The following is a 112,657-nucleotide window of genomic DNA, read 5'->3' as shown; positions in this document are numbered from 1 at the left end:
GCGCTCGGCCGCCACGTCCAGGCGCTCACCGCCGTCACGATCCGGCCGCCGACGCGCCGCAACATCGAGGCGTTCCGCAACTGGGTCGGCACGCTCCCGGAGCTGATCGGCGTGTTCGTCGTCTCGGGCGGGAGCGACTTCCTGCTGCACCTCGCGGTCCCGGACACCGACGCGCTCTACGCCTTCGTGATCGACCGGCTGACGGGCCGCCCGGAGGTCGCCGACGTCAACACCTCGATCGTCTACGAGCACATCCGCCGCACCGTGCTCGAGCCGATCGCCCGGGATTGACAACGTTGCCACCACACGGTCGGGCGACATCGAGCTTCCCGTTCATGAGAAGACGAGGTACGACTTGACAATCGCCAAAGGCCCATGACAACGTTGTCGACGGGATGAGAGTGACGACGCGCCCCACGATGCGTCACGTCGCCGAGCGGGCGGGCGTGAGCCTGAAGACGGTCTCGCGCGTCATCAACCACGAGCAGGCCGTCTCCCCAGCGACCGCCGAGCGCGTCCGCGCGGCGATCGGCGAGCTGGGCTTCCGCCGCAACGACCTGGCGAGCTCGCTGCGCCGCGGCTCCACGTCGGCGACCCTCGGGCTCGTCATCGAGGACGTCGCCAACCCGTTCTACTCGGCGGTCGCCCAGGCCGTCGAGGACGCGGCGCGCACCCGCGGCTTCCTGGTCATGACCGGCTCCTGCGACGAGGACCCCGAGCGCGAGCGCGAGCTGATCCTCGCGCTGCTGCGCCGGCGCGTCGACGCGCTGCTGCTCGTCCCCGCCGGCAGCGAACGCGATCGCGGCTGGATCGCCCAGGAGCTCGGGGACGCCACGCCGGTCGTCTTCATCGATCGCCCGCCGACGGGCATCGACGCCGACGCCGTCCTGCTCGACAACGCGGGCGGCGCGCGCGCCGCGGTCGAGCACCTGCTCGCGCACGGGCACCGGCGGATCGCGTGCGTCGCCGACGCGGCCACGCTGTTCACCGCCGCCGAGCGCGTCAGGGGCTTCCGCGCCGGGCTGGCCGCCGCCGGCGTCGCCGAGGACCCGCGCCTGATCCGGCTCGATGCCCGCGGCGTCGAGCACGCCGAGCGGGTCGTGCGCGAGCTGCTCGCGCTCCCGGAGCCGCCGACCGCGATCTTCACCGGCAACAACCGCCACACCGTCGGCGCCCTGCGCGCGCTGCGCGGGCGCGAGGACGAAGTGGCACTCGTCGGCTTCGACGACTTCGAGCTCGCGGACCTCCTGGCGGTGCCGACGACCGTGATCCGCCACGATGCCTTCGCCCTCGGGGCCGAGGCGGCGGCGCTCGCCTTCGCCCGCCTCGACGGCGTCGAGGCGCCGCCGCGGCGCGTCGTCGTCCCCACCGAACTCGTCCCCCGGGGCTCCGGAGAGGTCCAACCCAAATCATGAATCCGCAGGTCCTGCCCCCCAACGTGCTGCGCCACTTCTACGCCGGCGGACCACGCATCGCCGCGTTCCGCGGCGTGACACTCGACAGCGATCACATGCCCGAGGAGTGGATCGGCGCCGTCAACACGACATTCGGCGCCGCCAACGGCCGCGGGCTGTCGCATGCCGCCGACGGCACGCTCGTGCGCGACGCGATCGCCGCCGCCCCCGAGCAATGGCTCGGCGAAGCCCACGTCGGGCGCTACGGCGCGGACGCCGCGCTGCTGACCAAGCTGCTCGACGCCGGCCAGCGCCTGCCGGTCCACTTCCACCCCGGCCGCGCGTTCGCCAAGCGCGAGCTCGGGCTCGATCACGGCAAGACGGAGGCGTGGATCATCGTCGAGGCCGAGCCCGGGTCCACCGTGCACGTCGGTTTCAAGGACGACGTCGAGCTCGACACCGTGCGCGACTGGATGGGCCGCCAGGCGAGCGAGGAGATGCTCGCGGCGATGCACGAGCTGCCGGTGCGCGCGGGCGACGCGATCTTCGTCCCCGCCGGCACGCCGCACTCGATCGGCGCGGGCATCCTCATCCTCGAGCTGCAGGAGCCGACGGACCTCTCGATCACACTCGAGTGGACCGGCTTCCAGCTGACCGAGGACGAGTGCCACCTCGGGCTCGGGTGGGACCGCGCGCTGCCCGCGCTCGACCGCGGCGCCTGGAGCGCGCAGCGCGTCGCGGCGCTGCGCGGAGGCGCCGGCGCGAGCCTGCTGCCGAGCGCCGCCGATCCGTACTTCCGCGCCGAGCGCGTGCGCGGCGGCGAGACGCTCGAGGCCGGCTTCTCGGTCCTGCTCGGGCTGAGCGGCGCCGGCGAGCTCGCCGGGGTGCCCGTCGAGCGAGGCAGCGCGCTGCTGGTCCCGTTCGCCGCGGGGCCGATGCAGCTGACCGGGGACGTGGAGGCGATCCGTTGCCGCCCGCCCGACCCCTCGAGTCCGGAAGGTGAGTGGTGACCCAGCCGCTGCTGGAGGCGCGCGGGATCGTGAAGAGCTTCGGCCGCGTGCACGCGCTGCGCGGGGCCGACTTCACGGTCAACCGCGCGGAGGTCGTCGCGCTGATCGGCGACAACGGAGCGGGCAAGAGCACGCTCGTGAAGACGCTGTCCGGCGTCCACGCGCCCGACGCGGGCGAGATCCTCTTCGAGGGCGCCCCGGTGACGGTGGCCTCGCCGGAGGCCGCCCGCGAGCTGGGCATCGAGACCGTCTACCAGGATCTCGCGCTCGCGCCGGACCTCGAGTCCTCGGCGAACCTGTTCCTCGGCCGCGAGGTGCTACGCCCGGGACTGCTCGGCCGGCTGGGGTTCCTCGACAACGTCGCCATGCGCGACCGCACCGAGGCGGCGTTCGGCGACCTCGGCGTCGGCGTCCAGGACGTCCAGGCGCCGGTTGCCACCTTCTCAGGGGGTCAACGGCAGGGCGTCGCGGTCGCGCGCGCGGTGACGTGGGCAAGCAAGGTCGTGTTCATGGACGAGCCCACGGCGGCGCTGGGCGTCGTCCAGACACGGCGCGTGCTCGACCTGATCATGCGCGTGCGCGACCGTGGCCTGAGCGTCGTCCTGATCTCGCACAACATGCCCGAGGTGATGGAGGTCGCCGACCGCGTCGAGGTGCTGCGCCTGGGCCAGCGCGTCGCCACCTTCAAGCGCGGCGAGGGGACGATGGAGGATCTCGTGGGCGCGATGACCGGAGCGCTGGTGCAGTCATGACCACGCCCGTCGTCGATCCCTCCGCCCAGCTCCCCGAAGACGCCGACGTCGGTCACCTGAGCCGCTGGCAGCGGCTCGCCCTCGGCTCCACGACGTCGATCTTCCTGATCCTCGTCGCGATGATCGTCGTCTTCTCGGCGCTCCAGTTCGACTCGTTCGCGACCGTCGACAACGTCCGCAACGTCTGCACCGACGCCTCGGTGCTGCTCGTGCTCGCGGTCGGCATGACCTTCGTGATCATCACGTCGGGCATCGACCTCTCGGTCGGCTCGGTGCTCGTCTTCTCGGGCGTGATCGCCGCGCGGCTGATGAACGCCGTCGGCGGCAACGGCTGGGGCACGATCGTGATCGGCATCGCCGGCGCGCTCGTCGCCGGCCTCGCGTGGGGCCTGCTCAACGGCACCCTGATCACCAAGCTGCGCGTGCCGCCGCTGATCGTCACGCTCGGCAGCTTCGGCATGGCGCAGGGCGCCGCGCTGCTGATCACGGGCGGCACCGACGAGCGCAGCGTGCCGACCAAGCTGGTCGACACGATCGGCACCGGCCGGCTGTTCAACCAGGTGCCCTACATCGTGATCATCGCGGTCGCGGTCGCCCTGTTCTTCGGCGTGATCCTGCGGCTGACGCGCTTCGGGCGCTACACGTACGCGGTCGGCTCCAACGCGGAGGCGCCGCGTCGCGCGGGCATCGCGGTCGACCGGCACCTGATCAAGGTCTACGCGCTGGCGGGCACGCTGGCCGGCCTCGCCGGCTTCCTCAGCCTCGCGCGCTTCTCGACGACCACCCTCGGTGGGCACTCCACCGACAACCTCAACGCGATCGCCGCCGTCGTGCTCGGCGGGACGTCGTTGTTCGGCGGGATCGGGACGATCGGCGGCACCGTCGTCGGCGTCTTCATCCCCGCCGTGTTGCAGAACGGCTTCGTGATCACCGGAGTGCAGCCCTTCTGGCAGCAGGTTGCCGTGGGCGCGGTGCTGATCGTCGCCGTGTACCTCGATCAGCTCCGGCGCAGGACCCAGTACCGGGACTGAACGACCCTGATTGTGAAGGGGGAGAGCGTTATGAGGAAGTGGATCGCGGCGATCTGCGTCGCGGCGCTGGCGGCCGGAGTGGCGGCCTGCGGATCGGATAACAACAGCTCGAGCTCGGGTGCGAGCTCGGGCAGCAGCAGCTCCGGCGGCGGCAAGAAGTACAAGATGACGCTGATCGCCGGCGTGAAGGGCGACGAGTTCTACCTGACCATGAACTGCGGCGCCCAGGCGGCGGCGAAGGCGAACAACGTCTCGCTCGACTTCCAGGGACCGGACGAGTTCGACGCCTCGCAGCAGACGCCGATCGTCAACGCGGTCGCGGCCAAGAAGCCTGACGCGGTGCTGATCGCGCCGACCGACACGAAGGCGATGTACGCCCCGATCAAGCAGATGGCGGCCAACGGCACGAAGATCGTGCTCGTCGACACCACCTTGGACGACCCGAGCATGGCGGTCTCCCAGATCGCCTCCGACAACGAGAAGGGCGGCGAGGCCGCCGCGCAGGAGCTGACCAAGCTCATCGGCGGCAAGGGCAAGGTCATGGTCGTCAACGTCAAGCCGGGCATCTCGACCACCGACGCGCGCGGCAAGGGCTTCGAGACCGGCGCCAAGGCAGCCGGCCTCGACTACCTCGGCCAGCAGTACGACGACGACGATCCCGCCAAGGCGGCCGCGGTCGTCACCGCGACGCTGTCGAAGCACCCGGATCTCAAGGGCATCTTCGCCGCGAACCTGTTCTCCGCCGAGGGCGCGGCCTCCGGCCTCAAGCAGGCGGGCAAGCAGAACGCGGTCAAGATCGTCGGCTTCGACGCCGGCCCCAAGCAGGTCGAGGACCTCAAGGCCGGGACCGTGCAGGCGCTGATCGCCCAGCGTCCGGCCGAGATCGGCAAGGACGGCGTCGAGCAGGCGCTGGCGGCGCTGGGGGGCAAGCCGGTGCAGAAGCAGATCGGCACCGACTTCGCGGTCATCACCAAGGACAACCTCGCGCAGAACCAGGACGCGCTCTACAAGTCCACCTGCTGAGAAACCTAAAGAGGGTCAGACCCCTTTATCTAAAGGGGTCTGACCCCGTTTATGTTGGGCTGGTGGAGGAGGAGCGGCTCGCGGGTGGGAACCTCGGTGGCGCGGTGCGTGCCGGCGACACGGTGCGCAAGGCGGCCAAGCCGCGGACGGCGTGGGTGCAGGGGTTGCTCGCGTGGGTGCGCGAGCGTGGGTTCCCGGAGGCGCCGGAGCCGCTCGGGCTCGACGAGCGCGGGCGCGAGGCGCTCGGGTTCATCGAGGGCGACGTGCCCGAGTACCCGCTCCCGCCGTGGGCACTGACCGACGACGCGCTCGTCGCGGTGGCGCGGTTGCTGCGGCGCCTGCACGACGCGAGCGCCGGCTACGACGGCGCCGGCGTCGTCTGCCACAACGACGTCGCTCCCTACAACACGGTCTACGTGGACGGCCGGCCCGTCGCCTTCATCGACTGGGACTTCGCCGCCCCGGCGCCGGGGGCGTGGGACCTCGCGCACGTCGCGTGGCGGTTCGCGCCGCTGACCGCCGGCGGCGACGTGGCGGAGTCCGCGCGGCGCGTGCGGCTCGTGTGCGACGCGTACGGCCTCCAGGAGCGCGCCGGCTTCGTCGAGACGATCGCCGCCCGCGCGCAGTGGCTGCACGACACGATCCGCGACCGCGCCGCGGCCGGGGATCCCGGCTTCGCCGCGATGTGGAGCACCGAGCACTCCAAGCAGCCGCTGCGCGACCGCGCGTGGGTGCTCGCGCACGCCGCGCAGCTGGCTCCGTAGCCCGACGCCCCGCGACCGCGGCGGTCAGCCGGCGGAGTCGATGACGTCGAGCGACCAGCCGGACTTCCCGCGCGTGAGCTCGACGCGGCGGCCGCTCGCCGCGACGACCTCGGCGACGGCCTGCGGCGTGCGCGGCACCGGCGTGGCCTCGAGCGCGAGGCGGGCGACGTCGCCGCGGGTGGCCTTGACCATGTGCGAGACCACCGTGCGCTCTCCGGCGCGCTCCGTCAACCCGCGGACGGCGAGCACGGTGGCGTCGCGCGGCGCGAACGCGGCCGCGTAGCCGCCTGAGCGCAGGTCCAGGACGAGGCCGGACGCAGGGATCGCCTCCTGGAGCGCCGGCCGCCAGTAGGACGCCAGCCCCGGGAAGCCCGGGAGGCGCGCGGAGATCGACAGGCGGTACGCGGGGATGCGGTCGCCCGGGCGGGTGAAGCCCCACAGCCCGCTGGCGATCAGCACGCGGCGGCGGGCGCTCGCCGGCAGCCCCGCGAGCCGCAGGTGCTCGAACAGCACGCCGGTGTAGACCTTGCTCGCCGCGGCCGCTGGAGCCGTGCGCACGCTCGCGTTGCGCTCGAGCTCACCCGCCTGGGTGGCGCTCAGGCCGAGCGCGGTGAGCGCCGCCTCTCCGGTGCCGAGGGCGCCGAGCGCGTCGAGCAGCGCCTCGCGGCGCTCGGTCAGCTCGGGGAAGGACAGCTTGGCGAGGTCGACCGGCGCTCCGCGGCGGGGCGCGGTCTTTCCCTCGGAGGGCGGCAGCAGCACGAGCATGGGGCGCGCGGCAGGCTAGCCAACCGCGCTGGTTAGGACCTGTTCAGAACCGCGCGATCCGCCGCCGCGCACGCGAACCTACAGCCGCGATGGGTCCAGGCTTCGCATCCCGGCGGCCCCTGCTCATCGCCGCCGCCCTCGCTCTGCTCACCGCCGCCTCGCTGGCGCTGCGGACCGGCGGCCTGCGCTCGGGCTACTGGATCGACGAGGGCATCGCGGTCGGGATCGCCTCGCACCCGCTGGTGGACATCCCCCACGCGCTGGTGCAGGACGGCTCTCCCCCGCTCTACTACGTGCTGCTGCACGTCTGGATGGGCGTCGCCGGAAGCGGCGAGGCGGCCACGCGCTCGCTGTCGCTGCTGTTCGCGCTGCTCGCGATCCCGGTCTCCTGGTGGGCCGGGAGCGCGGCGTTCGACCGCCGGACCGGCGCGCTCGCGGCGGCGGGCGCGGCGGGGGCGCCGTTCCTGACGTACTACGCGCAGGAGACGCGGATGTACTCGCTCGTCGTCGTGCTGTCGATCGCGGCGTGCGCGAGCTTCGTGCTGGCCTTCGTGCGCGGACAGCGGCGGCACGTGCCGCTGCTGGGCCTGTGGATCGTGCTGCTGCTCTACACGCACAACTGGGGCCTGTTCCTCGCCAGCGGGATGGCGGTCGCGTGGCTCGCGCTGCGCCGGCGCGGGAAGGTCGAGACGCGCGACGGCGCGCTGCTCGCCGCGGGGATCGCGGCCGCGTACGTGCCGTGGCTGCCGAGCCTGGTCTCGCAGGCGCTGCACACCGCGGCGCCGTGGTCGGCCCGCCCGGGAGCGCTGCAGCTGCTCGCCATCCCTGGCGGGCTGTTCGGCTATGTCGCGGCGCCGCTGCTGGCGCTCGCGCTCGTCGCCGCGGTCAAGCGGCGGCCGGGGCTCGAGGACGGCGTCCGCATGCTGCTGCTGATCGCGGCGACGACCGCACTGGCCGCCTGGCTGTCGTCGCAGCTGCAGCCGGCGTGGTCGACGCGCTATCTCGCGGTGCTGATGGGACCGCTGCTGCTCGCGCTCGCCGCCGTGCTGTCGCGCGGTGCGCGCTGGACCGCCGTCGCGCTCGTCGCCACGGGCGCCGCCTGGCTGATCACCGGCGCCGCGCCGTCGAAGAGCAACGTGCGGACGGTGGCGCACCGCGTCGCGCCGGAGATCCGCAGCGGCGACCTCGTCGTGTCCACTCAGCCCGAGCAGGTCCCGGTGCTGTACCGCTACCTCCCGCGCGGCGCGATCTACCTGACGCCGCTCGGCCTCGTCGCGGACCCGCGGCTGACCGACTGGCGCTACGGGCTCACGCGGCTGCGCGCCGGCAAGGCCAAGCGGACGCTGCTCCCGATCGTCGACGGCCTGCCGGCCGGGCGGCGGATCCTGATCGTCACGCCGGTCGGCGAGCGCGGGAAGGCGCCGTGGAGCCGGACGGTCCGCGTCCGCACGCGCGAGTGGCGCGCGGCGCTGCGCGAGGACCCGCGGCTGCGCCCGATCGGCGCGCCCCACCGCGCGAGGCTCGCCGGTCGTCGCAGCGCCGTGCGGGCCGAGCTCTACCAGGTGCGCTGAGCGTCACACGAGGCTGCCGCCGCGCGGCACTAGCTAGACCGGGACGTGGGAGCCGATCACGATCGTCTCGTCGTCCGGCAGCTTGAAGTACTCGAGCGGGTTGCCGGCGTTGCGCGAGACGGCCAGGAAGAGCCGCTTGCGCCAGCGCGCCATCCCCGGCTCGTCAGACACGACGATCGCGATCCGGGAGACGTAGTACGTGAGCCGGTTGAGGTGGATGTCGCACTCCAGGTCGTGCCTGGCCACCATCCGGACGATCTCCGGCACGCTGGTCGCGTCCTGGAAGCCGAAGCGCGCGGTGATCTGCACGATCCCATCGTCGCGGTAGCCGAGGTCGTCGATCTCCAGCCGCTCACCCGGCGGCACGTGCGGCACGTTCGTCGTGTGCAGCGAGATGATCACGACGCTCTCGGGCAGCGAGTGGAGGTGCTCGACGATGCCGCGCATGGCGAGCGGCGTCGTCTCCGGGTTGGCGTTCAGGAACACGCCGGTGCCGCGCGCACGGTAGGGATCGAGCTCGCGCAGCTCCTCCACGAACGCGCGCAGCGGCCCCTCCTCCTCCACCCGGTTGCGCGTGACGATCTCGCGCCCGCGCTGCCACGTCGTGAGGATCACGTAGACGGCGAGCGCGATCGTGAGCGGGAACCACCCGCCGTGCACGACCTTCGTGAGGTTCGCGGTGAAGAACGTCAGGTCGACGAGCAGGAACGCCGCCGCGCCCGCGACGCTGAGCCACAGCGGCTTGCGCCACAGGTTGCGGACGACGTAGAAGAACAGCAGCGTGTCGATCGCCAGCGTGCCGGTGACGGCGATGCCATAGGCCGACGCGAGGTGCGCGGAGGACCCGAATCCCACGACGAGCGCGACGACGGCGACGAAGACGCCCCAGTTGACCGCCGGAACGTACACCTGGCCGATCTCCTGCTCGGACGTGTGGCGGATCGTGAGCCGCGGCAGGAACCCGAGCCGGACCGCCTGGCGCGTGACCGAGAACGCCCCCGAGATGACGGCCTGCGACGCGATCACGGTGGCCGCCGTCGCCAAGAGCACCATCGGGATCCGGCTCCAGCCGGGCATCAGCAGGAAGAACGGGTTCGCGACCGAGCCGGGATCGCGCAGGATGAGTGCGCCCTGCCCCATGTAGTTGACGATCAGGGCCGGGAAGACCAGGACGAACCACGCGCGCCGGATCGCGGAGCGGCCGAAGTGCCCCATGTCGGCGTACAGCGCCTCCGCGCCGGTGACCGTGAGCACCACCGAGCCGAGCGCGACGAACGCGGTGTGCCCGTGACTGAAGAGGAACGAGGCGCCGTAGGTCGGCGACAGCGCACGCAGGATGCCGGGGTGGCGCAGCACCTCGTTCAGCCCGGAGACCGCGAGGATGGTGAACCACACCGCCATCACCGGCCCGAACGCGCGGCCCACGATCTGCGTGCCGAGCCGCTGGATCGAGAACAGCACGGTGAGGATCGCCAGCGTGATCGGGATCACGAGCTCCTTCAGGCTCGGGTCGACCACCTTCAGGCCTTCGACCGCCGAGAGCACCGAGATCGCCGGCGTGATCATGCCGTCGCCGTAGAACAGCGACGCGCCGAAGATGCCGAGCGCGACCAGCAGCGCCTTCGCCACCCGCCGCCGCGCCGGCTCGGTCTGGATCAGCGCGATCAGCGCCATGATCCCGCCCTCGCCGTCGTTGTCGGCGCGCATGATGAACGTCACGTACTTGATCGAGACGATGATCGTGATCGCCCAGAACACGAGCGAGATGACGCCGTAGACGGCCTCGTCGCTCGTCGGCACGGCACGGTTGTCGTGCGTGAAGACCGTCTGCAGCGCGTACAGCGGGCTCGTCCCGATGTCGCCGAAGACGACGCCGAGCGCCCCGAGCGTCAGTGCGGCCCTGCCCGCCTTCTCGTGCGTCTGCGTCATCCGGCCTGCATCCTTCCAGGATGACCCTCGATCTGGACCAGCTCGTCGCGCTCGACGTGCATACGCATACGCATGCGTCGATCCGGCCGTCCGAGCCCGACCCGGTGTCGCAGGAGTTCCTCGCCGCCGCCGCGCGCTACTTCGGCGGCGATCCGCCGCAGCCGACGGTGCAGGACGTCGCCGACTACTACCGCGAGCGCAACATGGCCGCGGTGGTGTTCACCGTCGACTCCGACGCCGGGACGGGGCAGAGCCACGTCTCCAACGAGGAGGTCTTCGAGCTGGCGGCGGCCAACACCGACGTCCTGATCCCGTTCGCCAGCATCGACCCGCACAAGGGCAAGCGCGGCGTCGAGCTCGCACGCCGCTACATCGCCGAGCACAACGTCCGCGGCTTCAAGTTCCATCCCAACACGCAGGCCTTCTGGCCCAACGACCGCACGTTCTACCCGCTGTATGAGGTGATCGCCGAGGCGGGCGCGATCGCGCTCTTCCACTCGGGCACCACCGGCATCGGCGCGGGCATGCCGGGCGGCGGCGGCGTACACCTGAAGTACTCCAACCCGATGGCGGTCGACGACGTCGCGGCCGACTTCCCGGAGCTCGAGATCATCCTCGCCCACCCCTCGTTCCCGTGGCAGGACGAGGCACTCGCGATCGCCACCCATAAGCCGAACGTCTACATCGACCTCTCAGGCTGGTCGCCGAAGTACTTCCCGGATCAGCTCGTGCGCTACACGAACACGCTCCTGAAGCGCAAGATGCTCTTCGGCTCCGACTTCCCGCTGATCACGCCCGACCGCTGGCTGGCCGATTTCGAGCGGCTCCCGATCCGCGAGGAGGTGCGCCCACTGGTGCTCAAGGAGAACGCGATCCGGCTTTTGAAACTACGCTGACAACTTGGACGGGTGTTGGACTCAACTTCATCCGTCGCCGGCCGATATCGGCCGCATGCCTTCCTTGCTGCACCGGTCGCGCCGGTTCATCGCCTGCCTCGCCGTCCTCACCCCCTTGGCCGCCGCGCCGGGGGCCCGCGCGGACGCGATGCACACGATGGCGACGTACTCGTCGTTCCACAACGCCTGCGGCCAGCGGATCATCGAGCAGCCGTTCGCGCAGTGGGACGACCGCGCCGACTACTTCCTGATCCGGGAGGGCGATGCGTCGGCCGCCGGCGACGAGTGGGACCTGGGTGGCGGGGAGCTCGCCGCCGAGAACAACCCGAACTCCCTGCACGCCGACGAGAACGCCTCGATCGCCCTCGACCAGGGCGACAGCGCGATGGCGCCGATGGTGTGCGTGGGCGTCGACGACCCGACGATGCGGTTCTTCGTGCGCAACCCGGGCGCCGGCACCGGCACGCTCAAGGTCGAGGTGCTCTATGAGGATCAGAACTACGAGCTGCACGCGCTCCAGCTCGGCGAGCTGACCTCGGCGGACGCCGGCGACGAGTGGACGCCGTCGCCGTCGCTGGACCTCTCCGCTCCGCTGGTCGCGCTGCTCGACGGGGGCCGCACGCCGGTGTGGTTCCGCTTCACCGCCGAGGGCGAGGGCAGCTCCTGGCTGGTCGACGACGTCTACGTCGACCCCTACGGCAAGGGCTGAAAGACCCCCTCCGGGTCGTACGCCGCCCGGGCGCGCGCCACGCGGTCGCGATTCGCGCCGAAGTAGGCGCCGTCCGGGTCGGCGAGCCCGGGGTCCGGGAAGTTCGGGTAGACGCCGCCGGTGCCGTACGGGTGGACCAGCTTCCACGACCGGTCCAGCCAGCCGCCCGGCGTGGTCGCCGTGTGCTTGAGCAGGAACCGCGCGTCGCGATGGACGAACGCGGTCGCGTCCGGCGCGACGCGGTTGTAGGCGCCGCCCCAGGGCGTGAAGTCCAGCTCCCCTTCGAGGTTCTCTATCAGCGCCTCGAGGGTGTCCCGCTCAAGTGGGCGGGCGAAGAACTCCGAGCGGCTCCACGTGTCGATCTCCGGACCCGTCCGCTCCGCGAGCCGCCGCTTCGTGTCACGGAACGAGGCGGGGCGCAGCTCGGCCTCCCAGGGCAGCTCGCACGGCTCGGTCGCGGTGCCGATCAGATGCACCCCGGCGTCGTCGAGGAGCAGGCTGACGGCGACGCCGTCGGGCGCGTCCGGCGCCCACCGCTGCCAGGTCTCGATCAGCTCGACCGCCTCCTCGCGCGGCCGGTGGAGCTCGAACGCGGAGATCTCGGGAGCGGGCAGCGTACGGAGGCGCAGCCGCGTGACGACGCCGAGCGAGCCGTTTCCGGCGCCGCGCAGCGCCCAGAAGAGCTCGGGCTCGCGCTCGGCGTCGCACTCCACGACGCGGCCGCCGGCGAGCACGACCTGCGCCCCGAGCAGCGCGTCGCAGGTGAGCCCATGCGCGCGTCCCAGGATGCCGAGGCCGCCGCCGAGCGCCAGGCCGGCGATCCCGACCGTCGGCCCGCAGCCCGCGGGGATCGTGGACGGCTCGAGCGCGTCGTAGAGCGCCCCGAGCCGCGTGCCGGCGCCGACCGTGGCGACGTCGCCGTCGAGCGCGACGCCGTGCATCGGCGTGACGTCGATCACCACGCCCGTCGAGGAGGAGCGGCCTGCGAAGCAGTGGCCGCCGCTGCGGACCGCGACCTCGAGCCCGGAGCGCTCGGCGTACGCGAGCGCCTCCGCCACCTCCGCGGGGGTCGCGCACTCGACCAGCGCCTCGGGCTCGATCGCGGCGAAGCGCGGCATCGCGACCGTCATCGCAACTGCCCCTTGAGCACCTTCCCGGCGCCCGACTTGGGCAGCGGCTCACTGCGGAACTCGAACGAGCGCGGGAGCTTGTAGCCGCCGATCCGCGTGCGGCAGTGCTCCACGATCGCGGCCGGATCCAGCCCGTCGCCGACGACGACGGCGTGGACGCGCTCGCCCCAGCGCTCGTCGGGCCTCCCGATCACCGCCACCTCGACGACGCCCGGGAACGACGCGATCGCCCGCTCGACCTCGATCGAGTACACGTTCTCGCCGCCGCTGATGATCATGTCCTTCAGGCGGTCGACGAGATACAGGCGGCCGTCCTCGAAGTAGCCGGCGTCGCCGGTGCGGTACCACCCGTCGGGCCTCAGCACCTCCCGCGTGGCGTCCGGGCGGTTCCAGTAGCCGAGCATGATGTTCGGGCCGCGGGCGAGCACCTCGCCGACCTCGCCCTCGGGCGCGTCGACCGCGACCTGCACGCCCGGCAGCGGCGCGCCGACCGAGCCCATGTGCTCTCCGCGGCGGTGCTCCTCGGGCGTCAGCACGGTCAAGCCTGGCGCGGCCTCCGTCATGCCGTAGCCCTGCACGAAGTCGCAGTCGAGCGTCTGCATCATGCGCCGCTGCAGCGCGGGGTCGATCGGCGCCGCGGCATAGTGGAGCAGCCGCAGGCTGGGCAGCTCGCGATCGAGGGCGTCCAGCAGCATGCGGATCATCGTGGGCACGAGGACGGCGACGGTCACCTCGTGGCGCTCGACGGCATCGATGAAGCGCGCGACGTCGAAGCGCTCGAGCATCACGTGCGCGCCGCCGGCCCAGGTGATGCAGAAGACCATCGTCGAGTCCGCGACGTGGAACAGCGGGCCGGCGTGGAGGTAGCGGTCGGTCGCGCGCAGGCCGTCGGAGTACATGAAGTGCTTGGCGTTGACGACGAGGTTGGCGTGGCTGAGCATCACGCCCTTCGGCCGCCCGGTCGTGCCGCCGGTGTAGGAGACCGCCGCCAGCGTGTCGCCGGGGAGGTCGGGAGGGTCCGCCGGCTCGGCCTGCTGCAGCGACTCGTACTCGTCGCCGAGGTGGACGAGGCGGACCCCGCAGCGCTCGCTCAGCTCGCGGCCGAGCTCGAGCCGCGCGTCGTCGACGAACAGCACGCGCGTCGCGCTGTCGGTGAGCATGAGCGCGAGCTCGTCCGGGGCGAGGCGGACGTTCAGGTCGTTGATCACGCGCCCATAGGCGGGGAGTGCGAACCAGAGCTCGAGGTGCGCGGCGCTGTTGGCGGCGAGGACGCCGGCGAAGGCGCCGCGCGGCAGGCCGAGGCCGCCCAGCGCGCCGCCGAGGCGGCGCACGCGCTCGTGCAGCTCGGCGTAGGTCAGCGTGCGCGTGTCGTCGACGACGGCGGCCCGGTCACGGTGCACGCGCGCGGCGTGCTCCAGCGGCCAGGCCAGCGTCGTCTCGGTCACCAGCGCTCTCGCAGCCGCGGCAGGACGTCGCGCGTGAACTGTTCGAGCGTGCGGCCCTGGTCCTCGCCCGGGAAGTGGAAGACCAGCTCCTCGAAGCCGAGCTCGACGTACGGGGCGATCCGCTCGACGATCTCGTCGGCGTCGTCGGAGACGATGAAGCGGGTGCTGGCGCGCTCCTTGTTGGCGTCCGCCAGGCGCTCCATCTCGATCGGATCCTCGACGCCGGACTTCTGCTCGGGCGTGAGCGCGAGCGCGGCCCACCATCCGCACGCGTGCTCGGCGTAGTCGCGGTCGTGGTCGTAAGAGACCTTGATCTCGATCATCTTCGCGATCGAGTCGTAGTCCTTGCCGGCCTTCTCGGCGCCCTCGCGAACCTTGGCGAGCAGCTCGGTGTAGAGGTCCTCGCGCTTGCCGCTGGTGCAGATGAAGCCGTCGCCGAGCCGGCCCGCCATCGACGCCGCGAGCGGCCCCGAGGCGGCGATGTAGATCGGCACCGGCTGCTCGGGGCGGTCGTAGATCGTCGCCTGGCTGACCTTGTAGTACTCGCCCTCGAAGTCCACCCGCTCCTCGGTCCAGAGCCTGCGGATGAGGGTGACCGCCTCGGCGAGCCGGCGGCGGCGCTCCTTGCCGCCGGGCCACACGTCCCCGGTCACCGGCGTCTCGTTCATCGCCTCGCCGGTGCCCACGCCGAGGAAGACGCGGCCGTCGAAGAGCGAGCCGAGCGTGGCGAAGGCCTGGGCGACGACCGCCGGCTGGTAGCGCAGCGTCGGCGTCAGCACGCTGGTGCCGAGGTAGGCCGACGTCAGCCGCTCCCCCGCCGCGCCGAGCCATGGCAGCGCACCCGGGGAGTGCCCGCCGTGGTGGCGCCAGGGCTGGAAGTGGTCGGAGATCGCGACCGTGTCGAGGCCGAGCTCCTCCGCCTGCGCGGAGAAGCTCAGCAGCGGGCGCGGACCGAACTGCTCAGCCGACGCCTTGTATCCGTAGCGCATCGCGCCGATCGTATCCCCGTCGCGTGTCGATACGTCTTAGGAATCACAGGCTCGCCGTCTCGGTATTGGACGATTCACCGGGGGTCCCGTACCTTCCCTGGCGACGCTTTGGTGGCTCCCCACCTCGTGGCGATCGCGGCACATATCTCTCCTCCCTGCGGTCGTTGCGGACGTCACTGTCGCGAGGGCCCCCGCCGGACTTCTCTCTCCTCCCCGGCGGGGGCCATCGCGCGTACCTGCGCCAGGAACGCGGCCAGCACGGGCGAGTCGTCGCCGGTGCGCCACGCGACGGCCAGCTCGACGGTCGGCGCCTCGCCGGCGAGCGAGCGGTAGCTCACCCCGCGGCGCTGCAACGCCCGCACCGACTCCGGGACGAGCGACACGCCGACGCCGGCCGCAACGAGGCCGATCACGGTCTGCATCTCGGCGACCTCCTGGACGATCGCGTCCTCGCCGCCGAGCTGGTCGGTGATGGGCTCGAGCGTCTTGCGCAGGCCAGGCGAGCCGGCGCGGGTGAGCAGCACGAGCCGCTCGCCCTGGAGGTCGGCGACGTGGATGCGCGGCTCGGCCGCCAGCCGGTGCCGGTCGGGCAGCGCGATCATGATCGGCTCGGCGTAGAGCGGCTCGATGGTCAGCCCTGGGCGGGGCTGGCGCGGACGCACGAAGCCGACGTCGAGGCGCCCGCTCTCCAGCTGGCGCAGCTGCTCGGTGGTGCCGAGCTCGTGCAGGCGCAGCCCGACGTCGCCGTGGCTCTCGCGGAACGCGTTCAGGAGGTCGGGCACGACCGAGTACATCGAGGAGCCGACGAAGCCGACCGCGAGCCGGCCGACCTCGCCGCGCTGAACGCGCCGAGCCTCCAGCGCGGCGGCCTCGACGGCCTCGAGGATCTCGCGCGCCCGCTCGAGGAAGGCGGCGCCGGACGCGGTCAGCTCGACGCGGTGCTGGTTGCGCAGCAGCAGCTGGGCGCCGATCTCTTCCTCGAGCTGGCGGATCTGCTGGCTCAGCGGCGGCTGGGACATGTGCAGGCGATCGGCGGCGCGGCGGAAGTGCAGCTCCTCCGCGACGGCGACGAAATAGCGGAGGTGACGGAGCTCCATCGGGTCAGTCCAGGCTATCTCCCAGGCGACTCCCAGGATCGGCTCGGGCGGCTCTGAGCCAGCGCGCCGAAGGTGGTCGCATGACCGCGACGACGATCGACGACGCTTCCCGCCCCGCAGCGCGGGCCCGCTCCCTCTCCGTGCCCTGTCCCGAGTTGCTCGGCCTGCTGGTCGTCGCGGCCGCGCTCGACCTGTGGGGGCTCTCCAAGAACGGCTGGGCGAACGAGTATTACGCGGGCGCGGTGCGCTCGATGGCCTCGAGCTGGCACGCGTTCCTCTACGGCTCGCTCGATGCAGCCGGGCTGATGACGGTCGACAAGCCGCCGCTCGCGCTGTGGGTGCAGGCGCTCTCGGTCCGCGTCTTCGGCTTCCACTCGCTGAGCCTGCTGGTCCCGCAGGCCCTGATGGGCGTCGCCTCGGTCGCGCTCGTCTATGACCTCGTGCGACGGCGCTGGGGGCGAGCGGGCGGCTTCGCGGCCGGCGCCGCGCTGGCGCTGACGCCGATCACGGTCGCGATCTCGCGTCACAACAACCCGGACGCGCTGCTGATCCTGTGCGTCGTGTTCGCGCTGTGGGCGCTGGTGCGCGGGCTCGAGGACGGGCGCACGCGCTGGCTCGTGTGGGCCGGCGTCGGTGTCGGGCTCGGCTTCGAGGCCAAGATGGGCGCGGCGCTGCTGGTCGTGCCCGGCATCGTCGCGGCGTGGCTCTGGGTCGCGCCGCGCGGCCGGATGGCGGCGGCGCGGGCCGTGGGCGCGTTCGGCGCGGCGGCGGCCGTGGTGGGACTGGCGTGGCCGGTGCTCATGTGGCTCACGCCGGCGGGCTCGCGGCCGTGGATCTCGGGCACGAGCGACAACTCGATCTGGTCGCTGATCGTCGGCTACAACGGCCTCGGGCGCCTGGACGGCGAGGCCGGCGGGCCCGGCGGCATGGGCGGCGGCGGCTTCGGCGGAGGCGCCGGCGGCGGGAACTCGCTGTTCGGCGGCTCGCCGGGCGTCTTCCGGCTCGTCGGCGACGCGCTCGGCGGGCAGGCGGGCTGGCTGCTCGGCCTCGCGCTGGCCGGCGGCGCCGGGCTGCTGATCGTCACGCGCCTGCGGCGCACGCCGAGCACCGGCTGGCTGATCGCGATCGGCGGCGCGTTCCTCACCACGGCGGTCGCGTTCAGCACCGCCAAGGGCATCTTCCACCCGTACTACACGTCCGAGCTGGCGCCGTTCACGGCCGCGCTCGTGGGCGCGACGGTCGGCCACGTCGCGACGCGCGGCAAGCACTGGCGCTGGATCGGCGCGGCGGCGATCGCCGGCGGCGTGATCAGCGAGCTTGCCGTGCTGCACTCGAGCGGGACGCTGTCCTGGCTGCCGCCGCTGCTCGTGCTCGCCGGGCTGGGCGCCGCGGCGGCGCTGATCGCGGCGCCGAGCCGCTGGCGCCGCACCGCGCTCGCCACCGCCCTGGCGACGCTCACGATCGCTCCCGCCTCCTGGGCGGTGCAGACGCTCGGGCACGCGACGAACGGCACGTTCCCGGCCGGCGGGTCGGCGCAGGAGGGCTTCGGCGGCGGCGGGCCGGGCGGCGGCGGAGGCTTCCGCGGCGGCAGGTCCGGCGGCGGCTTCGGCGGCCCGCCGCCGGGTGCGCAGGGCGGCTTCGGCGGCGGCGGCGCGCCGGGCGCGGGCGGCGGCGGGATGTTCGGCGGCGACAGCGCCGCGCTGCAGGAGGCCGTGAGCTACGCGAAGGCGCACGGCGGCGGGACGATCGGCGTCTCGAGCCAGTCGAGCGCCGCGAGTGCGATCCTGACCTCGGACGCCGGCGTCGCCGGTCTCGGCGGCTTCTCCGGCCGCGAGAGCCAGGTCAGCCTGAGCTGGCTCGCCGACCAGGTCGCAGCGGGCAAGATCCGCTGGATCTACACCGCCGGCGGCGGCATGCCGGGCAACGACGGCCGCACGGGCGCCACGGACGTCATGTCCGCCGCCGCCGAGATCGGCACGGCGACGTCCGTCGACGGCCTCTACGACATGCAGGGCACCGCGGCGGCCCTGCGCGCGGCGGCGTAGCGACGACACCGCGGGGCGGGCGCGACGAGCGCCCGCCCCTGCACTTCCCTACGGCGCCGTCGTCGACAGCGTGAACGTGAGCGTCTTGGAGTACGCCCCCGTCCGCAGCGCGTCGTTCTGCCCGATCGTCTGCGTGAAGGCGACCGCGACCGCGTCGTTGCCGACCGGCGCCGTCCACGTCAGCAGCGGCAGCGGCGAGGCGCCGAGCGGGGCTGCGGCGCCCTTCCCGGCCGGCGACGTCGCGCTCACCTGCAGCGCCGACGGCAGCGAGAACGCGCCGTTGACCAGATGCCCCGGAGCGGTCGCGCTCGGGTCGGCCACGGTCAGCGCCGCGTCGCCCGCCGTCGAGATCACGTTGGCCGTCGTCTGCGCGCCGTACTCCTTCTGCACGCCGGGGACGAAGGGCCCGAAGGCGCCCGGCGCGCCGAGCGTGAGCGACAGCGTCGCCGGCACGGTGCCGGAGACGTTGCCGCTCGCGACGTCGGTGCGCTTGCAGGTGTCGTCCCAGAAGCCGCCGCCGGCGAGGCCAGGTCCGGTGATCGACGGCTTGTTGGCGCCGCCGCCCGCGGGATACGCCGTGTCCCACCACTGCTTGAAGAACTCGTCGAGCTTCGAGTGGCACTCCGGCTTGGGGCTTGGGAGCCACTTCTGGAAGACCGCGATCTCCTGGGGCTCGGTGATCGAGCCGCCGCCGTAGGCGCGCTGGATCTCCTGGCCGGCCTTGGAGAAGCGGTCCGCGCCGAGGATCGTCCTCAGCGCGATGTACGACGCGCCCGGCCGCTGGTAGGTGTTCGAGCCGCCGAAGAGCGTCGACGACGTCGGGTTCGACGGCGCGACCGTCCAGAAGCTGCCGGTGCGGTTGTAGACGCCGTTGAAGCGCGTGACCAGGCTCGCCTCGAAGGCGGCGTCGCCGGACGGCGTGCCGAGCCCGCCGTTGCCGTTCGTGCTCGCCGCCGTGCGGGCCGCCGCGAGCCCCTCCGACAGGTCCGCGTAGCCCTCCTTGAAGAACGTCAGGTTGAACGCGCCCTCAGAGACGTTGTCGCCCCACCACTGGTGCATGTTCTCGTGGTTGAACGTGCCAAGCGAGATGCTGCCGCGCTGGAAGGTGATCTTGGTCTGCATCTCCTCCTCGAAGCCCGCGGTGGGGATGCCGACGATCACGCCGTCGGTGCTGAACGGGAACGGGCCGTTGAACCGCTGCTGGAAGAGCGTGATGTCCTCCTGCTGGTCCATGATGTTCTTATTGACGATCTTGCTGGCCGGGTCGATCCCCGAGGACTGCGCCTCGTAGTAGACGACGCCGCTGCTCGCGAAGCGTTCCGTCAGCTCATAGCCGCCGATGCTGTTCTCGACGAGGTAGTTCGCGATCGGCTCCGGCGACTTCCAGTGCCACGTCGTCGAGCGGCCGGCGAAGTTCGCGTCGGGCGCGTTGTCGACCGGGCCCGAGATCAGGCGGCCGTTGGCGATCGCGGTTCGGCCCAGGGTGACCGTGTCATAGAAGTCGTACGTCGGCTTGACCGTCGGGTGGTTGTTCAGCGGCATCCAGGCGAGGTTGCCGACCGGCTCGGTGGTGACGAAGCTGCCGTCGCCGACCGGCGTGTCGTTGCGGAACCAGCCCTCGGTGTCGCTGTTGCCGTCGAGATGGATGCCGGGGCGGCCCGTGTAGTTGACCGTGACCTTGAAGTCCGTGCCCGCGGGGATCGGCGCCGACGGCGTGATCACGAGCTTGTTGGCCGGGCACGGCGTGTCGTTCTGCGAGGCGGCCGTGCTGGTCGGCGCGCAGGCGGGCGGGTTCGGGTTGGTGGCGCTGACGGGGTTGTTGTTCGACGCACGGTGCGCCAGCGGGTCGGGATCGTCCTGGCCGTTGGGGTCGCCGGGATACGTCGGCTGGACGAACTTGAACGAGGCCGGCCGGCCGTCGATCAGCACGGAGCCGACCGCCATGTCCGGGCCCGGCGCGCCCGGCGCGCCCGGGCCGGAGCGCTCGAAGTCGAGGCTGAAGTCGCTCAGGCACTGCGTCGAGCGCTGCGTGAGGTCCACGTGGGTGCCCGGCAGGAAGAGGTTCGCCGGCGCGTCGTACACGTTGTAGACGTCGGAGTGGAGGCTGAGGTAGCCGCCGTTGCCCATCTCCGGGTACAGCCGCGAGCCCGGCGCGGAGAGCGAGTGCGCGCCCGAGCCGCAGGCCTCGGCCCTGGCGGCGCGCGCCACCTTGGAGAACGTGGCCTGGACCGCCGTCCCGCGCACCGGGGTGCCGCCGCCGATCTGGACCTCGTCCTGCGCCGTCGCACAGCCGTAGACGCCGGCCTCGGCGCCGTAGGCCGTGCACGAGGACAGGTAGTAGGTCCCGCGCGGCAGGCCGGACGGCAGCTTGACCTTGACGCGATACGCGGCGGTGCCCTTCGCGCCGACCCGAACCGAGGCATGGCCGACGACGTGGCGCTCGACCCCGCGGCGGTGCAGGCTCACCGTCACGTCGGCGTGCGCCGCCTTGGCCGTCCGGTTGACGACGCGGCCGTGCAGCGTCCCCGCCGTGGTGCCCGCGCGCAGCGAGCTCAGCTCGGACACGCCGATTCCCGGTGCGGCCGCAGCGACCGCCGTTCCGGTCGCGCCGACCAGCGCGACCGTGATGAGAGCCGCGCCGCCGGCGCGCATCCCTCGCTTCACTTGTGACACTCCTTTGTCCCTCTTCAGGCGCGAAGGCCCAGACCCAATAGCGGGACGCTAACCACCCGCCGGCCTCGCCACAAGCTCATTCGTGAGCATGAAATGAGGACTGAAGTCAGGCGAGCAGCGCCGCCAGCGCGTCGCCCACCGGCGTCTTCCCGCCGGTGGCAACGAACGTGGCACCGGCGAGCCGCGGATCCGCGAGCGCGCCGGCGACGATGGCGGCCGTGTCGGCGCGCGTGATCTCGCGCCGGTCTAGCCGTTCGGCCAGGGACACCAGCCCGGTCGCCGGCTCGTCGGTGAGCGGTCCTGGCCGGACGATCGTGTATGCGAGGCCGCTCGCCTGCAGCTCGGCGTCGGCGCGGCCCTTGGCCCGCAGGTAGGCGGCGAAGACGTCCTCGCCCTCGGCGTCGGGGTCGGCGCCGACCGAGCTGATCATCACGTAGCGCTCGACGCCCACCGCCATCAGCTTGACCGCGCCCGCGTAGTCGACCGTCCACTTGCGCTCGGCGCCGCTGCCGGGTCCCGCTCCCGCCGCGAACACCACGGCGTCGCACCCCGCCGCCGCGGTCGCCACGGCTTGGACCGGCTCGCGCTCGATGTCGCACAGGACCGGCTCGCCGCCCGCGGCGCGAACGTCCTGCTCGTGCTCGGCGCGCCGGATCAGCCCGCGCACCTCGTCGCCGCGGCCCGCGAGCAGCTGCGTCAGCAGCAGCGCGATCTTGCCGTGGCCTCCCGCGATCGCGACCTTCATCCGCCCAGCCTAGTGATGGTGTCAGAAGCAACGCCACCACGCCGGTCACCGGGGAACCGGACCGGACGACACGGCTGCTCGCCGCGGTGGTCGCCGCCGCCTCCGAGCCGCAGCGCGCGATCCCGCACGCGCCGGTACAAGTACATCCGCCGCTTCGACGACGGTCTCCCCGTGCACGCCGACATTCACGACACTCCCAGCGTTCGACCTCCGCGACCCGCGCTCCCCGGGCGATCCGACGGAGCGGCCGTGACGGGCGTCGTGCTCCAGACGCAGGCGGACGCGCCGGCCGGCCTGCTCGAGCCGTGGGCCGCGTCGCGGGGCCTCGCCCTGGAGGTGGTGCGCGTCGACCGTGGCGAGCCGCTGCCCGATCCGCGCGAGGTCGGCTTCGCCGTCGCGCTCGGGTCCGACCAGTCCGTCGTGGACTGCGGCCGGCGCTGGATCAAGCACGAGCTTGCATGGCTGCGCGAGGCCGACGCCGCCGGACTGCCGGTGCTCGGCATCTGCTTCGGCGCGCAGGCGCTGGCGGCGGTCCTGGGCGCGCGCGTGTTCCGGCTGCCCGAGCCAGAGATCGGCTGGATCGATGTCGAGAGCGGCGACGCCGGAATCGCCGCCGGTCCGTGGGTGGCCTGGCACGAGGACGGCTTCGAGCTGCCGCCGGGCGCGGCCCGGCTCGCGGCGAACGCCTACGGAGTCCAGGCGTTCTCGCACGGCCGTCACCTCGCGGTGCAGTTCCACCCGGAGGCGACCGCGGAGATCGCCGCCGGGTGGGACGAGGAAGGCCGGTACGGGTTCTCGGCGGAGCCGGCCGAGGCGGCGGTCGTGGCGGCCGACCGGCTCTTCGACGCCTTCGCGGCGCGCCTCTAGGCCGGCGAGGCGCTCGAGCGCCGGCGCGGCCGAGGGTCCGCTCCGTCAGCGCCGCGTCCACGCCGCCGGCGAATCCCCCTCAGGGGTCCGCACGACGTGGGTCCCGTCGTCGAGGACGACGGCACCGCCGTGCGGGAGCCACTCGCCGGCCCGCTCCGGGCCGGCGAGCACGGCCGCCTTGGCGCGCCACTCCGCCTCGAGCGCGGTCGCAGCGATGGCGGTCGCCTGCACGACGCCGGTGTAGGCGGGCCGCCCCGTCGCGGGATCGAGCAGGTGGTGGGCGGGACGGCCGTCGGGTCCGAGCCAGGAGCGGCGGCCGATGCCGCTGGTCGCCACGCCGGCGTCGCCGAGGGTGAACGTGTGCAGCGGCTCGCCGCCGAACGGGCTGGCGACGTGGACGGCGCGCGGCGTGCCGCCGAGCCGGACGTCGCCCGCGCAGTCGACGGCGAACGTGCCCTCCAGCTCCGCGGCGATCAGGTCGGCGAACAGCCCCTTGGCCAAGCCGCCGCCGTCGATCGCGACGCCCGGCGGCCGGTGCAGGACGCCGTCCTCGAGCCGCAGCGCGCGCCGGCGGGCGCCGGGCCGGGGTCCCGCCGGGCGCCGCGGCGGCGCAAGGCGCAGGGAGAGCGCGAGCGGCAGCGACGCACCGAGGTCCGCGCCGTAGCCGGCGGCCTCGATCTCGTCCGCGAGCGTGCCGTCGACCAGCCCGCCGGTCTGCTCGGCGGCCTCGATGACCGCCTGCACGAGCTTCGCCATCGTCGGGCTGACCTCGACCGCAGGGCGCGGATCGCGGTTGAGCCGCGAGAGCTCGCTCGCCGCGTTGAAGCGGCTGAAGCGGTTGTGCCACTCGAGCAGCTGGGCGCGGGCGCGCCGGGCGCCGTCCGGGTCGGCGTGGACGGCGCAGGTGGAGCCGAAGCAGGCGAACGACGAGTCCATCACTGCTCCGCGGGCGTGAGGCGCGCGACGAGCAGCGCGCTCGCGGGGAGCACGACGGCGGCGGCCGCGATCAGGAACCACGCGGCGCCCGCGTCGGTCCCCTCGCCGACCGAGTGCGCGACGCCGAGCAGCCAGCCGAGCGCCGTGAAGCGGTGCAGGGAGCGCCAGCGCGCGGGACCGATGCGCCCGCGTGCGTAGTAGGAGAGGCCGAGCAGGATCAGCGTCCACCCGGCGACGATGCCGGTCGTCGTCCACAGGCGCTGGTAGCCGCTCACGAACGGGATCGTGACGTCCGCGAGGCTCGGCTTCAGGAACGAGTCGCCGAGCAGCGCGAGCGCGTGCACGAGCAGCGCGCCGACCGTCGCCAGCGAAAGCGCCTCGTGGGTGACGCGCAGGTCGGGGATGCGGGCCTTGGTCAGGCGGCCGCCCATCATCAGGCCGAGCGAGACGGCAAGGCTGGACGCCAGCAGCGCGACGACCCCCGCCGCGCGGCTGGTGATCCAGAAGAAGTGCTCGGAGTAGGCGGCGGCGAGCATCAGGACTGGCCGGTGGTGACCGCGGCCGGGGGGTCGCTCGAGGCCGAGGACCCCGAGGAGGTCGACTGCTCCCACGTGCCGTCGCTGCTCGGCGACACGGTGGCGCTCGTGCTCGCGCCGGCGGCGGCGAGCTTGGTCGTGCCCATCGGCCCGTCGAACACGATCACGCCCCACGCGAGGACGAAGGCGGCGAGCGTAGCGGCCACGACGGCTCGCCGGATCCGCGCCACGCGGCGGGCGCGCTCGGCGAGGCGGGCGCGGCCGAGGACGGCGCGGTCGGATGGCTGAGGCGTTGGCATGGGCTCAAGCTAGGTGCGCCACTTCAAGCGCAGCCCAGGCTTTCCTGGGAGGTTCCCGAGACTCGATCAGGGGCGTCAGCGTTCGCGAGTATGGACGCGAACACCGATCGTTTTCGTCTTTTGGGCGATTGGAAGAAGGCGCGGGTCGGCCGACTTCGCTACGTCAAAGTCGAACTCGTAGGAGCAAGAATGCCCCACCTCCGCCGTCTGCTGGCGCCGCTGGCAGCGTGTCTCGTGCTGGCGCTGACCGGCACGGGATCCCTCGCCCTCGCCAGGGGCGACAGCAGCCAGAACCACGCCGACCACGGCACGCGCCACGCGACCGACCACCGTTGCGGCCCGAACGACTACTCCGCCTGGGATGAGGAGTGGTTGATGATGTCGATCCAGGGCGACCTGTTCGAGATCCAGGGCGGCCAGCTCGCGCAGCGCCAGGCGACCACCGACAAGGTCCGCGCCCTCGGCAAGCGACTCGTCGAGGACCACACGAAGTCGCTCAAGGACGCAACCGAGCTCGCGGAACGGCTCGGGATCGACGTGCCCGACTCGCCGTCCCCGACCCAGCAGTGGATGCTGCGCGCCGTCGCCCAGTTCCACGGCCGCGACTTCGACCGCTGGTACGCCGACCTCGAGGTCCACGACCACAAGCAGGACATCAAGGAAGCCCAGGACGAGGTCGACAAGGGCTGCAATCCCGACATCCGCGACGAGGCGGAAAACGAGCTGCCCGTCCTCAAGGAGCACCTGCAACTCGCGCAGGACGCCCTCGCGTCTCTGACCTGAGCCGCGTATCGCTGTGGCTGTGCGCCGGTCCACGCCGGCGCACAGCCGCCGCCCCCCGGCGGCGTGTTGCTCAGCCTCGCGCTGAGCTCGAGCGCACTGGCGCAGTACTCGCCAGGCTCGCGCAGCCTGGGCGACCGGCTGCTGCCCGCGCTGGGCAACGGCGGCTACGACGTCCAGCACTACGACCTCGCGATCGACTACGACCCCGTGGCGAACACGATGACGTCGACGGCCGGCATCGACGCGATCGCCAAGCAGAACCTGTCGGAGCTCAGCCTCGACTTCCGCGGCATGACCGTCACGGCCGTCACCGTCGACGGCGCGCCGGCGGCGTTCGCCCGCGAAGGCGACAAGCTCGTCATCAGGCCGGCGGCGGGCATCGCGAACAACGCGGCGTTCGACGTCGACGTCGCGTACACGGGGATGCCGCAGGAGGTCGAGGACCCGGACGAGTCGCTCGAAGGCTGGCTGCGCACACCCGACGGCGCATTCGTCGTCAACGAGCCGATGGGCGCGATGGCGTGGTTCCCGAACAACGACCATCCGCTGGACAAGGCGACCTACGACGTCAGCATCACGGTGCCCAGCGCGAAGACCGCGCTGTCCAACGGCGAGCTGGTGTCGCGGACCGACCACCCGAACGGGACGAGCACGTGGCACTGGCGCGAGTCGTTTCCGATGGCGACCTACCTCTCCACCGCTACGGTCGGCGACTTCGACTACACGGCGGTCGCCGCGCCGACCGCGCTCGGGGCAAGCGGCGCGGCGCTGCAGCTCTACAACGCGATCGACAGCTCCTATCCCGCCAACACCAAGAGCACGGTGCTCGCGACGCTCGCGCGCGAGGACCAGATCACGAGCTTCATGTCGAGCATCTACGGCGCCTACCCGTTCGACTCGATCGGCGCGGTCGTGGACCGGCTCTCCGGCGTCGGGTACGTGCTCGAGGTCCAGACCAAGATCCACTTCCCGACGAGCTCCGTCAGCGCGGGCACGCTCTCCCACGAGATCAGCCACCAGTGGTTCGGCGACAGCGTCTCGCTGAAGCAATGGGAGGACATCTGGCTCAACGAGGGCTGGGCGACGTGGTCGCAGTGGAACTGGTCGAACCGGTTCAACGGCGGGGCGACACCGGCGGCGACGTTCACGACCGAGTACAACCGCACGAGCCAGCCGTCGCGGTGGAACATCCCGACCGCAGACCTCCCCAGCGCGGCGAACCTGTTCGACACCTTCCCGGTCTACACGCGCGGTGCGATGACGCTCGAGGCGCTGCACCAGATCATCGGCGACGCGCCGTTCATGGAGCTGGCGCGCACATGGCAGGCGGAGCACCGCTACGGCAACGCCGACACGGCCGAGTTCATCGCGCTCGCCAAGCGGATCGCGCGCGACCGGGCGGGGTTCGACGCGATCAAGCTGGCCAAGCTCGACACGTTGTTCCAGCAGTGGCTGTACACGCCGGGCAAGCCCACGATGACGCCGACGACGTTCTTCCAGCGCACCGACGCGGACGGCTCCGTGGGCGGGACCGTGCCGGCGACGCTGGCGCTGTCGCTGAGCGGCGCAGCGAGCTTCGCGGCGTTCAGGCCGGGTCTCGACAACACCTACACGGCCGAGACGACGGCGAAGGTGACCTCCACGGCGGGCGACGCCGCACTGACGGTCTCGGACCCCGGCCACCTGGCCAACGGCGCATTCACGCTGCCCGAGCCGCTGCAGGTGCAGATCACGCCCGCCGCGTGGACCGCGCCGGTCTCCAACGCCACGGTCGCGATCGCCTTCAAGCAGCACATCGGGGCCACCGACGCGCTGCGCACCGGCACCTACGCCAAGACGCTCACGTTCACGCTCTCGACCACCAATCCGTAGCCAGCCCCACGTAGTTCTCGGCCAGCGACGTCGACGCCGCTTCCGAGCGGCACGTGTAGTCGAGCTGGGACAGCTGCAGCCGCTCCCCGAACGCGTCGCGCTCGGGGAAGCGGTGCAGCATCGAGGTCATCCACCAGGAGAAGTGCTCGGCGCGCCACACGCGCTGCAGCGCGGAATCGGAGTACGCGTCCAGCAGCGCCTCGCCGCCGCCGGTGAAGCGCGCGATCAGCGCCTCGGCGAGCAGCCGCACGTCGGCGACGGCGAGGTTGAGGCCCTTGGCGCCCGTCGGCGGGACGATGTGGGCCGCGTCGCCCGCGAGCAAGAGCCTGCCGTGGCGCATCGGCTCGGCGACGAAGCTGCGCATCGGCGTGATCCCCTTGTCGAGGATCGGCCCCTCCTGCAGCGACCAGCCGTCCAGCGCGAGCCGCTGATGCAGCTCCTCCCAGATGCGCGCGTCGGACCAGTTCGCGATGTCGTCGGTGGGATCGCACTGGACGTAGAGCCGGCTCAGCTGGAGCGAGCGCATGCTGTGCAGCGCGAAGCCGCGCTCGGAGTGCGCGTAGATCAGCTCGTCTGTCGACGGCGGGACATCGGCGAGGATCCCGAGCCAGCCGAACGGGTACTCGCGCTCCCACACCTTCAGCCCGGGGACCGCGGGACGCGAGACGCCGTGGAAGCCGTCGCATCCGGCGATCGCGTCGCAGCGCAGGATCCGCTCAGCGCCCTCGTGGACATAGGCGATCCACGGTTCGCCCTCGATGTCGTGCAGCGCGACGTCGGTGGCCTCGAAGCGCAGCGGCGCACCGGTGTCCAGCCGCGCGGCGATCAGGTCCTTGACCAGCTCCGTCTGCCCGTAGAGGACGACGTGGCGACCGCCGGTGAGCTTCGGAAAGTCGATCCGGTGCCCGGCGCCGCCGAAGCGCAGCTCGATCCCGTCGTGCACGAGCCCCTCCGCGCGCATCCGCTCCCCCACGCCCGCCTCGGCGAGCAGCTCGGCCGTGTCGTGCTCGAGCACGCCGGCGCGGATCCGGTGCTCGACGTAGTCGCGGCTGCGCGCCTCGAGGATGACCGTGTCGATGCCCGCGAGCTCCAGGAGCCGCCCGAGTACGAGCCCGGCCGGGCCCGCGCCGACGATGCCGACCTGCGTGCGCTCCTCCGACGCCATCGCGCCGATCCTACGCGCGGCTGGACGTCCGCGGCAGATCGATCGCGGCGCTCGCGGCGCTCACGACCTCGGCGATGGTGAACGGCTTGTCGATAACGGCGCTGACCATCGCGCACAGGTCGGCCGGGAGCTCGTGCGGGCCGTCGGCCGAGCACAGCACGACCGGCAGCGCGTGCAGCTGAGGATGCACGCGGATGGCGCGCAGGACGTCCTCGCCCGTGAGCTCGGGCATCCGGTAGTCGAGCACCACGAGGTCGGGCACCGGCGGCCGCGCGAGGCGGTCCAGCGCGACGTCGCCGCGGTGCGCGAGGTCGGTCGCCCAGCCGGCGGTGCGCAGGGCATGGCAGAGCAGCCAGCCGATGTCGACGTTGTCCTCGACGACCAGCACCCGGGGCATCCAGGCCCGTGTACCCGGCTCTCGCACGCTCACGCCCCTATATATGCCAGACCCGGGGGACGTCGCGCGCGAACTTCCGGCCAGTTTGCGGCGAGCTGGATGCGCGCGAACCGCGGGTTCGTAGTCTCAACGGCCGGTGACCGCTCCGCCGCGCAATCTCGTCAACCTCAAGGACGTCGACAAGGGCTATGGCAGCCGCTCGGTGCTGCGCGGCATCACACTCGGCGTATCGGCGGGCGACCGGATCGGCGTCGTCGGGCGCAACGGCGACGGCAAGTCGACGCTGCTGCGGCTCGTGGCCGGGCTGGAGGACGCCGACGCAGGCGCGCTGACGCGTGCGACGGGACTCGGCCTCGCGCTGCTCGGCCAGGGCGACGACCTCGACGAGACGCGCACGGTCCGCGACGAGCTCGTCGGCGGCCGCGCCGACCACGAATGGGCCGCCGACGCGCGCTTCCGCACGGTGCTCGACGGCATGCTCGGCGGCGTCGCGATCCGGCGCTTCCCGAACGGGCTCGACACCCCGATCGCCGGGCTCTCCGGCGGCGAGCGGCGCCGCATTGCGCTCGCCCGCGCGCTGATCGACTCGCCGGAGCTGCTGCTGCTCGACGAGCCGACCAACCACCTCGACGTCGAGGGCGTCGACTGGCTGGCGCGCCACCTCGCGGCGCGCCGCGGCTCGCTGCTGGTCGTCACCCACGACCGCTGGTTCCTCGACGCCGTCTGCACGTACACGTGGGAGGTCGCCGACGGCGAGGTCCATCAGTACGAGGGCGGCTATGCGGCGTATGTGCTCGCCCGTGCCGAGCGCGACCGCCAGGCGTCGGCGCGCGAGGAGCGCCGCCAGCAGCTGATGCGCAAGGAGCTCGCGTGGCTGCGCCGCGGCCCGCCGGCGCGCACGAGCAAGCCGAAGTTCCGCATCGAGGCGGCCAACGCCCTGATCGCCGACGAGCCCGAGGCGCGCGACCGCGCCGAGCTGCTGCGGTTCGCGTCCTCACGCCTCGGCGACCGCGTGCTCGACGCCGAGGACGTGTCTCTGCGCTACGGCGATCGCACGCTCCTCTCGCACCTGACCTGGCGGCTCGGACCCGGCGACCGCGTTGCGCTCGTCGGCGTCAACGGCGCAGGCAAGACGTCGCTGATCAAGCTGCTCGAAGGCGAGATCGCTCCCACCGCCGGCGAGGTCCAGCGCGGCGCCACGGTCAAGCTCGCGCACCTCTCGCAGGACACCGCCGAGGTGCCCGGGCACCTGCGCGTGCTCGAGTCGCTCGAGGCGGTCAAGGCCCGCGCCCGGCTCGCCGGCGGCCAGGACGTCGCCGCCAGCTCGCTCGCCGACCGCTTCGGCTTCCGTGGCGAGAAGGCGTGGACGCTCGTGCGCGACCTGTCCGGTGGCGAGCGGCGGCGGCTGCAGCTGATGCGGCTGCTGATGGAGGAGCCGAACGTGCTGCTGCTCGACGAGCCGACCAACGATCTCGACATCGACACGCTGACCGCGCTCGAGGACCTGCTCGACGGCTGGCCGGGGACGCTCGTGGTCGTCAGCCACGACCGCTACTTCGTCGAGCGCGTGTGCGACGACGTCTACGGCCTCATGGGCGACGGCGGCATCCGCCACCTGCCCGGCGGGGTCGACCAGTACCTCGCGCTGCGGGCGGCGACGGGGGAGGAGTCGTCGCCGCCCGCACGGGTGGAGGGAAGGCCGGTCCCGGCCCAAGCGGTGGTGCGCGCCGCGCGCAAGGAGGTCCAGCGGCTCGAGCGGGCGCTGGAGAAGCTCGAGGCCCGCGAGGCCGCGCTGCACGAGGAGATGGCCGCCGCCGCGACCGACCACGTGCGCCTGCGCGAGCTCCAATCCGAGCTCGAGGCGGCCGGCACGGAGCGCGACCGCCTCGAGGCGGCGTGGTTGGAGACCTCCGAGGCGCTGGAGGCCTAGGCCGGCCTGATGTTCTGGTTGATCCGGAAGGCGTTCTCCGGGTCATAGGTCGCCTTGATGCGGGCGAGCCGGTCGTAGTTGCCGCGGTAGCTCGCGCGCACCCGCTCCTGGCCCTCGTCCATCATCATGTTCACGTACGCGCCGCCCGCCGAGTACGGGTGCAGCGCCTCGAAGTAGTCGATCGTCCAGTCGCGGATCAGGCCCGCGTTGGCCGGGTCGGCGTCGACGCCGACGAACACCGACGCGAAGTTGGCGTCGCGGTAGCTCCAGGCGGTGTCCTCGGGACCGACGTCGTGCGCGGCGCCGTCGATCGGGTACAGGTGCATCGAGGACTGCCAGGTCGGCATCGCCGCGCCGAAGCGCTGATGCGCCTCCAGCGCCGCGTCCGGCACCTCGTTGACGAAGTCCGCGCGCCAGTACCACTGCTGGCCGGGCGGGTAGACCCCGTCGAACGCGCCCTGCAGCATCGCGTGCGGCATCGGCCCGGGACCGTGCAGCAGCGGCTCGGGCAGGGCCTCGAGCAGCGGCGCCATCGCGCCCGCCGCATCCTCCTCGGCGCCGCTGTAGCACCAGACGATGCCGCACGTCTTGCGCAGGTGCAGCTCCTCCGGGAACGGCGGACCGGGCGGCACGCTGAGGTAGGCGAAGAAGCCGTTGAGCTCGCGCGGCGCGCCGGGGATGAAGTCGCAGTACGCCGCCATCACCTCGGCGCCGAGCTCGACCGGCCAGAGCGTCGGGCCGGCGACCACGGTGCCGACCTCGTGCAGGCGGAACTCGAACGAGGTGACGACGCCGAAGTTCCCGCCGCCGCCGCGCAGCGCCCAGAACAGGTCGGGGTGCTCCTCGGCGCTGGCGCGGACGCGCTCTCCGTTGGCCAGCACGACGTCGGCCGACAGCAGGTTGTCGATCGACAGGCCGTGCTTGCGCGTCAGGTGGCCGAGGCCGCCGCCGAGCGTGAGCCCGCCGACGCCGGTGGTCGAGATGATGCCGCTCGGGGTCGCGAGCCCGTGCTCGCCCGTCGCGCGGTCGACCTCGCCCCAGGTGGCGCCGCCGCCCACGCGAACCGTGCGCGCCTGGGGGTCGACGGTCACGTCGCGCAGGAGCGAGAGGTCGATCACGACGCCGTCGTCGCAGGTGCCGAGCCCGCCGCCGTTGTGGCCGCCGCCGCGCACGGCGAGCGGAAGCTCATGGGCGCGCGCGAAGGCGATCGCCTGGGCGACCTCCTCCGGGCCGGCGCAGCGCGCGATCAGGCCCGGGTGGCGGTCGATCATCGCGTTGTAGATCTTGCGGGCGTCGTGGTACGCGGCGTCGTCGGGCCCGATCAGGCGGTCGCCGAACGCGGGAAGCTCGCGGCGCGCCGCGGCCGAAGGTGTCATGACGGTACTCATGAGCGCGACGCTATGGGCCTGGCGAGCGCGTGTCATGACGCGTGCTGACCCACTTTGAAACCCTTCCCACAGCGGTCTGTGGACCTGGGATAGTCAGATCTGATCATCGCCCCTCCCCTTCCCCGCGATGCATGACGTCCCCGGCTCGCTCCGCTTGACCCCCGCGTTCCCGTTCGTCGGCCGGGCCACCGAGCTGGCGTTGCTCCGCAGCCTGCTCCCGCGCGGAGATGGCGACGGCCGCCGCGTCGCGCTGCTCGGCGGTGAGCCGGGCTCAGGCAAGAGCCGGCTGGTGCGCGAGCTGGCCGCGGAGGCGGCCGCCCAGGGCGTGCTCGTGCTCTCGGGCTCCTGCGACGGGGTCGTCCGCACGCCCTACGGGGCGTTCGTCGAGGCGCTCGACCAGCTCGTCCGCGCGACGGACCCCGAGCAGCTGCGCACCGCGCTCGGCGGCAGCGGCGACCTGATCCGGCTGTTGCCCGACCTGCAGGTGCGCGTCGGCGAGCTCCCGCCGCCGGTGCACGCCGACCCGGACACCGAGCGCCACCGGCTCCACACCGCGGTCGGGCACCTCCTGACCGGACTCGCGCGCCCGCTCCTGCTCGTGCTCGAGGACGGGCACTGGGCCGACGCGCCCACGCTGCTGCTGCTCCGCTATCTCGCGCGGGCGAGGCCGGAGGCGCCCATGCTCCTGCTCGCCACATTCCGCGACGCCGAGTCCGACGTGCCGTTCGCGCTCGCCGAGATCCTCGCCGACCTGCGCCGCACCGACGGGGTCGTCCGGATGCGGCTTGACGGGCTCACCGGAGACGAGGTGACCGAGTTCATCCGCCGCGCCGCCGGCACCGCCGGACCGCCTGAGCTGGCCCGCGCGATCTTCGACCTGACCGGCGGCAACCCGTTCCTCGTCTGCGAGCTGTGGCGCGCGCTCGCCGAGACCGGCGCGGTCGAGCTCGACGGCGGCGAGCTGCGGCTGACGCGCTCGCCGACGGACCTCGGCACACCGGAGAGCGTGCGCGAGGTCGTCAGCCAGCGGCTCGCGCGGCTCGCGCCGGCGACGACTCAGCTGCTCGAGCTGGCCGCCGTGGCCGGCGCGGAGTTCCAGCTCGACGTGATCCGCCGCGCGGGCGTCCCGGACGCCGACCTGCTGCCGGCGCTCGACGAAGCGGTGCACAGCGGGATGCTCGAGGAGCTCCAATCACGCACGCTCGCCTACCGCTTCACGCACGAGCTCGTGCGACGCGCCCTGTACGACCGGCTCACCGGGATCCGCCGCGCCGAGCTGCACCTGCTCGTCGGCGAGGCGCTGGAGCGCGCCGAGGAGCGCTCGCGCCGCGCGATCGCGGACCTCGCGCACCACTTCGCTGCCGCCGCGCCGCTCGCAGGCCCTGAGCGCGGCGTCGAGTACAACGTTCACGCCGCCCGGGCGGCGACCGGCGCGCTGGCGTTCGACGAGGCGATCGCGCGGCTGCGCACCGCGCTGGACCTGCGGATCGAGAGCCCACGCCGCCGCGCCGAGGTCCTGCTCGAGCTCGGCACCGCCGGCCACCGCGCCGGCAAGGCGCCCGACGCGCAGGAGGCGTTCCGCTCCACGGCCGAGATCGCCCGCGAGCTGGGCGACACCGACCTGCTCGCGCGCGCCGCCATCGGCTACGAGGACGCGTGCTGGCGCCCGGGCATCCCCGACCCCCGCGCCGTCGAGCTGCTGGAGGAGGCCGCCGCCGGGCTCGGCGAGACGAGCTCGGAGCTGCGCGTGCGGCTGCTCGCCGGGCTGGCCCGGGCACTGGACTTCCGCGGCGACCACGAGCGCGGGGAGGTGGTGCGCCACAGCGCCGCCGGCATGGCACGGCGCCTGGGCGACCGCGCCGGCCTTGCGACGGTGCTGATGCGCGCCTACTGGTCGCGCGGGCTCAACCCGCTCGACCGGATTCTCGCGATGCTCGACGAGGCCGCCGGGATCGGCGAAGAGCTCGCCGACACCGAGATCCGCGCCGAGGCGATGGCGTGGCGCGTGCCGACCTACGTGGCGCTCGGCGACCTCGAGGCCGCGCGGCGCGAGGTGGCGGCGCTCAGCGCGATCGCCGAGCGGACCGCCCAGCCGTTCGTCATCCACGTCGCCGAGCACTACGCGTCCGCGATCGCCCTCGGCGACGGTCGCCTGGGGCAGGCCGACGCGCACGCGCGCCGCTCGCACGAGTGGAGCCGGCTGCTGACCGGGCGCGACGCCTCCGGCGTCTACGGCATCCAGATGTTCGGCATCCGGCGCGAGCAGGGGCGCCTGGAGGAGCTCGCGCCCGCGCTGCGGCTGCTTGCGGCGCAGGGCCGCGCGTGGCGGCCGGGGCTCGTCGCCGTGCTCGCCGAGCTGGGCATGGAAGGCGAGGCGCGGCGCGAGCTCGCGCGCGTCGCCGCCGATGGGCTGGACCCGCTGCGCGACTCGATCTGGGTCGCCTCGCTCACCTACCTCACCGACGCCGCGGCGGCGCTGGGCGACGAGACGATCGCCGCGCTCGTCTACCCGGAGCTCGAGCCGCACAGCGGCGCGACGGTGATGATCGGCCACCTGGTGTCCTGCTACGGCGCCGCCGACCGCTACCTCGGGATGCTCGCGACGACGCTCGGCGAGTGGGAACGCGCCGAGACGCACTTCGAGCGCGCGACCGAGCTCAACCGCCGCACCGGCATGGTCACATGGTTGGCGCATACGTACCAACAGCACGCGCGGGCGCGGCTCGCGCGCGGCGACCGCGGCGGCGCCGAGGCGCTGGTGGGCCGCGCCGCGGCGCTCGCCGAGACGGCCGGGCTGCCCGCCCTGCTCACGCGCGTCCGCGCGCTCGGCGCCCCCGCCTGGGCGGCGACGCTGCCCGATGGCCTGTCCTCGCGCGAGGTCCAGATCCTCGCGCTCGTCGCGCGCGGGCTCAGCAACCGCGAGATCGGCGGCACGCTGTCGATCAGCGAGCACACGGCCGCCAACCACGTCCGCAGCATCCTGCGCAAGACCGGCTGCGCGAACCGCACCCAGGCCGCGACCTACGCGCACCGGCACGGGCTGGTCGAGGCGTAGCCGCGGGGGTACGATCGATCGATCATGCCGCTGTATGTCATCGAGCGAACATTTCCCGAGGACGTCGACCTGTCCGGAGAGGACGTTCGGCTGATCGACGAGATCAACGCCGACGAGGGCGTCCGCTGGCTCTTCTCGTTCCTCAGCGCGGACCGGCGCAAGACCTACTGCCTCTACGAGGCGCCGTCGGCGGAGGCGATCGTGGCGGCGGCCAGGCGGGCCAACGTGCCCGCCGACGAGGTGATCGAGGTCGGTCCTGCCGCCCCCGAGCTCGCCGGCCGGCTCGCTGATTACGCCGCGGGCGTCAAGCCCGCGGCAGGCTGAGCGCCGTCAGTCCTCGTCGGCGCCGACGACCGGCTCGGCCGGCGCGTCCGCACGCTGCGCGGCGGCCTCGGCCTTGCGCGCGTCCTTCTTGGCCTGCTTTTGCAGCCGGCGCTCGCGTAACGCGTTCTCGCGGTTGAGCTTCGCGAAGGTGGTCTTCTTCTTGGCGTTGGACGCCATAAGTGCCCCGACCTCCGGCTAGATCGCCTGGACGTTTGCGGCGTTGGGGCCCTTGGGCCCTTCCGTCGCGTCGTAGCTGACCTTCGCGCCCTCGGCGAGCGTCTTGAAGCCGCTGCCGGCGATGCCGCTGTGGTGCACGAACAGGTCCTTGCCCTGGTCGTCGGGCGTGATGAACCCGAAGCCCTTGTCGTCGCTGAACCACTTCACGGTTCCAGTTGCCATCGGTTCCCTCCCGGGAGATATGTGCGGGCGATACGCGGAGGTGCGGTGGCAACTACTACGAACGCGGGCACTGCTTTCGACGGGCTGGCTGCCCGCCGCGGTTCCGCCGAACTGTAGCGGATCGATCCGGACGAGCGCCGTCTGCTTCTTCGTCACGTTGGTGACGCAATGGCAACACCGTCCAGTTTGCGGGTGCCATCATCGCTCGTCGATGACCGTTCTGGAAGTTCGCCCCCAGCGGGCGGAGTGGGTCGTGATGAGCGACCGCCGCGACACGCCGCTCTCCTCGCACGCGACCGCGGACGCCGCCGTGCGCGCCGCCCGATCGGTGCTCGAGCGAGAGCCCGAAGCGGAGCTCATCGTGCGCGATCGGTACTCGCGCACGATGTCCCACTCGCACCGCAGGCGCTAGCGACGGGCGCCTTGCGCGCCGTCTCCGCGTCGCCCCACACGTCAACCGAGCCGTAGGTCAGCTTCGCGAGCTTGGCAGGAACGCCTGCGTGCAGAGCGCCCCCACCTTGCGCACCGGAAGCGAACCTCGCCGCGTGCGTGCGGAAGCGGACCGGACGTCCCGGCGTCATCTTCAGCATGAGCCCCGAAGCAGAGCCGGCGACCCTCACGGCCGCCTTCTTCCGTGCCGTCTCGTTCGCGCCGGGCCGGCGGCCGGACTACGACGCGATCCGCGAGCTGTTCATCCCGGGCGGCCGGCTGATCCGCGCGCCGGAGATCGCGAGCGTGGACGAGTTCATCGCGCCCCGTCGCGCGCTCGTCGAGTCCGGCGCGCTGACCGCGTTCGAGGAGATCGAGCTCGCGCACATCACCGAGGTCTTCGGCACGGTCGCGCACCGGCTGAGCACGTATGCCAAGGGCGGGACGCTGGACGGCGTGGACTTCGCGGCGCGCGGCGTCGTCTCGACCCAGTTCGTGCGCACGCCCGGCGGCTGGAGGATGAGCTCGATGGCGTGGGACGACGAGCGCCCGGGCCTACCGCTGCCCGAGCGCTACGCAGCCTGACTGACACCGCTGCGTCAGGCCGGCGTGGTGAGGGCGCCGGCGACGGCCCGCAGGTCCTGCAGGAACGCCTCATAGGCCGCGGCGCGATCGTCGCCCGCGCGCAGGATCGAGGACGGGTGCACGGTGACCATCACGACATCGGCGAGGTCTGAGTCCAGCGGCACGCCGCGGTCCCGCGTCACGCGCACCTTGCTGCCCAGCAGGCCCTGGGCGGCGACCGCGCCGAGGCAGACGAGCACGCGCGGGCGGACGACGGCCAGTTCGGCGTCGAGCCAGGGCCGGCAGGCCTGCACGTGCTCGCGCTCGGGCCGCTGGTGGATCCGGCGCTTGCCGCGCGCGCGGAAGCGGAAGTGCTTGACGACGTTGGTCAGGTACACATCGGAGCGCTCGATGCCCGCCTCGCGCAGGCCGCGGTCCAGCATCGCGCCCGCCGGCCCGACGAACGGATGCCCCTCGATGTCCTCGCGATCGCCCGGCTGCTCGCCGACCAGCATCGCCCGCGCGCGTGTGGGACCCTCGCCGAGCACCGCCTGCGTCGTGCCCTTATAGAGCTCGCACGCACGGCACTCCTGCACGGCTTCGCGCAGCTTCGGCAGCGACGGCTTCTCCGGTACAGGCGCGGGCTCCATGCTTTCCTGCCTACCCGGGTATCCCGCGCGCATGCGCATCGGCTACTTCCTCTCCAGCGAGGAGCACGGTCCCCTCGAGCTCGTCCGCCAGGCGCGGCTCGCCGAGCAGGCCGGGTTCCACGGGCTGTGGATCTCCGACCACTACCACCCGTGGATCGACGCCCAAGGGCAGAGCCCGTTCGTGTGGTCGACGATCGGCGCGCTCGCCGAGGCGACCGACCTGCCCGTGACCACCGCCGTGACGTGCCCCACGGTCCGCATCCACCCGGCCGTGATCGCGCAGGCGGCGGCGACCTCGGCCGTGTTGCTCGAGGGCCGCTTCGCGCTCGGCGTGGGCAGCGGCGAGGCGCTCAACGAGCACATCCTCGGCGACCGCTGGCCATCCGCCGACGTGCGCCTGGAGATGCTCGAGGAGGCGGTCGAGGTGATCCGCGGACTCTGGGAGGGCGGCATGTACGAGCACCACGGCCGCCACTACACGGTCGAGAACGCGCGCATCTACACGCTGCCGGACGCGCCGCCGCCGATCCTCGTCTCCGGCTTCGGCCCGAAGTCGATCGCGCTCGCCGGCCGCATCGGCGACGGCTACGTCTCCACGATGCCCGACGCCGACGCGCTCGCGCGCTTCCACGCCGCCGGCGGCGAGGGCAAGCCGGCGCAGGCGGGGACGAAGGTCTGCTGGGGCGCCGACGAGGCCGAGTGCCGCGCCCGCGCGCACCGCCTGTGGCCGAACGAGGCGGTCGGCGGCGAGCTGCCGCAGGTCCTCCCCACGCCGGCCCACTTCGAGCAGGCCTCGGAGCTCGTTACCGAGGACGTCATCGCGGAGTCCGTCCCGTGCGGCCCCGACATCGAGCGCCACGTCGCCGCGCTGAAGCAGTTCCAGGACGCAGGCTTCGACGAGCTCTACGTCCAGCAGATCGGCGGCGGCGACGAGGCGTTCTTCGAGACCTTCTCCCGCGAGGTGCTCCCCCGATTGTCCTAGACGACCGTCTCGATCGTCTCGATCGGCTCCAGCTGCGCGATCTCCGCGCGCCGGTCCTCCCAGTGCGGCGGGATGCACATGTGCGTCCCGAGCTCGTCCTCGGCCTCGTCGATCAGGAAGCCGGCCTCGGTCGAATAGGCGAACTCGAACAGGGCGCCGCCTGGCGTGCGGCAATAGACGGAGAAGAAGTAGCCGCGGTCCTTGACGTCGGAGACGTCGGTGAAGCCGAGGCCGACGATGTAGTCCTTGACGCGCAGCTGGTTCTCCGGCGTGGAGACGTCGAAAGCCTGGTGGTGGATCGTGCCCTCACCGAAGCTCCACGTCCCCTGCGGGCGGTCGGGCTCCTCGACGAGCTCGATGATGCGGCCGTGGCCGTCGGCGGTGCCGATCCGGTACTGGTGGTGCGGGCCCTCGGAGCTCACGTGCTCGGCGTTCATGCCCTCGCGCAGGAAGAAGTCCATCGGCTCGGGCTCGCGCACGGACGTCGTGGTCCCGAACGCGCCGCGGATCGCGTGCTCGACCGGCACATCGGAGCCGGCGTAGGGCTCGCGGGGGTCCGGGTCGGTCTCCCCCACGATCGCGTACGGGATCCCGCACGGGTGCGCGAACTCCAGGCGCTGCGTCCTGAACCGCTCGACCTCGGTGCGCTCGATGCCGGCCGCCTGCAGCCGGTCGGCCCAGAAGCCGATCGCCTCCTTCGGCACGGCCAGGTTGAGCGTGCGCAGCTGGTTGGTCCCGCGCTTGCCCATCCAGCCGGCCTGGCGGTACGGGAAGGCCGTCAGGATCGTGCTCGCGTCGCCGACGCGGTTGCCGTAGTAGAGGTGGTAGATCGGGATCTCGCCGTCGAACAGCACCGTCTTCTTGACGCTCTTGAGCCCCAGCGTGCGCACGTGGAAGTCGTAGTCCTCCTGCGCGCCGCCGACGCAGAACGTCAGATGGTGCGTGCCTACGATGGTGCCCGGGTTCGGCATCGGTTCTCCTCCTCGGAAGGGATCGGTTCCGAACGTACCAGGCGCCGGAACCGGGCGCACATCTGTGCGCTTGGCGAACACGACGGGTGCCCGGCGGCGACGGGCCGGGAGCGGCCGCGGGTCGTCGGGGCACCGGAACCGCCGCCTCAGACTTGGCTGCTGCGGAGCTTCGCGCGCCCCTCTCCCCGCTCGACCTGACCGGCCCGAGCGTCGCCGGCGGGGTGAGGGCGGTCGCGGCGCGTCCGCGCGTGCCGCCGGGGTGGCGTCCGTCGCGCGCCGCGGCCGCGGGCGCGCCGCCGAGGTCGGGTCCGTTGCCCGCGGTGGTCTCCGCGTCGCGGGTTCTCGGGCCGGCGAACGGCGTTGGTAAGGGAGTGGGTCAGGTTGCGTGCGCGGTTTGCCAGGCCGCGGGATCGATTCGGGCGGGCGTGGCGAGGGGTGCGCGACGAAACTTCGAATAGTTCGAAGGTTCGTAGGGCACCACCCGGGACTCGTGCGCGACGGTGATCGCTCGTGCGCGAGAAGACCGCACCGCTGATCGAGCCTGACCGTCAGGCCGCCGCGCCCGATAGACCCGCGCTCCTCACCAGCGCAGCTCGCCGATCCCGCCGCGCGCCCGCAGGGTCCGCGGGTGACGTGGGCTCGTGCGCGGCGATGGTTGCTCGCGGCGCACCGGCACGAAATGCAAGCAAGCGTTGGACCCCGCCACATTGGTGTCAGCGTTCTTGCGCGCATCGGATTTCTGTCCACATCCGTGGACAAGGCCCTTGCCCGCGTGCTCGGACGCCGGTAGATCTCCGCATTGAGCAGGAACGGAGCGCGTCGGATGCGGCGCCGTACAGCGTCGGGCACGGAGGCCCGGAGGTCGGAGGAGTCCATGAGGAGATTCTTGGTTGTGGCAGCGGCAGGCCTTGGCTTGGCCGTCTGCGCGTCGCCGGCGCACGCGGGGCCGTTCACGCTCGGCCCGCTCACCACTGCGTCGGGCTTGAGCCCGTTCGCTCCGGGCTGCGGCGGGCCTGGTGAGGCGGCGCCGGGGAGCGTCGTGTTCCAGAACGCCGAGGTGGAGACGCACGTGGCGGTCAACCCGACGAATTCCGCCAACGTCGTGGCGTTCTGGCAGCAGGATCGCTGGTCGGACGGCGGCTCGCACGGGAATCTCGCCGGCTACTCGTCCGACGGCGGCGTCACGTGGAGCCACAGCGCTCCGCGGTTCTCGCGCTGCGCGGGCGGCGCCGGGCTCGGCGAGGCGGGCGACTATGAGCGCGCGACCGACCCGTGGCTGTCGTTCAGCCCGAACGGCCGGCTGCACGCCATCACGATCGGCTTCGACAACTCGACCGCCCGCAACGCGATCCTCGCCGCGTACTCCGACACCGGAGGCGCGACCTGGAGCACGCCGCGGGTGCTGCGCTTCGACAATCCCCGCGCCGTCGGCAACAACTTCAACGACAAGGAGACGCTGACCGCGGATCCGTTCGACTCGTCGCTCGTGTACGCGACCTGGCAGCGGATCGTGTCGCCGAGCGAGTCGTCGTCGCAGAAGGCGTACGAGAACTCCGCCAGCTTCGCCTCGACCGCGTGGTTCGCGCGCTCGACGAACGGCGGCGAGTCATGGGAGCCCGCTCGCCCGATCTACAAGGAGCACGGCTCGCTGACGCAGACGATCGGCAACCAGGTCGACGTCCTCCCCGACGGCACGCTGATCAACGGCTTCGACCTCATCCACGCCGCCACCAACCGCCACGGCACGCGCGGCTACGACGTCGCGCTGGTCCGCTCGCCGGACAAGGGCGTGACCTGGTCGCGCGAGATCGTGGTCGACCGGCTGCTCGTCGACGACGTGACCGACGCCGACACCGGGCACGCGATCCGCACGGGCGACATCATTCCCGACTGGGCGGTCGACCGCAGCTCGAATCCGTCGACGCGCGGCAACCTCTACGCCGTCTGGATGGACGCGAGGTTCAATGACCTCGACCACAACGACATCCTGCTGTCGCGCTCGACCGACGGCGGCCTCACCTGGAGCGCGCCGGTCGTGGCCGACCACGCGCCGCGCGGCGTCGACGCCTTCAACGCGATGGTCGACGTCGACTCCCAGGGCCGCGTCGCCGTCTCGTACTACGACTTCCGCAACGACCGGCCCGGCGACGGCGTGCTGTCGACCGACGTCTGGGTGACCCACTCACACGACGGCGGGCAGACGTTCCCGGACGAGAGCCGACTGACGAGCGCCTCGTTCGACATGCGCACCGCGCCCGACGCGGGGGGTTACTTCGTCGGCGACTACTCCGGCCTGGATCACTTCGGCACGACGTTCCACCCGACGTGGGTCGGCGCCAACGACGGCAACACCGTCAACCGGACAGACGTGTTCCATCGCACGGCGCAGTGACGCCGGCAGCCGCCGCGGCCTCCCCGGCCGCGGCGGCCGCGCCCGGGCAGACTGTCTCGCGTGGACAACGCGCGGATCGCCGATCGCCTGGACGCGTTCGCGTCGCTGCTCGAGCTCGCCGACGCGAACCCGTACATGCCGCGCGCCTACCGCCGCGCGGCGGAGACGATCCGCGGCGCGCTCGTCCCCGTCGACGCCCTCGTGCGGGCCGGACGGGTCCGCGAGCTGCGCGGGATCGGCCCGGGGATCGAGACGCGGCTGCGCGAGCTGGTCGAGACGGGCGAGATCGCCGAGCTGGCCCAGCTCGAGCATGAGCTGGCGCCCGGGCTCGTCGGCCTCGGCCGCTTCCTCGGCCTGACCGCTAAGCGCTCGGTCGAGATCGCCCGGGCGCTCGGCATCCGCACGCCCGAGGAGCTGCGGGCGGCGGCGGCCGCCGGCCGGCTGCGGTCGGTGCCCGGAGTCGGGCCGAAGACCGAGGCGCGGCTGCTCGACGCGCTCGCCCGCGAGGCCGGGCCGCGCCCGCCGCGCCGGCTGCTGCTGAACCGTGCGCGCGAGCTCGTCGGAGGGATCGCGCTCGCCCTCGGCGGCGAGCCGGCCGGCGACGTGCGGCGGTGGCGCGACGCATGCGAGCGGCTCGCGGTCGTCTGCGCGGCCGCCGATCCGTCCCCGGTGCTGGCGCGCTTCGCGGAGCTGCCGCAGATCGTCGCGGTGATCGAGCGGGAAGAGCGGCGGGCGCTCGGCGTGACGGTCGAGGGCGTGCCGGTCGAGCTCGTCGCCGCCGAGCCCGGGCGCTTCGGCACCGCGCTCGTGCGCGCGACCGGCTCGCCCGCGTACGTCGCGGCGCTCGAGCCGCTGCCCGAGGCGCCCGACGAGGCGGCCGTCTACCGGGCGCTCGGCGTGCCGTGGGTCGCGCCGGAGCTGCGCGAGCGCCCGTACCGCGGCGAGCCTGCAGCCCTCGTCGAGCTGGACGACATCCGCGGCGACCTCCACTGCCACACGACGTGGTCGGACGGCAGGTTCACCGTCGAGGAGATGGGGCGCGCCGCCCGCGACCGGGGCTACGACTACGTCGCGATCTGCGACCACACACCGGCGGTCGGCGCCGTCCGCGGGCTCACCCCGGACGACGTGCGCCGCCAGGCCGAGGAGATCGCGGCGGCGAACGAGCGGCTGGCGCCGTTCCGGATCCTGCGCGGGATCGAGTGCGACATCCTGCCGGACGGCCGGCTCGATCTCCCCGACGACGTCCTCGCCGAGCTCGATTGGGTGCAGGCGAGCGTGCACGGCGGCCAGCGGATGCCGCGGGAGGAGATGACCAAGCGGGTGGAGGAGGCGCTGCGGAATCCCTCCGTCCGCTGCCTCAGCCACCCGAAGGGCCGGCTGATCGACCGCCGGCCCGAGAACGCGCTCGACCTCGAGCGCGTGTTCGGCGTCGCGCTCGAGGAGGGCGTCGCGCTCGAGGTCAACGGCCTCCCGGACCGGCTCGACCTCAGCGGCGAGCACGTCCGCGACGCGCTCCGGGCCGGCGTGCCGATCGTCTGCTCGACCGACGCGCACTCCATCCGCGGCCTCGGCAACATGACGCTCTCCGTGCACACGGCCCGCCGCGGCTGGGCGACGCGCGCGGACGTCGTGAACACGGGACCGCTGCAGGCGCTACTCGAGCCCCGGCAACCGGCCCGCTGAGCCGCCGCGGCGACCGGGCCGGATGCCCAGCGCGCGGCCCAGCACGATGAAGCACGCGACGATCGCCGCCGCCTCGATGCCGGCCGTCACCAGCGCCTGCCCGGCCGCGGCGTGCTCCGCCCGGTCGCGCAGGAACGCCGCGGCCGCGGCGGCGCAGGTCGTGACCAGGAGCAGCTGGGCTGCGCCGAGGGCCGGGATGGGCAGTGAGACGAGCCGTGCGAGATCTTCGAGCGGCGGACGGACGGCGTGGGCGCCCGAGCCGTCCAGCCGGCGGGCGAACGACCGCGCGCGCAGCACGCGGACGAGCGCGACGCAGACGAGCGCCGGGCCGGCGAGGATCAGCGGCGCGGAGCCGCTGCCAGGGACGGCGGCGCCCGCGGAGAACATCGTCACGCCGGCGGCCACGAGCGCGCAGCCGTTGCGGCGGGCGAGCAGCATCGCGTCCGCCGGGGGCATCGCCGAGCGGCGCAGGACGAGCGCCTGCACGAGCGCGAGCGCCGCGGCCACGCCGGCGACCTGCGCGGCGACGAAGAAGGCGATCGCCCACGCCGCGGGCGCCACGGCGCCGGGCGACGAGGCGTGGATCAGCGCGAGTGTCGAGCCGCCGGTCGCCAGCACGCCGGCGACGGTGGCGAACGTCGCCCGCACGCCGCGGCGGGCGGCGACCTCGGCGTCGAACGCCGCGGCGATCTCCGCCGGCGGCCCGAAGGCGCGCACGGCTTCCTCCTCCCCACGCTCGGCCATGCCGTCGGCGAGGTGATCGCGGCACTCGCGCAGGAACCGCCGCCGGGCCGCGCCGCGCACGCGCAGCGCCGCGCCGAGCTCGTCCAGGTAGCGCTCGGCCGTCATCCGAGCACCCGGTCGACGGCGCACGAGAACACCCGCCACTCCTGGCGCGACGCCTCCACCGCCCGGCGGCCGGCGGGCGTCAACCGGTAGATCCGCCGGCGGCGTCCATCGCCGCTGCCCCACGAGCTCTCCACGAGCCCTCCGCGCTCCAGCCGGTGCAGCGCGGGGTACAGCGAGCCCTCAGGGACGCCGAGCTCTCCGCCGCTGCGCTGCGCCAGCCGCCGGCCGAGCTCATAGCCGTGACCCGGCGCGCCGGCCAGCACGGCAAGCAGCAGCCCGTCGAGGTGGCCCCTGAGGAGATCGGCACGCATGCCGCGACTATACATCGGCAGCCTAGGCATAGCCAAGCGCGGCAAGCCGCAGGAGCGGCCCTCGTCTGCGTCTTCGCGCCGCTGACGATGCACCCCCCGCGCGAGGCGGTGACGGACGGCTACGCCAGCTCCGCGCCCTCGCGCAGCGCGGCGAGCTTGGCCCAGACGACGTCCGGGTCGACCGCCGCCTGGCCGACCCAGGTGCCGTAGCCGCAGTCGCTGCCGGCCTGGACGCGCTCGCGCCCGACCAGGTCCGTGTAGCGGCGGATCCGCTGGGCGATCAGCTCGGGATGCTCGATGAAGTTGCTCTTGGACTCGATCACGCCGGGGATCAGGACCTTGCCGTCGGGCAGCGCCACGTCCTCGAACAGCTTCCACTCGTGCGCGTGGCGCGGGTTGGCGGCCTCGAACGCGATCGCGTGCGGGCGCGCCTGGAAAACGAGGTCGACGATGTCGGCGAACGGTACGTCGCAATGGTGCGGGCCCTCGTAGTTGCCCCAGCACACGTGCATGCGCATCCGCTCCGGGGCGATGTTCGCGGTCGCGTGGTTGAGGGCCTCGACGTTCAGGCGCGCCTCGTCGCGGAACTGCTCGAGCGAGCGGTCGGCGAACTGGATGTGGCGGCCCATGCCGAGGTCCGGGCAGTCGATCTGCAGCATCAAGCCGGCGGCCGCGATCGCCTCGTACTCGACGCGCATCGCGTCGGCGATCGCGTACACGTACTCCTCGCGCGTCGCGTAGTGGTCGTTGCGGAAGAACAGCGCGATGACGCCGGGCGAGGCGGCGTTCATGAACGCGCCCTCGACCTCGACGTCCCGCAGCGCCGCGGCGAGGTGCGCGGTGTCGGCGACCACCGCCCCGGGGTCGCGGACCGAGATCGGGCCGTCGCACGCCGGCGTGCGGCGGCGCGAGCGCCCCGGATCGCCGAAGACCTTGCGCTGCAGGTTCGGGAAGTCGACGAGGTCGGCGTAGGTCAGCGGCTGGCTGGTGCCGCCGAAGCCCTCCAGCCGGTCGGAGATGTAGGTCACGTAGCTCGGCTTGCTCATCTCGCCGTCGCTGACGACATCCACCCCGGCCTCGACCTGCTTGCGGACGACCTCGGCGACCGCCTGGCGCGTGCGCGCCTCGAGCGCGATCGGATCGACCGGCACGCCCTCCTGCTTGGCGAACATCGTGCGGATCAGGTCGTCGGGCCGCGGGAGGCTCCCGACGTGGGTGGTGAGGACGCGGCTCACAGGCGCGAGGAGACGTGCTCGACGGTGTTGGTCAGGTGCATGCGGGTGGCCGCCGCCGCGCGCTCGGGCTCGCGCGCGAGACAGGCGGAGAGGATCTCGCGGTGCTCGGCGTCCAACCGCTCGACGGGGAAGTCGGCGGCGGCGCGGTAGATGTGCAGGTAGGCGCTCGAGGCGTCGCGCAGCCCGGCGATCATCTCCACCAGCCGGCGGCGGCCGCAGTGCTCGTACAAGGTCGTGTGGAAGCGCTGGTTGAGCGCGATGTAGCGGGCGGCGGCCGGCCCCGTGCGCATCTCGTCGAGCATCGACTCCAGCGGTGGCGCCCACGCCGGGTCGAACCGCTCGGCGGTCTTGGCGGCGGCCAGCGCCTCCAGCGCCGCGCGGATCTCGTAATGCTCGCGCAGGTCCTCCACGCTGGGCAGGAAGACGACCGCGCCGCGCTGCGGGTGCAGCCGGACCAGCCCTTCGCGCTGGAGCGTCGCGAGCGCCTCGCGCACCGGCGTCGTGCTGACGCCGTAGCGCCGCGCGATCTCCACCTGGCGCAGCTTGCTGCCGGGCTCCCGCTCCCCGGCGACGATCTCCGCCCGCAGGCGCGCGGCGACATGCCCGGCGACGGTGCGCGGCGCGGTGAGCGTCATGCGCGGAAGTATTGACATCCGCACCAGGAATGTGCAAATTCCTGGAGGCCGAGCTTCGGAGGAGGAGAACGCATGAAGCAGCCGCTCAAGGGACCGCACCACTTCACCGGGATCACGCGCGACGTCACCGCGAACGTGGACTTCTGGTGCCGCATCATGGGACTGCGGTTCGTCAAGAACACGCTGAACTTCGAGACGACGTTCCGCTATCACACCTACTTCGGCGACGAGGAGGGCAACCCCGGCAGCGTCGTCACCTTCCTCGAGTTCAAGGAGGCCAAGCCGGGCGTGCCCGGCGACGGCGACATCCAGCGCCTCGTCCTTCGCGTCGCGTCCTACGACTCGCTCGAATATTGGATGGACAGATTGATCGCGGCGCAGACTCACAGCGAGATGTTGCGCCTGGATCCGACGCAGCCGCAGTCGCTCGTCTTCCACGACCCTGAGCACCACGAGGTCGAGCTGATGGTGTCCGACGCGACCGACGCGCCGCTGGTCGCCGGCGCCGAGGACATCCCCGCCGAGCACCGCATCCTCGGCATCGAGGGCGCGCGCTCGTTCACGACGCTCGAGGAGCAGCTGCCGTTCGCGCAGCACCTCGGCTTCCGCCAGGACGGCACGCGGCTCGTGCTCGACGGCGAGCGCTCCGGCCGCTGGTACTTCTCCGAGCCGCCTGGCCTCCCGAGCGGCGACGGCCGCGTCGGCGTCTGGCACCACATCGCCTACGACGCGGGCGACGGCGCCGAGGTCCAGCGGGCGCGCGACGAGGCCAACGAGGGCGTGCGGCCGTGGACGCGGATCTTCGACCACTACTTCTTCGACTCGTGCTACTCGATGTCTCCCGGAGGGCGGATGGAGATCTGCACGACCGGGCCTGGATTTCAGCTCGACGAGAGGCTCGAGGACCTCGGAGACCGGCTCTGCCTCTCGCCTCGAGTGGAGCCGCTTCGCGCCAAGCTCGAAGCCGAGCTGACGCCGATCGTCAACCCGCGCCCGCGCTCGAAGAAGAAGGGCGCGAAGAAGCCGGAGCCGGCCGCCGACGGCGTGCCCGCGGCCGTCTGATGGACGTCGTCGACATCGCCGGCCGCGTCCTGTTCGCGCTCGTCTTCTGGCAGAACGGCTACCGGCAGCTCGCGAACCGCGCCGGCTCGGTCGCGTACGCGAAGTCCTTCGGCGCGCCGAATCCGGAGGTCAGCGTCCCGGTGACCGGCGTCGTCATGCTCGCCGGCGGCGCGCTGCTGGTCCTCGGCATCTGGCCCGACCTCGCGGTGCTCGCGCTCGCCGCGTTCGTCGTGGCCGCGGCGCTCGTCGCGCACCGCTACTGGGAGGAGAACGACTTCGGCATGCGCGCGGGCCAGGAGGCGCAGTTCATGAAGAACATCGCGCTGGCCGGCGCGTGCCTGTTCATGTTCGCGATCTTCAACCGCTTCGGGGACGATCTCCCGGGACTTACGGGGCCGCTGTTCTGACGAGCTTCGCACCGGCCACGAGCGCCTCCAGCTTGCCGTAGGCGGACGCCCGCGAGAGGTACTTCATCCCGCAGTCCGGAGCGGCGACGACGTCGCGCGTGTAGGGCAGCGCGCGCTCGATCCGGGCCGCGACCTCCTCCGGCGTCTCGACCCGCTCGTCGTCGAGGGCGAGCACCCCGAGGACGATCGTCTTGCCCGCCAGGTCCTCCAGGACCGAGAGGTCGAGCTTCGCCTGTGCGCTCTCGATCGAGATCTGCTCGACCGGCGCGGCGGCCAGCTCCGGCAGGAACCGGTAGCGGCGTGCGTGGTCCGGAACGAACAGCGGGTAGCCGAAGCAGATGTGCAGGGCGGTCGTGCCGCGCACGCCGTCGAGCGCGCGCTGCAGCGTCTCGATCCCGTACGCGCGGGCGTCGTCGGCGCGCGACTCCATCCACGGCTCGTCGAGCTGCACGATGTCCGCCCCGGCCGCGAACAGGTCGGCGATCTCCTCGCGGACGGCGTCGGCGAACGCGAATGCGACCTCCTGCGGATGGTCGTAGAAGTCGTTCTGCGCCTGCGCGGCCATCGTGAACGGGCCCGGCACGGTGACCTTGATCGCGCGGTCTGTCGCCGAGCGCAGGAACTCGACGTCGCGCACCTGGACAGGGCCGCGCCGGCGGATCGGGCCGACCACGCGCGGCACCGCGAGGGGGTTGCCGCTGCGGTCCGGCACGCTTCCCGGCGTGTCGAGGTCCAGCCCCTCGAGCGCGGAGACGAAGAAGTTCGAGTAGCTCTCGCGCCGCATCTCGCCGTCGGTGACGACGTCGAGGCCCGCGCGTTCCTGGTCGCGCAGCGCCATCAGCACCGCGGCGTCCTGCGCCTCCTGGAGGTACGCGGGGTCCACCCGCCAGATCTCGCGGGCGCGGACGCGCGCGGGACTGCGCCCGCGGAGCTTCTCCCGGTCGACGAGCCACTCGGGCTGGGGGTAGGAGCCGACGAGGCTGGTGAGCATCGGCGACATTGTCACATCGCCGCCGGCCGCGGGGGCGTCAGCGTTCGCGACCGCGGTCGACCCGCGGCGCTGAAGCGGCGCGGACGGCGAGGTCGTCGATGAACGTGTCGTGCGCGACGGCCTCGGGGCGGCGGATGATCTCGGTGACGGTCGGGCTGCTCATGGGGTTCCTCCGGTTCGTTCGTTTCCCCATATGACCGTCGTTCCCTTGCGAACTCATCGCACCGATGAGCACGTCAACCCAGATCGTCACCGGCGTCGACTTCGCGTTCTTGCCGGTGAAGGACTTCGACGCGGCGCTGGAGTTCTACGGCACCACGCTCGGGCTCCCGCTCTCGGTCCGCTACGAGAAGGTCCCGGGGGCGGAGTTCGAGAGGAGCGCGTCGCGATTTCGGCGCGGCCCTCCGCCGCCGGCGATGTCGTGGGCGTCATCGCCGGCCGCGGCAGGCCCGTCAGCCGAACGCCTCGGCGATCAGGACCGTCGCGCCGAACACGAACGCGACGGCGGCGGCCAGGCCGACGACGCGTGGCGAGGGTCCGCCGTGGATGCCGGTCTCGTGCACGACCGCGTGCCCCTTCCCGCGCGCGATCAGCCAGCGGTTCACCGGCACGGCGAACACGCCGGCGATCGCGAGCGCGAACGCGAGGCTGCCCCAGAACAGCAGGTCGCCGAGGCCGGCGTCCATCGCGCCTGGGACGGCCAGCACGATCGCGTTGTCGACGATCTCCATGGTCGTGATGCTCAGCGTGTCCGAGGCCAGCGCGATCGGGATGACCGCGCCGAGCGCCAGCCCGGCGCGCAGCAGCGGCAGGCTCGTCAGCCCGTAGCCGAAGACGAACGCGAGCGCGATCGACAGGACGATCGTTGCCAGGTTGCCGAGGCCGAGCGCCGTCCCGATCAGCATCCCGGCGACCTCGCCGATCGCGCACCCCGTCAGGCAGTGCAGCGTCGCGCTGACGGCGACCTGGGTCAGCTCGCGTCCGCCCGCCGGCATTGCGTGGTGATGATGGTGCGCAGTCATACCCCTACAGGGTATAACAAACCGGCTTGCCTGCGGTGGCGTCGATTCCTCCGCGACCTTGTGACAGGCTGGAACGTGGTGTTGATTCGAGGCGCTCCGTGGCCGCAGCCCGCCGGGACAAGCCTTCGCTCCTGACGGGTCTCGCATGCGGCGCGGCGGTCGTGGCCGCAGTGACCCTGCTCGTCTACCCGCTGCAGGATCTCGACCCGGGCGTCTCGAGCGGCGTGCTCTACGTCGCCGGCGTCCTGATCGTGGCCATCTATTGGGGGCTGCTGCCCGGGATCATCACCTCGATCGCGAGCGCCGTCGCGCTCGACTACTTCCACACCGAGCCCACCGGCGACCTGTTCCGCGGCAAGGACGGCGGCGATCTGTTCGCGATCTCCGTCATGTTCTTCACGGCGGTGCTCGCCGCGGTGATCGCCGCTCGTGCGCGGCTGCGGGCGCGGGACGCCGCCGAGCGCGCGCGCCTGGAGGGCGTGCAGGCGTCCCGCGCGCGGGTGCTCGCGGCCGCCGACGACGAGCGGCGCCGGGTCGTGCGCGACCTGCACGACGGCGCGCAGCAGCGGCTCGTGCACACGATCATCACGCTCAAGCTCGCCAAGCGCGCGCTCGCCCGCGGCGAAGACGCGGGGCGGTTCGTGGCAGAAGCGCTCCAGCACGCGGAGACCACCAACACCGAGCTGCGCGAGCTCGCCCACGGCATCCTCCCGGCCGTGCTCACGCACCACGGCCTGCGCGCCGGGATCGAGTCGCTCGCGGCGCGCTCGCCCGTTCCCGTCGCGATCGACGTGGTTGCCGGACGCATGCCCCCGGCGATCGAGGCGACGGCGTACTTCTTCGTCGCCGAGGCGCTCACCAACGTGGCCAAGCACGCGCACGCGACGCGTGCGCACGTCAGCGCGGAGATCCGCGACGGCGCGCTGCGGGTGAGCGTGCGCGACAACGGGGCCGGCGGCGCGCGGCGCGACGGGCCCGGCCTGCTCGGCCTCGAGGACCGGCTCTCCGCGCTCGACGGCAAGCTCGAGCTCACCAGTCCGCCCGGCGGCGGCACGCGCGTGACCGCGGTGCTGCCGCTGCTTCAGTGATCGAGGTAGGCGAGGACGGCGCGCACGCGCCGGTGCTCGGTCGGCGTCGGGCCGAGCTCGAGCTTGTGGAAGATGTTGGTGACGTGCTTCTCCACTGCGGCCTCGGTGATGAAGAGCGCCTGCGCGATGCCCTGGTTGGACTTGCCCTCCGCCATCGAGCCGAGCACGTCGCGCTCGCGCGGGCTCAGCCGGTCGACCGGGCTGTCGGCCGCGCGGCGGCCGAGCATCCGCCCGACGATCTCAGGGTCCAGCGCGCTGCCGCCGGCCGCGACCCGCTGGACCGCTTCGACGAACGCGTCGACGTCGCCGACGCGCTCCTTGAGCAGGTAGCCGACGCCTTCCGCGCGATCGCCGATCAGGTCCATCGCGTACTGCTTCTCGTAGAACTGGGAGAGGACCAGCACGCCGCTGCCGGGCAGCCGGCGGCGCAGCTCGAGCGCGGCCCGCAGCCCGTCGTCGGTCCGGTCGGGCGGCATCTGCACGTCGACCACCGTCACGTCGGGCTTGTGCGCGAGCGCCTTGCGCAGCAGATCCTCGGCGTCGCCGGCCTGGGCGGCGACCTCGAAGCCGGCCTCCGCGAGGATCCGAGCGATCCCCTCGCGCAAGAGCACGTCGTCCTCCCCGATGACGATGCGAGCCTTCATCGCCGCGTCGGACACGTTACTCGCTCGTCACTGGGCGGCGAAGAGGAGCTCGAGCTGCGCGTCGGGCAGGTCCTGCTTGGCGAGAAAGCCCAGAGCCCCGCTGCGAGCCACGTCGCGAGGCCCGACGGCCTCCGGATCGGTCGACGTCAGCAGGACGCGCGGGCGCCACGGAAGTGCCATCAGCTGGATGGCGAGCGCGACGCCGTCGCCGTCCGGGAGCCCGACGTCGACGAGCAGGGCGTCCGGGCGCAGCTCCTGCGCGACCGCAGCCGCGGTCTGTGCCGTGCCGGCCTCGCCGATCACGACGAGCCCGACGGCAGCGAGCATCCGCCGCGCGACACCGCGGAACGCCGGGTCGTCATCGACCACGAGGACGGTCACCGTCACGCTGCCCAGCATGGCAGCGGGAGCAGATCGCGAGGTAGGGACAACCCGACACCTCGCCCGTCCGTGGACACGTGGTCGTTTCGCGCTGCAGGCGGTGGTACCCGTCGCCACCGACGGCGGGCAACCACGCCCGCGCGAGGGCCACTTCGGAGTCGTGAAGCCGGCGGCGTCCGTTCGCTCAGTGGATCTTCACTGCGCCGAAGCGGGCGTGATATCCCTGCAACACCGCGCATCGAGCGACCGGGGGTGGCGCGTCGGCATCCGGCTTTGCACGGCGCCCTGTACGTACTGCCACTCAAAATTGCGCAACGAAACCCCATAGATTCTGATGAGGCGCGCGCGCGGCGTCCCAGCGGCGGGTACGAGCACGGACACCGGCTTCGTCCCAGCGCTGACCGCAACCGCGGCGCCCGTCCCCGAACCGCGAACGCGGCGCCGTCAGGCTCCGGACGGATCGGTGCGGCGAAGCGACCGGCGCAGGCCGCGGCGTCCACGATCGCGGCCGTGCGCGTGCCCGGGCTCCTGGCGCGCCCGCGCTCCAGGCGGCGCCGCGTTTCATCGATCGATGCCGAGCAGGCGCTCGGCATTGCCGTGCGCGATCCGCTCGAGGTCCGCCGGGCTCACCGGCGCGGTCGCAAGCAGCACGCCGCCCGGCTCGTTGGCGGCGTACGGCCAGTCGACCGAGAACATGATCCTCTCGGCGCCGAAGACCATCAGGGCGCACAACAGCGGCGGGAGCGTGAACAGGCCACCGGTCCTGGCCGGTCACGCGCGGCGGCAGCTGGTCGTCGATCCGCGCGAGCATGAACGGGAGCATCTCCCCCATGTGACCGATCACGAGCTGCAGCCCGGGATGGCGGCGCGCGCCGGCGACCGCCTGCGCGATCTCCGGCGTCCAGAAGTGCTCCTCCAGCGCGATGACGCGCATCCAGAAGTGGATAGCACCCCGGGCGTCACGCCCGCAGCGATCGCGTCGCCCGCGAGGAACGCGACGTCAAAAACGGCCTGTGAGCAGCCGCAGCGAGCGCTCTGGCCCCGGCCAGTGCTCGCGCACCAGCTGCGGTCCGGCGCCGTGCAGCACGCGACGCAGGACGAACGCGACGAGGATCGCGTCGTCGAGCTGCCCGGCGACGGGGATGAAGTCGGGCACCAGGTCGACCGGGGACGCGAGGTAGACGAGCAGCAGCGCGACCAGCGCCTTGTGCGATCGCGCCACCCGCGGATCGCCGAGCAGGCGGCGGAACAGCACCATGCAGTCCGGGACGAGGCCCGCCAGCGCCCGGGCGTCGCCGCGGCGGCCGGCGAACGCGAGCGCCGCGACGGCCGCGGCGTAGAGCGCGAGCGCGACGAGCGCGATCCAGAGCCAGATGCTCACGAAGTCAGTCGCAGCAGCCGTCAAGCGGAGAGCCGGCGCAGCATCCGTCCCCGCGCCACGTCTCGGCGCCCTCCTTGACCGCGACGACCGCGATCAGCAGCCCGACCGCCGGATCGAGCCACCACGCGCCCGCGATCGCGTTGCCCAGCAACCCGATCAGGAGCGCGCCGGCGAGGGAGGCGCAGAGCAGGTTCTGGCGGCCCTCCCCCTTCGTCGCCGCAGACCCGAGCTCGGCGGCGATCCGCTGCTTGGCGATCCCGAGCAGCGGCATCGTCACGAGACTCCAGACCGCCAGTGCCATCCCCGGCACGCTCGCGTCGGCGTGCTCGCCGCCCACCAGCGCGCGCACGGACTCGACCGCGACGTACGGCGCGAGGAGGAAGAACTGGATCGCCACGAGCTTGCGCGCGCGCTCCTCGGCGGTCTGGGAGTGGATGCGCGAGCCCGTGAAGCGCCAGATGATGATCACGCTCGCGAACCCCTCGATCGCCGAGTCGAGCCCGAACCCGACCAGCGCGATCGAGCCGGCCAACACGCCGGAGAGGATCGCGACGAAGCCCTCGACGCTCATCGCGCCCAGCGAGAGCCACGACAGCAGCCGGGCCCGCCGGGCGAGCGCGGCATGGCGCTCGGGTGCGACCGGTGCGGACGCGATCCGAAGCTCGAACGGCGCGCTCATGCACGACACACTCTACTTGCCGTATCCGGGTAGGAGCGGCCCGTGAGGACGAAGGCGACGAGCGATCTGTGGTGGAAGAACGCGATCGTGTACTGCCTCGACGTCGAGACGTTCCTCGACGCCGACGGCGACGGCTGCGGCGATCTCGCGGGGCTGACGGACCGGCTGGACTACCTCGCGGGCATGGGCGTCACCTGCCTCTGGCTGATGCCGTTCTACCCCAGCCAGGAACGCGACGACGGCTACGACATCACCGACTTCTACGGCATCGACGGGCGGCTCGGAACGCCGGGCGACTTCGCCGAGCTGCTGCGCACGGCGTCCGACCGCGGCATCCGCGTGATCGCCGACCTCGTGATGAACCACAGCTCCGACAAGCACCCGTGGTTCCAGGCCGGGCGCGACCGCGACTCGCCGTACCACGACTTCTACGTGTGGGCGGACGAGAAGCCGCCGGAGAAGCCGGGCGACGTCGTCTTCCCGGACCGCGAGACGTCGAACTGGGCGTATGACCCGAAGGCGCGCCAGTGGTACCTGCACCGGTTCTACTCGCACCAGCCCGACCTGAACGTCGCGAACCCCGCCGTGCGCGACGAGATCGCCCAGGTGGTCGGCTACTGGCTCGAGCAGGGCCTCGCGGGGTTCCGCGTCGACGCCGTGCCGTTCCTGATCGAGCCGACCGGGCTGCCCCCGGCCGCGCACCACGACCCGCACGCGCTGCTGCGCGACCTGCGGCGCTTCATGGGCCGCCGCCGCGGCGACGCCGTCCTGATGGGCGAGGTCAACCTGGCCCCAGATCAGCAGCGCGCGTTCTTCGGGGACGAGGACGGCGACGAGCTGCAGCTGGTGCTCAGCTTCGTCGTCAACCAGGCGATGTACCTCGCGCTCGCACGCGGCGACGCGACGCCGCTGCGCGACGCGCTCGCCTCGCTGCCGGCGATCCCGGCGGACTGCCAGTGGGCGAACTTCGTCCGCAACCACGACGAGCTGACGCTCGACAAGCTCAGCGACGAGGAGCGGGCCGAGGTGTTCGCCGCGTTCGGCCCCGAGCCGGAGCTGCAGCTCTACGGCCGCGGGCTGCGGCGGCGGCTGCCGACGATGGTCGGCGGCGACGAGCGCCGCATCCGGCTGCTCTACAGCCTCGCCTTCTCGCTTCCGGGCACGCCGGTGCTGTTCTACGGCGAGGAGATCGGGATGGCGGAGAACCTGGCGATCCCCGGCCGCTACAGCGTGCGCGCGCCGATGCAGTGGTCGGACGAGCCGCACGGCGGGTTCTCCACCACCGGCGGGGAGCCGGTGCGCCCGGTGGTCGACGCGCCGGGCTGGGCGCCGGACCGCGTCAACGTCGCGGCCCAGCGGCGCGACCACGGCTCGCTCCTGAACTGGATGGAGCGGCTGATCCGCCGGCGCCGCGAGTGCCCGGAGCTGGGCTGGGGCGCCTGCACCGTGCTCGACGCCGGCCACGCCGCCGTGCTCGCCCACCGCGCGGACTGGACCGGCAGCACGATCGTCGCCCTGCACTCGTTCGCCGCCGACCGGCTGGAGGCCCGGCTCGAGCTCGACGCCGAGGAGGCCGTCGATCTCCACGGCGACGGGCACCTCGCTCCTGAGGGCGGCACGCTGACGATCCCGCTGGAGCCGTACGGGCACCGCTGGTTCCGGCTGCGCCGCCCGGGGGAGCGCGTTGCGCCCTAGCGCTCGCGCACGACCTCGGAGGCGTCCTTGTCCTCGCGCAGCCCCAGGTAGCGTGGGTGGCGCAGGCGGCCGTCGCGGGTCCACTCGGCGAAGCCGATCTGTGCCACGAGCCGGGGCTCGGTCCAGGTGACGCCGCGCTCGCGGATCTCGTCCGCGAACGGCGAGGAATCGCGGCGCAACTCGCGCAGCCGCGCGCCGAGGTCGCGCAACGCCGGCCGGTCGAAGCCCGTGCCGACCTTGCCCGCGTAGCGGAGCGCGCCTTCGGCGTCGTAGTAGCCGAGCAGGAGCGCGCCGAGCTCGATCCGCGTCCCGCGCGGCTCGGTGAACCCGCCGATCACGAGCTCCTGCCCGTGCCCGCACTTGAACTTCAGCCAGTCGCGCGAGCGCCGGGCCGCGTAGGGGCTGTCGGCGCGCTTGGCGATGATCCCCTCCCAGCCCTTGCGGCAGGCCTCCTCGTAGAACGCCTCGCCGTCCTCGTTGCGGTGCGCGGTCGCCCGCAGCGGGTCGTCGAAGCGCAGTACCGCGCGCAGCAGTCGCTTGCGCGCGCGCAGCGGCAGCGGGCGCACGTCTTCGCCGTCCAGCCACAGGACGTCGAAGACGTAGAAGAACACCGGCACGGACTCGATCCCGCGCCGGGTGAGCTTGGCGAAGCTGGTCTCGTCGCCGTCGAACGCGACGATCTCCCCGTCGACCGCGAAGCGCCCGGACTGCGCGTCGAGCGCCGCGGCCACCTCGGGGTAGCGGGCGTTCATCGCGATGTCGTTGCGCGAGAGCAGCCGGACCTGCCCGCCGTCGCGCACCGCGATGCAGCGGATCCCGTCGAGCTTGCGCTCGTAGATCCAGCCGGAGTCGCTGAAGCGGTCGTCGGTGAGGACCGCCTTCATCGCGTCCGAGCCCTCCGGCGGCGGGCCCGGCGCCACCTGCTCGCGCTCGGCGTCGTCGAGGAGGTCGAGCGGGGAGCTCACCCGCGGAACGCTAGTCGAGCGCGTCGAAGGCGAGCGTCACGCCGGCGCCGTACGCCAGGTGCGGGACGAGGTCGGAGACCCAGTCCAGCGCCGACCACGTGCGCGGGTCGGTGGCTCCCGCCGCGGTGCTCGTGAGGTCGGTCGCGATCATCACCGCGACACCGGTCGCCGCCGCCGCGAGCGGCCACGGGACATCGGGCGCCTGCGCGCGGACGGCGGCGAACGCGGCGCCGCCCGCAAAGCCGGTGAGGAACCCGAGCAGCGCGCCGATCCCTTCCCTGCGCGCCGACGCCGTCTGCTCGTCGGAGCCGAGCGGGATATGGGCGGCTCCGGCGAGCTTCTCGACGTCCTGCGAGGGCACCGAGCTCGACGGCCGCCCGCGGACGGCCATGTCGAGGTACGTGACGGTGTTCAGCAGCGACGTCCCGACCGCTCCCGCCGCGAGCCCTTTCACGAGTCGTTCCATCTCCGGGCTCTACCCGCCGCCGCGGCGAGCAGGAACGCGGCGCCGGAGACCAGCACGTCGTGTGGCTCGTCTCCCGCGCCCGTCACAGCCCCGCGATCGGTCATGCCACCAGTGCGGGTCGTACGCCGACGCCTCCGGTCCCGTCGCCTCACCCGGCATCCGGTACCGCGTGTGTTCCGGCGAGAGCGTCAGCACGGCCGGGCTCCCTCCCGCCTCCCCCACGACCTCGCCCTCCAGCGGTCGAGGTTGTCGCCGGACTCGATCACGAGCTTCGCGCCCGCCGTCGCCTGCACGTCGGCCGGCCGGGGCTCGTGCGGGGAGAGCCGCCGGGGCGGCGATGAGAGCGGGGCGTACGGGCACGGCGAGTACCTCCGGGACGAGAACGGGTCTCGCGGACTCTAACGAGAGCGAATCTCGTTAGCGACGCGCAGTGAGCGCCGCGACGGCGAACACGGCGCCGCCGAGCGCCGCGACGGCGAACACGGCGCCGCCGAGCGCCGCGATCGTCGCGCCCGGCGGCGCGTTGAGCTGCGCCGCGAGCCCGGCCGCCGCGAGCGCGCACACCGCCACCACGGCGGCGAACCGGAGGTCCGCGCCGTGGACCGCGAACAGGCTGCCGAACAGCAGCGTGTCGACGTCCGAGCCTGAGTGGAGACGTTCGAGGCCAGCGTGACACCGGCGGCCGGCGCGCCGACGAGGACCAGCGCTGTCATCACGTCGTACGCGGGGTCCCGGCGCGTCGAGAGGCGCCCGACCGAGAGCGCGAAGACCGCGTCCGCGCCGAGCGCGCCGGCGATCGGCGCGCTGAGCAACAGCACCTCGGCAACGCCGCGGAGGGCGAATGCGTAGGAGAAGGGCGCGAGCACGCCCGATGAGACTGATACCCGTTTATGAGGAGGGCGCACAGTCCGGGCAGAACCCGTGCAGCGTGACGTCGTGATCGTTGATCGCGAACGCCTCGCGCCGCGCGACCCGCCGGATCGCGCGCTCCAGCTCATCGTCCGTGAACGGCATCAGCTTGCCGCAGTCGTCGCACACCAGGTGATGGTGGTGCTGCGCTCCGCCTGGATACATCGCCTCGTAGCGCGCGAGCCCGTCGCCGATGTCGATCCGCGTCACGAGGCCCAGGCTGTCGAGCTCGTCCAGCACGCGGTAGACGGTCGCGCGCCCGACGCGCCGGCCGCCCGCCTTCAGCGCGTCCTCGATCTCGATCGCCGAGCGGGCGCACTCCTGGCCGTCGAGCAGCTCGATCACCGCGCTGCGCGCGCCCCCGCGCCGGAACCCGGTGCTCGCGAGCCGCTCGTGCGCGTACTGCGCCCAGACCGGTGCATCAGCCTTCGCCATCGCCTGCGAGTCTAGTTCCGAGCCGCCGCCGGGCTCGATCGCTCGGGGTCACGCCTCGGGCGGGAGCAGCGCGAGCGCCTCGAGCTCGAAGCGCAACTGGCGGACGAGCGCATGGTGGCCGAGCCGGTGCTCGAGCATCTCCAGCGACGCCCAGTAATGGTCGAGCTTGTCCTGGTCGAGCGCGCGCGGCTCGCGCACGAGGGCGAGGCGCAGCTCGCGCGCCTTTGCGACCTTGTCGGCGGCGTAGACGGCCGCGGCGTCCGCGCTGCCGGAAGCGACCGACTCGCGCAGGCGCGCCTTGCGCTCGGCATAGCCCCCGCCGCCGGGCGGCTCGGACACCGCGCACACGAGCGCCGCGACGTGCGCGCCGAACCGCCGCTCGAGTTCGCCGTACTCGACGTCGGTGTCCTCGATCACGTCATGCAGCACGCCCGCCGCGACCACCGTGTCGGGGTAGCCGCGCCCCCGCAGCAGCTGCGCGACCTCGAGCGGATGCAGGATGAAGGGCGCCTGGTCGGCGTCGCGGACCTGGCCGGCGTGCTGGGCCGCCGCGAACTCCAGCGCGGTGCGCGTGACGGGCAGCTCTTCTACGAAGCTGGGGAACCGGCGCACGCGCACCGGGATAGCAGCGCACGGGGTGAAGGTGGGCTGCGCGTTCACCAGACCATCACGCTCGCTCGGCGGCCTGGTCGGTCGCCCGCGTCACCGCTCTCCGGTCAGGGTCAGGTGCTGCTTGAAGACCTGGGGAGCGAGCGTCGCGCCGGTCACCGCGACGCGCACGGTCACGCGCACGCGGCGGTGGCGGGTGAGCATGCGGCGCCCCGCGGGCGTCAGCCGCAGGCGGAGCGTGCGCGCATGGCGGGCGGGCAGCGTCGCCGCGACCCTGCCGACGGTGGTCGACCGGGCCAGGACGGAGCCGCGCATCGAGCACGCACTCGGGCAGCGGAGCGCGAGCCGGCCGAACGTGCCGTCGCCCTCCGGCCGCGTCCGCAGCGCGTTCAAGCGCGCGGCGCGCGACGGCTTCAGAGCGGCGCGCGGTGGGGCGCCGATCGCCGGCGGAAGGCCCGTGAGCCGCTGCCGCGGTGCGGCCGCGGCGGCGTCGAATCCGCCGAGCGGCGTGAAGGCGGCGGCGCTCCCGTCGGGCGCGGCGGTGTAGAGGAACGGCGTGCGGGTCCCGAAGTAGCCGCTGACGCCGGCGCCGACGATCCCCGCCGGCGAGGCCGCGAGATCGGTGAACGCCGCGGGCAGGCTCCCGAACGCCCTGAAGTCGGCCTGCACGTCAGGCGCGAGCGCCGCCGAGTAGGGCGCGAGCGCCGGCTGCAGCCCGGTCGCCTTGCCGTACCGCGAGCCGGCCACGAGCCAGCCGCCGGACGGCCGCCGGGCGAGCACGGCGCCGGTGAGGCCGAGCGCGTGGGTCCCGCAGGTCGCGGCCAGCGATGGCAGCGCCACGCACTGCAGCCCGGAGCTCCGTACCGCGACCGCCTGCGAGCCCGCGGCCTTGACGTCGGTGAACGCGCTGTCGCCCGCGCCATAGGTCTGCTGCCCGAGCGGGTGCAGCTGGTCGTCGAAGCGGAAGAGCGCCGCGCTGGTGCCGGAGAAGCCCGACACGACGACGCTGCCGTCCGGGGCGGCGTCCACGGCCGAGAAGCCGGTCGCCTGCCCTCCCCCCACGAGCCGCGAGCCCACGACCTGGCAGGTGCTCTCGTCGATCGCCGCGATCACGCCGCGGCTCGGGTTGCCGAGCGTCGCGCCGGCGAGGAAGATGCGCCCGCCGGACTCGACCGCCCGGCCGGGGACGAGCGCGGCGCCGAACTGGTGCAGCGCAATGCCGGTGAACCCGCACGGGCGCTGCAGCGTGCCGGTGGCGGCGTCGAGCTTCGCGACGGAGAGCGCGCCGTTGGCCGAGCCGATCGCGAAGACGAAGGGGCCCGCGGGCACGATGTCGGTCAGGGTGTCGAGCGTCCCCGGTGCGGCGTCGAGCTTCCACAGCCAGTCGAACCGGCCGGCGGCGGTGTCCCACTCGCCGGCGACACCGGAACGCAGATCGGTTGGCGAGCTCGCCGAGCCGGCGATGAACGCTCCGGTCCCGCCCTGGGCGACGGCGCTCAGGTCGGCGTCGGAGGCGAAGGCCGGAGCACACGCGAGCAGCGTGGCGAGTGCTGTGCTGAGAAGGAGGCGAAGCACGGAACTGACACCTCTGTCGGCGGGACTTGCCCGGCACGGTTCGTCGTGCCGGACGGGGCGGGACCTCGGCGCTGCCTGCCGAGCTCCGAGGTGGCACGCTCGGGCCGCAGATCCCCCCGCCGCGTTTCGGCGGCGGGGGATGCGGCGAGACTCCGGCTAGCAGGCATCCACCGGGTCAGGCAACGTAGCCGCACGGCCGAAGGGCTGCCATACGGCCTCGCTGAGCCGCTGGGCGATGATCATGTTGGTGGCCCAGGTGCCCAGTGCCATGCGGGTTATTGCGATTCCAGAGCCGCTGGAAGCGGCGAACTGTGACGGGTTCATGTGTGTACGGGTTCCTTTCAAACGGTCCGTACATCTCTTGTAGCCACGGCTCCGCCGGAAGACACGCTGCGCCAACCCGTTCGGGCGCGGCAGATGAAGGCTCAGGCGACGTCGGCGTCTTGCTGTCGACGCGCATGCGCCGGCCTACGGGATCGCGCCGAGCAGTCGCTCGCCGGCACGAGATTCGGTTCTGAGGGCCCCCCGGTCGCACCCCTGGCCGGGTGCCGGATCAGCGGGGGGCGCCCTGCAGGAACATCAAGACCGCCTGCACACGGCGGTGCCCGCTCCGCTCCGAGGAGAGCCTGAGCTTGTGGAAGATGCTCGTGATGTGCTTCTCGACCGCGGCCTCGGAGATCAGCAGCGACTCGGCGATGCCCTGGTTGGACTTGCCCTCGGCCATCGCGGCGAGCACGTCGTGCTCGCGCGCCGTCAGCTCCCCGACCGGCCCGTCCGGGCGGCGCGGACCTATCATCCGGGTGACGAGCTCGGGATCGAGCACGCTGCCGCCGGCCGCGACGCGCCCGACGGCGTCCACGAACGCGTCGACGTCGCCGACCCTGGTCTTGAGCAGGTAGCCGACGCCCTCGGCGCCCTCGCGGATGAGCTCCAGCGCGTAGCGCTCGCTCAGGCTCTGCGAGAGGACGAGCACGCCGGTGCCGGGCAGGCGGCGGCGGAGCTCGATCGCCGCGATCAGCCCGTCGTCGCCGTGGCCCGGCGGCATCTGGACGTCGACCACGACGACGTCGGGGCGGTGCGCGAGCGAGCGGCGCAGGAACGCCTCGGCATCGCCGGCGAGCGCGACGACGTCGAAATCGGCGTCGCGCAGGATGCGCGCCACGCCCTCGCGGAGGAGGACGTCGTCTTCGGCGATGACGACTCGTCGAGCGGTCACTAGCTAACCGTAGCGCCAGTCGAGGCCTCAGGGCTGACGATTTCCGACGCCCCGGACGAGGGGTCGGGAGAGGCCGGGCAATGGGCCACTGGTCCGGCGGGCCTCCGGTGGCAACAGTGATTATCAGTGAACGAGCGAGGACAGCGCCTGATGAACATGCCCCGCACTCCCGAGGCTTCCGCCCGCCCTACTGACCTCGACTGCACCCGCCGGCGCTTCCTGTTCGCCCGCGAGCAGTTGGCGGCGCAGCGGTCGAGCGAACGCTACTTCGAGGTGCGCGACATGCGCCGTTGGGCCACTCCTCGCCCATTCTCCGATATGGCGGACCGTGCCGCGCGCTAGCTGAGCGCGGGCGGCGAAGCCGGGATCCCACCGGCGCCGGCCTCCCCTCCGTCGAATCCCAGCAGGTCCCGGGGGCAATCGGGGCTCGGGTGACGACGGAGCTCGACAGCGGCGGCGCCCCCTCTCGCCGCCGTTTGGCGTCGGTGGGATCCGGGCTCCGTCGCCCGGTCTCGAAAGAGCACCCGGCGTGTTGAGGTTCGTCGCGGCGGCCATCGCCGTCGCCGCGCTCCGGCTGCCCGCGGCCTTGGCCTCGGCCGCGGGCTGCCCGGGCGCTTCTCCGGCACCCGCCTCGCTGACCCCGCGTCAGCGGGCGGTCGCCGTGGTGTGCGAGTGCAACGCGAAACGCGGCGCACACGGACTCGGCGCGCTGCGGCTGGACGCCGGCGGATTGCTCGTGATCCGCGTCGGCCGCGACACGGGGGCCTCCGGTCGGGGGCCGGTTGTTGAGTTGCGTATACGCGAGTCGCGCGCGCGGGCGCCGCTGATGCCTTGCCGCACCGCGGGCGGGTGCGGCGACGACGTCGCCGAGAGCCGCGCGGGGCGCACCGGCTCTGCAAGAGCCGGCGGCGATGGCGCCGGCCCGGGGGTCCGGAACTGCGCCCCGAAGGCGAGCGCAGCAGTGACGCCGCACCGAGCCACTCGAGCGCCGCGCCGCGCTCGGCACGCAACTGTGCGCCGAAGGCGCCGCATCGAGTCACGCTGAGCGCGGCGCCGTGCCAGTTCTGCAACTGCGCATCGAAGGCGAGCCCGACAGTCACGCCGCGCCAACCGCGCGAACTAGGCGCCGCGCCGGGCACCAAACTGCGCACCGAAGACGAGCCCAACAGCGACGCCGCGCCAAGCCACGCGAACTCGGCGCGCCGCCAGCCCCGACTGCTCACCGCGGCGAGCCCGGCGGCGGGGGCGCCAAGCACGCGAAGTCGGCGCCGCGCCGGGCACGGAACTGCGCATCGAAGGCGAGCCCGGCGGTGGCGGCGCCAAGCCACGCGAGCTCGGCGCCGCGCCGGGCACGGAACTGCGCACCGAAGGCGAGCCGGCCGTGACGCCCCACTGCGCCACGCGCGCAGCGTCGCGCCAGCTCCGGAACGGCGCATCGAGGGCCGGGGCCGTGACGTCGCGCAGGATCGCGCCGAAGACCGCGGTGGCGCCGCATCGAATCCCTCGCGCGCGGGCGCGCGAGTGAGTCGAGTGGTGGCGTGTCCGCCACGTCGCGGCGAAGGCGAGCGCGGCATTTGGAGCCGCGCCGAGGACCGCCCCGGGGTTGCGCGGGGTCCGGAACTGCGCATCGAAAGGCGAGCCCGCGGCAGTCCGCCGAGCCCGGCGAGCGCGCGGAATATCGAAGGCGCGCGCGCCGCGACACGGCGAGCGGAGACGCCCGCAGAGCTGGCCGCCGCTCGACGAGGAGATCCGGCGGCTCGCTACGACTACCGCGCCGCTGTCGCGGCGTGCGAACCAGACCCGCATCCCTTACCAGCGCAGTTCGCCGATCCGCCGCGCCGGCGAAGGACCTCCGGCCGCCCCGGGAGCCTGGGCGGATCGACGGGGAGGGCAACGTCGCTCCCCGCGCGAGTCGCGCCGGACACGGGCTGACGCGGGCGCGGGCCGGGCCAGAGCGGCCCGGCGGCCCGGCGGGCTGGGGGGCGCCTTCAGCGCACGTGCACCGTGACCGCCCGAGACACGCCGAAGTTGGCGCGCGAGGGGCCTGCGGCGGCGCTGAGGCGGTACGTGCCGCGCTTGATCCTCCGCGCCAGCACCGGGCTCTTGAGGCGGACCGTCTGCCGTGCCCCCGCCTTGCCGGCCTTGAAGACGTTGCCGTACACGGTCTTGCCGGCGCGGGAGAGCGTGACCCGGACGACGGTGGCGCCGGTGGGCACGATGAAGGACACGCGGATGCCCTTTCGGCGTACCGCCGTGCGCTTGATCGTCGATGCCGTACGCAGTCCGGTCAGGCGCAAGGCCGGCGCGGCCGGGTTCGACGGCGTCGCGCCCCCGCCGGCGCCGGGAGTCACGCTGACCGCGCCGCCGACCGTCCGCTTGGTCAGCGTCATCGGCACCCCGCCGATGTGCGCGCCGGCGCCGGTCGCCACGTCGGGCACGGCGTAGACGGCGTTCAGGGTCAGGGTCCCGTCGGCGAGCCCCGACAACTGCGAGAGCGGGAATGTCGCCGACCAGGTCCCGTCGCCGGCGAGGGTTGCGGTCGCGGCCGGGGTCGACGCCTTGCCGTCGGTCACCCCCACCGTGACGCCGGAGGCGAGCGGCTGCGTGATGCCCGACACCGTCACGGCGGAGTTGCCGCCGCCGGCGGCTCCCGTGATCGCGTTGCGCGCGAACACCTCCAGCGAGGTGCAGCCCGGGATGGGACCGCCCGAGCCGGCGGCCGGCGACCCGTCAGGCGGCACGACGGCGGACGGGCCGTTCGGCGAGATCACGATCGTGTCACCAGGGAGCAGGTCGGGCGTCAGTCCAGCCCCGCCCGGGAGCGAGAGCTTGCCCGGCTGCCAGCAGTCGCCGCCCGGGTTGAGCGCCGTCGGCGTGGTCGTGTTGACCGTGAACGGCAGATACGGGTTGGCGTTCGCCGTGTACTGCCCGATCACGACAGGGTTGCCGGTCGTGGGGTCGCGCCGCAGCGCCTGCAAGGTGGTCGTGCCGTTCGCGATCCCGGTCGCGATGATCGAGTCGGTACTGGAGTCGGCCGACAGCGTCGGTCCCTGCGCCGCGGCCGGAGCGGCGAGGGCGGCCGAGCCGAGCGCGGCCGCGGCGCCCGCGCGCAGGCAGCGGCGAAGTGAGGTGTGCATCGGGGGGTCCTGAGGGGTCCGGGGGCAGAGGAGACGCCAATGTCGCCTCGCCGCACCACGGCGGCCACTGGACCATGGACCTGCCCGGCCTAGTCCCCGGTGTCGCCGGCCGCGATCAATCCGCTCTCGTAGGCGAGCGCCGTCAGCCGCGCCCGATCGCTTACGCCGAGCTTGGCCAGCGCTCGCGCGATGTGCGTCTTGACCGTCGCCGCGCTGAGGTCCAGCCGCGACGCGATCTGCGGATTGCTCCACCCGTACGCGAGCAGCGCCATCACCTCGCGCTCGCGCGTCGTCAGCTCCTGGAGCATCGGCGGCGTCTCCCCGAGGTGGCGCGGCTCGAGCGCGGCGACGAGGTGACCCGTGAACGGCGGCGCCAGGAACGCACCGCCCGTGGCGACCGCGCGCACCGCGCGCACCACATCGAGCGGCTCGCCGTCGCGCAGCAGCAGCCCGTCGACGCCCGCGCGCACCGCGGCGCGCGCCTCGGACGCGTCGACCGAGCCGGTCAGGAGCAGGACGCCGACCTGCGGCAGGCCACCGATCATGCGCGCCAGCTGCAGCGCGCCGTACCCCGGCACGCGGTCGTCGAGGAGGACCACGTCGGGGAGCAGCGTCCGCGCTCCCACGAGCGCCTGCTCGCCGCGCGCGGCCTCGCCGACGACGACCACGTCGCCGTCGGTCTCGAGCAGCAGTCGCAAGCCCGCGCGCGCGATGCGGTGCTCCTCGACGACGAGCACCTCGATCGCGCCGCGGCGCTCGGTCACGCTGCGCCGGCCACCGGCTCAGGCTCCGCGGCGCTCGGGGCCGAGATCCCTGCGGTGTGCGCCAGCGCGATGGCGGCGGTGCGGGAGTCCACGTCCAGCTTCTGGAGGATGTTCGAGACGTGGAACTTGACCGTCCGCACGCTGATGAACAGCCGCTCGGCGATCTCGCGGTTGCGCAGCCCCGCGATCATCAGCTCGAGCACCTCGCGCTCACGGTCGCGCAGCTCGGCCAGCCGCTTCTCGGCCGGTGTCTCCGGCGCGGCCGCGGCGTCGTGCAGCGGCAGCCGGCACACGAGCGTGGTGCCCCAGTTCGGCCGCGAGTCGAGCTCGATCTCGGCGTCGAGTCCGCCGAGCCGCCGCTCGACGTCGGCGAACGTGCCGCGCGACTCCGCCACGTCGAGCCCGGTGCCGTTGTCGGCGACGGTCACGGCGAGCGTGGAGGCGCTGAGCCGCCAGAGGACGCGCAGCTTGTCGGCGCCCGGCCGGCGCGCGGCGCGCAGGCCGGCGGCGGTCGTGACGATCCGCGCCGCCTGGGCGATCGCCCGCGGCACCTGCACGCCTTCGTCGGCGTCGAGGTCGGCGAGCACGCGCAGGCGGGCGGCGTGGACGATGCCGCGCACCTCGCTCTCGGTCTCGCCGAACGCCATGCCGAGCAGCACGCGTCCGGTCTCGTCGGGATGCTCGTTGATGGACTCGAGGTCCAGCAGCGCGCGCGAGGCGAGGTCGATCGACTCGCTCACCGCGGGCGGCGCGGTCCGCGAGCCGCCGGCCCAGGTGGCGCCGCGCAGCGTCTGGAGCACGCTCGACAGCGTCGCCGCATGGCGGCTGTTGAGCTCTGCCCGGACGCGCTCGCGCTCCTGGCTGACGGCGCGCGAGAACGCGAGCGTCCCCGGCGGCGGGTCGTGGTCGACGCTGCGCGCCCGCGCGGCCGCGAGCATCGAGATCAGCATCGCGGCGCGCTCGGCACGGGGATCGAGCTCGAGCTTGCCTTGGGCGGCGATGACGAGCGCGACGGTGAGGCGTCCGGAGGTCGCGATCCACCCGGCCAGGTCCAAGCCGCAGTCGAGCTTGGAGATCGGCAACCGGGCCACCGCGCCCTCGGCGACGGTGCCGGCGTCGGCCAGCCGGCTCCAGGCGATCGACGCGAGGCCTTCGCGCAAGCCGCGCGAGGCCGCGATCTGGACGGGGAAGCCGGGGGAGGCGGGCGTGACGAGGATCAGCGCGTCGTGCGCGAGCACGGGCGCAAGCGCCGCGCGAGCGCGCTCGGCGACGTCAGGGCCGGCTGCCGCGACCAGGTCGGCAAGCGCGCCGGGATCCACACCCTCCCCCGTACGCGTGAGCGACGGAGGGGGAACGTGGACCGAGCGCAGCGTGCGCCCTTCGCGGGCCGGAAGGGGTCGGGTCTGGGCATGGCGATGTCGCATGACTGGACCAAATGCTCCACGACCGCGCCCCGTTCGTCATCGGCCATACGGCGGCTCTTGCGCGTCCCCCGCCGGGGGTACGAGCCGGGCGGGCACGCCACTTCGGCGTAGTGGCTCACTGTGCGGTTCGCGGCTGCCCCGACCCTCGGGCGGGCACCGCTGGCGCTCGGTCCAGTCGCCCGGTGCCTCGACCCAACCTAGCTTGGCGATTCGCATCGGCGCGTCCACCTCGAACACGGCGCCGCCACTTTAGGAGATCGGAGATTCGCGGATGAGCATCATCGTCACCGGAGCGTCAGGCCAGCTCGGCCGGCTCGTCGCCGAGGAGCTGCTCGAGCGCGTGCCCGCCGACGAGCTCATTTTCGTCACGCGGCACCCGGACGCGCTGGACCACCTGACCGCCCAGGGCGCCCAGGTCCGGCATGGGGACTTCGACGCGCCCGAGTCGCTTCCCGGAGCGTTCGCCGGCGGGAAGCGCATGCTGCTGATCAGCACGCTCTCGATCGGCCGGCGCGTCGCCCAGCACCGCGCCGCGATCGAGGGCGCCAAGGCCGCCGGCGTCAAGCACGTCGTCTACACCTCGTTCCCGAAGCCCGAGGCCGGCCACCCCGTCGGCCCGATCGCGACCGAGCACGGCGAGACCGAGGCGATCCTGCACAACAGCGGGCTCGACTGGACGGTCATGCGCTACGCGACCTTCGCCGAGCTGCAGGTGCCGCCCGGTGCGCTGGCCGTCGCCGGCGGCAAGCTCTACACGAACGCCGGCGAGGGCCGGCTGGCCTCCGTCTCGCGCCGCGACTGCGCGCGTGCGGCCACCGCCGCGCTCACGACCGAGGGCCACGAGGGCCAGACCTACGACGTGACCGGTCCCGAGGCGCTCACCCAGAGCGAGCTCGCCGACCTGCTCGCCGAGGTCAGCGGCAAGCCCGTCAAATTGGTGCCCGTCGGGGATCGGACACTCACCTGGGGCCTCACCCGGGCAGGGGCGCCCAAGCCCGTGGCGCGGTCGATCGTCGCGTTCGGCAAGGCGATCCGCGAGGGCTACTACGACGTCGTGGACCCCGCGTTCATGCGCCTTACGGGCAGCCAGCCGAGCTCGCTGCGCGACGTCCTGATCGCCCACCGCGGCGACCTGGTGGGCGTGTGATGGTAGGGCCTACCCCACCCCTTGCTCCGGTCGGTCCGACACCGCTTTCCGGAGGGCGCCCATGGTTCCTTCGGGCGACGACGGGGAGACTGGCCGCATGCCAGTCCGGCACACCCACGCCCCCACATCCGGGGTGGCTCCGGTGAGCGCCGCCGGCGCGGATCTGCGCGTCGGCGTGCTCTTGGTGGACAACCAGGACATCGTCCACGTCGGCTTGCGCGTCCTCCTGCTCCGGCAGCCGTGGGTCACGCGCGTCGTGAGCGCCCGCCGCGGCGGTGACGCCGTGCTGCTCGCCGAGCGTCATGCACCGAAAGCCGCCCTCGTCGACCTGTTCGTCGGCGAGGAGTACGGCATCCACATCTGCAGTGCGATCCGCGAGCGCGCGCCGGGGACCCGCGTCCTGCTCACCTCGAGCACCTCGACGCTGACCCAGCACGCGGCGCGCGTCGCCGGCGCCGCCGGCTTCATCGCCAAGGACTGCACGGCCGCGGAGCTGCTGTCCGCGATCCGCGCGGTCGCCGCCGGTGGCCAGCGGTTCGTGTGGAGCCCCGAGGTCGCCCGCGGTCCGTTGTCGCGCCGCCAGCAGCAGATCCTCAACCTGATGGCCGAGGGAGCGACCAACCCCCGCATCGCCGACGAGCTCGGCCTCTCGGTCGACACCGTCAAGCACCACACGACCCTGATCTACAAGCGCCTTGACGTCCCCAACCGCGCGGCCGCCGTCCACCTTGCGCAGCGGCTAGGCCTGCTGTCGGGAGCACAACTCTCACTCGCGGGCGGACCGGGGCCTACCCGACACCCTGCGCAGCCGCCGATCCGGCGGGCTGCCTGAATCAGGAGAAGCACCATGACGTCCGAGCCACTGCGCGACCGCGAACAGATCCTCAACAGCATCCGTGAGAGCAATGAGCAGATCATGGCCGCCGGACGCCAGACGCGGCTCGAGCTGCTTGAGGCGTTCGAGCAGGCGCTCAGCGCGTTCGCCGACTCGCAGGAGAAGCTCGCGGACCAGAGCGAGATCGAGTGGCTGAGCCGGCTCCTGCGGGCGCAGGCGACGTTCACGCGCGACATGACCGACGCCTCGAGCAAGTTCGCGCGCCAGCTGCTGGAGAACTGACGAGCCGTCACCACGTGATCAGGTTGGCTCGCCCGCGCCGGCTGGGAGGGCGCGGGCGAGCTGCGCGCGCGACGTGATGTCGAGAGAGCCCGAACGCCCGGCTCAGCGCGGTGCGCTGGGCTCGAGCATCGGGCCAAGGGTCCAGCCTGATCTCCGCCGGCAGCGTGCCTGAGCACGCCGACTCGACGGTAGCTCGCCGAGACGCGGGCGCCGCCTGTCCGGCGGACCCGAAGCGGTATGACCTTCGGCCGACGACCGCGGCCCCGACGGTCGGTCACTGTCGCCAGATGACCACCGTCCCGTTGAGCCGTCTCGACGAGCTGTTCCTGATCCTCGACCACTGCGAGGAGCCATGGACCGTGCACCTCGAGGCGCGCGTCGCCGGCCGGCTCGAGCCCGACCGCGTCGCCGGCGCCATCCGCGCCGCCGCGCAGCGCCATCCACTGGCGCGCGCACAGCTCGCCACCTGGCGCAACGGCGACTTCGCCTATCGCTGGGAGATCGCCGAGGAGCTCGCCGATGTCCCGCTCGACATCGCGTGGTGCGATGATGACCAGGCGCTGGACGCCGCACGCGAGCGGCTGCTCGGCCGCAGCCCTTCGCTCGACGCCGCGCCGCCCTTCGCGCTGCTGCTCGCCCACGGGCCCGCGAGCGACACGCTGGCGCTGAACCTCCACCACGCGGCCGGCGACGGCATGGCCGCGGCGCGTCTGATGCGCTCGATCCTGCGCGCGTACTCCGGCATCGAGGACCCCGTCCCGCCGCTGGACCCGCTCGCGGTGCGCGACGTGCGGGCGCTCGCCGGCGCCGCATCGCTGACGGACCGCTTCGCGCGCTCTCGCGCGATGGTCCGGCACTCCGCGACCCAGTGGGGACCGCCCGCCCGGCTCGCGACCGACGGCGGCGGGGACCGCGCCGGGTACGGCGTCGAGACGCTCGCGTTCACCCCGGCCGAGACGGCCGCCGTGCGCGATCATCGCGACAGCGACTGGACCGTCAACGACGTGCTGCTCGCCGCGCTCGTGATCACGTGCCGGCGCTGGAACGAGGAGCACGGGCGCCGGGCGCGGCGCGTCTCGCTGTCGATGCCGGTCAACCTGCGCCCGCCCGAGTGGCGGACCGAGATCGTCGGGAACTTCGCGTCCTACGTCACGGTCTCCGACGGCCTCGCCGACGACCTCGATCACGCGCTCGCGGTGATGGGCCGCCAGACGCGCGCGATCAGGCGCGACGGCCTGGCCGGCGTCGTCGTCGACCTGCTCGCCGGCAACGCGTTCCTGACGATCGGCGTCAAGCGCCACCTGCCCGAGCTGATCCCGCTGACCGGCAACCGCGTCGTCGACACCGCGAGCCTGTCGAACCTCGGCGTGCTCGACGACTTCGGCTGCGACGTCGAGGACGTGTGGTTCTCGCCGCCCGGCCGGATGCCGCTCGGCGCCGCGATGGGGGCGCTGACCTACGGCGACCGGCTGCGTCTCACGCTGCGCTATCGCCACCCACAATTCGGCGCGGAGGCCGCGCGCGCATTCATGGATCGCTATAAGGACATCCTGCTCGGGTGACCCTGTGTCCACTCGGACCGGCCTATGGGCCAGTCGCGCGCACGCGCGCGCGAGGCGAGTATGGCCGCGCCCATGCCGACCAGGGGAAGCGTGATTGACCGTGGCGACCATCGTTAACGAGCAGGCGTATGCAGAAGGCCAGTCGGAGCTCAAGGGTCGCGTCGCCCTCGTGACCGGAGGGACGCGGGGCATCGGGGCGGCGATCTCGCGGGCCCTCGCGGCCCACGGCGCGACCGTCGCCGCCGGCTACGGGAGCAACCGCGAGCGGGCCGAGAAGCTGCAGACCGAGCTCTCACGCGACGGCATCGCGATGTCGATCCACCAGAGCGACGTGGGCTCCGCCGAGGAGTGCCGGCGCACGATCGGCGAGGTCATCGAGCGTCATGGTCGGCTCGACATCCTGGTCAACAACGCCGGCATCACGGCCGATCGCACCGTCTTGAAGATGTCCGACGAGGACTGGCACAAGGTCCTGGCGGTCAACCTCTCGGGCGCCTTCTTCACCGCTCAGGCGGCGCTCGCGCACATGGTCGAGCGCGGCAGCGGCCGCGTGGTGAACATCTCCTCGATCATCGGGCAGACCGGCAACATCGGACAGGTCAACTACTCGGCCTCCAAGTCCGGCCTGTTCGGGCTCACGATGTCGCTCGCCAAGGAGGCCGCGTTCGCGCTCAAGCGCGCCGGCAAGCTGTCCCCCCACGGCGCCAACATCACGGTCAACGCCGTCGCGCCCGGGTTCATCGAGACCGAGATGCTCGAGTCCGTGCCCGAGAAGGTGCTCGACGGGATCCGCGCCCAGGTCCCGCTCGACCGCCTCGGCCGCCCCGAGGAGGTGGCACGCGTCGTGCGCTTCCTCGCCGCCGACGCCTCGTCGTACATCACGGGGCAGGTGTGGGCGGTCAATGGCGGCATGGAGATGTGACGACGATCCGCGGCATGTGATCGCGCAGCGGCTCGCCGCGGCCAAGGAGCAGCTCGCCCGCACGATCGTCGACCGGCTCCGGATCGACATCGTCAGCTACCGCCTGATCGAGGGCGAGCCGGAGTTCGACGACGCCGTCGCGTTCTCAGTGCGCTGCATCGAGGCGCTCGTCGAAGGGATCCTGGGCGGCGAGGGCATCTCGCAGTCGCTGCTGCGCGACACGCGCGAGATGGCGCGCCAGCTCGTCACCCAGGGCGTCTCGATGAACGCGATGCAGCACAGCGGGCGCGTCTTCGGCGCGTCGATCTGGGAGGCGGTGGTCGCCTCCGTCAGCGGCGGCGACGAGGCCGAGCGCGACGCCGCGATGGAGATCGGAGGGCGGATCTGGCGGCTCGTCGACGTCATCTCCAACACCGGCGCGCACGCGTACCTCGACGAGATCACCGACCGCGGCCTGCTCGGCCGGCAGCTGCTCGACGCACTCCTGGCCGGCCGCGGCGACACCGAATTCGTCCACCGGCTGGCGCGCACGCTGCATCTCAGGCTCGGCGACAGCCACGCCGTGGTGCTGATCCGCGGCGACGGGGTCCCGATCGAGGAGGCGCCGGAGCGCCCGTTGGCGACGCGCGTCGCCCTCGACCACATCGTCGAGGCGGCGCGCAGCCGCCTGCGGCCATCGTCGGGCTCGCTGCTCGCCGGCATCCGGCTCGGCGACGTCGTTGCCCTGTATCCCGTGTCGGGCCCCGACGAGCTGCGCCGCGTGCGCCACGACTCCGCGACGCTCGCGCGCGGGCTGAGCGTCGACGTCAGCATCGGGATGAGCGGCTGGCACGAGGGCCTGGCGTCGATCGGCCTCGCCTACTCCGAGGCGCGCGAGGCGGTGGAGATCGCGGTCGGCACCGGCATCCGCGGCCGCGCGATCACGCTCGAGGAGGTGCTGGTCGACCATATGCTGCGCTCCAGCTCGCACGCGCAGCGACTGCTCGACGCCGCGCTGCGGCCGCTGCTGGACTACGACCGCGAGCACAGCGCGGAGCTGGTCGAGACGCTGCAGGCCTATCTCGCGGCGGGAACGAACCTCACACAGAGCGCCCGGCTGCTGACCGTGCACCCCAACACCGTCGTGTACCGGCTGCGCCGCATCCGCGAGCTGACCGGGCGCGACCCGCAGTCGATCGACGAGCTGCTGGTCCTGTTCCTGGCGCTGAAGCTGAACGAGCTCAGGTCGCCGTGGTGATCGTCGCGCCGAGGACGGCGGCGACGGCGCGCGGCCCAGGTCCCGCGCCGAGCAGGAGCGTGTAGTGGTTGGCGCCCGCGACGTTCTCCACGCGCGCGTGCGGGTGGCCGGCGACGAAGGCGTCGATCAGCGGCTGCGGAAGCGTCGGCATCGCGCCGTCGAACGCCCGAGGGGCGCGCATCAGCACCAGCGGGGCACGGACGCGGTCGATCGCGGAGCGGGCGAACTCCTGGTGCACGAGGTCGGAGATGTCGCCGCGGACGGCGTCCTCGGAGACTGCCGCGTGCAGCTCGCCGGCGGTCTCGGCGACGTCGTAGCGGGCGTAGGCCTCGACGTCCTCATCCCAGTCCTCCACGAAGGCGGGATGCCCGCGCCACTGCGCGACGCGCTCGGCGACGGATGCGAACTGGGCGCGGGCGTGCCCCATCGCCGCGTCGACCATCGCCTCGATCAGCTCGTCGGCGATCTCGTCGGGGTACGCGGGGATCGCCAGTCCGCCGTCGAGCAGCACCACCGCCGCGGCGCGGCCGGGATGCTGGGCGGCGAAGCCGGCGGCGACGTAGGCGCCGAGCGAGTGGCCGGCGATCACGGCGCGGTCCACGCCGGCGTCGTCGAGCACCGCCAGCAGGTCGGCGGAGTGCGCGGCCATCCCGAACGGCCCGGGAAGCTCGACGCCGCGGCCGCGCCCGCGCAGGTCGGGTGCGAGCAGGCACACGTCGCCGCCGCGCGTGAGCTCGCGCGCCACGGAGCGCCAGATGACGTGCGAGGACGCGACGCCGTGGATCGCGAGAACGACCGCCCCGGCGTCAGAGGGCGACGGTCCGGCGCGTGCGACGCGCAGCTCGCCACCCGCCACCTCCACCGCGTAGTCGGCGCCGAAGGGGTCGCTCACCCGCGCGTCTCCGCAAGCGGCCGGTCGGACGGCCGCCCGGCGCGGATGCGCTCGGGGCGCGCACGCTCCGGCCTGCGGATCGAGCGCGGCAGCAGCAACGGGCGGCCACATTCGACGCACTCCGGAACACTCACGTAGGGCCTGGGCGCGTACTGTCGCACGCGGCAATCTGGGCAACGCACCATCGGCATGCTTTCATGGTTGCGAGCGCGCGCTCCGCTGTCGTCGGCCCAGGGTGGGCACCTGTGCGTACACCAGTGGGGGTACGTTGTTCCGCCGATCAGCCGAGGCTGTCAGGTGGGCCAGGAGTCGGCCTGATTCCTCCGCCGCATGCTGTCGGCCGAGATGCCGTTCGCTCACAACGGATCCCTGCGCGTGTACTACGAATCCGTCGGGAGCGGTCCGGCCGTGCTGCTCGTGATGGGCCAGGGCATGTCGCTGGAGGCCGGCTGGCGCACGGCGCAGCTGCTCGCGCCCAGCTTCCGGGTGCTCGTCTTCGACAACCGCGACGTCGGCCGCAGCGACCGCTCGCTGTGGCCCTACGTCGTCGCGCAGATGGCCGGGGACGCGATCGCCGTGCTCGATGCCGCCGGTGAGCGCAACGCGCACGTATACGGCGTCTCGCTCGGCGGGATGGTCGCGCAGGAGGTCGCCCTGCGCCACGCCGACCGCGTCACCTCGCTCGTGCTCGGCGCCACCACGCCGGGCGGACCGCGCGCCATCCCCCAGGACCCGCAGGTCCTGACGTTCTTCGCCCGCGTCGGCGCGATGGGTCCGGAGGAGGCCGAATGGGCCGCCGTCCCCTACAGCTACGGCGAGCGCACCCGGCGCGAGCACGGCGAGCGCATCGCCGAGGACATCACGCGCCGGCTGCGGCACGCGCCGGACGCCCTTGCATATCTCCACCAGGTCGCCGCGGCCGCGTCGCACAGCACGCACAACCGGCTGGCCGACATCGCTGCACCCACGCTCGTCATCCACGGCGAGCAGGACCGCCTGCAGTCACCCGAGAACGCGCGATTGCTCGCCGCGTCGATACCCGACGTGGAGCTGCGGTTGTGGCCGGAGGCGGGCCATCTGTACGTCACCGACGAACCGGAGGCCGACCGCGAGGTCGCTCGCTTCCTCGAGCGCCACTCGCCAGGCCAATGAACCGGTGCCAGGGAGGTCAATCACATGCCCGCACTGAGGTGGGCGGCCACGGCCGCCGTCGCCGGCATACTCGCCGGGGACGTCGCCGTCGCCGCAGCGGCCCCGCCGCCCGGCCCATCGCAGGCGCCGGTGCCGGCGCCCGCGGCGAGCCCCACGCCGACGCCCACGCCGACGCCCACGCCCACGCCGACGCCGGCGGCGAGCCCGACGCCGACGCCCACGCCCACGCCCACGCCGACTCTGCCGTTCCCCATGCCGGAGCCGACCGCGAGCGGGACCACGATCTACGTCGTCACGGTCACGACCACGACGACGGCGATCAACGCGCCGATCACCTGGGTCGCCGCGCCGGTCACGACCAACGTCTCCAACCGGACCTCGCCGGCCGGGAGGCTGGAGCAGTCGGGCTCCGGCAAGCGCGCCAGGCTCGAGGTCGACCTGAGCGGCTGCGGCGCGCCCGCGCCGAAGTCCAAGGACAAGAGCGCCCAGCGCGCCCAGCTGCGGCTGCCGAAGTCCGGCACGCTGCTGTTGCGGGTCAACGGCAAGCGCGTCGGCTCGCTGCAGCTGCCGAGCAGCTCGCGCGGCGTGCCGCTGCGGATCGTATTGAGCAAGGACGGCATGCTGACCGTGCGCCGTCCGTCCGGCAGCGTCCTGCACGTGCAGGCCTGCACCGCGAGCAAGGAGGCGTCATGACGCCACTGATCGAAGCCGCGCGGATCGAGAAGAAGTTCGGCTCCTATATGGCGTTGAAGTCCGTCGACCTCGCGGTCGAGGGCGGCAGCGTCCTGGCCCTCCTGGGCCGCAACGGGGCCGGCAAGACGACCTTCGTCCGCATCCTCTCCACCCTCCTGTCCCCTGACGGCGGCCGCGCGACGATCGCCGGCGTCGACGTGGCGCGCGACCCCAGCACGGTGCGCTCGCTGATCGGCCTCGCCGGCCAGTTCGCCGCCGTCGACGACACGCTCACCGGGCGCGAGAACCTCGAGCTCGTGGGCCGCCTCTACGGCCTGCGCCGCAAGGAGGCCCGCTCGCGCGCCGACGAGGTGCTCGAGCGGCTGAGCCTGACCGACGCCGGGGACGCGCTCGTCCGCACCTACTCAGGCGGCATGCGCCGCCGGCTGGACCTCGGCGCGAGCTTGGTCGGCCGGCCGCTCGTGCTGATCATGGACGAGCCGAGCACCGGCCTGGACCCGCGCTCGCGGATGGAGCTGTGGCGCCTGATCGAGGAGCTCGTCGAGGACGGCACGACGCTGCTGCTGACGACGCAGTACCTCGAGGAGGCCGACCGGCTCGCCCACCGCGTCGCCCTGATCGACCGCGGCAACATGATCGCCGAGGGCACGCCGGACGAGCTCAAGCAGCGCGTCGGCGGCGACGTGCTCGAGGTCCGCGCCAACACGACCAGCGACGTCGAGAAGCTCGTCGGCGTGCTCGACGGCGTCGGCTCCGGCCGCCCGGTCCCCGACCTGCGCGACCAGCGCGTGACGCTGCCGACGTCCGAGCGCGTGCAGACGCTGCTGGCCGCCGCGCGGCGGATCGAGGACGCGGGCATCGCCGTCGCCGACCTCTCCGTCCGGCGCCCGTCGCTCGACGACGTGTTCCTCAACCTGACCAGCGCGCCGGCCGCGTCAGAAGTGCCGAGGTCGCGGCCGGGGGAAGCGACGGCGCCGCGCCCACTCGAGTCCTGGCAGGTGACGGGATGAGCGCTCAGCCTTCGACCCATGCGGTGATCGTCCGCACGCGCGGGCGCGGCATCGTCACGTTCGTCCCCGACACGCTGCTGCTCACGCGCCGGCACCTGCTGCGGACCGCGCGCACGCCGCAGATCATCGTCCTCTCCGCGATCATGCCGATCATGTTCGTGCTGCTGTTCCGCTACGTGTTCGGCGGCTCGATCCAGGTGCCCGGCTACTCGAGCTACGTCGATTACCTGATCCCCGGCATCATCGTCCAGACCGCGCTGTTCGGCGGCTCCTCCTCCGCCGTCGGCGTCGCCGAGGAGCTCTCGAAGGGCACGACCGACCGCTTTCGCTCGCTACCGACCAACCGGGCGGCGATCCTCGCGTCGCGCACGCTCGCGGACATGATCCGGCTCGGCTACACGATGGCGCTCGTGATCGTCGTCGGCCTGCTGGTCGGCTTCCAGTTCCACAACGGGCTGTGGCCGACGCTCGGGGGCTTCGCGATCGCGCTGCTGTTCGGCTACGCCTGCGCGTGGCTGTTCACGCTGCTCGGACTGACGGTGCGCAGCGTGGAGGGAGCGACGCTGGCCGGCTTCATGCTCACCTTCCCGCTCGTGTTCGCGTCCTCGGCGTTCACGGCGACGGTCACGATGCCGGACTGGCTGCGCACGTTCGCGGACGCGCAGCCGGTCACGCACGTCGCCAACGCGCTGCGCGCGCTGACGCACGGCGACCCGGCGCACGGCGCCATCCTGCACGCGATCGTCTGGTCCATCGGGATCCTGGTGGCTTCGGCCGTCCTCGCCACCTTGCGCTTCCGGAAGGGATGAGAGCGACGCCGTTCCACACCAGCCATGAGGTCCCCGTCGCCGGGGGCGCTCTGCACGTCGCCCAGAGCGGGCCGGACCCGCGCGACGCCGGCCAGGTCATGCTCGCCGTCCACGGCATCACCGCGTCGCACCAGGCGTGGCGCGCCGCGGCGCGCGAGCTGTCCGGGCGGACCGGCGCATCGGTCCTGGTCCCGGACCTGCGAGGGCGCGGCCGCAGCGCGCGGCTGCCGACGCCCGGGCCGGGCTTCTCCCAGCACGTCGCCGACCTGCTCGCGGTGCTCGACTTCTTCGGGGTCGAGCGCGCGCTGCTGGCCGGCCACTCGATGGGCGCGTACGTCGTCGCCGCGCTGGCCGTGGCGCATCCTGAGCGCGTGTCGGCCGTCGTGCTGGTCGACGGCGGCGCGCCGCTCAAGCCCAAGGAGGACCTCGAGGACCCGGACGCCGAGCTCGAGAAGGCGCTCGGGCCCTCGATCGAGCGGCTCGGTCTGACGTTCGAGACGCCGGAGCGGTACGTCGCCTTCTGGCAGGCGCATCCCGCCTTCAAGGACGCCTGGAACGACGATCTCGACGCCTACGTGCGCTACGACCTCGGCGGCGAGCCGGGCGCGCTGCGCAGCGTCACGTCAGCCGACGCGGTACGCGTCGACGGGGCCACGCTGCTGGTGGACGCGCAGGCGCTGGACGCGGCCAAGCGCGTGCGGGCTCCGCTGCACGTGCTGCGCGCGCCGCTCGGCATCCTGGCCGACGAGAAGGTGCTGGTTCCCGACGACCTGCTGGCCGAGCTGCTGGCGGCGCAGCCGGCGGCGACCGCGGAGCTCGTCGAGGACAGCAACCACTACACCATCCTCATGGGCGCAGGCGCGCCCCGCGTCGCCGCTGCGATCGAGCGCGCGCTAGCGCAGGACTAGCGTGGGACGGCGGGGGGCGGACATCGGCACGTCGGGCACAGCGCGCAGCGCCCTGCGGGCGCCGGGCCGCACGAGGCCGAGCTGGTACGCGATCGCCACGAGCTGCGCGCGGTCGCGCGCGTCGAGCTTGCGCAGCGCGCGGCTGACGTGCGTCTTGACTGTCGCCGGGCTGATGACGAAGCGCTCCGCGATCTCATCGTTGCGAAGCCCGGCCGCCACCAGCGCGATCACCTCGCGCTCGCGCGCGGTCAGCTCCTCGAGCTGCTCGGCGCTGGGCACCTGCGGCTGGGGCTGCGACGCGAACTCGCTGATCAGCCGGCGCGTGGCGCTCGGCGACAGCAGCGCCTCGCCGGAGGCGACGACGCGCACCGCCTGCATCAGGTCGGGCGGCTCGGTGCTCTTGAGCAGGTACCCGCGCGCCCCCGCACGCAGAGCGGCGAACAGTTCGTCGTCGTCGTCGTGCGCGGCGAGGATCATCACGTTGACGTCGGAGCAGCGCGGGTCCTCGTCGAGGCGGCGCGCCGCCTCCAGCCCGCCGCCGCCCGGGAGCTCGAGGTCCAGCAGCGCGACGTCGGGACGCAGCTCGCAGATGAGCGCGACGGCCTCGTCGACGCCGGACGCGGCTCCCGCGACCGCCATGTCGTCCTCGCCTTCGAGCATCGCGGCGAAGCCCGCCCGAACGATGGGTTGGGCATCGGCGATCAGGACCCGGATGGGCGCGGACATGAGCGGCACTAGGACGGGGGCGCCGTTGCGATCCACCTCGAGGGCGACCGGGGACGCGTAGGGGAGCGGGGACATGGTCGAATCCTTCTTGTCAAACTTTGGACCCTCCGAACGGCTAACGAACTCTCTCTCGGGGGCTCGTTTGCCGCCATCCCCCCGAGCCTTAGTTCGCTTTTCCGGAGGACCCCACCCGTGGTGGGGCGCACCGGACTCGACGGGTGCGGCCGGCGGGGCGGCCGGGGTCCCTGCGGATGCGGACTACCTGGAGGCGTGGTGGCACGTCGCCGAGCGGGACGTCGTGGCGGCGCGTCATGCCGCGATCGCGCGTCCATGATGCCTCCCGCGCCTCACTCCTCCAGCACGTAGATCCCCGGCGCCGGCCCGAGCGGCCGGTGGCGGGGACTTCCAGGTTCGGCCGGGGCCTCGCGCTCCGGCCCCGAGCGGGCCAGGAGCCAGTCGGCGTAGCGCGGCCACCACGATCCTTCGTGCTCTTCCGCCTGCGCGCGCCACGCCTCGGGGTCCGCGCCGTCGGCGCTCCCCGCGAAGTAGCGCGCGCGAGGTTTGCCGGGCGGGTTCACCATCGTCTGGATGTGCCCCGTCGTGGTCACGACCACCTCCGTCTCGCCGCCGAGCAGCCGGCTGGTCATGTAGCCCGGCCCCCACGGCGTGATGTGGTCGTTCATGCCCGCGATGATGAAGCTGTCGCATTGCACCTTGCCGAGGTCGATGCGCTCGCCGAGCACCTCCAGGCCGCCCGGGCTCGCGGCCGTGTTGTTGGCGTAGAGCTCCAGCATGTCGCTGTAGAACGCCGACGCCAGGTTCGCACCGTCGTTGTTCCAGGCGAGGATGTCGAAGGCCGGCGGATCCTCGCCCAGCAGCCAGTTGTTGACGACGTAGCTGTAGACGAGGTCGTTCGGCCGCATCCACGCGAACGCGCGCGCGATGCGGTCCGCGTCGTAGACGACGCCCTTCTCCGCGTCGGTGGCGATCGAGCGCAGGGTGCGGTCCGTCGCGATCGCCGACAACGGGTTCGGCAGGCGGCTGTCGATCATCGAGATCGCGAACGTCGCGGTGCGCACCGCGTCGTCCTCGCCGCGCGCCGCGAGATGCCCGAGCATCAGCGCGCCGGTGAGCCCGCCGGCGCACGCGCCGAGCAGGTGGATGCTGTCCGAGCCGGCGATCTGGCGCACGACGTCCATCGCGCGCAACTGCGCCGACACGTGGTCGTCGATGCCCCAGTGGCCGTGCTCCCGGCGCGGGTTGCGCCACACGAGCGTGAAGTAGCGGATCCCGCGGCTCACCATGTACTCGGTCATGCTGCGGCCCGGCGCGAGGTCGAGGAAGTAGTGCTTGTTGACCTGCGGCGGGATCATCAGCAGCGGCCGCTCGCGCACCGTCGCCGTCACCGGCCGGTACTCGAGCAGCTCGAACATCTCTTCGCGGTGGACGACGGCGCCCGGCGTCGCCGCCAGGTTCTCCCCGACCGTGAAGGGCCGGCGGTCGACCTGCTCCGGCATCCCACCATGCCGAAGCAGGTCGCGTGCTGCATTTCGCCAGCCTCTGACGAGGCTGGCGCCGCCGGTGTCGAACGCGCGCTTGAGCGCTGCTGGATTCCCCACCAGCAGATTGCTCGGCGCTGCGGCGTCGACGATCTTGGTCGCGGCGGACTGCGCCCGCGACTCGCGCCGCCAGTCGTCCCGCGGCCGCGTCGCGAGCCGCTGGACGCCGGCGGCCCAGACGAGATAGGCCTGTGCCCAGCGCCGGTACAGCGGGTTCTCCGACCAGGCGGGGTCCGAGAAGCGCTTGTCGCGCGGCGACGGCTCGACATCCGAGGTGCCGAGCGCGACGCGGGCGAGCTCCGTGGCGACGCGGATCGACTCGGCGGCGAAGGCGCTTGGGTCCCCGATGTCCGCGAGCGCGCTCAAGGCGCCGAGCCGGTCACCGCCGTCGAGCGGGGCGACCTGGACGGCCTGCGGGTGGGCGCAGGTCTGCTGCATCGTGAGGCTTGGTGTAGCCGCGCGCCGACGGCATCGTCCACTCGCCGTCATGGGCGATGCCCGAATGGGTGATTCGGGCCTGCCGGAGGCTGAAGTTGGCTAACCGGAGACATACCGTGGCCTGTCCATACCACGACTCCAGACGAGGAGACGTTCCATGACCGACGTGCAGTCCCACGGCGATGCCGACGATCGCTTTGGGGTCCAGACGCTGCTCGACCGCTGGACGGAGTCCAGCCGCCAGGCGACCGAGCGATTCCTCGACGTCTACCAGAAGGCCGTCGCGCAGTTGGCGGACGCGCACGTGAAGACCGCTCGCGCCGTAGACCTGCCCGCCGTCGTCTCGATCGCGGAGACGCAGGCGGCCGTGAGCCGCGACGTCGCCGACGCCTACGTGACCTCGGTGCGCCGGCTGCTCGACCGCTGAGGTAGCTCAGGTCAGGTCAGACCGTACGGCGGGACAGCGGGGGCCCTGACCCCCTGCCGGGAGCATGTCTGCGGTGCTCCGGCCGGAGAGGCCGGGGCCGCCGACAAGGAGACAACGATGACAAAGCGATATCGCCTCGCCGCCCTGGCGGCGGTCGCCGGCACACTCGCGCTCACGGCCCCAGCAGCGAACGCCGCCACCCCGGCGAAGCCGGCCGTCGCACCGCAGTACACCATGACCCTGCCTCAGGCCACGCTCGCCCCGCCGCCGTGGGCGCAGGCGTTCCAGGACGGCGCCGCCGCCGCGGCCGCCGGTTGGAAGGCCGGAGCCGACGCGGGCATCGCCGGCTGGCAGGCCGGCGCCACCGCGGGCATCGCCGGCTGGCAGGCCGGCGCCACCGCCCTCCAGGGCGTGTTCGCCCCGGGCTTCACCGCTCCCGCCGTTCCCTGATCCGCCGGACCAGGCGGGACTGTCACGCGTGACAGTCCCGCCGGTGCCATCTCGCGGGCACCGTTCGGCGGCATGGTCCCGCGCCGGCTGATACCCCTGCTTGCGGTGCTCGCCACCGCGTGCGGCGGCGGCGCGCACCATGAGACGCCGGCGCCTCCCCCGCCGCCGACGACTGTCGACGACCCGGCCTGCCGGCCCCCGCTGCAGCACCCGGATCCGATCGTGCTCGTGCACGGGACGTTCGCGGCGACCGACTGGGAGCTGATCGGCCCCGCGCTCGCGCGCGACGGCTACTGCGTCTTCACCTTCAGCTACGGCGACGGCGGGACCGGCGAGATCGCCCGCTCCGCGCGCCAGCTGCAGGTGTTCGTCGACGACCTCCTCACGCGCATACGCGCGCGCAAGATCTCGATCATCGGGCACTCCGAGGGCGGCCTGATGCCGCGCTACTACGTGCGCTTCCTCGGCGGCGCCGCCAAGGTCGACGACCTGATCGGCCTCGCGCCGTCCAACCACGGCACCGAGAGCCCGCTCGCGCTCGAGGGCGCGGCGTTCGGCTGCACGGCGTGCGCCGAGCAGGAGGCGTTCGGCTCGCCGTTCCTGACGCGCCTCAACGACGGGACCGAGACGCCGGGCTCCGTCGACTACACGGTCGTCGAGACCGCGTACGACACGGTCGTCGTCCCGTACACCTCCGCATTCCTCCGGGGCCCCTCCTCGCGCGTCACCAACATCACGCTCCAGGCCGCGTGCCGCGGCGACACGGCGGACCATCTCGGCATCGCCATCGACCCCGTCGCGCTGCAGTGGGTCGAGAACGCGCTCACGCGCAAGGGTCCGGCCGAGCCCGCCTTCAGGCCGCGTTGCGCCTGACTGTGGGATCCGACTAAGAAACGCGCGGGACCTTCTGGGATCCCGGCATATCCCGGGCACCAACCGGCACTTAGCCTCGGGTTCACCCTAATCCGGTGGGGGGTCCTCCGGCCCACGGGCACCGGTTAGGGCGGTCAACTCGGCGACGGCCAGGCGCTTCGCGTCCGGCCGTGGGGCCGAGCCACGCTAACGCACGAGGCCATGCGGGACTATATGTACGAGAGAGGAACCAGGCGACTGGTGCGAACGGTCTGTGTCGCATTCGTCGCCATCACCGGCGCGATCGCATTCGCTCCGGGCGCCGCTGACGCGGCGACGCTTCCAGGGGGGACTGGTACAACGACGAAGCTGCCGGGACTTCCGTCCTGGACAGGCGCGACGCCGTGGTGGACGAAGCTTCAAGGCTCGCTCAAGAACGTCGGTTGGACGCTTCCGAGCAGTGGGATTCCGCAGCCGCCTGGGAGCGGCGGCGGCGGCACGCTGCCTCCGGTCGGCGGCGGCGGGGGCACCACGCCGCCGACCGGCGGCGGCGGAGGCACCACGATTCCGGTCAGCGACTTGACGAGCTCCGCTCAGGGCAAGTCCTTCAGCGGAAGCTTCAACGGGGCGGGCGGCTCGCGGTCCTACGTGGGCTACGTCCCGTCCACCTACCAGCAGGGCACGGCGATGCCCCTGGTCGTCGTGCTTCACGGATGCACCCAGAACGGCGACGTGATGCGTCAGCTCACGCGCTTCGACCAGCTGGCCGAGGCCAAGGGATTCATCGTCGTGTTCCCGGAGCAGCCCTCGTCGGCCAACTACGCGAGCTGCTGGAACTTCTACCAGGACGCGCAGATGCACCGCGGGAGCGGTGAGCCGGCGCTGATCGCGGGAATCACGCAGTACGTCCAGCAGCAGTACACCGTCGACACCAAGCGCACCTACGTGGCCGGGCTCTCGGCCGGCGGTGCGATGGCGTCGATCATGGGCGCGACGTACCCGGACCTGTACGCCGCGATCGGCGTCGGCTCCGGCTGCGAGTACGACTCCGGAGCGGCCTGCGCGGGCTCCCAGAGCTCCGATCCGACCGCGGCCGCCAAGGCCGCCTACCAGGCGATGGGCAGCTACGCGCGGCCCATGCCCGTGATCGCCTTCCAGGGCGACCAGGACACGACGGTCCCGCCGGTCAACGCGGACCAGCTCGTGCAGCAGTGGCAGCTCACCGCGGCTATGGCCTCGGGGAACGGCAGCGCTCCCCTCAGCGGCCCCGCCTCCACCCAGAACGGGCAGGTCCCGAACGGCCGGTCCTACACGATCAAGTACTACGACGACACCGCCGGCAACGGGCTGGTCGAGTACTGGACCGTCCACGGCATGTCGCACGCCTGGTCAGGCGGCTGCAGCTGCGAGCAGTTCTCCGACCCGCAGGGGCCGGACGAGACGGCGGCGATCTACGCCTTCTTCACGAAGCACCCGATGTAACCGACTACCTGGCCCCCGGGGAAGGCCGCGCGGCGGGCACTCGACGGACCTGGTCCGTCGGGCGCCCGCCGCGCGTGCATCTGGTCGTGGGGCGGCCCGCGCGCGACGCCCGGGCCGCCCCCACCCGGCTGAACCGGGGAGGACTAGTGCGGAAGGCCGGCGGTGCTGGCCTGGACGTACCCCTGCAGCGTGCCGCCGCGGAGCACGAAGGTGAGCAGGCCGCCGCATGTGGCAGCGTTTCCAATCGGGTTCGCCTGGCCGGCCAGGGGGCCGTTGGGGCCGTAGGGGCCGGAGGGACCGTACGGCCCCATCGGGCCGAACGGGCCGAGATCGGTGACGCCCTTCAGGCACAGGTTCGGGTCGTTCAGCTTCGGGAACGTGGGCGTGGGGGCTGCGTTGGCGGCCGCCGGCACGATGCCGGCGAACGCGGCTGCGACCGCGATCGTCGCGGCCAGTCGCTTCGGTGCGTGCATGGTGGTTCCGGACCTCCGTTGGTCTCTCGAGTCTCCTGTTGCAATCCTGACCCCGCAGGAGATCTCATCCGGCTGTCCCGGCGCCCGGTTCGCTCTGCTCCGAGGGCGGTGGATGGGACGCGCGCGCGTGGGTCACGCTTGGTTCATGACCGATGCCGAGCCCGCCGCCGCGATCCACGTGGAGCCGCTGCACGGCCGCTGGGCCGTCCGCCACGCGGCGCACGGCGACCCGCTGTCCGTGCATGACGACTGCGGCGAGGCGACGCGCGTCGCCCACACCCATGCACGCGGTCGCCTGCGGGTCCTCATGCGCGACCTCTACGGCCGCGTCCACGAGATCGCCGCGACCCGGACCGGGGTGGATTGCCAGTGACCCTCGGACTCGAAGTAGAGCGCCGCGAACGACACTCGGAGCAGACATGAGTCAGGGGATCCACCACAGCCTCATCGACGACGTGATGGACGCCTACATCGCGTGGCGCGAGGAATCCGCGGCCGTCGACTGCTCGTACGAGCGCTGGATCGTCGCGTGTTCGTCCGACATGGCCTGCGCGCACGCCGCCTACGTCGCCGCGCTCGACCGCGAGGAGCGCGCGTCGGTGGCCTACGAGCACTCGCTGCGGCGCAGCGAGCTCGCGCATGACCGCGACAAGCGCCGGACCACCTGGTTGCGCAACGCCGCCTAGGAGCCCGTTGAACTTTCCCCGCCGCGCGATGCGGCACGCCCGCGGCGCCGGATTGGCCGGGCCCGTGCCCAGGAAGACGCACCGGTATGCCTAGGCACGGGCCCGGCGCCCGGCATCCACGGGCGCACCACCTCGCGTCGACGGATCAAAGATCAACAGGCTCCTAGCGGACGGCGGCGGTACGCCGCCGTCCGACCCGGACATCGTCAGTGATTGCCGTTGCGGATGACGGTGGCCTGGCCCTGGCCGCCGCCGATGCACAGCGCCGCGACGCCGCGCCCCGCGTTGCGCCGGCGCATCTCGTGCAGCAGCGTGACGAGGATGCGGCCGCCGCTCGCGCCGATCGGGTGGCCCATCGCGATCGCGCCGCCGTTGGGGTTGATGCGCTCGGGATCGATGCCGAGCTCGCGGATGACGGCCAGCGACTGCGCGGCGAACGCCTCGTTGAGCTCGAACAGGTCGACGTCGGCGAGCGAGAGGTCCGCCCTGGCGAGCGCGACGCGGACCGCGGGCACCGGGCCGATGCCCATGATCGCCGGCTCGACGCCGACCGACGCGTGGCTCTCGACCGACCCGAGGGGCTCCAGCATCAGCTCCGAGGCGCGCCGGGCCGACATCACGACGACCGACGCGGCGCCGTCGTTGATGCCCGACGAGTTGCCGGCGGTCACGCTGCCGCCTTCGCGCAGGAACGCCGGGCGCAGCCGGGCGAGCGTCTCGGTGGTGGTGCCGGGGCGCGGGGCCTCGTCGGCGTCGACGAGTCGCACTCCGCGCTTCTCCTCCACTTCGACCGGGACGATCTCGCGCCGGAAGAGGCCGGACTCGAGCGCGCGCTCGGCCTTCTGCTGACTGTCGGCGGCGAACACGTCCTGTTCCTCGCGCGAGACCCCGAAGCGCTCGGCGATGTTCTCTGCGGTGACGCCCATGTGGACGGCGTCGAACGCATCGGTGAGGCCGTCGTGGATCATCGAGTCGATCAGCCGCACGTCCCCCATGCGCGCGCCGAAGCGGCCGGACGGCAGCAGATACGGCGCCTGGGACATGCTCTCCATGCCGCCGGCGACGATGATCTCGGCGTCCCCGGCGCGGATGATCTGCGAGGCCAGCGCGACGCTCTTGAGGCCCGAGCCGCAGAGCATGTTGATGGTGGTCGCCGGCGCCTCCTTCGGGATGCCGGCGGCGAGCGCGACCTGGCGGGCGGGGTTCTGGCCGAGACCCGCCTGCAGGACGCAGCCGAGGAGCACCTCATCGACCTGCTCGGGCGTGATGCCGGCGCGCTCGATCGCGGCCTTGACGGCGTGCCGGCCGAGCTCGGTGGCGGGGACGTCTCGGAACTGGCCGCCGAACGCCCCGACGGGGGTGCGAACGGCGCTGACGATGACGGCTTCTTCCATAGCCGGCGAGGGTAGGTCCGGTGCCCCGCCCCCGGCATTGGCCGTTCGGACAGCCGCGGCAGTCCCTATGAGGCGCGGCAGCGGCGCGAGGCGGCGGCGGCCGCGCGGACGCGCTTGCGGTGGGCCTTGCGGTAGGTGCGCTCAGCCTGGGCGGCGGCGCCGCCGATGTGGCGGCGGGCGGCCGTCAGCCGGCGCCGCGCGGTGCGCTCGGCCTTGCGGGCGGCCGTGACGGCCTTGCGCGCGCGGCGGCACGCGAGCGTGCGCGACATGGACCGGTCGGACACCGGCACGGCCGCGGCCGCGGCGGACGGCGGCGAGCCGGACGCCGTCGCGGGCTGGGAGAGCGTGGAGTTGATGAAGCCGGCGTAGGCGGGGACCAGCGTGTAGACGGCCGGGAGGCTGGTCGAGCACGGCGCGAGGCCGGCGCCCTCCTGCGGGCCATAGCTCGTCACGCCCCACAGCGCAGGGTGCCCGGTCGAGCTGTCGGTCTCTACGAGCGGCCCGCCGCTGTCGCCGAAGCACGCGCCGGTCTGGCCGTTGGTGCCCGCGCAGGTCTGGGTGCGGGGATCGAAGCCGTCGATCAGCGAGCTGCACTCGTCCGGCGAGCGCACCTGCTCGTAGGCCTGCTGAAGCCGGCTCGAGAACGCGGTGCCGTTCTCGTCGGTCGCTCCCCAGCCGGCCGCGTCGGGCGCGCCCCGCGTGTCGGAGTAGCTGCCGCCCGACGTGGCGATCGGCATCGGCGGCTGCCTCGTGGGCGAGACGAGGTGGACCAGGGCGATGTCGCCGAGCTGGTTGTCCGCGTTGTAGCTCGGGTCGGGCACGAAGCGGTCGACGCCGATCACCTGGGCGGACGGATCGTTGTAGTCGGTCACGCCGAGCGTCGCCTGCATCTGCTCGGGCGGCCGGGAGCCGTCGCCGAACGTGCAGTGCGCGGCGGTCACTATCCACTGCGGCGCGACCACCGAGCCGGTGCACGCGAACTCGTGCGCGTCCCCGTTGCCGTCGTGATAGGTGCCGCGAAGGTACGCGATCGACGGCCAGGAGCCGGCGGCAGCCGGCGCGCCGCCGACGATCGCGGGGGCGCCGGGGGCCGCGGCGGCGGGGACGAGCGCGGCGGCGCAGGTCAGCGCGGCGAGCGCGCCCAGCACCCGCCGCGGTCCTCGGCGCCGCAGGACTCGGGGCACGAGCGGTCGCGAGTCGCCCATCAGTGGTGGCGGTTGGCGAGGCGCGACCCCGCGAGCGGAGCCGACAGGAGCAGGATCAGCGCGACGACGCAGGCCCACACCGGGACGGCGAAGCCGCGGACGCTCACCGCGTGTGCGAGGCCGAGCATCTGCGGGATCGTGCGCGAGCTGTGCTCCGGCGGCGTCCCGGTCTTGGACCCGGGGCCGACGGTGTGCGCGGGCTCGGACGCGTGGCCGCCCGCGGCGCGCGCGCCCGGCGGTGCGGGCGGCGCGGCGCCGGAGCCGTTGGCGGGCGCCACCGGCTCCAGGGAGCCGGTCGCCGTGGGGGTCGGCGACGGTCCCGACACCGGCGGCGCGGGGACCCCGCCCCGGCCGCGGTTCGGCGTCGGGTGGCCGCGGTGGTGCGCGGGCGCCGGGGAGTGGTGGGCGGGCGACGGCGCGGACGGCGAGGGAGCGGATGGCGGTGCGGGTGAGGGAGAAGGCCCGCTCGGGGAACCGCCACCGCCGCCGCCGGGGATCGCGCCGCCGCCCGGGCTTGTGCCGGGATTGGGCGTGCTTGGAGGGGAGGTGGGAGCCGGCCGCGACGGCCGCGGGCGCGGCGTCGGGCTCGGCGTGTTGGTGGGCGCCGGCGTCGCGGTCGCCGTCGGCGTGGTGGTCGCGGTCGGCTCGGGGCTGGCCGTCGGCTCCGGGCTCGGCGCGGGCGTCGGCGTGTCGCCGGGGTCGCCCCCGCCGCCTTCGTCGCCGCCATCACCCTGGTCGCCGCCGCCGCCGTGGCCGCCGCCACCGTGGCCGCCGCCACCCTGGTCGCCGCCGCCGCCATCGCCGCCGTCGCCCCCGCCGCCGCCATGACCGCCGCCGTCGCCCCCGCCATGACCGCCGCCGTCGCCCCCGCCATGACCGCCGCCGTCACCCCCGCTGTCGAACGGGGTCCCGGAGAATTCGCCGCTCGGCGCCTGCCCGCCGGCGGATCCACCGCGGCCGTCGTTCGCGAACGGCGTCCTGGACGAGCCGCGACCCGGCACGCGTCCGCCGCCGCGGTTCGCGAAGGCGGCCCCGGACGATCCGGGGCCCGGCGCCTGTCCATCGCCGGGCCGGACCTGGCCGGGGCCGCCATCGCTCGCGAACGCGTCCCTTGAAGACAGGGACGCCGCGGCTTGGAAGCTCGCGAGCTTCACGGTCGTCTCGCCCTGCGGCGAGCTGCCGCCGGCGTGCAGCGCGGCGCAGGTCCCCGCGACGAGGATCGCGAGGCCCAGCGCCGGGCCGCGCCGGCGGAGAAGTCGATCGAGGAGCGCCCGAAGCATCCTTGTCGATGCTGGTCAGGCGCAAAACCCGGGATAGCTGTCCACCGGGCCAGTTCGAATTGACCCGGTCAGCCTGCACGGAAACGCAAGCGGCCCGGGAAACGGGCGGCGGCCCGGCGGCCCGGGACGTCGCCGCCGCATGCGAAGCCGCGGCTACCTGATGAGCACGGTTCTCCGCAGCACGGCGCTTCCGAGCCGCATCTTGAACTCGCCCGCGCCCGCGGTGACCGTGTACCGGCCGGGGACGAGCCTGCGGTTGAGCGCGGCGCTCGAGAGCCGGACCGTCTGGCGCGTGCCCGGCTTCGCGGCCGGGGCGATCACCAGCAGGGCGGTGTGCCCCGGCCGCGCCAGGCGCACGCGCACATACCTGGCGGCGGCCGGGACGATGAAGGAGACCTTGAGCTTGCCGGCGCGCACCGCGGGCAGCGAGATCCTCGACGGCGCGAGCAGCCCGCGGAGCCTGATCGCGGGGACCGCCGGGCTCGCCGGCTGCGACGGCGCGACGGCGGGTGCGGGCGTCGCCTTGTAGACGCTGAACGGGCGGCCGCGGATGTGCGACGGAGCGCCGCTCGCGACGTCCGGCACGGCGAAGACGCCGCCGACCTGGATCGAGCCGCCGGCGAGGGTGGCGAGCGCGCCCGCGGGGATCGTCGCGGCCCAGCCCCCGTCGGCACCCGGTGCGACGTCGACGGCCGGCGTGGTGGTCCTGCCGTCCGTGGCGGTCACCGCGACGCCCGTCGTGAGCGGCTGCGCCTGGCCGCTGACGCGCAGGTCGAAGCCGGGAGGCACGAAGGACGCGCTCTCGACCACGTTGCGGCCCCAGGTCGAGACCCCGTCGCAGCCCGCGATCGGCCCGCCGGTCGCGGCCTTGTAGTCGAAGCCCCGGGCCGCCACCGTGACGTTCTGGCCGCCGACGGCGACGGTGTCGCCCGGCAGCATGTCGGGGACGAGGCCGGTGCCGCCCGGCAGCGAGAGGCCGCCGGCCTGCCAGCAGTCGCCGGAGGGGTTCAGCGCCGACGGAGCCGTGGTGTTGACCGTGAACGGCGTGCCCGGCGACGCGACGTCCGCGAACTGGCCGATCACGACCGGCGCACCGGTGGCGGCGTCGGGCCGCGTGACCTGCAGCGTCGCCTGGCCGAAGCCGAGTCCGCTGACGGTCACCGCGTCGTGCGCCGCGTCCACCGAGATCGGGGACGCGGTCGTCTGCGCGTCCGCCGGAGCGGCGAGCGCGGCGGCGGCGACGGCCGCCGCGGCGACCGGCGTGAGGCGCGCCGCGCGGGGGCCGGGGGTGAGCCTGTGGCGCATCGGCGGAGGTCCTGGGTCCGTGGGGGCAGGGGGACCAGGGCACCATCGCCTCGGGGACGCACCTTTGGCACTGGACCGAGGACCCGAATCCCCCGACCCTCCGGGCCGGCGTACGCCCGCCGGCGTAGCCCCGTGCGCGCGGTCACGCCGTTCGGGGGAGCGCGAAGACACCGCTGCGGGGCGATGACGCGGCGCGTCGATGCCGTGACCATGTTGCGGCGGGATGAGCGCGCTTCCGGAGCACGACGGACCGCCGCGGCTGAGACCGCGGCTCGCCGCTGCCGCCCGGGAGCGGGTCGGCGTCGCCGAGGTCGCACGCCTCGGCTCACGCCTGCGCACCGGCGTCGCCGCCGCTGTGCGGATGCCCGCCGACGCGCTGGAGGTCGTGCTCGCCACCGTGCTCGGCGGCGGCCACCTGTTGGTGGAGGATCACCCGGGCGTCGGCAAGACACGGCTCGCGAGCACGCTCGCGCACTGCCTCGACGGCGATTTCGCGCGCGTGCAGGCGACCGTCGACCTGCTGCCCGGCGACGTCGTGGGGACGAGCGTATGGCTGCCGCAGAGCGGCACGTTCGAGTTCCGCCCCGGCCCGGTGTTCGCCAACGTCGTGCTCGTCGACGAGCTCAACCGCGCGACGCCGAAGACGCAGTCCGGGCTGCTCGAGGCGATGCAGGAGCGGCAGGTGACGGTCGACGGCCGCACGCGCCCGATCCCGCCCCCGTTCACCGTGATCGCGACGCAGAACCCGAGCGCGGGCCGCGACGGCACCTATCCGCTGCCGCCCGCGCAGCTCGACCGCTTCATGACGCGGATCTCGCTCGGCTACCCGGACGCGGGCGAGGAGGTCGCGCTCCTGCGCGGCGCCCACGAGCCGCCCCCCGCGCCGGTGACCCGGCCCGAACGGCTGCTCGCCGCCCAGCACGCCGTCGCGACGGTCTACGCGAGCGACGCATTGCTGCAATACGTCGTCGCGATCCTGAACGGCACGCGCGAGCATCCGCTCGCCGAGGTGGGCGCGAGCCCGCGCGCCGGCGTGCTGCTGCTCTCCGCGGCGCGGGCGAGGGCGGCGCTCGCGGCGCGCGACCACGTGCTGCCCGACGACGTCCGCGCGCTCGCCCCCGCGGTGCTCAGCCACCGCATCCACCCGACCGCCGCGGCAGCGCCGGATGCGCAGGAGCAGGTGGTCCTCGACACCCTCGCGCGCGTGCCGGCACGATGACGCGCCCGCTCGCGCTGCTGGCGGCCGCCGCCTTCCTCGCCGCCGTCGCGGGGACGCTGCCCTCCCCCGCATTGACGCCGGCGTCCGTGGCACTCGCCTTCGTCGCGCTCGCCGCATGGGCCGTCACCGACCTCTCCGCCCGCCGCATCCGCGTCACCCGCACGGTGCTCGAGACGGAGGTCCGCGAGGACGAGCCGCTCGCCGTCGAGTTCGGCGTGCGCGGGCTCGGCCGGCTGCCGGTGACGATCGAGGCGCTCGACGGCAACGGCGCCTGGAGGCCGCTCGAGACGACGCAGGGACCGCGGCGCGAGAGCGGCACGGCCGCCGCCGCGGGGAGCCTCGCGCTGACCGTGCCGCGCCGCGGGCGCTACCTGCTCGCCCCGTCGCAGCTGCGGATCCGCGACCGCCTCGGCATCGCCGAGCGCCGCCTGACCGCGGGCGCTGCGCACCGCTTCCTCGTCCTGCCGGCGCCTGACGAGGCCGCGGCGCGGGCGAGCGCGACGGCCGCCGCGGCCGGGGACCCGGAGCCCGACGGCCTGTACGCGTACGTGCCGGGCGTCCCGGTCTCGCGCATCCACTGGCCAGCGCTCGCGCGCGGCGCGGGCCTGTACGCCCGCCGCCTCGCCACGGCGGCGCACGACCTCCCGCTCGTCGTGGTCGACACGGCCGGCGACCCGACGCCCGGCGCGCTCGACTGGGTCGCGCGCGCGGCGGCCGGTCACGTGCAGGAGCTCGCGCGCGCCGGCGGCTGCCGCGTCGTGCTTCCCGGCGACGAGGGCGAGACCACCGTCGGCGACGCGGCAAGCTGGCGAGCCGTCCATCGCCGCCTCGCGCTGCTCGGCGCCGGGCCGCCCACCCTGGCGCCGCCGGGGGCGATCCTCATCAGCGCCGCCGGCGTCCGCCCGTCCCCGCGCCCACCGCTCCCGAAGGGCGTGGAGGCGGCATGAACGCGGCGCCGCGGACGCGGGCCGTCGCGCTGGTGCTCCTCGCGGCTCCGGGCGTGGCTGCCTGGGCCGGGCTCGTGGCCGGGTTCGGCGCTCGCGTCGCCGTGGCGATCGCCGCGGGGGTCCTGATCGCCCTCACGGGCGGTCGCCGCCGGGCCGCCGTGCTCACCCTCGCCGCCTGGATCGTCGCCGCGCCGCTGCTCGCCGGCGTCACCGATCATGACCCCGCGCACCTGGCGGCGGGGCTCCAGAGCCTGACGCAGGTCAGCGCGGCGCCCGTCGGGCAGGTGCCGTGGGCGCTCGCCGCCGCGCTGCTGCTCGCAGGCGGCGCCTGGATCGGCGCCGCGGCGCTCCCGCCGGCACCCGGCTTGGCGCTCGCGGCGCTGCCATGGGGCGCGGCGCTCGTGCTGGGGCCGCCGAGCGCCGCGGTCTGGCAGGGCGGCGCGGTCGTCCTGGGCGGCCTGCTGTGGTGGGCGGCGCCGCGCGCGACCGTCACCGCGGCGGTCGCGCTCAGCGCCGCCGTCGCACTCGCCTCGACCGCGGCGGCGCAGGGCATCGGGCCGCACCACCGCTGGCTGCGCCTTCCGCGCACGCTCGACCACAGCCACCCGAGCTTCCGCACGCTGAGCACCGAGCCGACGTACGGGCCGCTGGGGGACCGCCGCAGCGGCGCCACGATGCTGGAGGTCGACTCCCGCCGCCCGCTGCTGTGGCGGATGCAGCCGCTCAACCTCTTCGACGGCGTCACGTGGCGCGCCGCGCGCGGGTTCGCGGCGCTGCCGGAGCCCAAGGCGCAGCCCGCGCCGATCGTCGTGCACGTGCGCGGACTGCGCGACGACCTCGCCGTCTCGCCCGGGCGCGTCGAGTCGATCTCCGCGCCCGGGGCCGCGAAGCCGATCGGCGGCGAGGCCTGGAGCATCTCGCCGCTGCCAGGCCCGGGCGCGACGTACCGGGTCGACGCCGACGCGGTCGAGGCCGACGCGGCCACGCTGCGCCGGGCGCCGAATCCCACCGATCCGCGGCTGCTCGCGTACACGCGCATCGGCGGCGAGGCCTCGGTGGTCATCCTCGGCCCGCTCTCGATCCCGATCCGCCTGCCGCGGCCGCTCGACATCCCGACGCCGCTGTGGGGCGAGCCTCACAGCGCGGCCGCGAAGGCGGCCGCCGACGCCTCCCCGTACGCCCGGGTCGCCGCGCTCGCGCGCCGGCTCGCCGCCGGCGCGCCGACGCAGTACGACGTCGTGCAGCGCGTCGAGCGCCACCTGCTGGGCGGTGGCCGCTTCCGCTATACGACCGACGTCGGCCGGCCCGGGCCGTTGCCGCTCGCCGATTTCCTGCTGCGCACCCACGCCGGCTACTGCCAGCACTTCGCCGGCGCCGCGGCGCTGCTGCTGCGGCTCGCCGGCGTGCCCGCGCGCGTCGTCGCCGGCTTCGCCACCGGCGTCGCGCGCGGCCGCGGCTACGAGGTCCGCGACCTCGACGCGCACGACTGGATCGAGGTCTACTTCGCCGGCGTCGGCTGGGTCCCGTTCAACCCGACGCCGCCCGCCGATCCCGCCGCCGTCCCGAGCGAGTTCGGCGGCGGCCCGCGGCACGCGCGCGCCGACGGCCCGCCGCTCGTGCTCGCCGCGCTGGTCCTCGCCACGCTGGCGGCCGCCCGGCGCCCGCGCCGCCGCGACCCCGCCGAGCGGCTCGCGCGGCTCCTGGGCGCCGGTCCGCAGGCCACGCTCGCGGAGCTCCAGCGCGACCTCGCGGCCCGCGTCGGCCCGCACACCGCCGGGCTCGCCCGCGAGCTGCAGGACCAGCGCTTCGCCCGCGTCAAGCCGTCCCGCGGGCAACGCTCGCTCGCGCGCGCGCTCGCGCGTGATGCTGGGCCGCTCCAGGCCGCGCGGTTGCTGATCCGAAGCGCGCGCTAACTGGCCCGGTGGCCAGTGAGTCGGGTGGTCAGCGTTTGCACGCTTGGATTACCTGTGCGATCCACGAAGATCATCAGCGCCGACGCGGCGGCGCGACTGATTCGCGACGGCGACACGCTTGCGACGGGCGGGTTCGTCGGCATCGGCGTCGCGGAGGAGCTGCTGCTCGCGGTCGAGCGCCGCCACCGCCAGACCGGTGCGCCCCGCGGACTCACGCTGACCTTCGCGGCCGGCCAGGGCGACGGCGCCGCGCGCGGGCTCAACCACCTCGCGTACCCGGATCTCGTCAAGCGCGTGATCGGCGGCCACTGGGGGCTCGCGCCCGCGCTCGGCCGGCTTGCGCTGGCGGGCCAGATCGAGGCGTACTGCCTTCCGCAGGGCGTGATCGCGCAGCTCTTCCGCGAGATCGCGGCCGGCCGCCCGGGGCTCGTCAGCAAGGTGGGGCTCGACACCTTCGTCGACCCGCGGATCGACGGCGGCCGCCTCAACGAGGCGACGACCGACCCGATCGTCCACCTGCACTACCTCAAGGGCGAGGAGCACCTCTTCTACCCCACCCGGCCGATCGACGTCGCGTTCATCCGCGGCACGACCGCCGACGTCAACGGCAACGTGACCGTCGAGCACGAGGCGGTCACGCTCGAGTCGCTGTCGATCGCGCAGGCGGCCAGGAACTCGGGCGGCACCGTGATCGTCCAGGTCGAGCGGATGACCACCAGCCACGCCGTCTCGCCCGGCTCGATCCGGATCCCCGGGATCCTCGTCGACCACGTCGTCGTCGCCGAGCCGCACAACCACATGCAGACGTTCGCCGAGGAGTACAACCCGGCCTACAGCGGCGAGATCCACCTCGACGAGGACCAGCTGCCGCCGCTGCCGCTCGACGCGCGCAAGGTGATCGCCCGGCGCGCCGCGCTCGAGCTCGCCGACGGCGCGATCGTCAACCTGGGCATCGGCGTCCCGGAGGGGATCGTCTCGGTCGCCAACGAGGAGCGGATCCTCGACCGCTTCACGCTGACCGTCGAGGCCGGCGGCATCGGCGGCGTCCCGGCCAGCGGCCTCAGCTTCGGCGCCGGCGCCAACGCCGCCGCGATCATCGACCAGCCGTACCAGTTCGACTTCTACGACGGCGGCGGCCTCGACCAGGCCTTCCTCGGCGTCGCCGAGGTCGACCGGCGGGGCAACGTCAACGTCAGCCGCTTCGGCGACCGCCTCGCGGGCGCCGGCGGCTTCATCAACATCAGCCAGAACGCGCATGCCGTGTACTTCCTCGGCACCTTTGCGCTCGGCGCCGAAGTCGAGGTCGGCGGCGGCCGGCTGAAGATCATCAGGCCGGGGACGTCGAAGTTCGTCGCCGACGTCGGCCACGTCACCTTCAGCGGCCCGCGCGCCCAAGCAACTGGGCGGGAGGTCCTTTACATCACCGAACGCTGCGTCCTGCGGCTGGGGCCATGCGGGATGGAGATCGCGGAGGTCGCGCCCGGCGTGGACCTCGAGCGCGACGTGATCGCGCACATGGGGTTCCGCCCCCGCGTCTCCCCCGGCCTGCGGCGGATGACTGCCGGGATCTTCCGGGATCCCCCCATGCGGCTGGACGCGCGATGACACGAAAGGCGCACAATGTGCGGAATCACCGGGTGGATCTCCTTCGAGCGTGACCTCACGCGCGAGCAGGAGACCATCGACGAGATGACGGCGACGATGGCCTGCCGGGGACCGGACGCCGAGGGAACCTGGGTCGACGGACCCGCGGCGCTGGGCCACCGCAGGCTCGCGATCATCGACCTCGTCGGCGGCGTCCAGCCGATGTCGGTCAGCACCTCCACGGGCGATGTCGCGATGGTCTACAGCGGCGAGGCCTACAACTACATGGAGCTGCGTGACGAGCTCCAGCGCTGCGGCGAGCGCTTCGACACCGACAGCGACACCGAGGTCGTGTTGCGCGGCTACCTGCGCTGGGGCTGCGGCCTTGCCGACCGCCTCAACGGCATGTACGCGTTCGCCATCTGGGACCAGCGCGAGAGCAAGCTCGTGCTGCTGCGCGACCGCATGGGCATCAAGCCCCTGTACGTCTACCGCACCGAAGACGGCGTGCTGTTCGGCTCCGAGCCGAAGGCCATCCTCGCCAACCCGCTCGCGCGCTGCGCCGTCGACGCCGACGGCCTGCGTGAGCTGTTCTCCTTCATCAAGACGCCGAAGCACGCGGTCTGGGCCGGGATGGAGGAGGTCGAGCCGGGAACGATGGTCACCGTCGACGCCGACGGGATGCGCTCGCGCACCTACTGGCGCCTGACCACGCGCGAGCACGACGACGACGTCAACACGACCGTCGCCCGCGTGCGCGAGCTGCTCGACGACATCGTCCCTCGTCAGCTCATCTCCGACGTCCCGCGCTGCGTGCTGCTCTCCGGCGGCCTGGACTCGAGCGCGATCACCGCGCTGTCGGCGATCCAGCTCGCGTCGCAGGGCGAGCAGGTGCGCACGTTCGCCGTCGACTTCGTCGGCCAGGCCGAGCACTTCGTGCCCGACGAGGTGCGCGGCACGCCCGACACGCCGTACGTGCACGACGTCGCGCAGCACGTCGGCTCCGAGCACCACGACATCGTGCTCGACCACGGTGAGCTGTCGGACCCGGAGGTGCGCCGCACGGTGATCGGCGCGCGCGACATCCCGTCCGGGCTCGGCGACATGGACACGTCGCTGTATCTGCTGTGCCGTGCGATCCGCGAGCGCTCGACGGTCGCGCTGTCAGGCGAATCGGCCGACGAGATCTTCGGCGGCTACAAGCAGTTCCACGACCCGGTCGCGCAGCGCGCGCACACGTTCCCGTGGCTCGCGATCCCGTTCGGGCCGATCCGCGACGCGGCCGGCATGCTGCGCGCCGACGTCGACGCCGCGCTCGACCCCGCGGCCTACCGGCGCGAGTCCTACGAGTCCGCGATCGCCGAGGTCGTGCACCTCGACGGCGAGAGCGAGATGGAGCACCGCATGCGGATCTCCAGCTACCTGCACCTCACGCGCTTCGTGCGCTCGCTGCTGGACCGCAAGGACCGCATGAGCATGCGCGTCGGGCTCGAGGTGCGCGTGCCGTTCTGCGACCACCGCCTCGTCGAGTACGTCTACAACGCGCCGTGGGTGCAGAAGACCTATGACGGGCGCGAGAAGAGCCTGCTGCGCGGCGCGGTGCGCGACGTGCTGCCGGAGTCGGTCGTGCAGCGCGTCAAGAGCCCGTACCCGTCGACGCAGGACGTGCTCTACATCGGCGACATCCAGCGCCAGGCGCTCGAGCTGCTCGCGCAGCCGAGCCACGAGGTGTGGTCGCTCGTCGACGGGACGTGGGTCGCCCGCGCGGCGCTCGAGGACCCGGCGGTGCTGAACTCGGCGTACCGCCACGGGATCGAGCGCGCGCTGGACGTCGCGACGTGGATCGACATGTACCACCCGACCCTGACGTTCTAGCCGTACACGATCCGAGCCCGGCGCCGAGTGCGCGCCGGGCTCACGGGGCGAAGCGCTCCCATCTGAGCGCGGCGGCGAGCGTCGCCGTGGCGGTGGCGAGCAACAGGAGCAGCTGCGCGAGGCCGGCGGTCCCGTGCCTGGTGACCGAGCTCACGGGCGCGGTACCGAGCGCGATGCCGAGCACCGGCCACGCGGCGATCCATGCGACGACGATCGCGCCGCCCATGCCGCTCGTGTCGGTCGATGCGACGGCCATCACGCTCGGCGGCAGCCGCCCTCCGCGGCGGCTGCTCAGCGCCGCGCACAGCGTCACCGCGGGCGTGCCGGCGACGACGAGCAGCGCGGCCGCGGCGCCGTGGCGCGGCAGCGCGCCGGCGGCGGCGCAGCCCGCCGCGGCGACGGCGGCGGCGGCCATGACCGCCGCGCCGGGAAGAGCGGCGTGGCGCAGCAGCGTGCGGCCCAGCGGCGAGCCCAGCAGCAGGCGCCCGCGATCCGGGCTGTCGGTCTCGGCGCGCAGCGGCTCCAACAGCCGCGAGGCGCCGGCGAAGATCGCGAGCGCTCCCCCGGCCACCGCCGCCGTGTGCTCGGCGTCCGCCACGCACACCACCGCGCCGCCCGCGGCCAGCAGCAGCGCCTCCCCCAGGCGCTGCGGGGCGCGCAGCGCCGCGACCGCGTCGCGCCAGGCGACCGCCAGCCCGGGCGAGCGCGGGACCGGCAGCCGGAGGCGGCGCGTCCGGGCGGGTCCGCCGCCGACGCGCGTGAAGCTGCGGCGCGCGTAGCGCGCGTCGAACGAATAGAGCGCCGCGACGGCTCCGCCGCGCGCCTCGGCGCGCAGTACGTAGCGCTCGGTCGGCGCGGCGCCGCGGCGCGCGAGCGCGAGCCCGGCGGCGGCGGCCGCGAGCAGTGCGAGCAGGGCCACCGCCGGCTCCCAGGCGCCGCCGGAGGCGACCGGCTGGAGCGCCCACCCCCACGGCCCGGACCAGAGCGCGAAGCCGGGCGCCGAGGCGGCGACCAGCGCCACGGCGATCGCGGCCGCCGGCCAGACGGCCCGGCGCGTCGCCGTGTCCCAGCGCCGCGAGCCCTGCACGAGCGATGCGGCGGCGACGCCGAGCACGCCGAGCAGCGCGATGGCGACGACGAAGCCGGCCGCGCGATCCGCGGCGACCCCTCGATGATCGCCGGCGACGCCGACGAGCACGAGCCCGGCGACGATCGCCGCGCCGCCGGCGCCGGCGGCGAGCCCGCGGACGAGCCGCCAGAGGACCAGGTCCTTCCGTCGCAGTGGGGCGCTCAGCAGCCAGGCGACGTCCGGGACGGAAAACACGACCGGCCCCTGGACGGCGCCCCACCGCGCCGCCGCCAGCAGTCCCACCAGCGCGAGCGACGGGCCCCACAGCGAGACGGCGTGCGGCGTCGCCACCTCCGCCAGCGCGGTGCTCGCGGTCCCGTAGAAGAGCGGGCCGATGAACACCAGCGTGAAGAACACGTAGTACACCGGCTCCAGGCGCTTGAGCAGGCTCGGCGGCGGATGCGCCCCGCGCCAGAACGCGCGGATCGCCGAGACCCGGACCGCGCTACCCATCGCCGGGCGCCCAGCCGCGCTGCGCCGCGCGCCCCCGGACCTCGCCCCACGGCCCCTGATCGAGCATCTCGCCTTCGGCGAGCACGATCGCCCGGTCCGCCACGCGGTCGGCGAAGCCCATCTGGTGTGTGGTCAGCAGCACGGCGACGCCGCCCGCCTTGGCCTCCAGCAGCAGCTCGACCAGCAGCGCCTGCGACGGCGGGTCCAGGCCCACGACCGGCTCGTCGAGCACGAGCAGCGCGGCCGGCCGGATGAGCGCGCAGGCGAGACCCGTCTTCTGGCGCATCCCGCGCGAGAGCTCGGTCGGCAGGAACTCCGCCCGGGCGGTCAGCCCGAGCCGCTCGAGCAGCGCGTCGATCCGGGCGTCGCCGCCGCCGGCGCCGTAGACGAGCGTCACCAGCTCGAGGTGCTGGCGGACGGTCAGGTCCTCGTAGAGCAGCGGAGCGTCCGGCACGAGCGCGAGCGCCGCGCGCGCCGACTCGCCGCCGGGCTCGGCGTGCGGGTCGTGCCCGCAGATGCGCACGGAGCCGTCGCTGGGCTCGAGCAGGCCCGCGATCGTGCGCACCGCGGTCGACTTGCCGCTGCCGTTGGCGCCGATCAGGGCGACGCACTCGCCGCCGCGCAGCTCGAGGTCGAGCGCATGCAGCCCGACGAGCCGGCCGTAGCGGCGCGTGAGGCCGTGGACCTCCAGTGGCAGCGCATCCCGCACGCCCGCAGTCTGACGCTCGCCGCCCCGCGGCGGCGCCTGCTCGATGAGAGGACGGCTATCCGGCCGGCTCGGCGGGCACGATCACGAGGCCTCAGGGCAGCTCGCGCTTGACGATCACGTTCGTCGCGCCCGAGATGCCCGGCTGCCGGCCGGTGGTCACGATCACGCGCGCGCCGGACGGCCAGCCGCCGTAGTCGCGCGCCGCCTGCAGCGCGCCGTCGAGCAGATCCTCGAACGTCGGCGCCGCCTCGGCCATGACCGGGAAGACGCCCCACTCGATGCTGAGCTGCTCGGCCACCTGGGTGTCGTGCACGATCGCGATCACGGGCTGGCGCGGGCGGTACTTCGAGCAGGCGCGTGCCGATCCGCCGGTCGCCGTCGGGACGACGATCGCGCGCGCCTCGAGCTCGTCGGCCAGCTCGACGGCGGCGTGGAGGACGGCCGCGGCCGCCGTGCCGGCGCGCACGTCGCGCCGGCGCAGCTCCGGCCACTCCTCCGCCGACTCGGCGACGAGCGACATCGCCTGCACCGCCTCGACGGGAAACTGCCCGACGCTCGTCTCGGCCGAGAGCATGACCGCGGACGTGCCGTCGATGACGGCGTTGGCGACGTCGGCGACCTCCGCGCGCGTCGGCTCGGACGCGTGGATCATCGACTCGAGCATCTGCGTCGCGGTGATCGTGACCTTGCCGGCTCGCGTCGCCCGCCGGATCACGTCCTTCTGCATCAGCGGCACGCGCGCGAGCCCGGCGGTCACGCCGTAGTCGCCGCGCGCGATCATCACGCCGTCGGCGGCGACGAGGATCTCGTCGAGGTTCTCGTAGGCCTCGAGCGTCTCGATCTTCGCGATCACGCGGGCGCGTGAGCCGAGCGCGAGCAGGCGGGCGCGAAGCTCGTCGATGTCGGCGCCGCTGCGGACGAACGAGAGCGCGACGAAGTCGGCGCTCTCCTGCACCGCGACGTCGAGGTCGGCGACGTCCTTCTCGGTGATCGCCGGCAGCTCCGGCCGCGAATGCGTGACGTTGATGCCCTTGCTCGGCGCGAGCCGCCCCGCGCTGAGCGCCCGCGCGACGACCTCGGCCGCCCCGGTGCTCTCGACCGCCAGCCGCGGCACGCCGTCGCCGACGATGATCTCCGAGCGCTCGGTGACGAGCCGCGCGAAGCCGCTGAACTCGACCACCGCGCGGCCGGGTCCGCCGGGATGCTCGCCGGTCAGCACGACCACGTCACCACGGTGCAGCTTGCGCTCGACGGTGTCGGCCGCGAGCCGCAGCTTCGGCCCCTGCAGGTCGTACAGGAGGCCCACGGGCCGGCCTGCGCGCCTTGCGGCGGCGCGCACCTCGCGCGCCCGCCGCCGCAGCTCGTCCGGGGTGCCGTGCGAGCAGTTCAGGCGTGCGCAGTCGAGGCCCGCGGCGACGAGCGCGTCGAGTACCCCGGGCGCGTCGGTCGCCGGGCCGAGCGTGGCGACGATCTTGGTGCGGCGGGCGACTCGGGCACCCGGCTCGGGTGTCGGCCCGGCGGTGGCGGCGGGTGCTTCGAACGCGTGCGTTGCGGTCACGGATCCAATGGTCAGTGCATACGCACTGCCAGGCAACTGGTCACCCGCCGCGGTGTGCCTGTTCCTCAGACCGTCCGGCGCACCGCTTCGGCGATCCGCGACGCCGCCGCCTGCGTCGTCGCGACCAGCGCAGGCATGCGCCGGAGCGACATCCGGGCGGTCGGCGCCGAGACCGTGATCGCCGCCGGAATGACGCCCGGAGGTACAGGTACCGGCACCGAGATGGCCGACAGCCCGAGCTCGGCCTCGTTGAAGTTGGTCGCGTATCCACGGTCGCGCACCGCCTCCAGCTCGGCGTCGAGCTCGGCGTAGGTGGTGATCGAGTCCGCGGTGAGGCGCTCGAGCGGCTCCGGCCCCAGCAGCGCGCGGACGTGCTCCGGGTCAAGCCCGGCGAGCAGCACCTTGCCGCCGGAGACGGTGTGCGGCGGCATCGACCCGCCCGTGCGGGCGCTGACGCGGACGACCTCGTCGGACTCGATCGCGTCGACGACCAGCGTGCGCGCGCCCTGGAGGACGATCAGCAGCACGGTCTCGCGCACCTCGGCAACCAGGCGGTGGAGCTCTGGCCGCGCCTCGCGCCGGACGTCCAGGCTGGAGAGCGCGCCGAGCCCGATCTCGACCAGCCCGCGCCCCGGCATGTACGCCTTGGTCTCCGGGTCCTGCTGGACGAAGTCGTGCATCACCAGCATGCCGAGCAGCCGGTGCGCCGTGGAGCGCGCCACGCCGAGCCGGTTACTCACCTCCGAGACCGTCAGCCGGCGCTCGTCGCGCAACAGCCACAGCAGGCGCAGCGCCTTGTCGACGGACTCGATCCGGTATGCCGGTTCGGGGGGTGTGGCGTCTTCAAGAATCACCTGATCGTGTGCGTATATATCAGGGAAACGCATTCCGCGCTGAAGAATTCATTGCGACGGAGGATTCTCCTGGTAGAACGAAATCATGGGCGAATGCGACTGGAGATTCCGCCGGGTCCGAGCGGCGATGGCGGAGGCGGAGCTGGAGGGCCTGCTCGCGTACGGGCCGCGCCACCGGCGCGAGAACGTGCGCTACCTCACCGGCGCCCGCCTGCGCTCCCCGGTCACGTTCGCCTACCTCCCCCTCGAAGGCGACCCGATCGCCTTCGTCGACTCGAGCAGTGACGTCGACGCGGTTTGGGTCGCCGGCTACGTCGAAGACGTCAGGCCCCTGTTCGAGCTCTCCTCGGTAGCGTCCGGCAGGCTCGGTGTCACCCACGCGGCTCTCCTCCCCGCGGCGAGCCTCCGGGCGCTCGAGGGTGCCGAGATCGTCCACGCCACGGCGCTGATGGAACGCGTCCGGATGGTGAAGAGCCTCTGGGAGATCGAGACGCTGCGGCGCTGCGCGCGCATGTGCGACGACTCTTGGGCGATCCTGCTGGCAGCGCTGCGGCCCGGCGTCGCCGAGTACCAGCTGCGCGCGGCCGTCGAGGCCTCGCTGCATGCCGCCGGCGCGGAGGACAACCTGATGCTTGTGGCCTCCGGCGGGGGCGAAGTGCGCCGCATGTCGTCGCCCGGCAGCCGCCGCGTGCGCGACGGCGACATGGTGCGCGTCGAGCTGACGCCGCAGCTCGAGGGCTATTGGGCGCAGATCTGCCGCTCTGCGATCGTCGGCTCGCCTACGACCGGCCAGCGCGACTCGTTCGAGCTCTTCGACGAGGCGACCGCCGCCGGCCTCGACGCGCTGCGCCCCGGCGTGACGGCGCATGAGGTGGCCAAGGCGCAGAACGACGTCCTGCGCCGCCACGGCTTCGGCGCCTACTGCGGCGCGGAGCGCAAGTCCCTGCGCGGGCACGGCCATGGGCTCAAGCGCAACGAGATCGCGATCGTCGAGGGCAACCCCTTGGTGCTCGAGGAGAACGCCGTCGTCATCGTCCATCCCAACGCGTTCACCCCGCTCGCCGGCTTCCACGTCCTCGGCGATCCGGTCGTCGTGGGCCGTGACGGCGCTGAGGCGCTGCTGCGCACGCCGCGCGCGCTGGACTGCGTCTAGGTCCCGCTGCCCGTTCAGGTAGGCGGCGGATGAGCCCGCACCCGCCTCCCCGAGCGGGTGTGGCTACATTCCGCCTCTGGTGCGAACAACGGCGAGCTCCACGCTCGCTGAGGACCGACCTGCGATGACCCCGCGCCGCCGCCCCACGCTGAAGGACGTCGCCGCGCGCGCGGGCGTCGGCACCGCCACGGTCTCGCGCGTGCTCACCGGCAACGGCTACACCAGCCAGGACGCGCGCGACCGGATCCTCGCCGCGGCGCAGGAGCTGGGCTATCGCCCGAGCGCGCTCGCCCGCGGCCTCAAGCTCCAGCGGACCGAGGCGCTCGGCCTGCTGGTGGCCGACATCACGAACCCGTTCTACTCGTTCGTCGCCGCCGGTGCGCTGCAGGCGGCGAGCGAGGCCGGCCACCACCTGATCCTGTGCGCGACGAGCGAGGACCCGAAGATGGAGTCCGAGTACATCGACGTGCTGCTCGAGTCCCGCGTCGACGGCATCCTGGCCGTCCCGACGGGGGCCAACCTCGAGCAATGGGAGCGCGCGCTCGAGTTCGGCGTCCAGGTCGTGCTCGTCGACCGCGAGCTCGAAGGCCTGCGCGTTCCCTCCGTGACAGTCGACAACCGCGGCGGCGCCTTCGAGGGCACGCGCCTGCTGCTCGGCCTCGGGCACCGGCGGATCGCGATCCTGACCGGCCCGCGGGCGACGACGACCGGCGGCGAGCGCCTCGCCGGCTATCTCGACGCGCACGCCGGCGCGGGCGTGCCCGTCGACGAGCGGCTGGTGCGCTCCGGCTCGTTCATGCGCGAGCCCGCCGTCGCCGCGGCGCGCGAGCTGCTGACCGAGTCCCCGCGCGCGACGGCCATCTTCGCCGCCAACAACGTGCTCGGCGAGGTCGCGCTGGCCGCGATCAACGAGGCCGGGCTTCGGATCCCGGACGACATCTCGCTGCTGGTCTTCGACGACGTCGCCTGGACGCGCCAGATGACGCCGGCGGTGACCGCGATCGCGCAGCCGATGGACCGCCTCGGGAGCGTCGGCGTCGAGCGCCTGCTCGACGCGCTCGGCCGGCGCCCCGGCGCCGGCAAGGCGACGGACGAGCCGACCCGGCTGCCCGTGCAGGTGATCGTCCGCGACAGCTGCGGCCCGCCGCCGCGCGACTGAGGGAGGCGCGGGTACGCGCTCGTGGTGCGGCGCCGAGCGGGCCTGTCCCCTCGGCCCGTGCGGGCTGGAACGCGGATCAGCCCTCAAGCGGACCGGTGCCCCGCACTCTTCTCGGAGCACCTGTCTCCAAGTCGCTGCGAGGTTGCAATGCAGAGGGTCCTTGTCCACCTACGGTCGAACATCGTGGCGTACGTCGCGCTGTTCGTCGCGCTCGGCGGCTCGTCGTACGCCGCCGTGCGGCTGGCGCCGAACAGCGTTACCACGCGCACGATCGCCAAGGGCGCCGTCACGAACGCCAAGCTCGCGAAGGGCGCCGTCACCACCTCCAGCGTCCGCAACGGCACGCTGGCCAGCACGGACTTCGGGAAGGGCCAGTTGCTGAAGGGCCTCAGGGGCGACGTCGGCAACGCCGGCAGCGAGGGCAACATGGGGCTCGCCGGGATCCCCGGCCTCAAGGGCGATGCCGGCCCGGCCGGTCAGAACGGCAGCGCGAGCATCGCGCTCAAGGCGCGCTCCTCGGGCAGCGTCTCGGCCGCGAACAGCGCCTCGACGAGCATCCCCCTCAGCGGCAACACCTGGACGCAGTCGGCCGGGGAGCTGGACCTGATCACCGGCAACGTCACGGTGGGCATCCCGGCCTCCTGCACCGGGTCGTTCGGAAACGCGGTCGTGATCTCGGTCGACGGCAACGCGCAGACGTTCGCGGTCGCGCCGTCCTCGCCCGCCTCGCGCACCGTGACGGTCCCGGTGAACGTGGGCACGCTGTCGGAGCCCGGCGGCGACGCGACGCACACGCTGACGGCGGCGGTCGCCAACTCCTGCACCAAGGGCGGCGAGAACTACGCCGTCAGCAACGCGAGGTTCGACGTGCTCGCCTTCCGGTGAGGCGGCGCGAGTTCATCGCCGGCAGCGCGGCCGCCGCGGCGGCCGCCGCCGCCGGCGCGGCCGCGATCTCCCGCGCCGACGACGCGCCGCAGCCGCTCGACGGCGATGAGGGCGGGACCATCCTCGGTCCGCGCAACGAGCCGCTGGAGCGCGAGAACCCGGATCGGCTGCTCCCGCCCACGACCGACGCGGGCTACCTGCCGAACCTGAAGTTCTCCTTCGACATCGCGCATACGCGCGTGAGCAACGGCGGCTGGGCGCGGCAGGTCACCGTCGACGACTTCCCGATCGCGAAGACGATCTCGGGCGTCGACATGCGGCTCAAGCCGGGCGCGATCCGCGAGCTGCACTGGCACGACGCGGCCGAGTGGTCGCTGATGCTGGCCGGCAACGCGCGCATCACGGCGATGGACTTCGCGGGCCGCAACTTCGTGGCCGACGTCGGCAAGGACGACCTGTGGCTCTTCCCCGCCGGCGTCCCCCACTCGATCCAGGCGCTCGACGAGGGCTGCGAGTTCCTGCTCGTGTTCGACGACGGCGCGTTCTCGGAGTTCGGCACGTTCCTACTCACCGACTGGATCGCGCATACGCCGCGCAGCATCCTGGCCAAGAACTTCGGCGTGCCGGAGTCGGCGTTCGATCGCATCCCCGCCGACATCGAGAGCAAGCGCTACATCTTCCCGGCCGAAGTCCCCGGCTCGCTGCGTTCCAGCGAGGTCCACTCGCCGGCGGGCACGATCAAGGAGAGCTACGTCCACCGCCTGTCGGACACCAAGCCGATCGACGCGCCCGGCGGCCGCGTGCGGATCGTCGACTCCTCGAACTTCCCGGCGGCCAAGACGATCGCCGCGGCGATCGTGGAGGTGGACCCGGGCGGGATGCGCGAGCTGCACTGGCACCCGAACGCGGACGAGTGGCAGTACTACGTCTCCGGCAAGGCGCGGATGACGGTCTTCGGCGCCGAGGGCACGGCCAACACGTTCGACTACCAGGCCGGCGACGTGGGCTACGTCCCCTTCCCGATGGGCCACTACGTCGAGAACACCGGCACCGCGCCGCTGCGCTTCCTCGAGATGTTCCGCGCACCCCGCTTCGAGGACGTCTCGCTGAACCAGTGGCTGGCGCTCTCACCGGTCGATCTCGTCCGCGCCCACGTGCCCGTGGACCGCCGCTTCATCTCGGCCCTCTCCAAGCGCAAGCAGATCGTCGTCCGCTATTGACGCCGGACCGCGGGACCAGGGCTCACGGGGCCGCGGAACAGTCCAACGGCCCAGGCCCCACCGTGACCATGGATAGCCGTTGATGAAAGGAACCACCATGAAGCGCAGTCGAAGGCTGATCCTCGCGGCGCTCGCCACGGTGCTCGTGCTCGCCGGCGCCGCGCCGATGGCGAAGGCGAGCACCCTCCCGCTCCCCGCCGCCACGTCCTCGAGCCCCGCGACCCTCCAGGCCCCGATCCCTCCCGGCGGCGGAACGATCCCGATCGGTACGTACCCCGGCGGGTGGGGCGGGCTCGGCGGCAGCGGCGGCGACTCGATCACCAGCGCAAGCGGCGCCTGCGGGTATGCGGCCGGCAACGACGCCCAGGGCGGCGTCGCGCGCCCCGCCAACCTCACGTGCCAGGGCGCCGGCCTCGTTTTCGTCGGCCCGACGACGGGTCAGATCGCCACCGTGATCGGCCCCACGATCATCGGCGGCGCGGTCGGCAACGTCAACGTCTCCGCGGGCAACGGGGCCATCGGCGGCCCCAACGGCTGACCGCTACGGCGCCCAAGGGCGCCACCCCCGCCGGCGGGTACGAGGGTTGTGCCTCATCGCCCTCGTCGTGTCGCCGTGCCGGGGTCGGGAGTGACGGTCACACCGGAGGGCCGGATTCGCGCGGCCCGCGGGTCCTGTCCTCGCGGGACCCGGGTCGCCGCTCGACCCGAGCCCCGCGTGCCAGGCGCCAACGCCGCCCGCGGTCGACGCGCCGACCCCCAACGCCCACGAGACCACCCACGGCAGAAACGGCCACACCAGTCGGCAGCGGTGATCGATTCCCGGCGGCGGGCGAGGGGTGCGCGACGAACCTTCGAACAGTCCGAAGGTTCGTAGGGCACCCCCTCGGACTCGTGCGCGGCAGTGATCGTTCGTGCGCGATCGCGCCGAGCGACTGGTCGATCGCGACCGTCAGGCCGGCACGCGAGATCGACCCGGATCCCTTACTCGCGCAGCTCGCCGATCCCGCCAGGGGCGCTCGCGCGCGCACGCGAGAAACCCGCCGGGCGGGTGAACGGCGACCCCGCAACGTCACGCGCGCCGCGGGCGGCGTCGACGAGTCACGGCCGGACCAACCGCCCCGCCCTACGACCCGTTGCCGATGGTGCCCGTGAACGGCACGCCCGGTGTCGCGCGGGCCGCCGCCGGGAATGACGGCAGGGTGACGAGGCGGTCACCGGGCGGAGTGGTCACCTCCACGCCGGCCAGGTCGACCTCCTCCCGTTCACGCGCGCGCGCCAGTACGTCGTCCAGGACGGCGCCCGCCTCTGTCAGCGTCTTGGCCTGAAAGGTCAAGACCACAGTCGCTTGCACCTTCATCGCCGGCTCCCATCGCCGCAGGATCGAGCTGACAGGAGTGTGACGCGCGCCCGCGCGGACGCCATGACTGCTCGTCTGCCGTCGGACCCCCGGTGGCCGGTCCGGCTCGCGATGGCCTATCAGCGGGACGTCTGGGGCGGGGCCGTCGCGCCGCCCGGAGCGTAGACGGACTTCGCTTGCAGGCGGGTGACGCTCGGGGTAGGGAGTCGGCGGACCGGGGTGCGGCTGAGAGCGGGTGCCATGAAGTCGTGCCAGATCCTCGCGGGGATCGAGCCGCCCACCACCTGCCCGAAGCCGTCGAGGTTCAGGAGCGGGAGCTCCGCCTGCGGATAGCCGACCCAGACGCACGTCGCCAGTTGGGGGACGAAGCCGCAGAACCATGCGTCCTTGAAGCTTTCCGCAGTGCCGGTCTTACCGGCCACGGGGCGGTCGAGGCCGGCGGCGGTTCCGGTTCCGCTGCGTACCACTCCCGCGAGGGCGTAAGTCACGTGATCGGCGACGGTCCGCGACAGCGCGCGCCTTCCGCCATGCCGGAGCCGCGTGAGCACCGCTCCGTCGGAGGCGGTGACCCGCGCCAGTGCCCCCGGCGGATGGTGGATTCCCCGCGCGGCGAGCGTGGCGAAGGCATCGGCCATCTCCAGCGGCGAGACGCCCTCCGGCCCGAGCGTGATCGAGCACACCGGCCGCAGCGGCGACTCGATCCCCATGCGGTGGGCGGCATCGACGACCCGCTCAGGCCCGACGCGCATCGCGACCTGCGCGAAGATCGTGTTGACGGAGAACGCCGTCGCCTGCAGCAGCGTCATCGTCCCATGCGCCTCGTCGGCGTAGTTGTGCACGACCCACGCACCGTTCGCGTTCATGCAACGGCGGTTCGGGATCGTCAGCGAGCTCGGGCCGTTCCAGACCGATCCGAGTGGGATTCCCGCCTCCATCGCGGCCGTCAGCGCGAACGTCTTGAAGGTGCTGCCTGCCTGCCGGCGCGACTGACTCGCGAGGTTGAACTTCAGGCTGCCGTGGCCGGGTGCGACGACCGTCATCGCGCGGATCGCGCCCGTGGACGGATCGATCGCGACGATCGCGGTGGCCGGGTCCGCCGGACGCCCGAGCCACGCGTGGGCGGCGCGGGTCGCCAGGCGCTGGAGGCGCGAGTCGAGGGTCGTACGTATGCGCAGGCCGCCGTGGCGCGCGCGCCAGCGGCCGAACCTGCGCACCAGCTCGCGCCGGGCGTACTCGAAGAACGGCTGCGCGGCGAGCGCGGTATAACGCCGGCTCGGCCGCAGGTGGAGCGAGCTGCGGACGGCGGCCCGGTAGCGGGATGGTGAGATCTCCGCGGACGTCCGCAGGGCGGTGAGCACCTCGTTCCGGCGCCGGCGCGCCGTCCGCGGATGGTCGAGCGGGTCGTACACCGACGGAGCCTGCGGCAGTCCGGCGAGCAGCGCCGCCTGGGTGAGCGTCAGGCGGCGCGCCGGCCGGGAGAAGTACGTCTCGGCCGCGGCCTGCGCGCCGTACGCATGATGGCCGTAGTAGACCTCGTTCAGGTAGGCCCCGAGAATCGTCCGCTTGGAGTCCCGCTGCTCCAGCTGCGCGGCCAGGCATGCCTCCTTGAGCTTGCGCGCGAACGTCGGCGCCGGGGCCCGCAGGTAGCGGTCCCGGACGAGCTGCTGGACGAGCGTGGAGCCGCCCTGGACGGGCCTGCCCGCATGGTAGTTCGCGACCGCGGCGCGGATGATCGCCTCCGGGTCGAGCGCGCTGTCCCGCGTCCAGAACCGGCGGTCCTCGATCGCCACCGTCGCGCTGGGCAGCCAGGGCGACATGCGGGCGAGCGGCACGGGCTCGCGGTTCCATGTCGACGGCACGGCTCCCAGACGCAGCCCGTCGGACGTCTCGAGGAACGTGTTCCGGCCGAGGAGCCGAGCGTGTGCGGACCCGAGATCGCAGCGCAGCAGCGCCGGCGGATCGTCGATGAACAAGACGGCGACCGCGGCCCCGGCGCCGGCGACCGCCAGCCCGGCGACCAGGCACACGAGCACGGCTCCGCGCAGCATCGAACGCCGGCGCGTCCGGCGCCGCTGCCTTCGGCGCGCGGACAGCGGCGCCACCCGAGCGCCGTCGTCGAGGACGGGAGGCTCCGGTCCGGTGCTGACAGGGGGCAGCTCCGGCCGAGCGCGCCGATCGGCTCGCTCGCGTCGCCGCCGCTTCGGCGGTGGCGCAGGACCACTCTGAACCGGACGTTTCTTCACTGCGGCCCTCCCGCTAGGGCCTATCGATCAGCCGTCGCTGCAGACGCTAACGCCCTCCTCGCCGGATGCGAGTGGCGGTGATAGGAAACCGACGAGCGGAGGAGTTCGACGACCGGAAACACCACCGAGCGGTACCCTCACGCCCACTCGGGCACGACGACGCGGCCGTCGCGTTCAGCGGCTGCGGTCCCCAGCTCGGCGCAGGCCGCGATGAACCGGCGGCGGATCCATTCGGCGTCGTCGCCGCGGGCGATGCGCGTCAGACAGCGCTCGATCTTGAGCGGGACGGCCTCGAGCCGCTGCGGGCCGCCGGCGCCGAGGTCGACGAGGAACAGCAGTCCGAGGTCGTTGCGCAGGCGCGGGTCGACCGCGTAGTCGTCGACGAAGTCGCCGAGGTCGTAGAGCACGGCGCGCTCGGCGCCATGAGGGACATGGGCAGAGTGACCGGCCACCAGCGTCGCGCCCGCCGTCACGATCGCCCGCGCGGCGCGGCGGATCGCCGCCGACGGGCCGAGGGTCATGTTCGGCCCCCAGTGCGGGCCGACGAGCACGGCATCGGCATCACGGCGCGCGGCCGCCACGGCGTTGGTGAGCCAGCCTCCACTCGCGTCGCTGCGCAGGTCCGCATACGCGATGCCCGGTCGGTCGGGTCCGGCGCCGAAGTCCTCGGGGTGATCGGACGCGCCCAGCACCGCGAGCCGCATGCCGCGCGCCGTGAGCAGGCGGGGCGCCCGCGCAGTCGCGGCGTCAGGTCCGGCGCCGGCCCAGGCGATGCCGGCCGCGGCGAGGTGGTCGAGGGTGTCGAGCAGCGCCTCCGGGCCGTAGTCGAGGGCGTGGTTGTTGGCGAGCGTGACACAGCCGACGCCCATCCCGGCGAGCAGCTCGGCGGCCAGCGGCGGGGCGCGGAAGAAGAACGGCTTGCGCGGGTCGGGCCACCGGCGACCGCGATCGGAGATGCAGCACTCGAGGTTGAGGATGAAGATGTCGGCCTCCGCCGCCGCGGCAACGACCTCCGGCGCCACCGGCGCGCGCCCCGACCGCGCGATCGCTTCCGCCACCCCGCGGCCGAGCATCGTGTCACCGGCCAGCGCGACCCGCAGCCGATCGGCATCAGTCGCCACCGGCGGCGGCCTCCCAGCTGGGCGGCGCGACACCGTGGCGGCCGTAGAGTGCGACGAAGCCGGCGCGGGCGACGACACG

Annotated in this window: 108 protein-coding genes (1 of these 108 only partly in view); 53 read left to right on the top strand and 55 right to left on the bottom strand. The window is 73.3% G+C overall.

Annotated elements, in window-relative coordinates; genetic code table 11:
* The 7 genes from H958_RS0126165 to H958_RS40480 form a co-directional block, all read left to right on the top strand.
* A protein-coding gene (locus H958_RS0126165; protein ID WP_028060806.1) for an Lrp/AsnC family transcriptional regulator crosses the window boundary here: on the top strand, positions 1-291 show its 3' portion. 180 nt of this gene lie to the left of the window's left edge; 291 of the gene's 471 nt are visible here — the last part of the coding sequence; its start codon lies off the left edge, out of view; its stop codon occupies positions 289-291.
* A gap of 104 nt (positions 292-395) precedes the next feature.
* Entirely contained in the window at positions 396-1,415 is a 1,020-nt protein-coding gene (locus tag H958_RS0126160; RefSeq protein WP_028060805.1) for a LacI family DNA-binding transcriptional regulator, read from the top strand.
* Positions 1,412-2,404, top strand: coding sequence for a class I mannose-6-phosphate isomerase (locus H958_RS0126155; protein ID WP_028060804.1), 993 nt, complete (start codon positions 1,412-1,414; stop codon positions 2,402-2,404). Before H958_RS0126160 ends, H958_RS0126155 begins: the two co-directional genes overlap by 4 nt.
* Positions 2,401-3,156 (top strand): ATP-binding cassette domain-containing protein, encoded by a 756-nt coding sequence (locus H958_RS0126150; RefSeq protein ID WP_028060803.1) that lies wholly within the window; start codon positions 2,401-2,403, stop codon positions 3,154-3,156. Before H958_RS0126155 ends, H958_RS0126150 begins: the two co-directional genes overlap by 4 nt.
* Positions 3,153-4,187 carry an ABC transporter permease gene (locus H958_RS0126145; RefSeq protein WP_028060802.1) on the top strand — a complete coding sequence of 345 codons (1,035 nt, stop codon included), beginning with the start codon at positions 3,153-3,155 and terminating at the stop codon, positions 4,185-4,187. The genes H958_RS0126150 and H958_RS0126145 overlap by 4 nt, the downstream gene beginning before the upstream one ends.
* Before the next feature lie 30 nt (positions 4,188-4,217).
* The gene (locus tag H958_RS0126140; protein ID WP_028060801.1) at positions 4,218-5,210 is read left to right on the top strand and encodes an ABC transporter substrate-binding protein; all 993 of its coding nucleotides are present in this window, start codon (positions 4,218-4,220) and stop codon (positions 5,208-5,210) included.
* Between the two features lie 62 nt (positions 5,211-5,272).
* Complete coding sequence (locus H958_RS40480; RefSeq protein WP_051324836.1) at positions 5,273-5,974, top strand: phosphotransferase; 702 nt, start codon at positions 5,273-5,275, stop codon at positions 5,972-5,974.
* Positions 5,975-5,998: 24 nt separating this feature from the next.
* Here the strand turns inward: H958_RS40480 and H958_RS0126130 are convergent, their stop codons facing one another.
* Positions 5,999-6,739 (bottom strand): YaaA family protein, encoded by a 741-nt coding sequence (locus H958_RS0126130; protein WP_028060800.1) that lies wholly within the window; start codon positions 6,737-6,739, stop codon positions 5,999-6,001.
* An 89-nt stretch (positions 6,740-6,828) separates the two neighbouring features.
* Between H958_RS0126130 and H958_RS0126125 the strand changes: the two genes are divergently transcribed.
* Positions 6,829-8,310: a glycosyltransferase family 39 protein gene (locus tag H958_RS0126125; protein WP_028060799.1), complete on the top strand. Its 1,482-nt coding sequence runs from the start codon at positions 6,829-6,831 to the stop codon at positions 8,308-8,310.
* Positions 8,311-8,343: 33 nt separating this feature from the next.
* Here H958_RS0126125 and H958_RS0126120 read toward each other — a convergent pair whose 3' ends face one another.
* Complete coding sequence (locus tag H958_RS0126120; RefSeq protein ID WP_028060798.1) at positions 8,344-10,239, bottom strand: potassium transporter Kup; 1,896 nt, start codon at positions 10,237-10,239, stop codon at positions 8,344-8,346.
* Between the two features lie 20 nt (positions 10,240-10,259).
* Here H958_RS0126120 and H958_RS0126115 point away from each other — a divergent pair, with 20 nt between their 5' ends.
* The gene (locus H958_RS0126115; protein ID WP_037411468.1) at positions 10,260-11,135 is read left to right on the top strand and encodes an amidohydrolase family protein; all 876 of its coding nucleotides are present in this window, start codon (positions 10,260-10,262) and stop codon (positions 11,133-11,135) included.
* Positions 11,136-11,190: 55 nt separating this feature from the next.
* Positions 11,191-11,844 (top strand): hypothetical protein, encoded by a 654-nt coding sequence (locus tag H958_RS0126110; protein WP_156028287.1) that lies wholly within the window; start codon positions 11,191-11,193, stop codon positions 11,842-11,844.
* On the opposite strand, the gene H958_RS40475 is transcribed toward H958_RS0126110, so the two are convergent.
* From H958_RS40475 to H958_RS0126090, 4 genes are all read right to left on the bottom strand, one after another.
* Positions 11,829-12,974 (bottom strand): FAD-binding oxidoreductase, encoded by a 1,146-nt coding sequence (locus H958_RS40475; RefSeq protein WP_051324835.1) that lies wholly within the window; start codon positions 12,972-12,974, stop codon positions 11,829-11,831. The two genes, H958_RS0126110 and H958_RS40475, sit on opposite strands and share 16 nt — an antisense overlap.
* The gene (locus H958_RS0126100; RefSeq protein WP_196807572.1) at positions 12,971-14,419 is read right to left on the bottom strand and encodes an AMP-binding protein; all 1,449 of its coding nucleotides are present in this window, start codon (positions 14,417-14,419) and stop codon (positions 12,971-12,973) included. Before H958_RS0126100 ends, H958_RS40475 begins: the two co-directional genes overlap by 4 nt.
* Entirely contained in the window at positions 14,416-15,408 is a 993-nt protein-coding gene (gene fgd, locus H958_RS0126095) for a glucose-6-phosphate dehydrogenase (coenzyme-F420) (protein ID WP_028060794.1), read from the bottom strand. Before fgd ends, H958_RS0126100 begins: the two co-directional genes overlap by 4 nt.
* 173 nt (positions 15,409-15,581) lie before the next feature.
* On the bottom strand, positions 15,582-16,505 hold the full coding sequence (locus H958_RS0126090) for a LysR substrate-binding domain-containing protein (protein ID WP_028060793.1): 924 nt from the start codon (positions 16,503-16,505) through the stop codon (positions 15,582-15,584).
* An 80-nt stretch (positions 16,506-16,585) separates the two neighbouring features.
* Between H958_RS0126090 and H958_RS40470 the strand changes: the two genes are divergently transcribed.
* The gene (locus H958_RS40470; protein ID WP_051324834.1) at positions 16,586-18,550 is read left to right on the top strand and encodes an ArnT family glycosyltransferase; all 1,965 of its coding nucleotides are present in this window, start codon (positions 16,586-16,588) and stop codon (positions 18,548-18,550) included.
* 48 nt (positions 18,551-18,598) lie between these two features.
* Here the strand turns inward: H958_RS40470 and H958_RS0126080 are convergent, their stop codons facing one another.
* Complete coding sequence (locus tag H958_RS0126080) at positions 18,599-21,214, bottom strand: gluzincin family metallopeptidase (protein ID WP_156028285.1); 2,616 nt, start codon at positions 21,212-21,214, stop codon at positions 18,599-18,601.
* 115 nt (positions 21,215-21,329) lie between these two features.
* Complete coding sequence (locus tag H958_RS0126075; RefSeq protein WP_028060791.1) at positions 21,330-21,968, bottom strand: SDR family oxidoreductase; 639 nt, start codon at positions 21,966-21,968, stop codon at positions 21,330-21,332.
* A 249-nt stretch (positions 21,969-22,217) separates the two neighbouring features.
* Here H958_RS0126075 and H958_RS40465 point away from each other — a divergent pair, with 249 nt between their 5' ends.
* Complete coding sequence (locus tag H958_RS40465; protein WP_051324833.1) at positions 22,218-22,835, top strand: type 1 glutamine amidotransferase; 618 nt, start codon at positions 22,218-22,220, stop codon at positions 22,833-22,835.
* 45 nt (positions 22,836-22,880) lie between these two features.
* On the opposite strand, the gene H958_RS0126065 is transcribed toward H958_RS40465, so the two are convergent.
* Genes H958_RS0126065 through H958_RS0126055 form a run of 3 tightly spaced genes read right to left on the bottom strand, consistent with a single transcriptional unit; the run spans position 22,881 to position 24,606 of the window.
* Entirely contained in the window at positions 22,881-23,771 is an 891-nt protein-coding gene (locus H958_RS0126065) for an FAD:protein FMN transferase (protein WP_028060790.1), read from the bottom strand.
* Positions 23,771-24,307 carry a ferric reductase-like transmembrane domain-containing protein gene (locus tag H958_RS44080; protein ID WP_051324832.1) on the bottom strand — a complete coding sequence of 179 codons (537 nt, stop codon included), beginning with the start codon at positions 24,305-24,307 and terminating at the stop codon, positions 23,771-23,773. Before H958_RS44080 ends, H958_RS0126065 begins: the two co-directional genes overlap by 1 nt.
* Positions 24,307-24,606 (bottom strand): hypothetical protein, encoded by a 300-nt coding sequence (locus tag H958_RS0126055; RefSeq protein ID WP_028060789.1) that lies wholly within the window; start codon positions 24,604-24,606, stop codon positions 24,307-24,309. The genes H958_RS44080 and H958_RS0126055 overlap by 1 nt, the downstream gene beginning before the upstream one ends.
* A gap of 189 nt (positions 24,607-24,795) precedes the next feature.
* Here H958_RS0126055 and H958_RS0126050 point away from each other — a divergent pair, with 189 nt between their 5' ends.
* Positions 24,796-25,389, top strand: a complete 594-nt coding sequence (locus H958_RS0126050) for a DUF4142 domain-containing protein (protein WP_028060788.1) — start codon at positions 24,796-24,798, stop codon at positions 25,387-25,389.
* Positions 25,390-25,452: 63 nt separating this feature from the next.
* Positions 25,453-27,261: a M1 family metallopeptidase gene (locus H958_RS40455; protein ID WP_051324831.1), complete on the top strand. Its 1,809-nt coding sequence runs from the start codon at positions 25,453-25,455 to the stop codon at positions 27,259-27,261.
* On the opposite strand, the gene H958_RS40450 is transcribed toward H958_RS40455, so the two are convergent.
* Positions 27,236-28,426 (bottom strand): 4-hydroxybenzoate 3-monooxygenase, encoded by a 1,191-nt coding sequence (locus H958_RS40450; protein ID WP_037411467.1) that lies wholly within the window; start codon positions 28,424-28,426, stop codon positions 27,236-27,238. The two genes, H958_RS40455 and H958_RS40450, sit on opposite strands and share 26 nt — an antisense overlap.
* Positions 28,427-28,436: 10 nt before the next feature.
* Positions 28,437-28,823 carry a response regulator gene (locus tag H958_RS40445; RefSeq protein WP_081686289.1) on the bottom strand — a complete coding sequence of 129 codons (387 nt, stop codon included), beginning with the start codon at positions 28,821-28,823 and terminating at the stop codon, positions 28,437-28,439.
* Between the two features lie 136 nt (positions 28,824-28,959).
* Here H958_RS40445 and H958_RS0126030 point away from each other — a divergent pair, with 136 nt between their 5' ends.
* Positions 28,960-30,753, top strand: coding sequence for an ABC-F family ATP-binding cassette domain-containing protein (locus H958_RS0126030; protein WP_028060787.1), 1,794 nt, complete (start codon positions 28,960-28,962; stop codon positions 30,751-30,753).
* Here H958_RS0126030 and H958_RS0126025 read toward each other — a convergent pair.
* Complete coding sequence (locus H958_RS0126025) at positions 30,750-32,141, bottom strand: FAD-binding oxidoreductase (RefSeq protein WP_028060786.1); 1,392 nt, start codon at positions 32,139-32,141, stop codon at positions 30,750-30,752. The two genes, H958_RS0126030 and H958_RS0126025, sit on opposite strands and share 4 nt — an antisense overlap.
* 127 nt (positions 32,142-32,268) lie before the next feature.
* On the opposite strand from H958_RS0126025, the gene H958_RS0126020 reads away from it, so the two are divergent.
* Both H958_RS0126020 and H958_RS0126015 read left to right on the top strand, forming a co-directional pair.
* Complete coding sequence (locus tag H958_RS0126020; RefSeq protein WP_028060785.1) at positions 32,269-35,196, top strand: ATP-binding protein; 2,928 nt, start codon at positions 32,269-32,271, stop codon at positions 35,194-35,196.
* Between the two features lie 24 nt (positions 35,197-35,220).
* Positions 35,221-35,520 (top strand): DUF4242 domain-containing protein, encoded by a 300-nt coding sequence (locus H958_RS0126015; protein WP_028060784.1) that lies wholly within the window; start codon positions 35,221-35,223, stop codon positions 35,518-35,520.
* A gap of 6 nt (positions 35,521-35,526) precedes the next feature.
* On the opposite strand, the gene H958_RS46840 is transcribed toward H958_RS0126015, so the two are convergent.
* Both H958_RS46840 and H958_RS0126005 read right to left on the bottom strand, forming a co-directional pair.
* The gene (locus tag H958_RS46840; protein WP_156028284.1) at positions 35,527-35,697 is read right to left on the bottom strand and encodes a hypothetical protein; all 171 of its coding nucleotides are present in this window, start codon (positions 35,695-35,697) and stop codon (positions 35,527-35,529) included.
* A gap of 18 nt (positions 35,698-35,715) precedes the next feature.
* Positions 35,716-35,919, bottom strand: coding sequence for a cold-shock protein (locus H958_RS0126005; protein WP_028060783.1), 204 nt, complete (start codon positions 35,917-35,919; stop codon positions 35,716-35,718).
* A 211-nt stretch (positions 35,920-36,130) separates the two neighbouring features.
* On the opposite strand from H958_RS0126005, the gene H958_RS46835 reads away from it, so the two are divergent.
* Both H958_RS46835 and H958_RS0125995 read left to right on the top strand, forming a co-directional pair.
* A complete protein-coding gene (locus tag H958_RS46835) occupies positions 36,131-36,331 on the top strand; it encodes a DUF2188 domain-containing protein (protein ID WP_156028283.1) in 201 nt (66 codons plus the stop codon).
* Between the two features lie 176 nt (positions 36,332-36,507).
* A complete protein-coding gene (locus H958_RS0125995) occupies positions 36,508-36,933 on the top strand; it encodes a hypothetical protein (RefSeq protein ID WP_028060782.1) in 426 nt (141 codons plus the stop codon).
* A 14-nt stretch (positions 36,934-36,947) separates the two neighbouring features.
* Here the strand turns inward: H958_RS0125995 and H958_RS0125990 are convergent, their stop codons facing one another.
* The gene (locus tag H958_RS0125990) at positions 36,948-37,562 is read right to left on the bottom strand and encodes a UdgX family uracil-DNA binding protein (RefSeq protein WP_037411466.1); all 615 of its coding nucleotides are present in this window, start codon (positions 37,560-37,562) and stop codon (positions 36,948-36,950) included.
* A 31-nt stretch (positions 37,563-37,593) separates the two neighbouring features.
* Between H958_RS0125990 and H958_RS0125980 the strand changes: the two genes are divergently transcribed.
* The gene (locus tag H958_RS0125980) at positions 37,594-38,544 is read left to right on the top strand and encodes an LLM class F420-dependent oxidoreductase (RefSeq protein WP_028060780.1); all 951 of its coding nucleotides are present in this window, start codon (positions 37,594-37,596) and stop codon (positions 38,542-38,544) included.
* Here the strand turns inward: H958_RS0125980 and H958_RS0125975 are convergent.
* Entirely contained in the window at positions 38,541-39,515 is a 975-nt protein-coding gene (locus H958_RS0125975) for a VOC family protein (RefSeq protein WP_028060779.1), read from the bottom strand. The genes H958_RS0125980 and H958_RS0125975 overlap by 4 nt on opposite strands.
* 913 nt (positions 39,516-40,428) lie before the next feature.
* Here H958_RS0125975 and H958_RS0125970 point away from each other — a divergent pair.
* Positions 40,429-41,907, top strand: coding sequence for a sialidase family protein (locus H958_RS0125970; protein WP_051324829.1), 1,479 nt, complete (start codon positions 40,429-40,431; stop codon positions 41,905-41,907).
* A 60-nt stretch (positions 41,908-41,967) separates the two neighbouring features.
* Positions 41,968-43,593 carry a helix-hairpin-helix domain-containing protein gene (locus H958_RS0125965; protein WP_028060777.1) on the top strand — a complete coding sequence of 542 codons (1,626 nt, stop codon included), beginning with the start codon at positions 41,968-41,970 and terminating at the stop codon, positions 43,591-43,593.
* On the opposite strand, the gene H958_RS0125960 is transcribed toward H958_RS0125965, so the two are convergent.
* The 4 genes from H958_RS0125960 to H958_RS40440 form a co-directional block, all read right to left on the bottom strand.
* Positions 43,564-44,442: an HAAS signaling domain-containing protein gene (locus H958_RS0125960; RefSeq protein ID WP_028060776.1), complete on the bottom strand. Its 879-nt coding sequence runs from the start codon at positions 44,440-44,442 to the stop codon at positions 43,564-43,566. The genes H958_RS0125965 and H958_RS0125960 overlap by 30 nt on opposite strands.
* Positions 44,439-44,753, bottom strand: coding sequence for a PadR family transcriptional regulator (locus H958_RS0125955; RefSeq protein ID WP_028060775.1), 315 nt, complete (start codon positions 44,751-44,753; stop codon positions 44,439-44,441). The genes H958_RS0125960 and H958_RS0125955 overlap by 4 nt, the downstream gene beginning before the upstream one ends.
* A 119-nt stretch (positions 44,754-44,872) precedes the next feature.
* Positions 44,873-45,988 (bottom strand): cobalamin-independent methionine synthase II family protein, encoded by a 1,116-nt coding sequence (locus H958_RS0125950; protein ID WP_028060774.1) that lies wholly within the window; start codon positions 45,986-45,988, stop codon positions 44,873-44,875.
* The gene (locus H958_RS40440) at positions 45,985-46,623 is read right to left on the bottom strand and encodes a GntR family transcriptional regulator (protein WP_051324828.1); all 639 of its coding nucleotides are present in this window, start codon (positions 46,621-46,623) and stop codon (positions 45,985-45,987) included. The genes H958_RS0125950 and H958_RS40440 overlap by 4 nt, the downstream gene beginning before the upstream one ends.
* A 72-nt stretch (positions 46,624-46,695) precedes the next feature.
* Between H958_RS40440 and H958_RS40435 the strand changes: the two genes are divergently transcribed.
* A complete protein-coding gene (locus H958_RS40435) occupies positions 46,696-47,685 on the top strand; it encodes a VOC family protein (RefSeq protein ID WP_051324827.1) in 990 nt (329 codons plus the stop codon).
* Positions 47,685-48,092 (top strand): DoxX family protein, encoded by a 408-nt coding sequence (locus H958_RS0125935; protein ID WP_028060773.1) that lies wholly within the window; start codon positions 47,685-47,687, stop codon positions 48,090-48,092. The genes H958_RS40435 and H958_RS0125935 overlap by 1 nt, the downstream gene beginning before the upstream one ends.
* Here H958_RS0125935 and H958_RS0125930 read toward each other — a convergent pair.
* From H958_RS0125930 to H958_RS40430, 3 genes are all read right to left on the bottom strand, one after another.
* Positions 48,073-49,083 carry a 5-methyltetrahydropteroyltriglutamate--homocysteine methyltransferase gene (locus H958_RS0125930; protein ID WP_037411690.1) on the bottom strand — a complete coding sequence of 337 codons (1,011 nt, stop codon included), beginning with the start codon at positions 49,081-49,083 and terminating at the stop codon, positions 48,073-48,075. The two genes, H958_RS0125935 and H958_RS0125930, sit on opposite strands and share 20 nt — an antisense overlap.
* 37 nt (positions 49,084-49,120) lie before the next feature.
* Complete coding sequence (locus H958_RS48815) at positions 49,121-49,246, bottom strand: hypothetical protein (protein WP_255325453.1); 126 nt, start codon at positions 49,244-49,246, stop codon at positions 49,121-49,123.
* A gap of 289 nt (positions 49,247-49,535) precedes the next feature.
* Entirely contained in the window at positions 49,536-50,078 is a 543-nt protein-coding gene (locus H958_RS40430; protein ID WP_231379377.1) for a DUF4396 domain-containing protein, read from the bottom strand.
* A 62-nt stretch (positions 50,079-50,140) separates the two neighbouring features.
* On the opposite strand from H958_RS40430, the gene H958_RS40425 reads away from it, so the two are divergent.
* On the top strand, positions 50,141-51,193 hold the full coding sequence (locus H958_RS40425; RefSeq protein ID WP_322090774.1) for an ATP-binding protein: 1,053 nt from the start codon (positions 50,141-50,143) through the stop codon (positions 51,191-51,193).
* Here H958_RS40425 and H958_RS0125910 read toward each other — a convergent pair.
* The 5 genes from H958_RS0125910 to H958_RS40420 form a co-directional block, all read right to left on the bottom strand.
* Positions 51,187-51,837 (bottom strand): response regulator transcription factor, encoded by a 651-nt coding sequence (locus H958_RS0125910; protein ID WP_028060771.1) that lies wholly within the window; start codon positions 51,835-51,837, stop codon positions 51,187-51,189. The two genes, H958_RS40425 and H958_RS0125910, sit on opposite strands and share 7 nt — an antisense overlap.
* Positions 51,838-51,864: 27 nt before the next feature.
* Positions 51,865-52,224: a response regulator gene (locus H958_RS0125905; RefSeq protein WP_037411684.1), complete on the bottom strand. Its 360-nt coding sequence runs from the start codon at positions 52,222-52,224 to the stop codon at positions 51,865-51,867.
* 555 nt (positions 52,225-52,779) lie between these two features.
* Positions 52,780-52,950, bottom strand: a complete 171-nt coding sequence (locus H958_RS45495) for an amidohydrolase family protein (RefSeq protein WP_156028282.1) — start codon at positions 52,948-52,950, stop codon at positions 52,780-52,782.
* A gap of 268 nt (positions 52,951-53,218) precedes the next feature.
* Positions 53,219-53,599 carry a YkvA family protein gene (locus H958_RS0125895; protein WP_028060769.1) on the bottom strand — a complete coding sequence of 127 codons (381 nt, stop codon included), beginning with the start codon at positions 53,597-53,599 and terminating at the stop codon, positions 53,219-53,221.
* A gap of 4 nt (positions 53,600-53,603) precedes the next feature.
* A complete protein-coding gene (locus tag H958_RS40420) occupies positions 53,604-54,278 on the bottom strand; it encodes a cation transporter (protein WP_051324825.1) in 675 nt (224 codons plus the stop codon).
* Positions 54,279-54,320: 42 nt separating this feature from the next.
* Between H958_RS40420 and H958_RS0125885 the strand changes: the two genes are divergently transcribed.
* Entirely contained in the window at positions 54,321-55,973 is a 1,653-nt protein-coding gene (locus H958_RS0125885; protein ID WP_028060768.1) for an alpha-amylase family protein, read from the top strand.
* Here the strand turns inward: H958_RS0125885 and ligD are convergent.
* From ligD to H958_RS48930, 10 genes are all read right to left on the bottom strand, one after another.
* Positions 55,970-56,857 carry a non-homologous end-joining DNA ligase gene (ligD, locus tag H958_RS0125880; protein WP_081686399.1) on the bottom strand — a complete coding sequence of 296 codons (888 nt, stop codon included), beginning with the start codon at positions 56,855-56,857 and terminating at the stop codon, positions 55,970-55,972. The two genes, H958_RS0125885 and ligD, sit on opposite strands and share 4 nt — an antisense overlap.
* 91 nt (positions 56,858-56,948) lie before the next feature.
* Positions 56,949-57,404, bottom strand: coding sequence for a hypothetical protein (locus tag H958_RS0125875; protein ID WP_028060766.1), 456 nt, complete (start codon positions 57,402-57,404; stop codon positions 56,949-56,951).
* A 417-nt stretch (positions 57,405-57,821) separates the two neighbouring features.
* Positions 57,822-57,968, bottom strand: coding sequence for a hypothetical protein (locus tag H958_RS46830; RefSeq protein ID WP_156028281.1), 147 nt, complete (start codon positions 57,966-57,968; stop codon positions 57,822-57,824).
* 324 nt (positions 57,969-58,292) lie between these two features.
* Positions 58,293-58,748, bottom strand: a complete 456-nt coding sequence (locus tag H958_RS0125855) for a Fur family transcriptional regulator (protein WP_028060763.1) — start codon at positions 58,746-58,748, stop codon at positions 58,293-58,295.
* 48 nt (positions 58,749-58,796) lie between these two features.
* Positions 58,797-59,408, bottom strand: coding sequence for an HD domain-containing protein (locus H958_RS44075; RefSeq protein ID WP_196807571.1), 612 nt, complete (start codon positions 59,406-59,408; stop codon positions 58,797-58,799).
* A 42-nt stretch (positions 59,409-59,450) separates the two neighbouring features.
* The gene (locus H958_RS0125845) at positions 59,451-60,932 is read right to left on the bottom strand and encodes a hypothetical protein (RefSeq protein WP_028060762.1); all 1,482 of its coding nucleotides are present in this window, start codon (positions 60,930-60,932) and stop codon (positions 59,451-59,453) included.
* Between the two features lie 553 nt (positions 60,933-61,485).
* A complete protein-coding gene (locus tag H958_RS0125835) occupies positions 61,486-62,148 on the bottom strand; it encodes a response regulator transcription factor (RefSeq protein WP_028060761.1) in 663 nt (220 codons plus the stop codon).
* A gap of 1,988 nt (positions 62,149-64,136) precedes the next feature.
* Positions 64,137-65,285 (bottom strand): hypothetical protein, encoded by a 1,149-nt coding sequence (locus H958_RS0125820; RefSeq protein ID WP_028060759.1) that lies wholly within the window; start codon positions 65,283-65,285, stop codon positions 64,137-64,139.
* Positions 65,286-65,374: 89 nt separating this feature from the next.
* Positions 65,375-66,049 (bottom strand): LuxR C-terminal-related transcriptional regulator, encoded by a 675-nt coding sequence (locus H958_RS0125815; RefSeq protein ID WP_028060758.1) that lies wholly within the window; start codon positions 66,047-66,049, stop codon positions 65,375-65,377.
* Positions 66,046-67,368, bottom strand: coding sequence for a helix-turn-helix transcriptional regulator (locus H958_RS48930; RefSeq protein WP_028060757.1), 1,323 nt, complete (start codon positions 67,366-67,368; stop codon positions 66,046-66,048). The genes H958_RS0125815 and H958_RS48930 overlap by 4 nt, the downstream gene beginning before the upstream one ends.
* Before the next feature lie 376 nt (positions 67,369-67,744).
* Here H958_RS48930 and H958_RS0125805 point away from each other — a divergent pair, with 376 nt between their 5' ends.
* From H958_RS0125805 to H958_RS0125780, 6 genes are all read left to right on the top strand, one after another.
* On the top strand, positions 67,745-68,620 hold the full coding sequence (locus tag H958_RS0125805) for an SDR family oxidoreductase (protein WP_028060756.1): 876 nt from the start codon (positions 67,745-67,747) through the stop codon (positions 68,618-68,620).
* 142 nt (positions 68,621-68,762) lie between these two features.
* Entirely contained in the window at positions 68,763-69,452 is a 690-nt protein-coding gene (locus tag H958_RS40410) for a response regulator transcription factor (RefSeq protein WP_231379375.1), read from the top strand.
* 15 nt (positions 69,453-69,467) lie between these two features.
* On the top strand, positions 69,468-69,737 hold the full coding sequence (locus H958_RS0125795; protein WP_028060755.1) for a hypothetical protein: 270 nt from the start codon (positions 69,468-69,470) through the stop codon (positions 69,735-69,737).
* Positions 69,738-70,024: 287 nt separating this feature from the next.
* Positions 70,025-71,299, top strand: a complete 1,275-nt coding sequence (locus H958_RS0125790) for a condensation domain-containing protein (protein WP_028060754.1) — start codon at positions 70,025-70,027, stop codon at positions 71,297-71,299.
* Positions 71,300-71,399: 100 nt separating this feature from the next.
* Positions 71,400-72,221: a beta-ketoacyl-ACP reductase gene (locus H958_RS0125785; RefSeq protein WP_051324823.1), complete on the top strand. Its 822-nt coding sequence runs from the start codon at positions 71,400-71,402 to the stop codon at positions 72,219-72,221.
* A gap of 16 nt (positions 72,222-72,237) precedes the next feature.
* Positions 72,238-73,458: a PucR family transcriptional regulator gene (locus H958_RS0125780; RefSeq protein WP_028060752.1), complete on the top strand. Its 1,221-nt coding sequence runs from the start codon at positions 72,238-72,240 to the stop codon at positions 73,456-73,458.
* On the opposite strand, the gene H958_RS40405 is transcribed toward H958_RS0125780, so the two are convergent.
* Positions 73,442-74,350, bottom strand: coding sequence for an alpha/beta fold hydrolase (locus tag H958_RS40405; RefSeq protein WP_037411465.1), 909 nt, complete (start codon positions 74,348-74,350; stop codon positions 73,442-73,444). The genes H958_RS0125780 and H958_RS40405 overlap by 17 nt on opposite strands.
* 330 nt (positions 74,351-74,680) lie before the next feature.
* On the opposite strand from H958_RS40405, the gene H958_RS0125765 reads away from it, so the two are divergent.
* From H958_RS0125765 to H958_RS0125740, 5 genes are read left to right on the top strand one after another with little or no spacing between them, the layout of a single operon-like run.
* Positions 74,681-75,502, top strand: a complete 822-nt coding sequence (locus H958_RS0125765; protein ID WP_051324822.1) for an alpha/beta fold hydrolase — start codon at positions 74,681-74,683, stop codon at positions 75,500-75,502.
* A gap of 24 nt (positions 75,503-75,526) precedes the next feature.
* Positions 75,527-76,195: a hypothetical protein gene (locus H958_RS47870; protein ID WP_196807570.1), complete on the top strand. Its 669-nt coding sequence runs from the start codon at positions 75,527-75,529 to the stop codon at positions 76,193-76,195.
* Positions 76,192-77,205, top strand: coding sequence for an ATP-binding cassette domain-containing protein (locus H958_RS40395; RefSeq protein ID WP_081686279.1), 1,014 nt, complete (start codon positions 76,192-76,194; stop codon positions 77,203-77,205). The genes H958_RS47870 and H958_RS40395 overlap by 4 nt, the downstream gene beginning before the upstream one ends.
* On the top strand, positions 77,202-78,014 hold the full coding sequence (locus tag H958_RS0125745) for an ABC transporter permease (protein WP_081686278.1): 813 nt from the start codon (positions 77,202-77,204) through the stop codon (positions 78,012-78,014). Before H958_RS40395 ends, H958_RS0125745 begins: the two co-directional genes overlap by 4 nt.
* On the top strand, positions 78,011-78,922 hold the full coding sequence (locus tag H958_RS0125740; protein ID WP_028060748.1) for an alpha/beta hydrolase: 912 nt from the start codon (positions 78,011-78,013) through the stop codon (positions 78,920-78,922). The genes H958_RS0125745 and H958_RS0125740 overlap by 4 nt, the downstream gene beginning before the upstream one ends.
* Here the strand turns inward: H958_RS0125740 and H958_RS40390 are convergent.
* Both H958_RS40390 and H958_RS0125730 read right to left on the bottom strand, forming a co-directional pair.
* On the bottom strand, positions 78,908-79,648 hold the full coding sequence (locus H958_RS40390) for a response regulator (protein ID WP_081686398.1): 741 nt from the start codon (positions 79,646-79,648) through the stop codon (positions 78,908-78,910). The genes H958_RS0125740 and H958_RS40390 overlap by 15 nt on opposite strands.
* A gap of 347 nt (positions 79,649-79,995) precedes the next feature.
* A complete protein-coding gene (locus tag H958_RS0125730; RefSeq protein ID WP_028060747.1) occupies positions 79,996-81,645 on the bottom strand; it encodes an alpha/beta fold hydrolase in 1,650 nt (549 codons plus the stop codon).
* 157 nt (positions 81,646-81,802) lie between these two features.
* Here H958_RS0125730 and H958_RS0125725 point away from each other — a divergent pair, with 157 nt between their 5' ends.
* From H958_RS0125725 to H958_RS40385, 4 genes are all read left to right on the top strand, one after another.
* Complete coding sequence (locus H958_RS0125725; RefSeq protein ID WP_028060746.1) at positions 81,803-82,072, top strand: hypothetical protein; 270 nt, start codon at positions 81,803-81,805, stop codon at positions 82,070-82,072.
* Positions 82,073-82,189: 117 nt separating this feature from the next.
* Complete coding sequence (locus H958_RS0125720) at positions 82,190-82,522, top strand: hypothetical protein (RefSeq protein WP_028060745.1); 333 nt, start codon at positions 82,190-82,192, stop codon at positions 82,520-82,522.
* Between the two features lie 105 nt (positions 82,523-82,627).
* Complete coding sequence (locus H958_RS0125715) at positions 82,628-83,395, top strand: esterase/lipase family protein (RefSeq protein ID WP_196807569.1); 768 nt, start codon at positions 82,628-82,630, stop codon at positions 83,393-83,395.
* A gap of 558 nt (positions 83,396-83,953) precedes the next feature.
* Positions 83,954-84,856: an extracellular catalytic domain type 1 short-chain-length polyhydroxyalkanoate depolymerase gene (locus tag H958_RS40385; protein WP_081686276.1), complete on the top strand. Its 903-nt coding sequence runs from the start codon at positions 83,954-83,956 to the stop codon at positions 84,854-84,856.
* Positions 84,857-84,999: 143 nt separating this feature from the next.
* Here H958_RS40385 and H958_RS46810 read toward each other — a convergent pair whose 3' ends face one another.
* Positions 85,000-85,329, bottom strand: coding sequence for a hypothetical protein (locus H958_RS46810; protein WP_028060743.1), 330 nt, complete (start codon positions 85,327-85,329; stop codon positions 85,000-85,002).
* 145 nt (positions 85,330-85,474) lie between these two features.
* Between H958_RS46810 and H958_RS0125700 the strand changes: the two genes are divergently transcribed.
* Together H958_RS0125700 and H958_RS0125695 are read left to right on the top strand one after the other, a co-directional pair.
* Positions 85,475-85,702, top strand: a complete 228-nt coding sequence (locus H958_RS0125700) for a hypothetical protein (RefSeq protein WP_156028280.1) — start codon at positions 85,475-85,477, stop codon at positions 85,700-85,702.
* Positions 85,703-85,748: 46 nt separating this feature from the next.
* Complete coding sequence (locus H958_RS0125695; RefSeq protein WP_028060741.1) at positions 85,749-86,015, top strand: hypothetical protein; 267 nt, start codon at positions 85,749-85,751, stop codon at positions 86,013-86,015.
* Positions 86,016-86,221: 206 nt separating this feature from the next.
* Here the strand turns inward: H958_RS0125695 and H958_RS0125690 are convergent, their stop codons facing one another.
* From H958_RS0125690 to H958_RS0125675, 4 genes are all read right to left on the bottom strand, one after another.
* Positions 86,222-87,409, bottom strand: a complete 1,188-nt coding sequence (locus tag H958_RS0125690; protein WP_028060740.1) for an acetyl-CoA C-acetyltransferase — start codon at positions 87,407-87,409, stop codon at positions 86,222-86,224.
* A 65-nt stretch (positions 87,410-87,474) separates the two neighbouring features.
* Complete coding sequence (locus tag H958_RS0125685; protein WP_028060739.1) at positions 87,475-88,557, bottom strand: S1 family peptidase; 1,083 nt, start codon at positions 88,555-88,557, stop codon at positions 87,475-87,477.
* A gap of 56 nt (positions 88,558-88,613) precedes the next feature.
* Positions 88,614-89,894: a hypothetical protein gene (locus H958_RS46805; RefSeq protein WP_028060738.1), complete on the bottom strand. Its 1,281-nt coding sequence runs from the start codon at positions 89,892-89,894 to the stop codon at positions 88,614-88,616.
* Between the two features lie 153 nt (positions 89,895-90,047).
* Positions 90,048-91,199, bottom strand: coding sequence for a hypothetical protein (locus H958_RS0125675; protein WP_028060737.1), 1,152 nt, complete (start codon positions 91,197-91,199; stop codon positions 90,048-90,050).
* A 223-nt stretch (positions 91,200-91,422) separates the two neighbouring features.
* Here H958_RS0125675 and H958_RS40375 point away from each other — a divergent pair, with 223 nt between their 5' ends.
* Genes H958_RS40375 through asnB form a run of 5 tightly spaced genes read left to right on the top strand, consistent with a single transcriptional unit; the run spans position 91,423 to position 98,737 of the window.
* Positions 91,423-92,418, top strand: coding sequence for an AAA family ATPase (locus H958_RS40375; RefSeq protein ID WP_037411464.1), 996 nt, complete (start codon positions 91,423-91,425; stop codon positions 92,416-92,418).
* Positions 92,415-93,365 (top strand): DUF58 domain-containing protein, encoded by a 951-nt coding sequence (locus tag H958_RS0125665; protein ID WP_028060736.1) that lies wholly within the window; start codon positions 92,415-92,417, stop codon positions 93,363-93,365. Before H958_RS40375 ends, H958_RS0125665 begins: the two co-directional genes overlap by 4 nt.
* Positions 93,362-95,278 carry a transglutaminase-like domain-containing protein gene (locus H958_RS0125660; protein WP_028060735.1) on the top strand — a complete coding sequence of 639 codons (1,917 nt, stop codon included), beginning with the start codon at positions 93,362-93,364 and terminating at the stop codon, positions 95,276-95,278. The genes H958_RS0125665 and H958_RS0125660 overlap by 4 nt, the downstream gene beginning before the upstream one ends.
* Positions 95,279-95,332: 54 nt before the next feature.
* The gene (locus H958_RS0125655) at positions 95,333-96,883 is read left to right on the top strand and encodes an acyl CoA:acetate/3-ketoacid CoA transferase (protein ID WP_156028279.1); all 1,551 of its coding nucleotides are present in this window, start codon (positions 95,333-95,335) and stop codon (positions 96,881-96,883) included.
* A 15-nt stretch (positions 96,884-96,898) separates the two neighbouring features.
* Entirely contained in the window at positions 96,899-98,737 is a 1,839-nt protein-coding gene (asnB, locus tag H958_RS0125650; protein WP_028060733.1) for an asparagine synthase (glutamine-hydrolyzing), read from the top strand.
* 40 nt (positions 98,738-98,777) lie between these two features.
* Here asnB and H958_RS0125645 read toward each other — a convergent pair whose 3' ends face one another.
* The 4 genes from H958_RS0125645 to H958_RS0125630 all read right to left on the bottom strand — a co-directional run bounded on the left by H958_RS0125645 (position 98,778) and on the right by H958_RS0125630 (position 103,440).
* Positions 98,778-100,319: a hypothetical protein gene (locus H958_RS0125645; RefSeq protein ID WP_028060732.1), complete on the bottom strand. Its 1,542-nt coding sequence runs from the start codon at positions 100,317-100,319 to the stop codon at positions 98,778-98,780.
* On the bottom strand, positions 100,312-101,028 hold the full coding sequence (locus H958_RS40370) for an ABC transporter ATP-binding protein (protein WP_051324819.1): 717 nt from the start codon (positions 101,026-101,028) through the stop codon (positions 100,312-100,314). Before H958_RS40370 ends, H958_RS0125645 begins: the two co-directional genes overlap by 8 nt.
* 91 nt (positions 101,029-101,119) lie before the next feature.
* Positions 101,120-102,586 carry a pyruvate kinase gene (gene pyk, locus H958_RS40365; RefSeq protein ID WP_051324818.1) on the bottom strand — a complete coding sequence of 489 codons (1,467 nt, stop codon included), beginning with the start codon at positions 102,584-102,586 and terminating at the stop codon, positions 101,120-101,122.
* Between the two features lie 65 nt (positions 102,587-102,651).
* Entirely contained in the window at positions 102,652-103,440 is a 789-nt protein-coding gene (locus tag H958_RS0125630) for an IclR family transcriptional regulator (RefSeq protein WP_028060731.1), read from the bottom strand.
* A gap of 85 nt (positions 103,441-103,525) precedes the next feature.
* On the opposite strand from H958_RS0125630, the gene H958_RS0125625 reads away from it, so the two are divergent.
* The 5 genes from H958_RS0125625 (at position 103,526) to H958_RS0125605 (ending at position 108,395) form a co-directional block, all read left to right on the top strand.
* Positions 103,526-104,593, top strand: a complete 1,068-nt coding sequence (locus H958_RS0125625; protein WP_081686271.1) for a M24 family metallopeptidase — start codon at positions 103,526-103,528, stop codon at positions 104,591-104,593.
* A gap of 124 nt (positions 104,594-104,717) precedes the next feature.
* Positions 104,718-105,752: a LacI family DNA-binding transcriptional regulator gene (locus H958_RS0125620; RefSeq protein WP_028060729.1), complete on the top strand. Its 1,035-nt coding sequence runs from the start codon at positions 104,718-104,720 to the stop codon at positions 105,750-105,752.
* A 147-nt stretch (positions 105,753-105,899) separates the two neighbouring features.
* On the top strand, positions 105,900-106,637 hold the full coding sequence (locus H958_RS0125615) for a collagen-like triple helix repeat-containing protein (RefSeq protein WP_196807568.1): 738 nt from the start codon (positions 105,900-105,902) through the stop codon (positions 106,635-106,637).
* 65 nt (positions 106,638-106,702) lie between these two features.
* On the top strand, positions 106,703-107,857 hold the full coding sequence (locus H958_RS0125610) for an oxalate decarboxylase family bicupin (protein WP_028060727.1): 1,155 nt from the start codon (positions 106,703-106,705) through the stop codon (positions 107,855-107,857).
* A 97-nt stretch (positions 107,858-107,954) separates the two neighbouring features.
* Positions 107,955-108,395, top strand: coding sequence for a hypothetical protein (locus H958_RS0125605; protein ID WP_028060726.1), 441 nt, complete (start codon positions 107,955-107,957; stop codon positions 108,393-108,395).
* Positions 108,396-108,980: 585 nt separating this feature from the next.
* On the opposite strand, the gene H958_RS0125600 is transcribed toward H958_RS0125605, so the two are convergent.
* The 3 genes from H958_RS0125600 to H958_RS0125590 form a co-directional block, all read right to left on the bottom strand.
* A complete protein-coding gene (locus tag H958_RS0125600; protein ID WP_028060725.1) occupies positions 108,981-109,214 on the bottom strand; it encodes a hypothetical protein in 234 nt (77 codons plus the stop codon).
* A 119-nt stretch (positions 109,215-109,333) separates the two neighbouring features.
* Entirely contained in the window at positions 109,334-111,262 is a 1,929-nt protein-coding gene (locus H958_RS40360; RefSeq protein ID WP_156028278.1) for a transglycosylase domain-containing protein, read from the bottom strand.
* Positions 111,263-111,594: 332 nt separating this feature from the next.
* A complete protein-coding gene (locus H958_RS0125590) occupies positions 111,595-112,578 on the bottom strand; it encodes a CapA family protein (RefSeq protein WP_196807567.1) in 984 nt (327 codons plus the stop codon).
* Between the last annotated feature and the right edge of the window lie 79 nt (positions 112,579-112,657).

The organism is Candidatus Solirubrobacter pratensis (assembly GCF_000425945.1).
Taxonomy (GTDB): Bacteria; Actinomycetota; Thermoleophilia; order Solirubrobacterales; family Solirubrobacteraceae; genus Solirubrobacter; species Solirubrobacter pratensis.
Note: the sequence above shows the minus strand (reverse complement) of the source record. Positions and strands in the feature narration are given on the sequence as shown.

Coding starts and splice junctions, on each gene's coding strand:
- H958_RS0126160 (WP_028060805.1), top strand. CDS start 396: ATGAGAGTGACGACGCGCCCCACGATGCGTCACGTCGCCGAGCGGGCG.
- H958_RS0126155 (WP_028060804.1), top strand. CDS start 1,412: ATGAATCCGCAGGTCCTGCCCCCCAACGTGCTGCGCCACTTCTACGCC.
- H958_RS0126145 (WP_028060802.1), top strand. CDS start 3,153: ATGACCACGCCCGTCGTCGATCCCTCCGCCCAGCTCCCCGAAGACGCC.
- H958_RS0126140 (WP_028060801.1), top strand. CDS start 4,218: ATGAGGAAGTGGATCGCGGCGATCTGCGTCGCGGCGCTGGCGGCCGGA.
- H958_RS0126130 (WP_028060800.1), bottom strand. CDS start 6,739: ATGCTCGTGCTGCTGCCGCCCTCCGAGGGAAAGACCGCGCCCCGCCGC.
- H958_RS0126125 (WP_028060799.1), top strand. CDS start 6,829: ATGGGTCCAGGCTTCGCATCCCGGCGGCCCCTGCTCATCGCCGCCGCC.
- H958_RS0126120 (WP_028060798.1), bottom strand. CDS start 10,239: ATGACGCAGACGCACGAGAAGGCGGGCAGGGCCGCACTGACGCTCGGG.
- H958_RS0126115 (WP_037411468.1), top strand. CDS start 10,260: ATGACCCTCGATCTGGACCAGCTCGTCGCGCTCGACGTGCATACGCAT.
- H958_RS0126110 (WP_156028287.1), top strand. CDS start 11,191: ATGCCTTCCTTGCTGCACCGGTCGCGCCGGTTCATCGCCTGCCTCGCC.
- H958_RS40475 (WP_051324835.1), bottom strand. CDS start 12,974: ATGACGGTCGCGATGCCGCGCTTCGCCGCGATCGAGCCCGAGGCGCTG.
- fgd (WP_028060794.1), bottom strand. CDS start 15,408: ATGCGCTACGGATACAAGGCGTCGGCTGAGCAGTTCGGTCCGCGCCCG.
- H958_RS0126090 (WP_028060793.1), bottom strand. CDS start 16,505: ATGGAGCTCCGTCACCTCCGCTATTTCGTCGCCGTCGCGGAGGAGCTG.
- H958_RS40470 (WP_051324834.1), top strand. CDS start 16,586: ATGACCGCGACGACGATCGACGACGCTTCCCGCCCCGCAGCGCGGGCC.
- H958_RS0126075 (WP_028060791.1), bottom strand. CDS start 21,968: ATGAAGGTCGCGATCGCGGGAGGCCACGGCAAGATCGCGCTGCTGCTG.
- H958_RS0126065 (WP_028060790.1), bottom strand. CDS start 23,771: ATGGACTCGTCGTTCGCCTGCTTCGGCTCCACCTGCGCCGTCCACGCC.
- H958_RS44080 (WP_051324832.1), bottom strand. CDS start 24,307: ATGCTCGCCGCCGCCTACTCCGAGCACTTCTTCTGGATCACCAGCCGC.
- H958_RS0126055 (WP_028060789.1), bottom strand. CDS start 24,606: ATGCCAACGCCTCAGCCATCCGACCGCGCCGTCCTCGGCCGCGCCCGC.
- H958_RS0126050 (WP_028060788.1), top strand. CDS start 24,796: ATGCCCCACCTCCGCCGTCTGCTGGCGCCGCTGGCAGCGTGTCTCGTG.
- H958_RS40450 (WP_037411467.1), bottom strand. CDS start 28,426: ATGGCGTCGGAGGAGCGCACGCAGGTCGGCATCGTCGGCGCGGGCCCG.
- H958_RS40445 (WP_081686289.1), bottom strand. CDS start 28,823: ATGCCCCGGGTGCTGGTCGTCGAGGACAACGTCGACATCGGCTGGCTG.
- H958_RS0126025 (WP_028060786.1), bottom strand. CDS start 32,141: ATGAGTACCGTCATGACACCTTCGGCCGCGGCGCGCCGCGAGCTTCCC.
- H958_RS0126020 (WP_028060785.1), top strand. CDS start 32,269: ATGCATGACGTCCCCGGCTCGCTCCGCTTGACCCCCGCGTTCCCGTTC.
- H958_RS0126015 (WP_028060784.1), top strand. CDS start 35,221: ATGCCGCTGTATGTCATCGAGCGAACATTTCCCGAGGACGTCGACCTG.
- H958_RS46840 (WP_156028284.1), bottom strand. CDS start 35,697: ATGGCGTCCAACGCCAAGAAGAAGACCACCTTCGCGAAGCTCAACCGC.
- H958_RS0126005 (WP_028060783.1), bottom strand. CDS start 35,919: ATGGCAACTGGAACCGTGAAGTGGTTCAGCGACGACAAGGGCTTCGGG.
- H958_RS46835 (WP_156028283.1), top strand. CDS start 36,131: ATGACCGTTCTGGAAGTTCGCCCCCAGCGGGCGGAGTGGGTCGTGATG.
- H958_RS0125995 (WP_028060782.1), top strand. CDS start 36,508: ATGAGCCCCGAAGCAGAGCCGGCGACCCTCACGGCCGCCTTCTTCCGT.
- H958_RS0125990 (WP_037411466.1), bottom strand. CDS start 37,562: ATGGAGCCCGCGCCTGTACCGGAGAAGCCGTCGCTGCCGAAGCTGCGC.
- H958_RS0125980 (WP_028060780.1), top strand. CDS start 37,594: ATGCGCATCGGCTACTTCCTCTCCAGCGAGGAGCACGGTCCCCTCGAG.
- H958_RS0125975 (WP_028060779.1), bottom strand. CDS start 39,515: ATGCCGAACCCGGGCACCATCGTAGGCACGCACCATCTGACGTTCTGC.
- H958_RS0125960 (WP_028060776.1), bottom strand. CDS start 44,442: ATGACGGCCGAGCGCTACCTGGACGAGCTCGGCGCGGCGCTGCGCGTG.
- H958_RS0125955 (WP_028060775.1), bottom strand. CDS start 44,753: ATGCGTGCCGATCTCCTCAGGGGCCACCTCGACGGGCTGCTGCTTGCC.
- H958_RS40440 (WP_051324828.1), bottom strand. CDS start 46,623: ATGACGCTCACCGCGCCGCGCACCGTCGCCGGGCATGTCGCCGCGCGC.
- H958_RS40435 (WP_051324827.1), top strand. CDS start 46,696: ATGAAGCAGCCGCTCAAGGGACCGCACCACTTCACCGGGATCACGCGC.
- H958_RS0125935 (WP_028060773.1), top strand. CDS start 47,685: ATGGACGTCGTCGACATCGCCGGCCGCGTCCTGTTCGCGCTCGTCTTC.
- H958_RS0125930 (WP_037411690.1), bottom strand. CDS start 49,083: ATGCTCACCAGCCTCGTCGGCTCCTACCCCCAGCCCGAGTGGCTCGTC.
- H958_RS48815 (WP_255325453.1), bottom strand. CDS start 49,246: ATGAGCAGCCCGACCGTCACCGAGATCATCCGCCGCCCCGAGGCCGTC.
- H958_RS40430 (WP_231379377.1), bottom strand. CDS start 50,078: ATGCCGGCGGGCGGACGCGAGCTGACCCAGGTCGCCGTCAGCGCGACG.
- H958_RS0125910 (WP_028060771.1), bottom strand. CDS start 51,837: ATGAAGGCTCGCATCGTCATCGGGGAGGACGACGTGCTCTTGCGCGAG.
- H958_RS40420 (WP_051324825.1), bottom strand. CDS start 54,278: ATGAGCGCGCCGTTCGAGCTTCGGATCGCGTCCGCACCGGTCGCACCC.
- ligD (WP_081686399.1), bottom strand. CDS start 56,857: ATGAAGGCGGTCCTCACCGACGACCGCTTCAGCGACTCCGGCTGGATC.
- H958_RS0125875 (WP_028060766.1), bottom strand. CDS start 57,404: ATGGAACGACTCGTGAAAGGGCTCGCGGCGGGAGCGGTCGGGACGTCG.
- H958_RS0125855 (WP_028060763.1), bottom strand. CDS start 58,748: ATGGCGAAGGCTGATGCACCGGTCTGGGCGCAGTACGCGCACGAGCGG.
- H958_RS0125820 (WP_028060759.1), bottom strand. CDS start 65,285: ATGCACACCTCACTTCGCCGCTGCCTGCGCGCGGGCGCCGCGGCCGCG.
- H958_RS0125805 (WP_028060756.1), top strand. CDS start 67,745: ATGAGCATCATCGTCACCGGAGCGTCAGGCCAGCTCGGCCGGCTCGTC.
- H958_RS0125795 (WP_028060755.1), top strand. CDS start 69,468: ATGACGTCCGAGCCACTGCGCGACCGCGAACAGATCCTCAACAGCATC.
- H958_RS0125790 (WP_028060754.1), top strand. CDS start 70,025: ATGACCACCGTCCCGTTGAGCCGTCTCGACGAGCTGTTCCTGATCCTC.
- H958_RS0125765 (WP_051324822.1), top strand. CDS start 74,681: ATGCTGTCGGCCGAGATGCCGTTCGCTCACAACGGATCCCTGCGCGTG.
- H958_RS47870 (WP_196807570.1), top strand. CDS start 75,527: ATGCCCGCACTGAGGTGGGCGGCCACGGCCGCCGTCGCCGGCATACTC.
- H958_RS40395 (WP_081686279.1), top strand. CDS start 76,192: ATGACGCCACTGATCGAAGCCGCGCGGATCGAGAAGAAGTTCGGCTCC.
- H958_RS0125745 (WP_081686278.1), top strand. CDS start 77,202: ATGAGCGCTCAGCCTTCGACCCATGCGGTGATCGTCCGCACGCGCGGG.
- H958_RS0125740 (WP_028060748.1), top strand. CDS start 78,011: ATGAGAGCGACGCCGTTCCACACCAGCCATGAGGTCCCCGTCGCCGGG.
- H958_RS40390 (WP_081686398.1), bottom strand. CDS start 79,648: ATGTCCGCGCCCATCCGGGTCCTGATCGCCGATGCCCAACCCATCGTT.
- H958_RS0125730 (WP_028060747.1), bottom strand. CDS start 81,645: ATGCAGCAGACCTGCGCCCACCCGCAGGCCGTCCAGGTCGCCCCGCTC.
- H958_RS0125725 (WP_028060746.1), top strand. CDS start 81,803: ATGACCGACGTGCAGTCCCACGGCGATGCCGACGATCGCTTTGGGGTC.
- H958_RS0125720 (WP_028060745.1), top strand. CDS start 82,190: ATGACAAAGCGATATCGCCTCGCCGCCCTGGCGGCGGTCGCCGGCACA.
- H958_RS46810 (WP_028060743.1), bottom strand. CDS start 85,329: ATGCACGCACCGAAGCGACTGGCCGCGACGATCGCGGTCGCAGCCGCG.
- H958_RS0125700 (WP_156028280.1), top strand. CDS start 85,475: ATGACCGATGCCGAGCCCGCCGCCGCGATCCACGTGGAGCCGCTGCAC.
- H958_RS0125695 (WP_028060741.1), top strand. CDS start 85,749: ATGAGTCAGGGGATCCACCACAGCCTCATCGACGACGTGATGGACGCC.
- H958_RS0125690 (WP_028060740.1), bottom strand. CDS start 87,409: ATGGAAGAAGCCGTCATCGTCAGCGCCGTTCGCACCCCCGTCGGGGCG.
- H958_RS46805 (WP_028060738.1), bottom strand. CDS start 89,894: ATGCTTCGGGCGCTCCTCGATCGACTTCTCCGCCGGCGCGGCCCGGCG.
- H958_RS0125675 (WP_028060737.1), bottom strand. CDS start 91,199: ATGCGCCACAGGCTCACCCCCGGCCCCCGCGCGGCGCGCCTCACGCCG.
- H958_RS40375 (WP_037411464.1), top strand. CDS start 91,423: ATGAGCGCGCTTCCGGAGCACGACGGACCGCCGCGGCTGAGACCGCGG.
- H958_RS0125665 (WP_028060736.1), top strand. CDS start 92,415: ATGACGCGCCCGCTCGCGCTGCTGGCGGCCGCCGCCTTCCTCGCCGCC.
- H958_RS0125660 (WP_028060735.1), top strand. CDS start 93,362: ATGAACGCGGCGCCGCGGACGCGGGCCGTCGCGCTGGTGCTCCTCGCG.
- asnB (WP_028060733.1), top strand. CDS start 96,899: ATGTGCGGAATCACCGGGTGGATCTCCTTCGAGCGTGACCTCACGCGC.
- H958_RS0125645 (WP_028060732.1), bottom strand. CDS start 100,319: ATGGGTAGCGCGGTCCGGGTCTCGGCGATCCGCGCGTTCTGGCGCGGG.
- H958_RS0125625 (WP_081686271.1), top strand. CDS start 103,526: ATGGGCGAATGCGACTGGAGATTCCGCCGGGTCCGAGCGGCGATGGCG.
- H958_RS0125620 (WP_028060729.1), top strand. CDS start 104,718: ATGACCCCGCGCCGCCGCCCCACGCTGAAGGACGTCGCCGCGCGCGCG.
- H958_RS0125615 (WP_196807568.1), top strand. CDS start 105,900: ATGCAGAGGGTCCTTGTCCACCTACGGTCGAACATCGTGGCGTACGTC.
- H958_RS0125605 (WP_028060726.1), top strand. CDS start 107,955: ATGAAGCGCAGTCGAAGGCTGATCCTCGCGGCGCTCGCCACGGTGCTC.
- H958_RS0125600 (WP_028060725.1), bottom strand. CDS start 109,214: ATGAAGGTGCAAGCGACTGTGGTCTTGACCTTTCAGGCCAAGACGCTG.
- H958_RS40360 (WP_156028278.1), bottom strand. CDS start 111,262: ATGCTGCGCGGAGCCGTGCTCGTGTGCCTGGTCGCCGGGCTGGCGGTC.